Genomic DNA, 113,366 nt, shown 5'->3' with positions numbered 1-113,366 from the left:
CGGCATCACGTTGCGCCGGGTGGCGATGATCTGCCTCGCTAGCGCGGCCATGGGCATTGTTGCCTATGGGCTGGACGTGCTTGTGATCGCGCCGCTCGAAGAGGCAACTGTCGTCCTACGCGCGATCGCAGTGCTGGTCGTGATAGCCGCCGCAGCGGTGGTCTATCTGGCGCTCGCGCTGCTAACGGGCGCGGTGGACCGGCAGGAGCTCGCCACCGCCCTGCGGAGGCGTAGGGCTTGATTGCGCGTGCGGGCTCGTTCATAAGCGCCACGGCCTCGCTTCGCGCGGCGCGCGGCGTAAAGCTTTCAGGGAATGCCCATGAGTGAATTCAGGCAGCTCGTCTTTTCCGGAATACAGCCGACAGGCAATCTGCACCTCGGCAACTATCTCGGCGCCCTCAAGAAGTTCGTCACGCTGCAGGACACCTATGAGTGCATTTACTGTGTCGTCGACCTACATTCCCTGACGGCGACGCTGGTGCATGAGGACCTGGCGGATCAGACCCGTGCCATCGCGGCGGCCTATCTCGCCTGCGGGCTCGATCCCGAAAAAAGCATCATCTTTAACCAGGCACGGGTGCCCCAGCATGCCGAGCTGGCCTGGATATTCAACTGCGTCGCCCGCATCGGCTGGATGAACCGGATGACGCAGTTCAAGGACAAGGCCGGCAAGGATCGCGAAAACGCCTCTCTCGGCCTTCTCGCCTATCCGAGCCTGATGGCCGCCGACATTCTCGTCTATCGCGCGACCCACGTGCCGGTGGGCGAGGACCAGAAGCAGCATCTGGAACTGACCCGCGACATCGCCCAGAAGTTCAACAACGATTTCTCCGCGCGCATAGCCGAGCTCGGATACGGGGTGGAGATGGCCGTCGGCGAGGAGAAGGTGAGCGGGTTCTTCCCCCTTACCGAACCGCTCATCGAGGGGCCGGCGACACGGGTCATGAGCTTGCGCGACGGATCGAAGAAGATGTCGAAATCCGACCCGTCGGATCTTTCGCGCATCAACCTTACCGACGATGCCGACGCCATCGCCCGCAAGATCAGGAAGGCGAAGACGGATCCCGAACCGCTGCCGAGCGACCTTGCAGGCCTTGAGGGAAGGCCTGAGGCGGAGAATCTGATCGGCATCTATGCCGCCCTGGCAGACATTTCGCGCGAACAGGTGATCGCCGAATTCGGCGGGCGCCAGTTCTCCGATTTCAAACCGGCACTTGCCGATCTCGCCGTAGCCACGCTGGAGCCAATCGGCAAGGAGATGCGGCGCATCGCCGCTGATCCCGCCTATGTGGACAAAGTTCTGCGTGACGGCGGGGAGCGCGCGGCCGTGATCGCGGAGGAGACGATGAAAAAAGTCCGCGAAATCGTCGGGCTTCTGGCTGACTGAGTTCCCATATCACATGGAAACGCGCGGCTTGCCGCCCGGCCTTGCCAATGGCAGATTGGCCGGGGCGGCCAGGTGCCGCCCGTGGAGGAAGGGACGTACATGGTCTCGAAACGTCTGAGCCGGGAAGCCGGCCACAAGCGGAAATTCCTCGCCATTGTCGATGAATCGCCGGAATGCGAGCGTGCCGTCGCCTATGCGGCGCGGCGCGCCAAGGCCACCAACGGCGCTGTGATTCTGCTCTATGTCATCGAGCCCGGAGACTTCCAGCACTGGCTGGGCGTGGAGCAGATCATGCGCGAGGAGGCCCTGAAGAGCGCTCACGCCGCGCTCGATGCGCTGGCCTCCAAAGTGCGCGAGACGATCGGGATAGAACCCGAACTCATCGTGCGGGAGGGGCAGAAGATTGAGCAGATTCACGGGCTCATCGAGGAAGACCAGGACATCGCGATTCTGGTGCTTGGCGCCAGCAACGCCAAGGAAGGGCCGGGGCCGCTCGTTTCTTCGGTTGCTGGGAAGGGCGCCGCATTCCCGATTCCGGTCACCGTCATCCCGTACGGCTTGACCGACGAGGAGATCGAAAGCCTGGCTTGAAGGCCGGCTGCTGCCTATATGCGGCTTGAACAGCCATTCCTTTCGGCTTATTTTAGAACCATTCCAAAAAAGGCAGCACGGAGATCCGTCGATGTTCATCCAAACGGAAGCTACACCCAACCCCGCAACGCTCAAGTTCCTGCCGGGCCGGGTTGTGCTTGAAGAGGGTACGGCGGATTTCCGCGATGCGGAATCGGCGCGCGCCGCTTCGCCGCTGGCCGGCCGTCTGTTCGACATACCGGGGGTGATCGGCGTCTTTTTCGGGTATGACTTCATCACCGTCACGAAGGAGGGCGCGGAGTGGCAGCATCTGAAGCCCGCCATCCTCGGTACGATCATGGAGCATTTCATGTCCGGCCAGCCCGTGATGGCGGCCGGCGAAAGCGGGAATGAGGCGCCTGAAGGCGGCGAGTTCTACGACGCGGCCGATGAGGAAATCGTCGCTGTGATCAAGGAGCTGCTGGATACGCGAGTGCGCCCGGCGGTAGCGCAGGACGGCGGGGACATCACCTTCCGCGGATATGAGAACGGTACGGTGTATCTTTACATGCGCGGCGCATGCGCCGGCTGCCCGTCCTCGACCGCCACGCTCAAGCACGGCATCCAGAACCTGCTGCATCACTTCGTGCCGGAGGTTCAGCACGTCGAGCAGGTCGTCTGACAAACGGGCGCTCTGCTCCACTGGCAGGTATCTCCGCTCCATCGGCTGGTAAAAGAAAAACCGGGCCCGCGAGGCCCGGTTTTCGTTCGCGCGCCGGATCGGCGCAGCGTCTGTCACCGAGACGGTTCCTACCGTTTCACGATTACTTTTGCACCGATCTCGGTGCGGTTGTAAAGATCAATGATGTCCTGATTCAGAAGGCGAATGCAGCCGGAGGACACTTCCTTGCCGATGGACCACCATTCCGGCGTGCCGTGCAGCCGGTAGTGTGTGTCCTTGCCGTTCTTGAACAGGTAAAGCGCGCGCGCGCCGAGCGGGTTTGACAGGCCGGGCGGCATGCCTCCCGCCCATTTGGCGAGTTCCGGCTGGCGCTTGATCATCGCTGCCGGCGGTGTCCAGGTGGGCCACTCGCGCTTCATGGCCACGCGGGCTGTGCCCGACCACTGGAAGCCCTCACGCCCGACGCCGATGCCGTAGCGCATGGCCTTACCGTCCTCCATCACCAGATAGAGGAACTTCTCCTTGGTATCGACGATGATGGTGCCGGGCTTTTCGTCCGTTTCGTAAGGAACGATCTGCCGGTGATACTGGCGCGGCACCTGCGAGATCGGGATCTGCGGAAGCTGATATCCGGCGTCGACGACGGCGCCATATTCTGAAGTGAACAGCTTTCCCGTGCCGTCGCTGCTGCAGCCGGCGAGTACTGCAGAGAGCACCAGAGCAGCAGCAACGGAAAGAGCTTTAGATGTCATTGAGAGAGCCCCGATCTATGCAAATAACGGGTAGGTCTTTCCTACCGTTTCTCATTAGAGTGGCGGGTAATCTCTGCCAAGATGGTTAATAATCGGCTTATGAGTTCCGCCCAGGATGGCGGAGCATTATTGCATTTGCGCAACACCGGCGGTCGTGCCATGGGGATCGTCCCTGCTGTCAGGAAACCGCCACTGCCGGCGCCTCAAAGCCTTTTCCGCGGCCGGTTTTGCTGGCAATCTTGGTCCATGCCCATCGTATCACCTTTTCCCGTCAACCCGCTGGCCGACGGTCGTCAATCCGACCGCGCCCTTGTAGTGCGCCGCGGCGTGCAGCGGCTTCTCATGGAAATGGGAGCCGCCGTCTTGCCGGAGCTGCCCCTTGCCAGCGGGCGCCGTGCCGACCTTGTGGCGCTGACACCCAAGGGCGACTTCTGGATCATCGAGATCAAGTCGTCGGTCGAGGATTTCAGGGTGGATCGGAAATGGCCGGAGTACCGGCTGCATTCGGACCGCTTCTTCTTTGCCTCGCATCCGGACGTACCGGAGGAAATTTTTCCGCCGGAGTGCGGCTTCATCCTTTCGGACGGCTACGGCGCGGAAATTCTGCGTGATGCGCCCGAGCACCGGCTGGCTCCCGCCACGCGCAGGGCGCTCATGCTGCGCTTCGCGCGTGCAAGCGCGGCACGGCTGACGGCAGCGGAGCTCGCGGGCGTTCCCATTCCGCTGCTTGACGGCGAGGATCGCTGAGGGCGTTTGCGGCGGCGCAGCAACAGCGTGTTATTTCGCCACTCTCGCGGCCGCCCGCTCCGCCTCCGCCTTTTCCGAAGCCTCTCCCGAGCGCTTCAGTTCCTCCAGCACCGGCATGGAGACGATGTGGTAGCCCGAATCCACGTAATGGATTTCGCCCGTCACACCAGTTGAAAGGTCGGAGAGCAGATATAGCGCCGAGCCGCCGATCTCATCGATGGTGACGGTGCGGCGCAGCGGCGAGTTGCGCTGCTGGTAGGTGAACATGTGCCGCGCGTCGGCGATGCCTGCGCCGGCGAGCGTGCGGACCGGGCCGGCGGATATGGCGTTCACCCGGATGCCGCGCGGGCCGTAATCGTTGGCGAGATACCTAACGCTCGCCTCGAGGGCCGCTTTGGCCACGCCCATCACATTGTAGTTGGGCATGACGCGCACGGAGCCAGCATAGGTGAGCGTAAGAATGCTGCCCCCGTTTTCCATCATGGCGGCAGCCTTGCGGGAGATTTCGGTGAAGGAGTAGCAGGAAATCACCATCGTGCGGATGAAGTTCTCGCGCGTGGTGTTGGCGTAAAGCCCCTTCAGCTCATTCTTGTCGGAAAAGCCGATGGCATGCACGACGAAATCGAGCGTGCCCCATTCGGCCTCCAGCACCTCGAACACCTTGTCGATGGAGACGCTGTCCTCCACGTCGCAGGGCAGAAGCAACTTCGAGCCCACCTGCTCGGCGAGCGGCCTGACGCGGCGGCCAAAGGCCTCGCCCTGATAGGTGAAGGCGAGCTCCGCCCCGTGCTGGGCAAGCTTCTTTGCAATCCCCCACGCGATCGAATGATCGTTCGCGACCCCCATGATGAGACCGCGCTTGCCCTTCATCAAAGCGTCCATTCCAAACCTCTCAGCCTGCGTAACGCTGGAAGACAAGCGTTGCGTTTGTGCCACCGAAGCCGAAGGAATTCGACAGAACGGTGTCTATCTTCGCGTTGTCGATGCGCTTGCGCACGATGGGGACACCCTCGAACTCCGGATCGAGTTCCTCGATATGGGCGCTTTCCCCTATGAAGCCTTCCTTCATCATGAGGAGGGCGTAGATCGACTCTTGCACGCCAGCCGCGCCGAGCGAGTGGCCCGTAAGCGACTTCGTGGATGCGATGTACGGCATGTCATCGCCGAAGACCTCGCGGATGGCCGCGATCTCGCGCGAATCGCCCACTTCCGTCGCCGTGCCATGCGTGTTGATGTAGTCCACCTTCTCCTTCACCGTGGCGAGCGCCTGGCGCATGCATCGCACCGCACCTTCGCCAGAAGGAGCCACCATGTCGTAGCCGTCTGAAGTGGCGCCATAGCCGACCACCTCGCCGTAGATCTTCGCACCGCGCGCCTTGGCGTGCTCCAGTTCCTCGAGCACCACCACGCCGGCGCCGCCGGCGATCACGAAGCCGTCGCGGTTGACGTCATAGGCGCGCGAGGCAGCCGCCGGGCGGTCGTTGAACTTGGAGGACATGGCACCCATGGCGTCGAACAGGTTCGACATGGTCCAGTCAAGATCCTCATGCCCGCCGGCGAAGATGATGTCCTGCTTGCCCCACTGAATCAGCTCGTAGGCATTGCCGATGCAATGAGCCGAGGTGGAGCAGGCCGAGGTGATGGTGTAGTTCACGCCGCGGATCTTGAACCATGTGGCCAGCGTCGCCGAGGCCGTGGAAGACATCGCCTTGGGCACGGCAAAGGGGCCGATGCGTTTTGGCGATCCTTTTTCGCGCGTGATGTCGGCCGCCTCCACGATGGTGCGCGTGGACGGACCGCCCGAGCCCATGATGATGCCCGTGCGCTCGTTGGTGATGTCCTTTTCCTCGAGGCTGGAATCGGCAATCGCCTGTTCCATCGCCACGTGATTCCAGGCCCCGCCTTTGGAAAGAAACCGCATGGCGCGACGGTCGACCAACTCCGTGGGGTCGAGTTTGGGCGCCCCCCAGACCTGACAGCGGAAGCCGCGATCCGCAAAATCCTGCGAGAAGCTGATGCCCGAACGGGCCTCGCGCAGAGAAGCCGTGACTTCTTCGGCATTATCGCCGATGGAGGACACAATACCGAGGCCGGTGACTACGACACGTCTCATCCCATAGCTCTCCTTGAGGCTTTATGGCCCTGCATGCCGCTGACCTACGCGGCAGCTCCCTGCTTGAACAGGCCGACACGCAGGTCGCTGGCACGGTATATGGTCTCCCCATCGGCCTTCAGCCAGCCGTCGCCGATGCCCAGCACGAGGCGCCCGCGCATGACGCGCTTGAGGTCTACCCCGTATTCCACCTTGCGGACAGCAGGCGTGACCATGCCGCTGAACTTCACCTCGCCGGTGGAGATTGCGCGGCCTTTCCCCGGCTCGCCCAGCCAGCCGAGGAAGAAGCCGGTCATCTGCCAAAGGGCATCGAGGCCGAGACAGCCCGGCATGACCGGGTCGCCGATGAAGTGGCAGGCGAAGAACCACAGATCGGGCTTGATATCCAGCTCGGCGCGAATGAAGCCCTTGCCGAACCCACCGCCTTCCGCGCTCACCTCGGTGATGCGGTCGAACATGAGCATGGGCGGGGCGGGAAGTTGTGCGTTGCCCGGCCCGAACAGCTCGCCGCGGGCACAGGCCAGAAGGTCCTCGTAGTCGTAGCTGGATTTCGTCTGCGCCATGAATTCCCATTCTCGCTCACCGCCTCAATTGGCGGTCTGGTGATCATTCGGGACTCTCCCTATCACAGCTTGTTTCAAGGAGGAAACCGCCTGCGTGTACAATCGCCCTATCGGCCCGTCTATTGATCGCTTTTCCGTGTCAGAATATATGTGGGCCCAGGCCGGCGCTTGACGCGCCGTTCCGCGGGATCGAACCGAAAGGGACAGGTAAGGTTTCCTTGGTCACAGCGACAGTCCATTTCGACGAACATGCGCTGGAGAAGCGGGTGCGCGAGGCGGGCTTGCGTCCTACACGCCAGCGTGTCGCGCTGGCCGCACTGCTGTTCGCTGCGGGCGACCGCCACATATCGGCGGAAGAGCTTCACGAGGAGGCGCTTGCGGCCGGAGTCCAGGTGTCGCTGGCCACCGTATACAACACACTGCATCAGTTCACCGAAGCGGGCATGCTGCGCATCCTGCCGATCGAAGGGTCGAAGACATACTTCGACACCAACACCTCGGATCACCACCATTTCTTCCTGGAAGGCGAAAACCGTCTTGTGGACATTCCCGAGGGACCCGTCACCGTCACCAACCTTCCTTCCCCGCCCGACGGCATGGAAATCGCCCATGTGGACATCGTCGTGCGGCTGCGTCCCAAGGCCAACAGGGCGAACTGACGGGCGAAGCCCAAGCCTGAATCCGTGACTGTCTCGCCACAAACGGAGGCGCGATAGCCCGTTAATCGGATGCTTTTGAAGAGATTCCAACCGTCTGCAGGATAAAGCCCGTCTGCAGGATAAAGCCGAGCAGCGCCGGCTTCACCTACTCCGTGATCGTCTCCCCCGGATAGACCCCCCAGATGGCGTCCTGCTCCATCCAGCCGGTATGTCCGGAGAAGGTCATGCGGCACCATTGGCCGTTGCACGTGACCACTTCCCCGATGGCACCCGCCTCCACCAAGGCGATCGTGCGTGCGCCTTCCCGAGGGTCCGCCAGCAGCGGAAAGTTCGTCTCCCTTCCCTGGAACCAGGGTGCTATGACGCCGGTACGGCGGCCCGACAGCAGCGCCTGATGAATCCAGCCTTCCGCGCCATTGGCGTCGCGCACGCGCCGCCAATTGTCATATTCCTGGATGATCTCCATCGGCAGGCCGGGCTTGAGATACATCCATTCAACCTCGTACTGGGTGCCCGGACCCACGCGCATGTTGACGCGGCCCGACTTCAGGCTGACAAAGCGTGGAAGCGGCAGGCCGCTCGGCCCAAGCGTTACGGGCTGGCTCTGGTCCGCCTTTGCCGAAGGAGTAGCCAGACCCGCGGCGAGGCTCACGGCCACTAGAACCGGCGCAAGCCGGCGGAGGATTCGCGCCGCGGAACGGACTTGAGCCTTCATGTGCGAAGATACCCCTGATACCATGAGCGCAGACGGTCTTTTTCTTTGTCTTGGCCGTCCCTGCTTGGTAGACATCGGACCCGAGGCCGCGAAGCAGGACGGCAGCCTTTCAAATGTCGCTCTTCCTGGTTAACGAGGCCTCAATGCGGGGAGGTTGCACGCAAACATGGCTGGCCGGAAGAAGCCGCTCGTCGTCATCACGCGAAAACTGCCGGATCAGGTCGAGACACGCATGCGCGAACTGTTCGACGCGCGGCTCAACGTGGACGACCGGCCGCTTTCCCGGGAGGAGCTTATCGCTGCCGTGCAGGAGGCGGAGGTGCTGGTGCCCACCATCACGGATCGCATCGATGCCGACCTTCTGGCGCAGGCGGGCGAACAGCTGAAGCTGATCGCCAATTACGGCAACGGAGTCGACCACATCGACGTGGTGGCCGCCAATGAGCGCGGTATCACTGTCACCAACACGCCCAACGTGCTTACGGAAGACACGGCCGACATGACGATGGCGCTGATGCTGGCCGTGCCCCGGCGGCTGACGGAGGGCGCGGCGATCCTGCGTGGCAGCGGCAAATGGGCTGGTTGGTCGCCCACCTGGATGCTCGGCAACCGCATCTGGGGCAAGAGGCTCGGAATTGTCGGCATGGGCCGCATCGGAACCGCCGTGGCGCGTCGCGCCAAGGCCTTCGGCATTTCGATCCACTACCACAACCGCCGCCGCGTCGCGCCCATGATCGAGGATGAACTGGAGGCGACCTACTGGGACAGCCTGGATCAGATGCTTGCCCGCATGGACATCATTTCCGTCAACTGCCCTTCGACGCCGGCCACCTTCCACCTGCTGTCTGCGCGGCGGCTGGCGCTGATGCAGCCCACGGCTTATCTCGTCAACACCGCGCGTGGCGATGTGGTGGATGAGGACGCGCTGATCCGCATGATCGAGGAGGGCAGGCTTGCCGGCGCCGGCCTCGACGTGTTCGAGCACGAGCCGGCGGTTAACCGGAGGCTCGTCAAGCTGGCCGAGCGCGGCAAGGTCGTCATCCTGCCGCATATGGGCTCCGCCACCATCGAGGGCCGTATCGACATGGGCGAGAAGGTGATCATCAACATCCGCACCTTCTTCGACGGCCATCGCCCGCCCGACCGCGTGCTGCCGCGCAGGGCGTAAGATTCGGCCGGCTCCTACCGCCCGCTCCGTCAGGGGATTGCGCAGGCGTCTCTTTCATGGAGACGGGCTTCGTTGAGAACGCTACGCTGATTTCAGGGGAGACACGGCATGGAGCAGTTCACGGGCGGCTGCCTTTGCGGGAAGGTTCGGATCGTGGCGACAGGCCGGCCGTACCGGGTGGGCATTTGCCACTGTCTTGACTGCCGGAAGCTTCATGGAGCGCTTTTCCACGCCTCCGCGATCTTCCCCGAGGACGCGGTGACGGTGGACGGTGAAACGCGCGACTATGCCGGGCGGCATTTCTGTCCGCACTGCGGCTCCTCGGTTTTTGGCCGGAGCGGCGACGAGATCGAGGTGAATCTGGGCTCGCTGGATGCGCCGGACCAACTGAGGCCGACCTATGAACTCTGGACCATTCGCCGCGAGTCCTGGCTGCCGCCATTCCCGCTTGCAAGACATTACGAGCGCGACCGGGACACAGCGAGCCGTTTCGAGGATTAGGGCGCGACGGCGGCCTTTTTACGGAAAAGTGATCGCGCGCAAGGTGTTATACGCGGACCGTGGCAATTTGACCTCGCCTGCGCGGATAGACGCCTGAGCGGGCCGGGTTTATGATCCGGCGGCAACCCAGGAAGGCAACATGGATTATCAGCGGTTCTTTTCCGAGGCGATTGACCAGCTTCATGCGGAACGTCGCTATCGTGTCTTCGCCGATCTGGAGAGGATCGTGGGCTCGTTCCCGCGCGCCATCTGGCGCTCCGGCGGGCAGGCGCGCGAGATCACCGTCTGGTGCTCCAATGACTATCTGGGCATGGGCCAGCATCCGGAGGTGATCGCCGCAATGCAGAAGGCCGCGGGGCGCATGGGCTCCGGCGCGGGCGGCACGCGCAACATTTCCGGCACCAACCATCCCCTGGTGGAGCTCGAAGCCGAGCTTGCCGATCTGCATGGTAAGGAGGCGGCGCTCGTCTTCACCTCCGGCTTCATATCCAATGAGGCCTCGATCTCCACCATTGGCCGGCTGCTCCCGAATGCGCTGATTCTCTCCGACGAGCTGAACCACGCCTCGATGATCGAGGGCGTGCGCCGCTCGGGCGCGGAAAAGAAGATCTTCCGCCACAACGACCTCAACCATCTGGAAGACCTGCTGAAAGCAGCCGGGCGCGAGCGCGCGAAGCTGATTGTCTTCGAGTCGGTCTATTCCATGGATGGTGACATCGCGCCCATCGAAGGCATTGCCGATCTTGCCGAGCGCTACAACGCCATGACCTATATCGACGAGGTGCATGCGGTCGGCATGTACGGCGCGCGTGGTGGCGGAATCACCGAGCGCGAGGGGCTTGCCCACCGCATGGATGTGATCGAGGGCACGCTCGCCAAGGCGTTCGGCGTCATCGGCGGCTATATCGCGGGATCAGCCGCGATCATCGATGCCGTGCGCTCCTATGCGCCGGGCTTCATTTTCACCACGGCGCTGCCGCCGGCAATTGCCGCCGCCGCCAGTGCGTCGATCCGTCATTTGAAGGTTTCCAGTGTCGAGCGCGAGCGGCATCAGCGCCAGGCCCAGCGCACGAAAGATGTGCTCAAGGCCGCGGGATTGCCGGTCATGCCGTCCGAAACTCATATCGTGCCGCTCTTGGTCGGGGACCCGGAGCTTTGCAAGCAGGCGAGCGACCGGCTTCTGGAAAAGCACGGCATCTACATCCAGCCGATCAACTATCCGACCGTGCCGCGGGGCACGGAGCGTCTGCGCATCACGCCCACGCCATTCCACACGGACGAGCTGATCGACGTGCTGAAGGATGCGCTGCTGGAGACCTGGGAAGCGCTCGGCATTCCCTATGATGAGACCGCGCAGGCGCCTGCCGCCCGCTCCGAGCGGATCATCCCGCTGGTGGTGGAGAAGTCCGGAGGCTGACCCGGCCGCAGCCTGCTCGTCAGGCGGCTAACCCGTCTTTCTTATCCACACGACGAGCCGCTCGGCCGCTTCCTCGATGTGGTCAGTGCGCCGGTTGAAGCAGAGCCGGAAGAATTGCTCGCCACCTTTTCCGAAGGCCGTTCCGGGTGCCAGGCCCACGCCTGTTTCGTCGACGATCCGTACCGCCATGTCGTGCGAGTTCCCGATGCCGTCGATTGCGAAGAACAGGTAGAAGGCTCCGTCTGGCCTCGTCAGCCGGATGCGACCCGTCTCGCCCAGGATTTTGCCCAGCACATCACGGCCGATCCGGGCGCGTTCCACTTGCTCGGCCACGAAACCGTCGCCATGATCGAGTGCGGCCACTGCGCCGCGCTGCATGAACTCGGCCACGCCCGAGGTCGAGTATTGCACAAGATTCTCGAAGACCTGGCCGAGCGAAGGATGGATTCGCACCCAGCCGATGCGCCAGCCGGTCATCGCCCAGTTCTTCGAGAAGGAATTGACGTAGATAATCCGGTCCTCGTCCGAGGCGATGTCGATGAAGGAAGGTGCACGGGCTCCTGAATAGAAGAACTTCGTGTAGATCTCGTCGGCGATGATCCACAGTCCGCGGCGCCGGGCGAGATCGAGAAGGGCCTTCAGCGTCTCGTGGTCGGCCGTCCAGCCGGTAGGATTTGCCGGGGTGTTGACGAAAAGCGCTCGCGTGCGCGGCGTGATCGCGGCCTCCACGCGGTCAAAATCAAGGCTCCACCCGTTTTCGGAAAAATCGAGCTCCACCGGCACGGGTCTGCCGCCCGGGATCGCGAAGGCCGCCGAAATGTTCGGCCAGGCGGGAGAGCAGTAGACGATCTCCTCTCCCGCGCCCGCCACGGCCTGGAGCGCAAGCTGAATCGCCTGCATTCCGCCGCCTGTGACGATGAATTCCTCGGGGACAAAGGGCCGTCCGAATGTGCGCTCATAATAGCGCGCCAGCGCGGCGCGCAGTTCAGGAATTCCGCCCTGCCAGGTGTAGAAGGTGTGCCCTGCGGCAAGGCTTTCCGCCGCCGCCTCACGGATGAAATCCGGCGTGGGCAGATCGCCTTCCCCGACCCAGAGCGGGATCACCCCGGGACGGCCCCGCGCGTGCTCGGCAACGGCGACTATGCCACTGTGCGGCGCCGAGCGCGCTTCGGCGCGTAAAAATCCTTCCAATCCCGTGGATGGCTTTACAGACAGCACGTCAGCTTTTTGCTACATCGAGACCGGGTGCGGCTATTTTTTGGCCAGAAGATCGCGAATTTCCGTGAGAAGTTGCACATCCTGCGGCGGCGCTTCCGGCTCGGCGGGAACCTCCTGCTGGCGGCGCAGGCTGTTCACCCCCTTTACCATGAGGAAGATGATCCAGGCCAGGATCAGGAAGTTGATCACAACGGTGATGAAGTTTCCATAGGCAAGGACGGCCCCCTGCTCGCGGGCGGCTTGCAGTGTGGTCGCGGTCACCTCCGAGGACAGGGGGATGAAATAATTCGAGAAATCAAAACCGCCGAAAATGGCGCCGACGATCGGCATGATGATGTCGTCGACGAGAGAGCTGACGATCAGACCAAAGGCGCCGCCGATGATGACGCCGACGGCCAAATCCATCACATTCCCTCTTGCGATGAATTCCTTGAATTCGTTCAGCATGGATCCTCCTCACTCTAAGAGCTTCGCTTCCGCCGCAGATTGGCAAAACATAGCAGAACTGCGGGCGATGTTCATCGTTATTTGTCGGCTTACATGCGCACCCTTCGCAAGGCAGGGGATTGCGCGGCCTTGCTCCTTGTGCTTGGCTTTTCTTAGGGAGGAGTGAGGGTCCGCCACGTGCAGGGCTGGGTCATCGCCATCATAGCGATCGGCTACGTCACGCTTTTGTTCGTGATCGCAAGCCACGGCGACCGGCGCGCTGCCATCAGAGGGGAGGCGCGGCCGCGCTCCTTCATCTACGCGCTGAGCCTCGCAATCTACTGCACGTCCTGGACGTTCTTCGGCTCAGTGGGGCTAGCTTCCGAGCGGGCCTTTGAGTTCCTGACGATCTATATCGGCCCGATCCTAGTCTTCCTGTTCGGGCACCGGCTGCTTCAGCGCATCATCAGGCTTGCAAAGAGCGAGAAGATCACCTCCATCGCCGACTTTCTGGCGGCGCGTTACGGCAAGAGCTTCGCCGTGGCGGCCGTGGCCACGCTCACGGCGACCTGCGGCGTCATTCCCTATATCGCACTGCAATTGAAGGCGATTTCCGATTCGGTGAGCCTGATGGTGGAGCATTACGACGGCGCTCTGCCCCGGATCGACCTTTTCGTCGGCGACATATCGCTCATGATCGCCATGCTGCTTGCGCTGTTTGCCGTGCTGTTCGGCACGCGCCATGCCGACGCGACGGAGCACCAGAACGGGCTGGTGCTGGCGGTGGCGGTCGAATCTATCGTGAAGCTTGCGGCGTTCCTAGCCGTCGGGGTGGGGGTCACCTTTGTGCTGTTCGGCGATCCGACGGATCTCGCCCGACGCGTCGCGGCGGAGCCGCAGGTGGTCCGCGCGTTCACCCATCCCACCTCGCTCGCCACGTGGATCGTCATGACGACCCTATCGGCCTGCGCCATCGTCATGTTGCCGCGCCAGTTTTATGTGGGTATCGTCGAAAACAAGGGTCCGGAAGAGCTGAAGACAGCGGTCTGGCTCTTCCCGCTCTATCTGGTTCTCATCAATCTGTTCGTCATCCCGATCGCCTTTGCCGGCCTCAGCATCGTCGGGGAGCGGACCAGTTCCGATCTCTACGTGGTCGCGCTGCCGCTCCTGTCTGGGCACGATTTTCTGGCGCTTGCCGCCTTCATCGGCGGGCTGTCGGCGGCCACTGCCATGGTCATCGTGGCGAGCGTGGCGCTTTCGATCATGATCTCCAACGACCTCGTGATTCCGCTGTTCGTGCGTCGTGTTCTGCTGAAATCGGACAGCCGAGAGAAGGAAGACCTTTCCGCCGTCATCCTGAACATCCGCCGGGCGGCGATCTTCCTGATCCTCTTTGCGGCCTTTCTCTACTACCGGGAGACGACCAACAACACGCGGCTCGCCGCCATCGGCCTCATCTCGTTTGCGGCGATAGCCCAGTTCGCGCCGGCATTTCTGGGCGGGCTCATCTGGCGCGGCGCGAACAGCCGCGGCGCTCTGGCCGGCATGATCGCTGGATTTGCGATCTGGGCCTATACGCTGCTTTTCCCTTCGCTGGCGCCAGCAGGCACCGAGATCATCACTCATGGCCCCTTCGGTATAGAGGCGTTGAAGCCGCAGGCTCTGTTCGGCACAGTGGCTGAGCCGCTGAACCACGGCGTTCTGTGGAGTCTGAGCATCAACACGCTGTTTTTCGTGTTTGGGTCGCTGTCGCGCGCAGCCACCCCCCTTGAGCGCATCCAGGCCTCCATCTTCGTGCCACGCGAGACGGCGCCGATGCCCAGCCTGCGCCGTTTCCGCACGGCGGTCACAGTGAACGATCTCAAGGACACGATTTCCCGCTATCTCGGCGTGGAGCGTACGGAGCGTTCGTTCCTCACCTTCGAGGCCAGCCTGAATGTGCCGCTCAACGGCAACGAGCCGGCGAGCATGGCGGTCATCCGCTTCTCCGAACAGCTTCTTACGAGCGCGGTCGGCTCGTCGTCGGCCCGCCTCATCCTCTCCCTGCTTCTCCAGCGCAACGGCGGCTCTCCGCGCGATGCCATGAAGCTGCTGGACGATGCCTCGATCGCGCTGCAGCACAATCGCGACATGCTCCAGACCGCCCTCGACCAGATGGAGGAGGGTATCACCGTCTTCGACAAGGACTTCCGCCTGACCTGCTGGAACCGGCAGTTCCGCACGCTCTTCGACCTGCCGGACACGCTAGGGCAGGTGGGTGTGTCGCTCGGCCAGATCGTGGGTCATCTGATTGCCCGCAACGAGCTGGACCGCGAAGCCGAGAAGTCGGTGCCGGAGCGGCTAATGTCCTTCGGTTCCCCTTGGGAGATGCGGCTGAAGTCGAGCGGCCGCATCATGGAAATCCGCTCCAATCTGATGCCCGGTGGCGGTATCGTCGCCACCTATACCGACATCACCGCCCGCGTGGAGGCTGACGAGGCCCTGAAACGGGCCAACGAGACGCTGGAGCAGCGCGTGGCCGATCGCACGGCCGAGCTTCTGCGCGTGAATGAGGAGCTGGCGCAGGCGCAGATGCTGGCGGAGGAAGCAAACCTCTCGAAGACACGGTTTCTGGCGGGCGCGGGACACGATATTCTGCAGCCGCTCAACGCCGCCCGCCTTTATTGCGGCCCGCTGAAGGAGGCGGTGAAGCGCCCGGACCTCGTTGCTCTGATCGAGAATATCGAGTCGTCACTCGACTCGGTGGAGACCATCCTCGGCGCGGTGCTCGATATCTCCCGGCTCGATACGGGGGCTCTGAAGCCGACGGAGACCGTCTTCTGCCTGGAAGATCTCTTGCGCCAGGTGGGCACGGACTTCCAACCTCTGGCGGCGGAGAAGGGCCTGAAGCTCACCATCGTCCCTTCGTCTGTAAGAATCCGCACCGACCGCAACCTGTTCCGCCGTCTGGTGCAGAACCTTCTCTCCAACGCGATCAAATATACGCGCAAGGGCCGCGTGCTCGTCGGCGTGCGGCGCCGCGGACCGCTGGTCGAGCTGCAGGTGCTGGATACGGGCATCGGCATCGCAGGCGACCAGCTCAACATGGTCTTCCGGGAGTTCACGCGCCTCAGTGAGGGCATGCGCGAGGCGCAGGGGCTCGGCCTTGGCCTTTCCATCGTGGACCGCATCGCGCGCGTGCTCAGGCTGGAGATCAGGCTTTCCTCCGAGGTCGGCAAGGGCACGCGCTTCTCCGTTCTGGTGCCCGTCAGCAGCGAGCCCGTGGAGGTGCCATCCGAACGCCCGGCGCTGTCCGTGGCTCCTGAGGCGGTGACTGCCGGTCTCAACGTGCTCGTCATCGACAATGACGTGCAAATCCTGAAGGGCATGCGGCTTCTGCTGGAAGGCTGGGGCTGCCGGGTGAATGCCATTTCAGGCCTCCCTCCGCTTGAGATGGGGGAGAGGCTCGGCGCGCCGCCGGATATCATCTTGGCCGACTATCATCTGGACGGCGAGAACGGGCTTTCCGTGGTGCGCCGATTGCGCCAGGCTTGGAAAGCGGAAATCCCCGCCGTGCTGATTACGGCCGACCGCAGCAGCGACGTGCGGATGGCCGCCGATGCCATGGATATCCCCGTCCTCAACAAGCCAGTGAAACCCGCTGCGCTGCGGGTGCTCCTTGCGCGGCACCGCCGGATGCTGGCGGCAGAGTGAACAGGCGCTTCAACCCGCCTGCGCGGAAGGGGGTACTTCCTGTCCTCCTTCCGAAAGCGGGGTGGCTCCGATCTTCGAAAGCAGGATCACGGCCTGTGTGCGGCTGTCAACGCCGAGCTTCTGCAGCACGGCGGAGACATGCGCCTTGATCGTCGCTTCCGAGACGTTCAGCTCATAGGCGATCTGCTTGTTCAGAAGCCCCTGGCCAAGCATGGTCAGCACGCGCGCCTGCTGCGGCGTAAGCGTATGGATGCGGTTGATGAGATCGGCGATTTCCGGATCGCCTTCCTCGCCAAGTTCTATTTCCGCAGGTGTGAAGATGCCGCCATCGAGCACCGCACGGATCGCCTTGCGCAGTTCCTCCATACGGGTCGATTTGGGAATGAAGCCCGAGGCGCCCAGGTCGAGCGCGCGGCGGATCGTCTGCGGGTCGTCATAGGCGGAAACGATGACGATGGGTACGGAAGGCGAAAGGCCGCGCAGCGCCACCAGACCGGAAAGGCCGCTGGTGCCGGGCATGGCGAGGTCGAGCAGCACGAGGTCGATGTCCTCGTCGCCGGCAATCAGCGCCTTAGCGCTGTCGAAATCCTCCGCTTCCAGAATGGAGCAGTCGTCACCGAGCCCGCCAAGCGCCTGCTGCAGCGCACCGCGGAACAGCGGATGATCATCGGCGACCACGAAACGGTAGCCCAAGAAAGTCCTCCCCCGGTTTCCCGCTCACTTGATCGTGTATTTCTAGAGCGGGACATAACAGCGATTATGCGGGGAACGGCCCACTTTGCAAGGCGCCCGCAAAATGCAGTCACCTGCGGGAACAAAAGCCCGGCGCCCTTATTCCGCCGAAAAGGGGGGCAGAGGTGCAAGGCCATGGAGAAGATACGCAATACAGCCTATGTCTGCATCGGCCGCGCGGTCATGTTCGGCGCGCTGGCGATTATGCTCGTTATGCTGAGCCTTTCCTTTGACCCCGCGCTCGCCCTGTTTGCCGGCGCGCTGCTGACGCTGATCATGGCCCAGGTATTGATTTTGAAGGCCTTCTTCGTTCCCTGGCAGAACCCGAAGCACACCGAGGTCTGGACGTGTCTAGATGCCCCATCCCAGCCCGCCGATACGCGAAGTCTGGCGATTTTCATCACGATTCTGCGGGACGTGTACAGCACGTTTGCGCGAAACAGCTTCACGGTCGCCTGCTGCTTCTTCGCGATGTCGCTTGCGCTGAGGGCCGTGAGGCTGGTGTCCTGATTCAGGTGCGCTCGGCGGGTGTGCTGCCTCCTTCGGGAGCGGGTTCCTGCGGCTGCTCTTCCTCTTCCAGCCCGCGCACGATGTCGATGAAACGACGGAAGAAGCGCTCCATCAAAGTGAGCGACTGCTCGAACTCCTCCTGCAGAGGAACGGAGCTCTCTACCTGCTTCTCAAGAGCTTCCACCCGCTCCTCCAGTGCGGCGATACGCTCACGCAAGGCGTCGGTCTCAGCGGGGGCGGGATCATCGCTCTCGGAGGCGGGGCGGCAGACAAGCTCGCCCTCGCGTTCCTGGCAGAGCGTCATCGCGCCCGTGCGCGTATCCATGCGCACATAGCCGTCTTCCGTGCGCTCCAGCCGGTATCGCTCTTCCTCCTGGGCCAAGGCTCCGACCGCCAAGGGAAGGAGGGCGAGGCCCAGAATGGCTGCGCGTGCTTTCAGCATCGGTTTTCCTCCAGTCGGATGACTTTACCGTAACGAACGATTGCGCCGCAATTTGGGTGCATAAGCTTCCGCCCGAGCCTTGGTGCCACTTCCACTCTCCGACCGTTCGGCCTATAGCGCGGTCATGCCGGATTTGATCTACAAGATTTGCGCTTCCACGCTCTGGCGGCAGGCCGAGCGGGAAGGAGCGTTCCTGGGCGCGCCGGTGGACCTCACCGACGGGTTCATCCACTTCTCGACCGCCGAGCAGGTGGAGGAGACCGCCAGAAAGCACTTTTCCGGCCAAGATGACCTCCTTCTCATAGCGGTGGAGGCGGAAAAGCTCGGAGCAGCGCTCAAATACGAGGTCTCGCGCGGCGGGCAGCTTTTCCCTCACCTTTACGGTCCCCTTTCCCTTTCCGCGGTGCGTTGGGTGAAGCCCCTGCCGCTGGGAGACGATGGCCACCATCTTTTTCCGGCTCTGGACGCATGATGAACCTGATCGACCTTGCGGCGCGGCCGCTTCTGTTCGCGCTCGATCCGGAGAGAGCGCACGCCCTTTCCATTGCCGCGCTCAAGTCGGGCATCCCCGTCTGCGCTCCGACATCGCCAAGTCCGAGACTTGAGCGCACGATAGCGGGCCTTCGTTTTCCCAACCCGGTCGGTATGGCCGCGGGCTATGACAAGAATGCGGAAGTACCGGATGCGCTTCTGCGCCTCGGCTTCGGCTTTGCCGAATGCGGAACGGTCACGCCGCGCCCGCAGCAGGGCAACCCTAAGCCCCGCCTATTCCGGCTTGCCGAGCAGCGCGCCGTGATCAATCGTCTCGGCTTCAACAATGAGGGGCACGAGGCGGTGCTAAGGCGGCTTTCCCGGCGCGGAGGGCGCGGAATCGTAGGCGTCAATATCGGCGCCAACTGGGACAGTGCCGACCGCATCGCCGACTACGAAGTGGGTGTGCACACCTTCGCTGCCGTGGCGTCCTACCTCACGGTCAATATTTCCTCGCCCAATACGGCTGGCCTCAGGGCGCTGCAGGCGCGGGAGAACCTTGCGGAGTTGCTTGTTCGCGTGCTCGGCGCATGTGACAGGAAGGCGGCCGAGATTGGCCGCAAGATCCCGGTTTTCCTCAAGATCGCGCCGGACCTTTCGGAAGCTGAGTTGGCGGACATCGCGGAGGTGGCGCTGGAAAAGCGGCTCGACGGGCTCATTGTCTCCAACACGACGATTGCGCGCCCCGGCGTCACCGGGTCGGCCGCGCGGGAGGAAGGCGGGCTTTCAGGCGCGCCGCTCTTCGAGCGTTCGACGATCGTCCTTGCCAAGATGCGCAGGCTCGTCGGCCCCGCCTTGCCCATTATCGGCGTGGGCGGCGTTCACTCCACCGAAACGGCGTTGGAAAAGATGCGCGCGGGAGCTGATCTTGTGCAGCTCTATACGGGCTTGATCTATGAGGGCCCGGGGCTTGCCGGCCGCATCGTTCGCGGCCTTGACGCCTATGCCGAGCGGCAGGGCCTGAAATCCATCGCGGAAATCCGCGACGCTCATCTTAACCGCTGGGCGGACCGCCCGCTCGTCTGAGTCAGGCGAAGGTCTGGCGCGCCCTCCTGGGTAGAATGGCCGCCAGGCTCACACCGCGCGTGATCAGGAAGATGTGTAGGGCCGCCCACAGGCCATGATTGCCGAAGCGTGCGCCCACGACCATGAGCCAGAACACGAAGATGGCGAGCGAAAGCAGCATCATGTTGCGCATGTCGCGGGACCAGGTCGCCCCGATGAAGACGCCGTCCATCTGGAAGGCGAGAACGCCGCTTACAGCGGTAAGCGCCGCCCAGGGCAGGTAAAGTGTTGCCGCCTCGCGCACTTCCGGTGCCGTCGTGATCAGCCGGATGAAGCTGTCGCCGCCCAGCAGAAAGACTGCGGCACACACACCGGAAAGTGCGAAGCCCCACAGGCAGGTGAGTCGGATCGCCCTTTGAAAGGCGGGGGCGTAGCGCGCGCCCACCGCGCGGCCGGCAAGCTGTTCGGCAGCGGTGGCGAAGCCGTCGAGAAAATAACCGGAAACGAGAAAGAAGTTCATCAGCACCGCATTGGCGGCGAGCGTCACCGTGCCAAGCTGCGCGCCCTGGCGCGTGAAGAGCGCGAAGGCGGCTAGCAGCGAGAAGGAGCGGATCATGATGTCGCCATTGAGCGCCAGCATGCGCAGCAGGGCCTTCGTGTCGAGGAGGCGCGCCCGGGTGAGGCGCGGCATGCCTGCGGATCGCCTCACAATGATGGCAAGGCCTGCAAGAGCCGCCAGCGCCTCGCCGCCCACCGTGCCCCAGGCCACACCCTCAAGCCCCCAGCCGAGCTTGAGGCCGAGCAGGATGGAAAGCGCGATGTTTGTTCCGTTGAGCAGCAACTGGATCGCAAGCCCGAGGTTTCCCTCGCCGCGACCCAGCACATATCCGAGGATGGAGAAATTGATGAGCGTGAGCGGCGCGGCCAGCATGCGGATGCCGATATAGCGGCGCATGGCTTCCGCCACCTCCGGCTCCGGGCTAATGAACCAGACACCGGCCGCTATGACGGCGGGCGTGAGGAGGGCAAGCACGATCCCGATGCCTGCGGAGGCTATGAGCGACCGCATGAGGATCGCGCGCTCTTCCACGCTGTCGCCCCGGCCGAACGCCTGGGCGACCAGCCCGGTCGTGCTCGACCGAAGCGCGTTGAAGGTGTTGAAAACCACGTCGAAAACGATGGCCCCTGCCGCGAGTCCGCCCAGAAGCGCAGCATCCCCGAGCTGGCCGACGACCGCCGTATCCACAATCCCGATGAGCGGCGTCGTGAGATAGGCGAGCATCATCGGCACCGCCACCGACAAAACGAGCCGGTGGGTGACGTCGAATGGCAGTACGCCACGGTCTTGGGTGGCCAGCTTGTCCAAGGGAAGCCTGCGTTTAGAGCGTCTAACAAACGGCGGTATCAATGCCTATTCGGTCAGGCTCCACAAAAGCTTTACCGCCGTTGTTGGCTAAGCCAAAAATCCGCATTCAGCGCCGGATGTTCAGGATACGGATGATGAGGAAAACCGGCACCACCACCATCGCGCCGAATATGATGTAACGCAGGAAATCGCCGATGGCCTCCCATCCCATGTTCCAGATGCGCGCCACCGTGTCGCGCAGCGCATCGTAGATGTCCCAGGGCGTCCAGTGAAAGACGTTCATCAAGAAGCCGACGATCAGCGAAATGACCGTCAGCTTCACGATTACACGCAGCGGGCTGTCACCCAGGAATCTCGTCAGTGCCGACACGGCTCGCTCCTGTTGGATCGGTGTTGCGGCGCAGATATGGCCTGAAGCGCCGGAGTGCAAGCGCTTCGGCTAAATAGAGATGAAGGACGTGGGTCAGGCGACGGCTTCCGCTTCGATGCCCTGCATCTCAAATCCGAGGGCACGGCAGCGCTCGATCAGATCGGTGCGCTGATCCGTATCGAGCTCCACCAGCGGGGGCAGAAGGCGCCGCCATTCCGGATCATTCCGGAAATGGGTGACAACCGCCTTGAGCGCAGAGATTTGCGGGAAATCCTGGATGGTCTTTCGCAGCGCTACGGCCTTCTCGTGCCGTTGCGTCGCGCCGTCATCATTCCAGTTGCGGCAGAGCTCGGCTATGGTGCTCGGATTGATGTTGCAGGTGGCCGAGATGACGCCGGCCGCACCCATCTTCATGGCATCCAAAAGCCGCAGTTCGTTGCCGCAGAAGACGCCCCAGCCCGGGAACCGCTCAAGCATGGCGCTGGTATTCTGCCAGTCGCCGGAGGAATCCTTGATGCCGGCGACGACACCCGGATATGCCGTGATGAGACGCTCGATCAGATCGAGGCTGAAGCCGACCTGTGCGATCGGCGGGATGTGGTAGAGATAGATGCGCAGGGATGGATCGCTGACGCCGTCCACCACCGCGCTCACATAGCGGTAAAGCCCCTCATCGCTCACGTCCTTGTAGTAGAACGGCGGCAGCATGAGCACGCCGCCGCAGCCGAGCTCGGTCGCGCGGCGGCTCAAGGCTATCGTGTCGCGCAGAGAGCAGGTGCCGGTGCCGGGCATCATGCGCTCGGGCGGAAGCCCCTCGCCGACGAGGCGCTCGAGCAGCCCGATCTTTTCCTCGACACCAAGCGAATTGCCTTCGCTGTTGGTGCCGAAGACGGCAAGCCCGCAATCCTGCGCAAGCAGCCAGCGGCAATGCGCGATCAGCCGTGCCGCATCCGGCCGGAAATCCGGCGTGAGGGGCGTGAGCACAGGCGCCAAGGCGCCTTTCATCGGGGAGGGCATGGTGGCAATTCTCCTTTGGCGTTCTCAGGGCTTCGGTCGATGCGGCAGCTATTCATGGGCCGGATCACGCGCTCTGGCAAGGACATCTCCTGTGCGACACGGCATCGGTGAATTTGACAGTACCGGAGGGGAGTGGAAAAAATTCACATATGAGTCTGGATGCGGCTTTGGGACGGCATCCGGCCTCGGCTGATCCTGAGGAGGGGAACAGTGGTTGACATGAGCGAGCCGGTTCCAGGGGGGCCAGACCTGAAGATGCGGTGGGGCTGGATCGTGGCCCTGGGCATCTTTTTTTTGATCGGAGGCATCATCGCGCTGGGAAGCGTCATCGCGGCCACGGTGGCAAGCGTCTTCGTGGTGGGCCTGATGATGACACTCGCGGGCATTGCCGAGATTGTCCACGGCTTTCAGATGCGAAGCCGGGGCCGGTTCTTCCTGTGGATCATCATCGGCGCGCTATATGTGGCGGCAGGCTTCATCGCCTTTGCCGATCCGCTGCTGGCTTCCGCAGTGCTTACTCTCATGCTCGGCATCGGGCTGATTGCCGCTGGGCTGGTTCGCGGCATTCTGGCGGTGAGATTGCGCAAGGAAGGCGGATGGGGCTGGGTGCTGATCTCGGCGATCATCACGGTAACCGTCGGCCTCATCATCGTTGCCGGCTGGCCCGCGTCGAGCCTCTTTGTTCTTGGCATCTTCCTGGGCGTGGACCTGCTCTTCGCCGGCGCCGGCTGGATTGCGGCGGGGCTGGCGCTGCGCAACGCCCAGGACTTTACCACGTCGGCCGGGCGCTGACGCCACCGTCAACCAGAAGGTCCGCGCCCGTGATCCAGCGCGCCGCATCGGAGGCGAGGAAGAGTGCGGCGACCGCCACGTCGTCCGCCCGGCCCAGCCGGCCGAGTGGTGCCGTCTCGCGCCAGCGCTCCACGCCCTCCGGCCAAGCGTCCTCCAGTCCCTCACGCTCGATCAGGCCGGGTGAAACCGAGTTCACGCGGATACCGAGAGGCCCAAGCTCCAGCGCCGCCGCTCTGGTGAACATGACGAGAGCGGCCTTTGACGCGGCGTAATGGGCGTGTCCTGCCGCGGGCTGGTGTGCCTGGATCGAGGCGATGTTGACGATGGCCCCGCTCGGCCCTCCGCGGGCTTTGACATGCTCGGCGAAGGCCTGGGTCAGCAGGAAGGGACCGCCCGCGTTGACGGAAAACATGGCTTCCCAGCCTGCCTGCGAAATGTCCAGCAGGGCTTCGTCGGGCTGAATGCCGGCATTGTTGACAAGGATATGCACTGCGCCGAAGCGGCGGACGGCTTCTGCCATAAGGGTCTTGGCACCCGAGCGCGTGGAGATATTGGCTTCGACTGCGACAGCCTCGCCGCCCGATCTTTCGATAGCGGCAACGAGAGCTTCGGCTTGGGTGCGATTGCTTCGATAATGGCAGACCACCTTTGCGCCAGCTTCCGCAAAGCGCTTCGCGATGCCCCGGCCGATCCCGCCGCTTGCGCCGGTGACGATCGCGGTGCGGCCTGACAGGTCAAGGAGCCGGGAAATGGCGGGCGCTTCGGCTGTCATGGCTCAGCTTCCCGAGCTGGGCAGTTGCGGCAGCAATTCGCCAAGAATGGCTGCGATCTTCCTGCCGCATATGGCCGCGTTGGCAAGCACTTCTTCGACCGTGTCGGGCTTCTGGTCCGGCCCTCCGGTCGCGGCATTGGTGATGGCGGAAAGCCCGACCACCCGCATGCCGGCATGGACGGCGGCGATCACCTCCGTGACGGTGGACATTCCCACCGCATCACCGCCTGAGGCACGCAGGAAGCGCCGCTCGGCTGACGTTTCGAGCGAGGGGCCGAGAATGCCCACATAGATGCCGCGGCGGACCTCCTGTCCCGCACGTTCCACCGCCTTTTCTGTCAGCCGCAGGAGATCGGGATCATAGGCCCGGGACATGTCCGGGAAACGCAGGCCGATCTCGTCGTCATTCGGGCCAACCAGGGGATTGAGGCCGGTGAAGTTCATGTGATCCTCGATCAGCATGACATCGCCAGGGCGATAGTCCGGGTTGAGCCCGCCGGCGGCATTGGTGACGACCAGCGTCGGAGCGCCAAGGCGACGAAGCAGGTAGACCGCAAGCGCGATGTCGCGCGGGGACCAGCCCTCGTAGAGGTGCAGCCGCCCCTGCATCACGGCCACCCGCCGTCCGAACAAGGTGCCGATGACGAGCTGCCCCTTGTGGCTGGGTGCCGTTGAGACGGGGAAGCCCGCGATTTCCGCATAGGGAATGACCGTGGCCTCTTCCACCGCCTCAGCGAGATGGCCGAGGCCGGAGCCGAGCATGATGGCGATCTCCACCGGCGTACCGACGCGGTCGCGGATCGACTGGTGTGCCCTGTTCAGGCGGGCAAGCTGGCTTTCCTGCATCCTTTCCCCTCAGGCGATGCTGGCCGCAATCCTAGGCTGAAGGCTGTTCACCTCCGCGAGCGTATCCTCGATGTTGTGGCGCGTGAGCTGGCCGTCGCGCACCACCTGCACCCCGCCCACGAAGACATGCCGCACGTCCGACTTGGCCGTCGAATAGACCAGATGGGTCACCGGATCGAACATCGGCACGGCGTGCGGGCGCTGGCAATCGATCAGGATCATGTCCGCAAACTTGCCGGGTTCAAGGCTGCCGATCCGGTCGCCGGCGCACAGCGCCCTGGCGCCCGCGCCCGTGGCCATGTGGATCGCTTCGGTGGTCGATACGGCGTCCGCCCGGCCGGTATTGGCCTTGTGGATCGTTGCAGCGAGCCGCAAGGCCATCCACATGTCGAGGTCGTTGCCGCTGATGGCTCCGTCGGTGCCAAGCGCCACGTTGATCTTCGCCTCCAGCATGTCTGGCACGCGCGCAAAGCCAGAGGCGAGCTTCAGGTTGGACAGGGGGTTGTGGACCGCGGTCGTGCCCGTGCGGGCGAGGATCTCGATTTCCTCGTCGTCAAGATGCACGCAGTGCGCAAGCACGGTGCGCTCATCGAGCAGGCCGAGATGATCAAGGTGCCGGATCACCGGGCGGCCGTAGCGGCTCTCAACATCGGCCCGCTCGGCCCTGGTTTCAGCTGCATGCGTACAGAAAAGCGCGCCGTGACGGTCGGCAATCTTCTTCGCGGTGCGCAGGTTTTCAGGCGAGACCGTGTATGCGCCATGGGGCAGCACCGCCGAGAACACGTCCTCCGCATCGCCGAATTCCTCGAAGAATCGCTCGGCAGCCGCGATGCGGCCCGCAAGATCTTGGCCATTCACTCCCGGCGGATCGAAGAAGATGCCGCCGGTCGAGACCCGCATACCGAGAAGGCGCGCGGCGCGGACCGTCTCGTCCGGATACCAGAACATGTCCATCACGGTGGTGACGCCCGAAAGAAGCAGTTCCGCAAGGCCGAGCACGTTGCCGAGATAGGTGGTCTGGCGGTTCAGTATCGCGCCTTCCGCCTTCCACACGGTCTGGAGCCAGGGCTCAAGCGGCAGGTTCTCCACGAGGCCCCGGAACAGGCTGTCCGCGGCATGGCAGTGGGCGTTGACGAGCCCAGGCATGAGGATATGGCCGGAACCGTCCACCACTTGCCTTGCATTGGCGGCGAGAGGCTCCAGCTCCGCCGACGGCGCGACACGGACGATGCGGCCATTTTCCACCGCAACGCCGCCTGACTTGATGACCGTGCCATCGGCGTCACAGGTCACCACCGTGGCATCCTTGATTACCAGATCCATCGTTCCATGCTCCTCAGGCCGTCTGCCGCTTGCGCCACCAGGACAGTGCGACCAGCACCATAAGCGTTGCAAGATAAGGCATCATGTCGGTGAATTGCTGCGCCAGACCCAGGCCTTGAACGCGGAAGGAGAAGCTGTCAACCGTGCCGAAAATGGCGGCGATCAAGAAAAGCGGCAGCGGCCGCCCGCGCGTGAGAAGCACAGCGACAATGGCGATCCAGCCTCGTCCGGCGCTCATGTTTTCGACAAACAGGTTCACATTCGCGATCGATAGCTGCGCCCCGGCGAGGCCGCAGAAGGTGCCGCAGCCCACCAGCGCCCACAGCCGTACCCGGCGCGGGCTGACGCCGCCCGCTTCAAGCGCCGCCGCGTTTTCTCCGGCTGCGCGCATCCTGAGGCCGAGACGATGGCGGGCGAGGAAGATGTGGACCGCCGGCACCGCAAGCAGGGCCACATAGACCAGTGGCGACTGGCCGCTGAGCACACGGCCGAGCACCGGAATGTCCGCAATCAGCGGAATACGGACAGGCTGGAAGCCGACGATCGCCGGATCGCTGAAAGCGCCCATCACATCGAAAATCGCGCGCAAAAGATAGGTGGTCAGCCCCGCGGCCAGAATGTTGATGGCGATGGAGACCACGATGGCATCGCCTCCGCGACGCAGATGAAACTCGGCAAAGACGAGGCCGATCGCAATGCCCGCCGCCATCGCGGCAATTGCGCCGAGCCAGGGAGAGCCCGAGAAATAGGAGCCCAGAACGGCGGCAAATGCTCCTGTCAGGATGAAGCCTTCGAGCGCAATGTTGAAGACGCCCGCCCGCTCGCAAAGCGCGCCGCCCAGCGCGGCAAGCAGGATGGGCGTCACGAAGCGGGGAACCGAGGCCATGAAGGAGGCGTCGAACAGAAGGTCAAGCATCGTCCGCTCCCTTCCGCTCCGCACTGACCGAAAGCGCGCCTGACACCCGGCTTGCCACGAACAGGATGATGACAGCCTGGATGACGAGCGCGATCTCCTTCGGCACGGCCGCCGCCCTCTCCATCCCGGCAGCGCCGGTCTCGACGGCGGCGAAGAAGAAGCCCGAGAGCGGCACGGCCCAGGGAATCATGCCCACCAGCAGCACGGCAATGATGCCCGTCCAGGCATAAAGCGGCTGCACCAACATTCCGTCGATGTAGCGGTGGTGAATGCCGAACACGGCGATGGCACCGACAAGGCCTGCGATGGCGCCGCTCATGGCCAGCGTTTGAAGCGCAAGCTTTTTCACAGGCAACCCAACTGCGCGAGCGAAGTCAGGCGAAAGTCCGTTGAGACGTGCGTGATAGCCGTGGAGCGTGGCGTGGCTGTAGATGACTGCGAAAATGGAGGCGGCGGCAATGAACAGAATGCCGATGTCGAGCCGCGTTCCGGGAAAGTAAGGCAGCCAGGTTTCCTGCGGCACGAGATGCGATTGTAGCATGCCGGAGGGCACGTCCCGGAACGGGTGCGCCACCAGATAGGAGGCGATGTAGCGTGCTGGATAATTGAGGAGCAGCGAGCCGACAAGAAGCGGCACGCCGACGTAAAGCTGCAGCACTCCTGCCAAAAGCGCCCACAGCGCGCCCGCCAGCATGGCGGCCAGAACGGAAACCGCCAGCACCAGAAGCGGTGGGCCGGGAAGCAGAATGGCCGTCAATGCGGCCACCAGCCCGCCCGCAACAAGCTGCCCTTCGCCGCCGATGTTGAACAGCCCGGCCCTGAAACTCAGCAGCACCGAAACGGCCATGCCGATGATGATCGCCGCGCGTGAAAGCGTGGTCATCAGATAAGCATAGCGCCGCCCGCCGAAGGCTCCCGACCAGAAGCCCTGCAGCGCCTCGCCGACGGGCGCACCCACCATCAGCATCAGGACAAGGATGACGGCAAGGATGGCCCCGGCGACGCCGAGCCAGGACAGGAGATCCCCCGCCAGAAGCGTGCGGTAAATGTGTTTACGCATGTGCCTGCCCACGGCGTGCTGGCAGGGGAAAGAATGGGTGCCATGTGAACGAGCCGTTCATATTCATGCCACCTCCGGCAGCAGTTCGGCGGCGCCCGAGGTCATCATACTGCCGATCCGTTCGGGGTCGGCCTCCGCGCCGCTCACCTCTCCGGCAAAACGGCCATCGAACATGACAAGAATGCGGTCGGACAGCGCAAGGATCTCGTCCAGTTCGGAGGAGACGAGAAGCAGGGCATGACCCTCGCCGCGCAGGCGCAGCAACTCGCCATGGATGAAATCGATGGCCCCGATGTCCACGCCCCAGGTGGGGTTTTCAGCAATGATGAGAGGCGTGCCGCGCTCAAGCTCGCGCCCCACCACGAGCTTCTGCTTGTTGCCGCCGGAAAGTGTGGCCGCTGGCACAGATGGGCCAGCGGCGCGTATGCGATAGCGCTCGATGAGCATCCGGGCGAAGCGCGCCATCGCCTTGCGGTCGAGAAAGGCGCCACGCGTGAAGGCTGTCCTGTCATCGCGCCCGGCATTGGCATTCTCGCTGATGGAGGCGGCAAGAGCGAGCCCCACGCGCTGGCGGTCTTCGGGGATATAGCTCATGCCAGCGCGGCGCCGCGCCTCCACGTCAAGCGCCTCTATGGGGCGGCCAAGAAGGCTGATGGAGCCTGAAAGTGGCCGCCGCAGCCCCGTCAGTGCCGCAATGAGCTCCGCCTGGCCATTGCCGCTGACACCTGCGATCCCAACAATTTCTCCGGCCCGAACCGAAAAGGAGAGGGGGCCTACCGTTCTGCCGCGGCCTGCCACCTCCAGCCTCTCGACCGAAAGCACCGTGTCTCCTGCCACCCGCGCCGTCCGCTGGCGCGGGGCGGGAAGTCCTCCGCCGACGATCTGCCGCGCGATTTCTTCTCGTGATGTGGCCGAAAGAGGGCCGGAGGAGACTAGATGTCCGCCGCGCATGACGCTCACCCGGTCGGCGCTTTCCATCACCTCATCCAGCTTGTGGGTGATGAGCACCACGGCGCGCCCTTCATCGCGGAAGCTTTTCAGAACGCCGAACAGCCGCTCCTTCTCGCGCGGCGTCAGCACCGAGGTGGGTTCATCGAGGATCAGCAGGCGGGAATCGCGGTAAAGCAGCTTCAGGATTTCTACCACCTGCTTCTCGCCCACCGAAAGCGAGTCCACCCTGCGATCGAGGGGAAGCGTTATGCCGTGCGCCTTGGCTCTCGCGGTAAGGAGCCGTCTCGCGCGGGCAAAATCCACAAAGCCTAAGCGGCCCACCGGCTCGGCGGTGAGAACGATGTTTTCCAGCACCGTCATGGAATCCTGCAGCATGAAGTGCTGGTGCACCATGCCAAGACCGGCCGCGATCGCCTCCTGCGGGGATGCCCAGTGCCGTTCGTTGCCGTCCAGCAGAATCTTTCCCGCCTCCGGCTGCACAAGGCCGAACAGTGCATTCATCAGCGTCGTTTTCCCGGCGCCGTTCTCGCCGACGACGGCGTGAATTTCGCCCGGCTCGATCGTTAGCGAGACGTTGTTCACGGCGACAAGGTCGCCAAAGCGGACGGTGATACCGGAAAGAACGGCGCGCATGGGTAGAGGCTGGGCTTTTTCAGGATTGGGCAAAAGGGTGCGGAGCCGGCCCACTCTTACTCATTCTTTCACCTGCACTCTGCCGCCTGGAGGTGCCCGTCACTGGGCAAACATCGGGTCCTGCAGCTCCAGCGAGCCGTCGATGATGCTGGCGGCAACCTCGCGCACCTTCTCGATCACCTCCGGATGCTCCGCAATCAGGCACTGGCTGTCGGCAAGCAGGTCCCCTTCCAGAGCAAGCGTCGACATGCCGCCCTCCTTCAGGCCCAGCGACATGACGATATCATGCTGGCCTTCCAGAATGTCGCCGATCGCTTGCACCACGGCGGTGTCGACGCGCTTCAGCATCACATCGACGATGTGGCCGGGTGTCGAGGGGCAGTGGTTCACATCGACGGTGAACACCTTGAAGCCTTCCTCGCGCGCTGCCTCGAACACGCCGAAATCGCCGCCCGAGGTGGCCGAGAGGATATAGTCCGCGCCCGCAGCGTGCATGGCAACGGCCTGCTCCTTCGCACGGACCGGATCGGCAAAGGGGTTTTCGCCGCCGACCCAGCGCACGTCCACTTCCGTGTCGGGAGCGACCGAGCGGACGCCCTCGGCGTAGCCGTCGGTATGGCGATGGAGGAAGGGAATGTCGAGCGCGCCGACCACGCCCACACGGCCCGTCTCGGACAAGAGGCCAGCCTCGACGCCCAGGAGGTAGCTCGCCTCATATTCGCGGAAAACGGCGCAATGCACGTTTTCCGGCCGGTCCTCTATGCACTGGTCGACAATGAGAAATTGCGTATCCGGCGCCGTGGGCGCGATCTGGCGCACAATGTCGTTGAACTCGAAACCCAGCAGAACGACGATGTCGGCCCCCTCGTTGACGGCGGCGTTCACGTTTTCCAGCCGTTCGGCGGCCGTGCGGCTTTCATAGGTGCGCACCTCGGCACCATATTCCTCGCCCGCGGCCTCAATTCCCTTCTGCCCGAGCTGGAGGAAGGCGTTGACGCCGATCGGGTCAGGCGAGACGTAAACGAAGAACCTGTCCTGCGCCGCAGCCGCAGTGCTTATCAGCGCGGCACCCGCCGCTGCGTAAAATGCCTTCCGCAATGACATGGCTCTTCCTCCTGTCTGGCCTCGCCCTGGCCGGGCAGCGTTCTTTGACAGATAACAGGGGATTTCTAACAATTGTCAAGGAAGGTGAGTTTTGCTGATTTCATCGAGAAGGACTATTTCATGGCGCCGCAATGGTACGTCCCGTCGAAGGGTGCCGAAGAGTTCTGGACCACGGAACGCTGCTACATCACGGAGCTCCTGAACGATCCGGCTTCTCCCGAAGCGTCGCTTGCCATTGCGAGGGTGGAACCGGGTGTGACGACAGAGCTGCACAAGCTTTTGGGCATCTCCGAGCGTTACATCATCAGGAAAGGCGAGGGGACCGTGGAGATAGACGGCGTGCAGCAGGCGGTCCGGAGCGGAGACCAGGTGATCATCCCCGCCAACGCGCCGCAGCGCATCACCAATACGGGCGAGGGTGATCTCGAGTTCTACTGCCTCTGCGTGCCGCGCTTCCGGCCAGAAAGTTATGTGAGCCTCGAAGGGTAGACTTCAGGCGCCCAGCTCGATGGAGCGTTTCTTGGCCGCTGCCACGGCCTCCCGCATGAGGCTCTTCAGCCGGTCCTCTCCCATCAGGACCGAGAGCGCCGCGGCCGTCGTCCCTCCTGGGCTTGTCACCTGCTCTCGCAGCCTTGCCGGGTCCTCGCCGCTTGTCTTTGCAAGCGCGGCCGCGCCATAGATGGTCTGCATCGCCAGCAGCCGGGCCGTTTCGGCAGGCAGGCCCGCTTCCTCGCCAGCCGCCATCAAGCATTCGATGAAGTGGAAAAGATAGGCGGGACCGGAGCCGGAGACGGCGGTGACTGCGTCCATCAGCGCCTCGTCCTCTACGGTCGCGACCGCACCGTTGGCCGAAAGCAGATCGCTGACGAACTCTCTTGCCTCGGGCCGCACGCGGGCGTTTGCGAATAGAACCATCACGCCTTCGCCAATGGCAGCTGGCGTGTTGGGCATACAGCGGATGATGGCGGCATCAGTGCCCAGGATGTCCTCGAACGTGGCTATGCTCGTGCCTGCCGCGACGCTAAGAAAGGTCGCATCCGGCATGAAGCGGCGATAGGCGGGCACGACGTCGCGGATCATCTGCGGCTTGACGGCGAAGACGACGAGATCGGCCGTACTCGCCTCCAATTCCTCGGGTGCCGCAGCGGCATGGATGCCGTGGCTCACGGCGCGGCTGCGCAGGGTTTCATTTGGCTCCACCACCGCTATCTCACCGGCCTTCAGCTTGCCAGCCGCCAGCCAGCCCTTGAGCATGGCGTAGCCCATATTGCCGCAGCCGACGAGAATGATTGTCTTGCCCATCGGGACCTCCTTGTCGCGGAGAAGGAATGGCGCTTTCGCGCGCGCGATGCAACCGCCGTCAGTGGTTGAATTTTCCGGAGACGGGAAAGCGCGCCGCCAGCCTGAGACCGAACAGCGCGAAAACCAGGAGCAGCCACACCGGATCGGCCCGGCGGAAGAAGAAGCTTTCCAGAAATGCGTTGAGCAGCGTGAAGGTTACGATCATCAGGAAGAGATCGGCCAGGAGGACATTTTCCTTTAGGGGCGGCACGCGCAGAAACTCGCGCAGAGGGGCGGCGATGAAAGCGAGAACGGCGACCAGGAGCGCCGGCAGCCCCATGGTGATCGCCAGATCCAGATAGCTGTTGTGGCCATGAACGATGGCTCGGATGTCCCACTCAGTGTCGAAATGATAATCGGAAAAGAGCACTGTGCCCGTGCCCCAGAAGCCGTCGAGGCCGTAGCCGCTTAAAGGGCGCCTGGCGAGCATCTCGCCCATATATTCCCAAAGCGTGGTACGGCCGGTGTAGGTGAGATGTGGCAGAAATTCCCGGTGCAGGGCCGCGAGCGGTTCTATGAAGACGATCCCCAGGGTGGCGAGCCCCGTGCCGGTCAGCGCTATGAGCACCAAAACCGGCGCGAGAAAGCGCAGGCCGAACAGCGCTGGGCCCATCACCATGAGGATGGTAAGCGGCACTGTGCCGAGCGTGGTCTTCGAGCCCGCATTGGCTATGAAGGTCATGGCAAGCACGATTATGAGCGCGCCGCAAAGACGCCAGCCCCGCCGCCAGAGAAAGATCCCGGCAAAGGAAAGGCAGGCCATGACCGGAGCGGCGGAGTTCTTGTGGGGAAAGCTGCCGCGCCACAGGCCCGCATGCTGCGGCTCCGCTCCCTCCGCGCCGTGAATCGCCACATCAGGCATGACCAGGACGCCGAAATAATTGAGGCCAAGGATGGCGAGCGCCGCACAGGCGAGCATGGCTGAAAAGCCGTCGGCATCGCGCGGAAGCGTGAGCGCGGCGAGCATGATCAATATGCCGATCAGGGTCAGGATTGCCGTCCGCATCGCGGCTGGCGGGTAGGGGGCGTTCAGCACCGAGAGCGCGAAGAAGAAAAGAAGCAGCAGCCACCATGGGCTGAGCAGGGCCGCGACCACCCTGCGATCAACCAGCATGAAGAGGGTAAGGACCGCCAGGGCGCCCAGCGAGCCGTAGCCGAGTTGGTTGAAAATGTCGCCCCCGCTCTGCACGTCCGGCCCCGACGGTTGAAAGGGACGGAAGGAGATGACGGCGAGCGAAAGGAGAACCGCGGCAAGCCCGGTGGCAAACCAAGCGGCTGCTTCCGCAGGCAGCGCCAGGCGCTCAGTTCTTCTCGGGCTCGCGATATTGCTCATTTGTGTAGCCGAATTCCGCCATGACGCGGCCGAGGCCGATATAGACGGGGTACATGGCGATGGAGGCCGAGCCAGTTGCGACAAGCCGGCATGCGCCGCGCAGCGGGGAAAGTGCCAGAAGCGCCAGGCTCTTGACCAGCACGCGCAGGGCGCCGAGCCGTTCGCCGGCCCTCTGCCTTTTTTCCACCAGCGTCGAGATGACGCCGTTGCGCAGGCTGCGCGCGCGGATCCAGTCGGGCTCGAGCCGTCGCGCAGGCACGGTCTCGTGGACGACGGCCTCCTCGGACCAGGCGAGCCGGAAGCCTTTCTTCGCCGCCCGCATTAGAAAATCCGCGTCGCCACCTCCGAGAAAGTTGAAGGCGGGGTCCATGAAAGGCCTCTCCATCCGTTCAAGCACGTGGCGGCGGATGAGAAGGTTGCCTGATCCGTAGAGCGCCGGGACCACGCCGCTTTTGGCATAGGCCGGCTGGAAGATCGGATGGGCCTTAAGCCGCTCCGGTACCCCTTCGGCAAAGCGCGGCAGAACCGGGCCCCCGACAATGTCTGCGTCAAAGGCGTCGGCCGCCCTGCACATGACCTCGAGCCAGCCTGCGGTGACGGTCTCGTCGTCGTCCACGACCAGCAGGGAACAGAAGCAGGGAAAGGCCTCCAGAGCCGTTTGCCAGCCCGCATTGTAGGCTGAGCAGTTGCCGCGTTCGTGAGCAACGATCACGAGGCCGGAGATTTCACCGCTCAGGAACAGGGGGGCTGCCGCTTGCGCCCCCTGGCGCTCTTCGGCCTCGTTCTCGACGACAATGACGGCAAAACGTCTATCCGTCTCCTGGGCGGCGATGGATCGAAGCGTCTTTAAAAGGTGCTCAGGCCGCCTGAAGGTTGGCACGGTCACCACGCACTCCATCCCGTCCGCCGCAAGCTGAGGCGTGCGCGCGAAGATGGAGACGGCGTTCGTCCCGGCGTACGGTTTCAAGGCCTGCCCCGCCAATGGTCAGAAACGCTCCCATGAGAACGGCTCCCGATTAAGCTTCCGTTAAACACCTTCCGCATGAAAGCGTGATTTTTCTTGCAGTGCGTGTTGTCAGCGGCGGTCTTAATCAAGACTTCAGGAGGAGCCTGATATGAGGGCGCAACAGGAAGGCAGAATGCGTCCGCCGTTTGCAACTTCAATCGACCCCCAGCAGGAGGCTGGAACCAGCCGTGAAATGCGGAGCGCCGGACCCGGCGCACCATTCGCCTTTTGCCAGTTGAATGGGACGATCTTGCCATGACTGCGCGGGCGGGAATGCAGGAGTTAAGCACGGCCGGATCCGTGACGCCGCTGAACGGCGCCGCTCTGGTCACAGCCAGCTATTCCACCGATTTCGAGCGCTGCCGGCTGCTCTGCGAAAGCGTGGACCGCTTCGTGACCGGTTTTCAGACGCACTATCTGCTGGTGGCGGGCTTCGATACCGCCCAGTTCCGCAAGCTTGAAAGCCGCAACCGGGTGGTCATCGACGAGCGCGATCTCCTGCCTTCCTGGTTGCACAGCCTGCGCGACCCGACCAGCCTTTTCCGCCGCCATATATGGCTCAGCACGCGCACGCCGCCGTTGCGTGGGTGGCATGTGCAGCAGCTTCGCCGCATTGCGCTTGCCAGCAAGGTGCCCGAGGCGGCACTGCTTTATTGCGATTCGGACGTGTTTTTTCTCAAGCCTTTCGATCTTTCCTGCCTCTGGCGGGACGGGGCGTTGAGGTTCTACCGGCAGGATGGCGGGCTGCCGATCGAGGACGGGGCAGGGCACGTGGACTGGCACGCAAATGCCGGCTTTACGCTTGGCCTTCCGGAGAAAGCGACCGAGCTGCACGACTACATCTCGAACTTGGTCCACTGGCGCCGGGATACGGTCCTCGCCATGGTCCAGCATATCGAGAACGTTCATGGTCGCCATTGGGTGGAGGCCGTCGCCGCCAGGCGGCATTTTTCCGAATGCATTCTCTATGGCCGCTATGTGGATGAGGTGCTTTCGGGCGACGGCCATTTCCACGCCGATGTGCCGCTTGCTCTCACCTACTGGTGGGGGCCGAGCCTGGACGAGGAAGGATTGCGCCGGCTGATCGGCTCCATGAGACCGGAACAGGTGGCCGTCGGAGTCCAGTCCTTCACCGGGACGGATCTCGATATGCTCCGCCGGCTGATCACCTAGAGGGTGGCGGATGGGGGCGACAGGCTATCAGGAGGAATGGCGGCGCGTGGCGCGGGTCTCTCGCGCAGTATTCGGCATGCGCTTTTCCACCGCCGGGACCCAATCCCTCGCCGACTATCTGGCGAACGCCTCGCCGCATGGGCAGTGGGCGCAGCTCCTTTTCACGGCCAATCTCGACCATATCGTGAAGATGCGTGGCAACGCGGCTTTTCGCGCCGCGTATGAGCGCGCGGCGTTTGTGACGGCAGACGGAATGCCGGTTTATCTCTATGCGCGCCTGCGTGGGGTGCCGCTTGAAGAGCGCGTGACCGGGGCCGACCTGCTTCCGGCCCTGATGGCGCGGCTCGATGCGGCACGGCATCGGCCGTTTTTTGTGGTGAGCGATACCGAGACCGCGGCCAGGATCGAAGCGCGGCTCGCCGAGCGCGGCTTCCCAGATGTGCCCGTCGCCGTGCCGCCCTTCGGATTCGAGACCGATGAAGCCTATTCCTCCGCGCTGGCGGGGAGAATCGCCTCATGCGGAACCACGCATCTGTTCTTCTGCGTCGGCGCGCCGAAATCCGAACTCTGGCTTGACCGCCATCGTGAGGCGATCGGCCCCTGCTTTGCCATGGCATTGGGTGCGGCCGCTAATTTCTGGGCCGGAACCGCCCGCCGCGCGCCGCAATTCATGCAAAGCATCGGGGCGGAATGGATCTGGCGCTTCCTGTGCGAGCCGCGCCGCTTGTTCCGCCGCTACTTTGTCGACTCCTGGGCGTTCCTGCTGGCCATCGCGGATGATCTGCTTCTACGGGACGCTCGGGGAGAAAGCAGTGGGCATTATGGTTCCTTGCCGACAGTTGCCGATTTTTCCGTTTCCGCGGAAGAAAAGGGGATGGGCAGGCTTGCGATCCTTTTCCTCACGACGGTTCTGCCCTCGGAGCGGCGCACGGGCGGCGAGATCGTCAGCGCCCACATCGCCGACGCCCTGCGGGATCTTGGCCATGAGGTGCGCGTGTTAGGCTATGCGCGCCCGGGCTATGCCGGGCACGAGGGTGAGGTTCTGGTGGAGCACCGCCCGATCGAAACGCGCGACGCTCCGCTCGATGCCGCGCGCTGGCTCGCACGGGCATTCATCGGCCGGAATGCCTACTCGATCCAGAAATATGCCGGACGCGCCTACACTGCTGCGCTGAAGGATGCGCTCGCAGAGCAGGCATGGAACAGAATTATCCTCGATCACTCGCAGATGGGCTGGCTGCTGCCGCACCTTCGCGGCCATCATCTCATCCACGTCTCCCATAATTGCGAGGGGCAGCTTTACGCCGGACAGGCGAAGGAAGGCGGCGTCCTGCGGCGCATCATCTATGCCCGCGAGGCGCGGCTTATGGGAGAGATGGACGCCCGGCTCGCCCGCGCTGCAAAAAGCGTGTGGACGTTGACGGAGGCTCACGCTGCTGCGTTCCGGGAGATGGGTGCTCGCTCGGTTTCCATATTGCCGGTTCCGCCCATGCCGCTGCCTGAGGACTTCCGCCTACTTCCGCCGGAATGCGACGTAGCGCTTCTCGGTACATGGAGCTGGGGCCCCAACCGAGCTGGCCTCGACTGGTTTCTGGAGCGGGTTGTTCCGCTTGTGCCGGGGCTTCACATACAGATCGGCGGCGCGGGTGCGGACGATCTCCGGGGCCGTTTCGCGAATGTCGAGGTCCTGGGTCGCGTGCCGGATGCCGCGGCCTTCCTTGCCGCTGCGCGCGTCATCGCCGTTCCGTCCATTGCGGGCGAAGGCCTTCAGATCAAGACGCTCGACGCGATCGCTGTCGGACGTCCGGTGGTGGCAACGGGTTTTGCGCTGCGTGGCATCGATGGGCTGCCCGAGCGGGTGAGGGTGGCCGACAGCCCGCAGGCCTTTGCGGATGCCTTGCTGGAAGCGCGGAACGCGGGTGAAGCCGCCATTGACAACTGGCGGCGAGAGCGGCGTGAGCGGTTCCGCATTGCGCTCGATGAGGCGTTGCGGCTGCACGAGCGCCAATAGCCGCTAGACGCGATTAGCCGGCCGCCTGAGCGCGTAATAGGTGAGCAGCAGCGAAGCGAGATAAAGGGCTGCAAAGACCCAATTGAGCGCGCGTACGATCTCGTCCGCCGACGGGGCATCTCTCAGGATAAGGGCAAGTAGCGCCGCCTTGACCCCGGCAAGGAGAACGAGATTGACGGCGCGAAGCAGCGTTTGTCCGCGCGCGAACAGAAGCTCCGCCTGATATTCCATAAGGTTGCGGAAGCCAGGCACCAGAAGCGCCAGCAGAACCAGCGGTGCGGCCTCGGCAACGTTGCTGCCCAGGATCTCCGGCAAGAAATGAAGGAGAAGCGCAAGCGCCAGCATGGCGAGCGTCGATACGATGAAGACGCCCGCCTCGATGCCGAAGCGAAGGCTGAGACGAGCCAGAATGTCTGGCGCGCGCATCATCTTCTGCACAAGAAGGACTGAGAATGTGCGGATCGGGATCGCGGTCAGATCCACGAGACGCATGATGATCGCATAGATGCCCGCAAGATACGGGCCCGCGAGGGCCAGAACCAGAAGCTTATCGAGCTCCGACTGCAGGTAGAAGACTACCTCCGCGCAGGCGACATAGATCGAGTCAGCCAGCCGGCGCCAATAGAGCACAGGTTTGAGCCTGAGCTTCTGGCGCGGATAGAAGAACAGAATTCCCACCGCGAGCGAAAGAGCATTCGCGGCGGCATAGAACAGCGTCCAGCTCCAGAGGTCGCGCGTGGCGGAAAGCACGAATATGGCGGCCGCAAGGGCCCGGATCGCCGTACCGAAAATGGTGAGAAACGCGCCACGGCCGAAACGTTTGAGCCCATTGTTGACGATGATGACCGCTTCCGTGGGCCGCCATAGAAGCGCTTCCGCCCCAACCACCATCGCAAAGGCGGCAGGCGGCATGTCGGCGTTGAAGAAGAGGAAATAGACGGCGGAGCTCGCAAGCGCTAGCAGGGGCAGGGAGACCGCGCTCATCGAGAGGAAGCCCGCCGTATAGGCGCCGATGAGGTGCGGCTTGACCGTGGCGATGCGGTAGAGCGGGGCAATGAAGCCGAAGGCGAGTATCCGCGAGAGCACGACGCCCGCGGCCGATGCGGTAGCAAACAGGCCGAACTCGGAGATGCTGAGCGCGTTGGCGAGGATGACGAAATAGGCGAGCGAAAAGACAAGCCGCCCGGCCGATCCGCTGATCACCGAGAGATAGTCGCGCAGCACCTGCCGACGCGCCGAAATCAAGCCTGCGATCGATATGGTAGGCCCCCTGCAGTCTTCCTTTTGGAGGCTTAGCAGAAAAAGCTTAAGTCCCCGTTTTCGGCCGTATTGGCGCAATGAGCCGATGCGCGCTGGGCGTCATTAACCCTTTGTTACCCTTATCTGTTTAGCTTGGTTTAATCGCGCGACCACCATCGCGCAGCGTGTAATGGGTGGCGGCTTTAATGTTCGATCCTTCCCGGAACAACTGGGAGAACCAGTCCCTCCTGTCTCTGGCGGGCAGGTGGGATGCAGCCGCACAGCACCTCTCTGCATCTGGCGCCTCGCTCGAGCCGGCCTTTACCGCCCCACGCGGGGGAAGCAATCTGCGATCCCTGTTTGACCGCTTGAAGCAGCGTTTCGTTCGAGCAAAGGCCGAGGCGGTGGAGGCGCAGCATCATGCGCCCACCCGCGGCGAGGGTCCCAGCGAAGAGCTGCCGGAACCGGTGATCCCGGAGCAGGCGGAAGTACCGCCCGCCGGGGCCTACGCCCCCGGGGAGCCGCTTTACTGGCGCCCCTTGATCAATCCGTTCAGCGTCTTTTCCGGCATCGCGCGCTCGAAGCGCCTGATTTTTGCTGCCACGGTGCTGGGTGCGGTCGCCGGCGTTCTGGTCGCGCTCGCCACGCCGCGCGAATACTATGCGGCGGCCGAGATTCTGTTCGATCCTCGCAATCTGCAGCTTGCCGAGCGGGACCTGACCAGCGGCAGCCTTCCTTCCGACGCCACGCTGGCGCTCATCGAGAACCAGGTGGCCATCATCATGTCCAGCACGGTTCTGGGAAAGGTGGCAGAACGGCTCAATTTGACCGAGGACCCGGAGTTCAACGGCGAAGGCGGCGGATTCCTCGGCCTGCTGCTCAACCCTCGTGCGCTCCTTTCTGTTGGCGCCAGCACCGGTGGCATCGACGCGCGGCGGGCGATCACCATCGAAAACCTGGCGGAAAAACTGCACGTCGCGCGCGGAGACCGCACGTTCATAATTCATATCGGCGCTGCTACGCGGGATCCGGAGAAGTCGGCGCTCGTGGCAAACACTACGGCCGAGGTGTATCTGGAGCAGGCGAGTCAGCTTCACCAGCAGACCGCGAACCGCGCCAATGCCGAGCTGACTTCGCAGCTCGACGAGCTGCGGGCGGCGGTCGAGGCGGCGGAAAAGGCCGTAGCCGATTACAAGGCCGAGAACGATCTTGTGGAGGCGCAGGGCAGGTTCATCGCCGACGACGAAATTATCCGGCTGAACGAGCAGCTCGCCGTCGCGCGCGCCCGCACGGCGGAGCTTACCGCCCATGCAAACTCCGCTAAGGACCTGGACCTGGAAGGCGTCCTTGGAGGTGCTCTGCCCGAGCAGATATCCTCGCCGGTGATGACGGAACTTCTGTCCCGCTACGCTGCCCTTCAGCAGGAGGCAGACCGGATGGCCGTGCGCCTCGGGCCACGGCATCCGGACAATCTGGCAATACAGGCGGAGCTTACCGGTGCGCGTGAAGCGATTGCGGCGGAGTTGCGCCGCGTGGTCGCCTCGATCCAGGTCGAACTGAGGCGCGCCGTCCAGCTGGAGCAGGAACTGGCAGCCCGTCTGGCCGAACTCAAGGCGCAGAAGGGCAGCCGGGCGAGCGAGCATGTGCGCCTGCGCGAGCTGGAGCGGGAGGCGGCGGCACGGCGCGCCGTCTACGAATCTTTCCTGCTGCGCGCCCGCGAGACGGGTCAGCAGGGCAGCCTCAACACGGCAAATGTGAACGTCATCTCGCAGGCCTATCCGCCGCTCCTGCCCATGGGGCCCGGGCGCAGCACCATAGCGATCGCCGGAACGCTGCTCGGTTTCCTGGCGGGCATTGCCCTGGGTGCGGGCCGTGGCGCGTGGGAGAGCCTACGCGAGAACATGGAAGCGGATCGTACCGCGCCCCGCCAGGTCCGTGCTGCCCAAAGTGCGCGCCGCCGCCCGGAGGACAAGATACTTACTGCCAATGAGGGATTCGACCCGCCGCCGGATGACGGCCCGGGAGGCGGGCAGCGCTCGCAGGACCGCAACCGTGCAAACGTGCCGCATCTCGCGGATGTCTCCTATATGCAGGACAGGGTTGGTCCGGGCATTCATCCGGTAGCCTCATGGAGAAGAGACGCGGACGAGCCCCCGCGTCTGCGCGGGGATGCACAGTATTACCCGGCGGCTACCTCTTATCCGCCCACGTGGCAGGAAGCAGTGACGCCCAACGAAATTGACGATTCCTGCGACGCTCCGGAGCCTCTGACGATCGAAGACTTGCGCGACGAGCTGCGCGCTCTTCGCCGCGAGGTCGATGCGCTGGCTGAACGGCGCGCCCTTCGCCGCGCTTGAGCTCTTCGCGCGATTGCGTCAAAAGGCGGCGCAATGCTGGCATTGCGCGCGGACTGTTTGCCGCATAAGCGAGAAAGCGCAACGGCGACGGCGAGGAGAATCATGGCAGAGATTATCGACGGCAAGGCGGTTGCGGCCCGGATCGTAGACGAGGTGACACGACATGCTGCTGAACTCGCGGCATCCGGTACCGTGCCGGGGCTTGCGGTGATCATCGTCGGCGAGGATCCGGCCAGTCAGGTCTATGTCGCTTCCAAATCCCGGAAGGCCGAGGCCTGCGGCTTTCACTCCGTTCAGCACTCGCTGCCGGAGGCGACCACCGAGGAGGAACTGGTGGCGCTGGTGGAGGAACTGAACCGCAATCCGGCGATCCACGGAATTCTTGTGCAGCTTCCGCTGCCCGCCCATATCAATTCCGGCCGCATCATTCAGACGATCGCGCCGGAGAAGGATGTCGACGGCTTCCACTACCTGAATGTCGGCAAGCTCGGCACGGGCGCCATCGGCGACGGGTTCGTGCCTTGCACGCCGGCCGGCTCCATGCTGCTTATTCAAGGGGTGCGCGGGAAGGATCTCTCCGGTCTTTCGGCCGTCGTCATCGGGCGCTCCAACATTGTCGGCAAGCCCATGGCCAACCTGCTGCTTGCGGCAAACGCCACCGTCACCATAGCGCACAGCCGCACGGCGGATCTGCCCGCGGTGTGCCGCAGCGCGGACATTCTGGTGGCCGCCGTCGGGCGGCCCGAGATGGTGAAGGGCGACTGGATCAAGCCGGGCGCCACCGTCATCGACGTGGGCATCAACCGCATTCCCGCTCCCGAGAAGGGCGAGGGGAAGACGCGGCTGGTCGGTGATGTCGCTTTCGACGAAGCAAAACAGATTGCCGGTGCGATCACGCCCGTTCCCGGCGGGGTCGGACCGATGACGATCGCCATGCTGATGGCTAACACACTCGCCTCGGCGTGCCGTGCCGCCGGACGCGAGCCGCCGGCCTTCTGACGCGCTGGTGGAGCGCCATGAACCTGCGTCTGCCCGCTCATCCCGCTGGAGACGCCGCCGCGAGTGCGGACGGAGCGCAGGGGCGGACATTCGCGTTTCTGCTCGTCGACAAGTTCTCGATGTTCTCGCTATCGGCGGCGATCGACGCCTTCCGTCAGGCAAACCGGCTGCTGGACCGAGACTTCTATAGCTGGATCACGGCCTCGGCCGACGGCGAAGCCGTGATGGCTTCCAACGGGCTGGCGATCAAGGTTGACTACGCGGTGGCGGACCTGCCGCCAGCGGACATTCTCTTTGTCTGTGTCGGCCTCACGACGGAATTTCCCGGCAAAAGCAAGGTGCTTGCCGCCCTGCGCAGCTGGGGGCGCCAGGGCAGGGCGCTGGGAGCATTGTCGGCGGGCTCCCTGCTGCTGGCGGAAGCCGGGCAGCTCGATGGACACCGGTGCACCATCCATTGGGAGAACCGCGTCGGCTTCCGCGAACGTTTTCCCGATATCGAGTGCACAGGCAATGTCTACGAGATCGACCGCAAGCGGTACACCTGCGCGGGCGTGACCACCTCCATCGACCTCATGCTGGAGATCATCCGCGCCGATTTCGGCAATGAACTGGTGAACGAGGTGGCCAACCAGTTCCAGCACGAGCGTATCCGCTCGGCCGAAGACCGCCAGCGCATCGGACCGGAGCGGGAGCTTGCCGGAAAATCGGACAAGCTGAAGAAAATCGTTGCGCTGATGGCCGAAAATCTCGAAGAGCCCTATTCGGCCGTGCAGCTTGCCAAAGCAGCCGGGCTTTCCGTGCGCCAGGTTGAGCGGCTGTTCCTGCGCTATCTGGGTGTCACCCCCGGCCGCTACTACATGCGCCTTCGGCTCGAGCGTGCCCGCCAGCTCCTGCGCCAGACCAATATGCCGATCCTGGATGTGGCCATCGCCACCGGCTTCGCCTCCCACTCCTATTTTGCGCAGAGCTACAGGATGCAGTTCGGCCGCCCGCCGAGCGAGGAGCGGAGGAAAACGTACTGAAAAGCAAATAGCGAGTAGCGAATAGGGGGGGTGAAATGGTGAATAGTGAATAGTTTTAAATATTCTGGTTTTATTCTCTTTAGCTATTCTCTACTCGCCATTCGCTATTCGCTCCCTCACGGATGTTCCGGCCCGGCCGCTTCGCCCGCCACCGTGGCCGGCCCGCGCACCTTCTCCGTCACGTCATTGAATTCATAGAGTGTGGCATCGTTCGGGAAGGCGAAGATGCGGTCGGGTAAGAACGGAAAATCGGTCCCGAAATAGGTATTGAACACCGCGCGGTAGCTGTTGATCGGCGTCAGATCCTGGCGGAGCGCGCTATAGTCTCCGTTGGGAAAATAGAAGGCATTCAGGATGCCGGTCTTGATGCGCAGTTCCTCTGCCGGCGCGTCCTGCCAGGGAACACTGTAATCGCGCTTGGGGAACGGCCCCTCATCGGCCTGAATGATGATGATCGGGGGCGTGCGATCCGGGCTCTGAAGGGTAGCAACGATCTCCTTCATGATGCGATTGGCATAGGCGATCTGATCGACATAGCCCTGATCCTCGCCGCGCTTTGCGGATTCTTGCTGGCTGAGACAGCGTCCATCGGCGGCGAAATTGAAGGGGCCGTGCGGCAGGAGGAAATGGGCGAAGACGTAGACCGGACGATCGCGTTCACCGATGGCCTTGATCTCTTCCACCTGGGCGGCAACGCGCTGGCACTGCGCATTGTCCCAATCGAGCCGCATGGTCAGAGGCGTGTCGGGCAGGGCATGGAAGAGCGGGCGCAGGATGGTGCGCCTTAAATAAAGCATCTCGAATTCGCTGAAACCGTGTGGCCGGTTCTCGTCCGCGATGGCGCTGCGGTAGGTGCCCGCCCACCAGGAGCCGAATTGGACCATCTCATAGCCGCGGGATTTGAGAAAACGCCCCACGCGGTGGTCGCTCAGCATCTTGTAGATCGGGCGCCAGTTGCTGCCCTTCACCCGCTCGTCCTCCTCAAGCGGATCCAGATAATCCATGTAGAAGGTCGAGGCGAGCGAGTGTCCCGTCTTCAGATAGTTCGAGTTGCTGGCATGGGCGACATAGAAGCCGTGATCCTGCAGGAAGCGGCCGATGTCGCTGTTGTCTACACCGTAATGGCGGCGCAGGATGTCCTCGGACGCATAGCGGTCGAAGACGAAGTGATAAATATCCGGGGGGCGATCTGCCGCCCCGTCGCCCGCCGGCAGATATGGTGCGATCTCCTCCATTGCCTTGTCCGCGTCATAGGCGGCGGTCGCCGCGCCGTGGCTCCACTCGTAGGTTGCGGCCTGCCAGGCAGGGGTGACGAGCAGGACGGCGGCAATACCGGTCAGCACGCTGTGCATTGCAATCGCCGCGCGGCGTAAGCGGAATGCCAGCACCGTAGCCAGGATGAGAATAAGCAGGGCGACCGGCAGCGAGCGCACCATAGGATAGCCGCCGTCCAGAAGCTGGTTGAGGCGGCCGAACAGAGAAAGATAGAACAGGCATCCCGCCACCCAGATGCTTGCGATGATGGCGGAAAGGCGGTCGAAACGGCGCCGGATCAGCGCAACGGCCAGATAAACCGCCAGCGCAAAGAGAAGAGCGCCGCCAAGTGCCGGGAAAATGCCGGCAAAGGTGGTGTGGTCGAGGTTGCGGGCCATCATCGCCATGACCGAGGCCGCGGCGAAGAGGAACGGGTGCAGTGGCCAGGATCCGTCCCAAACCGGCTGCCCCCGCCGCGCGGGCGGTTCTTTTCCCTGCGTGTCTCCCTGCACCACTTCCATCGCTGCCGATCTCCTTGCGCAGGACGGGGCAATGTCGCCGAATTTGCAAAAGTTCCCCCGCAACTGAAGGTCGGCTGTCTATTGTGTCGGATTCATGACATTTTTTTAAAGCAGTAAAGGAACGTCCTTGCGGCAATCGCGTTGAAGACGGTTGCGGGGCAAATCGCAGACTAGCAGGAAAGGCAGGATTTCCGATGCGTCTGAAGCTTGCAACTCGTGTGTTTCCGGTCACTCTCGCAGCGCTGTTCGTAGGCATCTCCACGACCGCCGCGCACGCCTACCTCGACGGCGGAACCGGCAGCATGATCCTTCAGGTGATTTTAGGCGGTGCAGCAGGTCTTGCGGTCGCGGGAAAACTGTACTGGCACAAATTCCTCACCCTCGTGGGCGTCAGACGCAATCCTCCGCCTGATGAGACGGGCGAAAAATCCCTTTCTGACGGAATGCGGGCCGACAGGTGAACGATCCGCGTACGCTGACGACGCAGCTTTCCACCACCGCCAGTACTCTTGCGGAGATTTCGCGCGCAAGCGAGCGCGTCGAGAGGGAGGCTAGCTCCTATCGTGACCGTAACGGCGCGGTCTTCTACAGAGGGGAGCGCGTTTTCCGTTACCTGAGCGAACGCGCGCTCGACAATTGGCGCCGTCTGGAAGGCGAGACCTTCTTCCAGACACTTCTGCGTGACGGCAAGGTGGTGGGCACCGGGCTCGTCGATCCAGCGGAAGAAGATATCAATCTGGACGGCTGGGCGGGCGTGCTGGAGCACACCCGTATTCCGTTCGTTTCCTACCCTTATGAATGGTCCTTCGGCATGCTGAAGGACGCGGCACTGTTGCATCTGGAACTGATGCGGCAGGCGCTTTCGGCGGACATGATCCTGAAGGATTCATCCGCCTACAACATCCAGTGGTCCGGCGTGCGGCCCGTCTTCATCGACATTCCCTCTTTCGAGCCGCTAAAAAGGGGCGAGCCCTGGGTCGGCTACCGCCAGTTCTGCGAGCTGTTCCTCTATCCGCTGATGCTGATGGCCTACAAGGGCGTCGATTTCCGTCCGTGGCTGCGCGGCCGCATCGACGGCATTCCGGCTGAGGACATGCACCGGCTGATGTCGGCGCGTGATCTTTTAAGGCCCGGCGTGCTTCTGCATGTGGCCGCGCAGGCAGCACTGCAGCGGCGGTATGCGGCCGGCGAGAACGTGCGTGGGGCGCTTGCGGAGGCGGGCTTCAGCAAGGAACTGATCGAAAGGAATGTCAGGGGGCTGGAGAAGATCATCCGCCGGCTGGAGCCGGCAAACACCAAGACTGTCTGGGCCGATTACGACAGGACCCATTCTTATGATGAGGCCGATCACGCACGAAAGCTCGCCTTCGTGCGGGAGGCGGTGGCCACGCGGCGCTGGAAGCTTGCCTGGGACCTCGGCTGCAATACGGGCACTTTCTCGCGCGCCATTTCCGGGCAGTGCGACCATGTGGTTGCCATGGACGGGGACTGGATGGCGATCGAGCGGCTCTATCAGGGTGAGAGGAGCAGGGCGGGGAACATCCTGCCTCTGGTCGTCAACCTTGCCGATGCTTCGCCCAGCCAGGGCTGGCGCGGCACCGAGCGCAAGAGCCTTGTCGAGCGCGGGCGGCCCGAGCTGGTGCTGTGCCTGGCGCTCATCCATCACATCGTGATTTCGGCCAACATTCCACTGGCGGAGTTCATCCGCTGGCTGGCGGAACTTGGCGGCGCGGTCGTCATCGAGTTCGTGACGCGCGAGGACGAGATGGTGGAGGCTCTGCTGGCCAACCGGGAGGACCAGTACGACGACTACCACCCTGGGATCTTCCGCCAGCTTCTCTCCTCCTTCTTCGACATCAGGGGCGAAGCTCCCCTGAAGGGCGGCAAGAGACAGATCTATTTCGCCACGCCGCGATAGGGTGCGGCGTGACCACCGGCGGGACAGGGGGCGGCGACGGTCAGCCCGCCAGCGCGTTCCCGAACACGGTTGCGCCTTCCTCTGCGCGCGAGACGGCGCTGCGGAAGGCTGCGAAGAGTTCGCGCCCCATGCCGTAATGCTCGTACGAAAGGTCGGGTGCGGCGGGCGTGCGGCGGGCGAACTCCTCCGCATCGACGAGCACCTCCAGCGTGCCCGCTTCCGCATCCAGCTTCACCACGTCGCCATTCATGATCCTGGCGATCGGTCCGCCTTCGGAAGCTTCCGGCGTGACATGGATTGCGGCTGGAACCTTGCCGGACGCACCGGACATACGCCCGTCCGTCACCAGCGCCACGCGATGGCCGCGGTCCTGCAAGACACCAAGAACAGGGGTGAGTTTGTGCAGTTCCGGCATTCCGTTCGCCTTCGGCCCCTGGAAGCGGATGACGGCAACGAAATCCCGGTCGAGCTCACCAGCCTTGAAAGCCGCCTGCAGCTCTTCCTGTGAGTGGAAAACTATGGCTGGCGCTTCGATCACCCGATGTTCCGGTTTCACGGCCGATATCTTGATGATGGCCTGGCCGAGATTGCCTGTGAGGACGCGAAGACCGCCCGTGGGCTGGAAAGCCTTCGAGATAGGCGCAAGCACCTTTTCATTGCCGCTTTTTTGCGGCGCGGGTTCTCGTATGACAGTGCCATCCTGCGCGAGCTTCGCTTCCACGGCATATTGCCTGAGGCCTGGACCCCAGACCGTATCCACGTCCTCGTGGAGCAGCCCCGCGTCGAGCAGTTCGCGCACCAGGAACCCGATACCACCGGCGGCGTGGAAATGGTTAACGTCCGCAAGGCCGTTCGGATAGACGCGGGCAAGCAGCGGCACATGCTCGGAGACTTCCGCAATGTCGGCCCAGGTGAGCTGGATGCCGGCCGTGGCAGCCATGGCGATGAGGTGAATGGTGTGGTTAGTCGAGCCACCGGTGGCGTTGAGACCCACGACGCCGTTGACGATCGAACGCTCGTCGATCATGCGCCCCACCGGTGTGAATTCGTTGCCTAGCGCCGTGATGGCCAGCGCCCGCTTGGCCGCCTCTTTCGTTAGCGCATCGCGCAGCGGTGTGTTCGGATTGACGAAGGAGGAGCCCGGCGTGTGCAGGCCCATGATTTCCATCAGCATCTGGTTCGAATTCGCCGTGCCGTAGAAGGTGCAGGTGCCCGGGCCGTGATAGGACTTGGCTTCTGCCTCGAGCAGTGCGTCGCGCCCCACCTTACCCTCGGCGTAGAGCTGACGCACCTTCGCCTTTTCATCGTTGGGCAGGCCGCTTGTCATCGGCCCGGCGGGAATGAAGACCGCGGGCAGGTGCCCGAAGGTCAGGGCCGCAATGGCAAGTCCCGGCACGATCTTGTCGCAGATGCCGAGGAAGACCGCGGCGTCGAACATGTTGTGCGACAGGCCGATGGCGGCGGCCATCGCGATGACGTCTCGCGAAAAAAGTGAAAGCTGCATGCCTGCCTGCCCTTGAGTGACACCGTCGCACATCGCGGGCACCCCTGCGGCCACCTGCGCAACGCCGCCCGCCTCGCGCGCCGCCTCCTTAATGAGCGCGGGAAAGGTCTCGTAGGGCTGATGGGCGGAGAGCATGTCGTTGTAGGCGGTGATGATGCCGAGGTTCGGCACCGTGTCGCCCGAAAGGGCGGCCTTGTCCTGCGGGGCGCATGCGGCAAATCCGTGGGCCAGATTTCCGCAGGAAAGCCTCGCGCGGTGCGGGCCCTTGGAGGCAGCCTCGTCAATCCTTGCAAGATAGGCTTCGCGGCTTACGCGCGAGCGTTCGCGAATGCGGGCGGTAACGGCTTCGATCTCTCGCCTTGCAGTCATTGTTCCTGTCCATTAGCGAGCCGGAGACGGAGCTCCGGCGTAAACGGGAATCAGGGTGTGGCCGGAGCGGCAGGGTCGCTCTTCGCCGCGGAAGGCGCCCAATAGATTTGAACCGGCGTGGCTGCCCGGCTCACGAGCGTGTGTATCGGCGCCTCCGCTTCCGCGCTCTCGGCGAAGGCTGCCTCGAACGCCTTCTTCTTTTCCTCACCCTCGATATGCAGCACGATGAGGCCCGCGCCGCAGAGCAGAGGCAGCGACAATGTCAGCCGCGGCTCCTTGGCGCTCGGGGCATGCACCGGCAGCACGTGGCGGCGCTCCTCCGAAAGGAGCTCTGAAAGCCCCCTCGCATCCGGGAAGAAGGAGGCCGTGTGCCCGTCCGTGCCCATGCCGAGCACGGCAACGTCGAGCGGCAGCGGCAGCGCCGCGATCATCCGGTCTGCCTTTTTCGCAGCCTCCTCCACATTGTCGGCTTCATGGTAGAGAGGCACGAACTCAGCCCGCGCCGCCTCGTTCTGCAAGAGGTGCCGGGCCGCGAGGCGCGCATTGGAGCGTTCGGAGGAAGGCGGCACGAAGCGCTCGTCCACCAGCGTGACGGTCACGCGCCGCCAGTCCAGCTTCCTGCGCGACAGGGAGCGGAAGAATGGCGGGGGTGTGCTGCCGCCGGAGACGGCAAGCAGCGCTGCGCCGCGTGTCTTGATCGCGGCGTCAAGGCGACCAGCCACGGCATCTGCCAGCGCCTCGGCAAGATGCGGTCCGGAGCTGAACCGATGCCAAACCTTGTTTGCCATCACACGCTCTCGTGCCATGTGCGGCCGTCCCGCTCGATGAGCGCGATGGCCGCGGAGGGCCCCCAGGTTCCGGCGGTGTAGGCCTGCACCGTCTGTCCGCGTTCCTCCCATGCGGCCAGGATCGGGTCGATCCAGCGCCAGGCCGCTTCCACCTCGTCGCGGCGCATGAAAAGCGTCTGGTTGCCGCGGATCACATCCATGATCAGGCGCTCATAGGCGTCCGGATTGCGCACGCCGAACGATTCCGCAAAGCTCATGTCGAGCGGCACGTGACGCAGCCGCATGCCACCAGGGCCCGGATCCTTGATCATGATCCACTGCTTCACACCCTCATCCGGCTGCAGGCGGATGACGAGCTGGTTGGCAACGATACGGCCGGCCTGGTCGTCAAAGATGGAGTGCGGGATCGGCTTGAACTGGATGACGATCTCGGAAACGCGCGCGGCCATCCGCTTGCCGGTGCGGATGTAGAATGGCACACCGGCCCAGCGCCAGTTGGCGATCTCCGCCTTGATGGCCACGAAGGTCTCTGTGTCGCTGACGCCACCGTCCAGCTCTTCCAGATAGCCCTTGACCGCGCCCCCCGCAGAGGCGCCGGCGCGGTACTGCCCACGCACAGTTAGCCGCTCGGCATTGCTGGCGTTGATCGGCTTCAATGCCCGCAGCACCTTCAGCTTTTCGTCCCGCACGGCATCGGCGTCGAGCGAGGCGGGCACCTCCATGGCGACAAGGCAGAGAAGTTGGAGGATATGATTCTGCACCATGTCGCGCAGGGCACCGGCCTTGTCGTAATAGCTCGCGCGGCCTTCAAGCCCGACCGTCTCGGCCACAGTGATCTGCACGTGGTCAATATGCGCGGAATTCCATAGGGGCTCGTAAAGGGCATTGGCAAAGCGCAGCACCATCAGGTTCTGCACCGTCTCCTTTCCAAGATAGTGGTCTATGCGGAAGATGCGCGCTTCATCGAAGGAGCTGCCGACCGCGCGATTCACCTCCTGTGCCGTCTCCAGGCTGCGGCCGATGGGCTTCTCGACGATGACCCGCGAGGTGGGGGTCGCAAGACCGTATTCATCGATAGCCTTGACGATCGCGCCGAAAAGGCTGGGGGCGACAGCCAGATAGAAGGCGCGCACGCTCTGGCTCGTGCCGATGGCGGCCTTGAGCTCCTCCATGCCACGGCCCTTGGTGGCGTCGGCAGAAACATAGGAGATTCGGGCGAGAAAGCGCTCCAGCTCCTTGGCGTCGATCTCACCATTCGCCACGTGCGCGTTGATCGCTTCACGGGCAAAGCTACGATACTGCTCGTCGGTGAGCTCCGAGCGGGAGGTGCCGATGATGCGCGTCGGCTCGGAGAACTGGCCGGCCCGCTGCCGCTGGTAAAGGGCAGGGAGCAGCTTTCGCTCGGCAAGATCGCCCGTGGCACCGAACACCACGAGATCGAAAGGCTCCACCGGTATGGTCTGGCTCGTCATGTTGGCTCCGGATCCGCTTGTCGTGCCCTGCCGTACATAGTCTAATCGATTTAATCATGCCAGAGGCTTTACGGTCGGCTTTTCGCCGCAGCCGATAACATGCGGACTTGCGCCGCCGGACCTGCAGGATAGGCTTGCAGCATCACATTACAACCCGCCTCGGGAGGATGACGATTATGGGCAGCCATCTGGCGCGGACCGTCGCGGAAGGACGCGCCTTCATGCAAGTGATCGCAGGGCGGCCTGCCGATGCGCTTTCGGGCAGGCGCATCGACGTGGTCTGCCCGTCCGACGGCAAGATCTTCGCCTCCATTCCCGCATCGGATGCCGCCGATGTCGATGCAGCCGTGAAGGCGGCGCGGCGAGCGTTCGATGAGGGGCCGTGGAGCCGCACACCTGCCTTTGAGCGCGGCCGATGCCTGGCAAGGTTGGCAAGCCTGGTGGAGCGGGAGGCGGAGGCGCTTGCCGCGCTGGAATCGCGCGATACTGGAAAGCCAATCCGGCAGGGCAGGGCCGACGCGGCCGCCGCGCACCGCTACTACGAGTTCTACAGTGGCGCGGCCGACAAGATTCATGGCGACACGATCCCCTTCCTTGAGGGGTATACGGCGCTCACGCTGCGTGAGCCGCATGGCGTGGTGGCGGGCATCATCCCCTGGAACTATCCGTTGCAGATCCTGGCGCGGGTCGTGGGCGCGGCACTCGCCATGGGCAACACGCTGGTCATCAAGCCCGCGGAGGACGCCTCGCTCACCGCCATAAGGATGGCGGAGCTCGCACTCGAGGCGGGTATTCCCGAAGGGGTCGTCAATGTCGTAACGGGCTATGGCCACGAGGCGGGGGCGGCGCTTTCCGCGCATCCCATGGTGGATTACATCACCTTCACGGGCTCTCCGCCCACGGGAACGGCAATTCAGCAGGCGGCTGCCCGCAACAATCGTGGCGTGACGATGGAGCTTGGAGGCAAGTCTCCGCAGATCGTTTTCGCCGACGCCGATCTGGACGAGGCGCTGCCGGTTCTGGTGAACGCCATCATCCAGAATGGTGGGCAGACCTGCTCTGCGGGCAGCCGGGTGCTTATCGAAAAGCCGATCTACGACAAGGTGGCCGCCGCGCTGGCGGAGCGCTTCGCGGCTTTGGTTGCCGGTCCGCACGATCTCGATCTGGATCTGGGCGCGCTGATCAATCTCCGACAGAAGGCGCGGGTGGAGAACTATGTGCGCGCGGCGGAGGAAGCGGGGGCGAAGGTTTTGGCGCGCGGCCGCATCCACGAGCAGGCGCCCAAAACGGGCTTCTATTTCCCGCCTGTGCTTTTTGCCGACGTGGACCCGGCGGAGCCACTGGCGCGCGAAGAGGTGTTCGGCCCGGTGCTGGCGCTCTTTGCCTTCGAGGATGAAGCCGAGGCCGTGCGCCTTGCCAACGGCACTGAATATGGGCTGGTGGCCGGGATCTGGACGCGCGACGGGGCGCGGCAGCACCGTATGGCCAAGCGGGTTCGGGCCGGTCAGGTGTTCGTCAATGCGTATGGGGCGGGCGGCGGCGTGGAGCTGCCATTCGGCGGCTTCAAGAAATCCGGGCATGGGCGGGAGAAAGGCTTCGAGGCGCTGTTCCACATGTCCGCCACCAAGACCGTCGTTTTCAGGCATGGCTGATGCGGCTTGCACGGGATTTATTCGGGCGTCGAGGCGCCACAGCCATTTCAAATGAGGGAAGGATTTTACATGCGGCTGCAAGATAAGGTTGCGATCATTACCGGCGGGGCATCGGGTTTCGGCAGAGGAATGGCGCTTCGATTCGCCCAGGAGGGGGCTAAAGTCGTGGTCGCCGATATCAACGGCAAGGGCGCTGAAAGCGTCGCCCGCGAGATCGGGACAGGGGCTGTCGCCGTGGCAGTGGATGTTTCCCGGAAGGAGGATATCAACACCATGGTGGGGATCGCCATGAATGTCCACGGCCGAGTGGACATCATGGTCAACAATGCAGGATTCACCCACCGCAATGGCGACATGCTGGCGGTCGACGAAGAGACGTTCGATCTGATCACTGCCGTCAACATGAAGTCGATCTATTTTGCCGCCCGCGCCGTCGTGCCCATCATGGCGAAGCAGGGCGGCGGCGTGATCCTCAATACGGCCTCGACCGCCGGCTTGAGGCCACGGCCCGGCCTTACATGGTACAATGCGTCCAAGGGCTGGGCCATCACGGCGACGAAATCCATGGCTGTGGAGCTCGCGCCGAAAAACATCCGCGTGAACTGTCTTTGCCCCGTCGCCGGCGAGACCGGCATGCTCGCCCTTTTCATGGGAGAGGATACGCCGGAAAAGCGGGAGCAATTCAGGTCATCCATCCCTCTTGGCCGCCTTTCGACCCCGCTCGACATCGCCAACGCCGCACTGTGGCTCGTCTCCGACGAGGCCCAGTTCATCACCGGCGTTGCGCTGGAGGTGGACGGCGGGCGCTGTATCTAGAGCATGGCGGCCTTGCGATGATGTGGCGCTGGGCTCTCTCCTACTGTCATCCTGACCTTTTCTCCACCGTCATCCCGGCCGAGCGAAGCGAGAGCTGGGATTCAGGGAGACGGTGGAGATGGCATACTGGATCCCGGATAGCCGCTACGTGACTTCCTCCGGGATGACGGGAAGGGGTATCGTGGTTTCCGCGATGACGGCAGGTAAGCGCGGCGGCTTCCAGGATGACGAAAGAAGGTGTCAGAACCGGTCGCGCAGAGCGTACCAGTTGAGCGCGAGGAACAGGAGGGCGTGGCGGAATAGCCGCCCGCCCGGGAAAGGCGGGATTTTCAGCTCCTCGAACAGTTTCAGCCGGTCGCGGTTGCCGGTCACGGCTTCGGCGTAGAGCCTGCCCATGAAGTTGGCCAGCATAACGCCGTGGCCGGAATACCCCCCGATGGAAATGACTTTGGGCATCACTTCGCGCACGAAGGGCTGGCGTGGGAGGGTGATCGCGACATAGCCGCCCCAGGCATGCGTGATTTCGATCTCGCGGAGTTCCGGATAGACTTCGGAAATCTGCCGCCGGATCTGCAAGCGGATATCCTTGGGATCGGATTTTGAATACACCTCCCGGCCGCCAAAGAGCAGCCTGCCGTCGGGCGACTTGCGGAAGTAGCGCACGACGAAACGGGAATCGTCCACGCTCTCGCCGCCCGGCAGAACGGGCGTGTCGGCAGGAAGCGGAACAGTCGCCCCGATGAACGATCCGATGGGCATTAGATGCGCGGCGGTGGCGGGTTCCAGGCCGCCGCCATGAGCGTTGGTGGCGATCAGGCATTTTTCGGCGGTGATCGTCCCGCGTGAAGTGGCAATGTGCACCTTCCCGCCGGTGCTGCGGATTTCGCCGGCCTTCGTATGCTCGAAGAGCCGCGCTCCGCTTGCAGCGGCCACGCGCACCGTACCGATAAGCAGCTTCAGCGGATGGATGTGGCCGGTGCCCATGTCGCGCACGCCGCCGAAATAGCGTTTGGAGCCGAGCCGTTCCGCTGTCTCGCGGGCATCCATGAAGGAGATATGTGGATAGCGGTAACGCTCGGCCAGAATATCCGCATGCGCCCGGTAAGCCTCTACGTAACGCTGCTTGTGTGCCACGGACAGCTGCCCGGGGCGATAGTCGATCTCGATGCTATGGGTTGCGCAGAATTCGAGAAGATGCGCTTTGGCTTCCTCTGCCAGATCGAAAAGCGCCTTTGCGCGGGTGAAGCCGAGATCACGCTCCATTTCCTCCGGCCAGGCGCGCTGGCCTGTGCCAAGCTGGCCGCCGTTGCGGCCCGAGGCGCCGTCGCCGAAGCGATGAGCATCCACGAGAACCACATCCACGCCGGCCCTGGCCAGATGAAGCGCCGCCGACAATCCGGTGAAGCCGCCGCCGACAATGGCCACATCTGCCCGGGTGTCGCCCGCAAGAGACGGATATTCCGGCCGTTCACCGGCCGTTTCCTCATACCAGGAGCGGCCGGGAGAGATGGGAGACTGATAGGGCATGAGCGAATGAATAGCAGCTAGTAAACATGTGGGAACTTGTGTTTGCCGCCGGAAGGGCGGACTAGTATACGGCACTCGCTGCCGGTCATTCGTCATTCCCTAAATTACACGTTCAACAGCAGATACTCCCGCTCCCACGGGCTGATCACCTGCATGAAGGTCTCGAACTCCATCCGCTTGATCGCCGCGTAGGTGGTTGTGAAGGTGGTGCCAAGAATGTCCCTCAATGCGGAATCCTCCTCGAAAAGGGCCACAGCCTCGAGCAGGCCACGCGGCAGTTCGATCAGATCCTTGTTGACGGCGCTCTGCGCGGGTGCATCCGGCTCCACTTCCTCCAGAATGCCGATCAGTCCGCAGGCAAGGGAGGCGGCGAGCGCCAGATAGGGATTGGCATCGGAGGAGGGAATGCGGTTTTCCACGCGCCGCGAGGAAGGATCGGATCGCGGTACGCGGAAGGCGGTGGTGCGGTTGTCGTATCCCCAGCGTGTGTTGACCGGTGCCGAACTGGCTTGGGTAAGCCGCCGATATGAGTTCACATAAGGAGCGAGCATGATCAGCGCGTTAGGGATATGGCGCTGCAGCCCCCCGATGAAATGATGGAAGGTCCTCGATTCGGAGCCGTCCTCATTGGAGAAAACATTGCTGCCGTTTTCCAGCGAGATGACCGATTGGTGGATATGCATGGCTGAGCCGGGCTGATCCTGAATCGGCTTTGCCATGAAGGTGGCATAGATGTCATGCTTCAGCGCCGCCTCGCGGATGGTGCGCTTGAACAGGAAGACCTGATCGGCGAGCTCGATCGGATCGCCATGACGCAGATTGATTTCAAGCTGGCCCGCGCCTTCCTCGTGAATGAGCGTATCGATCTCCAGCCCCTGCGACTCGGAGAAGTGATAGATGTCGTCGATCAGCTCGTCGAACTCGTTGACGCCGGCGATGGAGTAGCCCTGACCGCCACCGATGGGGCGGCCGGAGCGGCCGACGGGCGGCGTGAGCGGGTAGTCGGGGTCCGGGTTCTTGTGTACCAGATAGAACTCGATCTCAGGCGCCACGATGGGCTTCAGTCCGTGCTCGGCATATTTCGCCACCACGCGCTTGAGAACGTTGCGGGGGCTGAACTCGACGGCGCGCCCGTCCTGATGCACCAGATCGCAGATCACTTGCGCGGTGGGATCGCTCTCCCACGGCACAACGGAGAGCGTGGAAAGGTCCGGCACAAGCTTCAGGTCACCGTCGTCTTCCGGGTAGGTGAAGCCATTGCCGTCTTCGGGATATTCGCCCGAGATGGTCGTCAGGAAGACGGCGGAGGGAAGCGCAAGGGATGTGTTCGAGGTAAACTTCTTCGACGGCATCATTTTGCCGCGCGCCACGCCGGCCTGATCCGGCGTGATGCACTCGATGTCCTCGATGCCGCGCCATTCAAGCCAGGCTACAGCTTCCTTCCACCCCTTGACCCCCCGCAGATTTTTCAGAAATGCCGGCGTACGGTGCGCGCTTCTGCCCACCGTGCGGCTGGTTCTTTTATCGTTGAGCATCAGTCACCAGGTTGGTTCCAGATGCGGGAAGTATAGACGGCGGCGGGCTGGAAGGGAAGGAAGTGCCCACGCGGCGAGCCCTGCTCGTGGCTGCTACCGGCCTATCAGGCGTTCGATGACGGGCTGCAACGTGTCCGGTGTGATTGGCTTGGCGATTCTGGCATCCACCAGCCCGGCAAAGCCGGGCTTTAGGTCTTCCTGATCGGGTTCCTCGATCATGAGCACACGCGGCAGCACCTCCTGCGAACCCCTCCGCAGGCGGGACAATTCGGCAAGCAGCGGATCGAGAAATTCGTCGTCCGTCGCCGCATCGAAAATGACCGTGGAGGGGCGGCGGCTTGCGAGCGTGGTCACCGCTACGTCAGGGCGCACCGGTATTGGCTTCAGATAGATACGTTCCAAAGTGCGCGCCACGACGATGCGCAGTATGGGAGAGTCCGCAACGACGAGTACCTGATTCATGAACAATCCATCTATGCTGTCCCACGCACTTTGTCTGGGGGACAATCGCGTTCGAACGGGATTTTGCTGGTTTACGATGGTAAACGGAGCATATCCGATGTTCGTTGGACCCGGGTCGCATCGAGCGCGCGCATGGTCGCTCTCCGGCAGTCTTTGTCAACCCGCATATCCGTTCGGGAGGAGCGCGCTTGAAGGCAGCGATGTGTTGTAAAGGCGGGTTTTGCGGCTGGAACAGCCGGGACGGCCGCATATCATGCACAGGGATATGCGACTAAAGTATATATCCGATTATTTTAAGCCGATTATTTCCGCCTATTCGCTTCCCAACGGGCGTTGTCCGGCAAACAACAGAGCATGGCTGGTCAGAAGATCGACAATGCGGTCGATCACTGTGCGAACCTCAGGCCGGTGGCGGTCGTCGTTGTGCATGACGACCCATTGCCCCTCACGCAGTTCGGCAATTTCCTCGCCAGCACGCTCCAGCAGCGGATCGCGGTCTCCCGCAAAGCATGGCAGCACGCCTTTGCCGACGCCTGAACGGATGAGGTCGTAAAGCGTGTGAGGCGTATTGGCCCAGGCAGCAACGGTGATGTCCTTGCGGGAGGCGACCCAGCGGGCCGAGGGCGTGATCGCATCCTCGGGTGCGATCGCAACCCAATCCTCCCGCCCCGGCAGGGGGCGATTGCGCGCGCGGAAAGGGGCCTGAGCCACCTCGCAGGTCTTGCGGGCGGCGAGATTGGGGTTTTCCGGTGGCCGGTTCCTGATCCCGATCTCGACTTCGCGATGGGCGATGTCAAGTCGCGCTTCCGTCGTCTTGAAGGCGATGCGGAAGCGATCCTCCGGCGTCCACAAGCGCGAGAAATTGGCGGCGAAGAAGTTGGCCGTCCATGTGCCGGCCGAAATCCGCACGAGGGGCCGGCTGCTTTCGTCCGACAGCCAATCCTCGATGGGGCGTGCGCTTGCTTCCATGGCCAGTGCCCGCTCAAAAAGCGAGCGCCCGTCATCCGTCAGGCCGTAGCCCGTCTGGCGTCGAACGAAAAGCGGCCGGGCCACCGTCGCTTCAAGTGACACCATCCTGCGGCCTATCGTAGCCGGGCTGAGGCCGCTGGCGGTCGAGGCCCCCGACAGCCCGCCATGGCGCGCCACGAGAATGAAAATCCGCAGATCGTCCCAATCGATATTTTTCATAATTGAAAAAGTTACTGCGATTTTGACGGCTATTAAAGCCGGTTGGGGCTCTTAAATTCCGCTCACGAAAAATCGATGGAGACACGGCAATGGATTATGTGAGCGGGATCGGCCTCTACCTTCATCTGCTGCAGAAGAAGGATAATCACCTTAAGGAGACGTCGGATGCCTGTATCGAGCGTCGTTCGTCATGGAATACGCGCTCTGTCTCGTGGTCGCGGCTGTTTCGCCCGATCGCCTACGCCGTACCGCGCGGCATGGCGATGATCGACTTGTTGAGACCGAAAATCCTTTCGTGACTGATCTCGGCGTCATCGAACAGCCGGCGCATCTGCCGGGTCGAGACCAGGCTGTGATGGGCGATGATCTCGCGCGCCTCCTGAAGGTCCTCCACGCGCTCGAAGAAGCCCAGCGGGAAACGGCGGATCAGCGCGATGCGAAGCTTCTCAGGCAAATACTGGAAGCCGGGAAAGCGAAAATGCGGCTCGTAGGGAAACCAGTAATTCGGAGTCTGTACGTAGTAGCGCTTTGAAAGCCGCTTCACATTCGACGCGAAGCGGACCATCTGCGCCCAATCGCCGACATGCTCGATCACTGAGTTGGAATGCACGAGGTCGAAGGTGTCGCCCGCAAACAGATCCGGGTCGGTAGCGTCTCCCGCTACAGACTTGAAAAGGGCCGGATCCTGAACGGTTTCCTGTTGAAGATTAACGAACGTGATTTCCAGCCGATCCCTGTTGCGGCGGAGGAAATCTTCGCCGATCAGCCAATATGTCTCGGTTCCCCCCAGATCGAGGATGTGTGCCTTTCCGCGTTCGGCCAACGCGTCCTCGATGAGGGCTTGAACCTTCGCAAAGCGGCGCGCTCGAAAGCGGAATTCCAAGCTCGTGCGGTCGCGATAGGGGTCGCGGACCGGCCTGTCTGCCAGGGCACGGACTTCGCCGGATGTCATACTTTCCCCCTCCGTCCGTTTGTGATGCACCCTCGTAGAAATACCGAAGCGCGAACGGCGCGTCCAAGAGCGTTTCTGAAGTTGGTTAAACCATTGTCAAGAAACAGCCGGACCGGCGGTGCCGGCGCGGCGGGCGGGTATCTGCGGTTTCGCTAAATTTCGCGCTTGTCGCACCGTAAAAACGACAATAGGCTCTCCCGCTACAACCGACTGCCCTCCGGGCGGGCGGCGGGCCGCAATTGGGGTCGTCAAGGGAATTGTTCGCATGAAAGGCAAAGCCGTTCTGCTCTCCTCCGTCTCGCTTGCCGCAGCGGTGTTCGCCTGTGCTGCCGCGGCGCAGGAGCGTGTCGTCCACGTCTACAACTGGTCGGATTACATCGACGAGGAAATCCTGCAGGAGTTTACCGCCGAGACGGGGATCAAGGTGGTCTACGACGTCTTCGATTCCAACGAGATTCTGGAGACAAAGCTGCTTGCGGGCGGAACGGGCTATGATGTGGTCGTGCCGACGGGTGAGTTTCTCGGCCGACAGATCCAGGCGGGCGTGTTCCAGAAGCTCGACAAGTCGAAGCTCACCAATATCGGCAATATGTGGGATGTGATCGAGGAGCGCACGGAAAAGTACGACCCGGACAACGCCTACTCCATAAACTATATGTGGGGCACGACCGGCATCGGCTACAATGTCGCAAAGGTGCAGGAGGTTCTCGGCACTGACCAGATCGACTCCTGGGACGTGATCTTCAATCCGGAAACCATGGCCAAGCTTGCCGAGTGCGGCGTGCATTTTTTGGATACGCCGACAGAGATGGTGCGCTCGGCGCTGCATCACCTGGGCTTCGATCCCGACAGCCGCGATCCGGATGAACTCGGCAAGGCCGAGGAACTGCTGCTTTCCGTGCGGCCCTATGTGCGCAAGTTCCACTCCTCCGAATACATCAACGCGCTCGCGAATGGCGATATCTGCCTCGCCGTGGGATGGTCGGGCGACGTTTTCCAGGCCCGCGACCGGGCGGCCGAGGCGGATCAGGGCGTGGAGATCGCCTATGTGATCCCCAAGGAGGGAGCACAGATGTGGTTCGACCAGATGGCAATTCCCGCCGATGCGCCCCATGTGGAGGAGGCGCACGAGTTCATCAACTACATCATGCGGCCCGAGGTGATCGCCAAGGCCTCGAACTATGTGTTCTATGCCAACGGCAATCTGGCCTCTCAGGAACTCCTCGATGAGGACGTGATTGGCGACCCGGCCGTCTATCCCGATGCTGCAACGATGGAGAACCTCTTCACGACCTTGCCTTACGACCCGCGCACGCAGCGCCTCGTGACGAGGCTGTGGACGAGAGTGGTGACGGGACAGTAGCAGCAGGATGACTGCGGCGGCTTCTGCCGGGACTCTCGGGCTGGCCGCCGGTTCATCGGGGCGAGAGGGCGAGCAATGGCATCGCTGGGCAGCACGCGACGGTCCTTTGCGCCTTGGACCGATCCGAACGCCAAAGCCTATATCCGGTTCGATAACGTAACGAAGCGCTTCGGCGATTCCGTCGTCGTGGATAATCTGTCGTTGACGATCTACGAGCGCGAATTCTTCGCCCTTTTGGGCGCCTCGGGCTGCGGCAAGACGACTCTCCTGCGCATGCTGGGCGGCTTCGAGACGCCGACCTCGGGGCGCATTCTGCTCGACGGGCAGGACCTTGCCGGGGTTCCGCCCTATCGGCGCCCTGTCAACATGATGTTCCAGTCCTACGCGCTCTTTCCCCACATGACTGTGGAGAAGAACATCGCTTTCGGCCTGAAGCAGGAGGGCATGCCCAAGGCCGAGATTGCCGAGCGCGTGCGGCAGATGCTGAAGCTCGTCAAGCTGGAGGCCTATGCGGACCGCAAGCCGCATCAGCTTTCGGGCGGACAGCGCCAGCGCGTGGCGCTTGCCCGCTCGCTCGCCAAGCGGCCGAAGGTCCTGCTGCTCGACGAGCCGCTCGGCGCGCTCGACAAGAAGCTGCGGGAGGAGACGCAGTTCGAGCTCATGGACCTGCAGCAGGACCTTGGCCTCACCTTCATCGTGGTCACCCATGACCAGGAGGAGGCCATGACCATGGCCGACCGCATTGCCATCATGGATCAGGGCAGGGTGATGCAGGTGGCGACTCCTGCCGAGATCTATGAGGCTCCTGTCTCCCGCTTCGTCGCCGACTTTGTGGGCTCCATCAACCTGCTGGAGGGCACGCTGCTCGAAGCAGGCCGCAGCGGCGCGCGCATCCGTGACGTAAGCGGTGCGGAATTCGGGGTAACGGACGCGGGCGAGGGGCAGGTTGGACAGACCGTCTGGCTTGCCGTGCGGCCCGAGAAAGTGCGGGTGACGCGCCAGCGGCCGGCAGATGTCCGCAATGCGCTTGAAGGTGAAGTCTGGGACATCGCCTATCTTGGCGACATGACAGTCTATAACGTGAAGCTTGACGATGGAAGGTTGATCAAGGCGAGCTCCATCAACAGCGTGCGTGCAGTGGAGGACGCGCTGACCTGGCATGACCGCGCCTGGGTTTCTTTTGCCGAAGACGCCGGCGTGGTCCTCGTACGGTAGCCGAAGATGCGAAAGTCGCGCCAGCCAAAGGGAAGTTGGGGCCGCCGGTTTCTGATCGCCGTGCCCTATCTCTGGCTGTTCGTCTTCTTCCTCGTTCCGTTCTTCATCGTCTTCCGGATTTCGCTGTCGCAGCCGGCGATCGCCATGCCGCCCTACACGCCCATTTTCGAGCTTGACGCGGGTCTGTCCAGCTTCGTTCAGGCGCTTAAGGAACTGTCTCTCGACAACTATCTCTTCCTGCTGGACGACCCGCTTTATGTGAATGCCTATCTGTCCAGCCTTCTGATCGCGGCGGTCTCAACCGTTTTCACGCTTCTGGTGGGCTATCCGGTCGCCTATGGCATGGCGCGGGCGCCCACGGCGATCCGACCCGTGCTGCTGATGATGGTGATCCTGCCCTTCTGGACGAGCTTCCTCATCCGCGTCTATGCCTGGATCGGAATCCTGAAGCCCGAGGGCCTGCTCAACCAGTTCCTTCTCTTTTTGGGTGTGATTGACCAGCCTCTTGTCATCCTGAACACGACGGCCGCGATCATCATCGGCATCGTCTATTCCTATCTGCCATTCATGGTGCTGCCGCTCTACGCGACGCTGGAAAAAATGGACTATGCCCTGGTCGAGGCGGCGGAGGACCTTGGCTGCACGCCGCTTGCGGCCTTCTGGAAGATCACCCTGCCGTTGTCCATGCCGGGTGTAATCGCCGGCTCGATGCTCGTTTTCATTCCCGCCGTGGGCGAGTTCGTCATACCCGACCTGCTGGGCGGCTCCCGCACGCTAATGATCGGCAAGACCTTGTGGAACGAGTTCTTCTCTAACCACGACTGGCCGGTCTCATCGGCCGTCGCGATTGTCCTGCTTGTCGTTCTCGTCGTGCCGATCGCCTATTTCCAGCGGGCGCAGGCGCGCGCGAGAGAGAGGGGGTTGTAGTCGTGGCCGGCACCTGGGGACGCTTCAATATGGTGAGCCTGGTGCTCGGGTTTGCGTTCCTCTATCTGCCTATTGTCCTGCTTGTCATCTTTTCCTTCAACGAATCGCGGCTCGTGACCGTGTGGGCCGGTTTCTCCACCCGGTGGTATGTTGCCATGCTGTCCAATCAGGGGCTGATGGAGGCGGCCTGGGTCACGGCGCGGGTGGCCCTTATTTCCGCCACCGTGGCCACCGTGCTTGGCACGCTCGCAGCGGTCGTGCTGACGCGCTATACTCGCTTTCGTGGGCGGCTTCTGTTTTCCGGCATGGTCTATGCGCCCATTGTCATGCCTGAGGTGATCACGGGCCTTTCGCTCCTGCTTCTTTTCGTGGCGGTGGATTTCGAGCGCGGTTTTGCGACGATTACCATCGCGCACATCACTTTCTCCATGTGCTTCGTCGCGGTGGTCGTTCAGTCCAGGCTGCTCTCTTTCGACCGATCGCTGGAGGAGGCGGCGCTCGATCTGGGCGCCACGCCGGTGAAAGCCTTCTTCCAAGTGACCTTGCCGGTCATCCTGCCCGCGGTAATTGCCGGTTGGATGCTCGCCTTCACCCTGTCGCTCGACGACCTCGTGATCGCGAGCTTCACCTCGGGGCCGGGCGCTACAACACTGCCCATGAAAATCTACAGTTCCGTGCGCCTCGGCGTTACGCCAGAGATCAATGCCGTCTGCACCGTGCTCATTGGCATGGTGACGGTGGGCGTGATCGTGGCCTCACTGGTCAACAAGCGCAGGATGCGGATAGCGGCCGGGAGATAACGCTTTCCGGCATTCGATCCTTTAGATGCTGCTTGTTACCGGTAATTGGTCAGCGGCGCGATGAAGGGCGCGCTCCAAGAGCCGCCGACGAAGAAGGAAAGCGGAGCTTCCTCGGAAGCCTCGTCTTCGGCAGATTCGGAAATCCTGCCGTAGAGCGCAAGCGCCCGTCCGGCTAGGGGCACAAGCCCATCGAGCGAAATGGTATAAGCGCCGGAACGCGCCACGGCCGTTTCGAGCCCCGCGACACCCTTGGTTATGCTGGCCTTGAACTCGGCCCCATCGATGGGCAGCGAACCTTCCTCGATGGCCGAAAGAGGGAAGAATTCGCCAGCGGCACTGTGTTCGAAAAATGCGTCCAGGTTCAATCCGGATATGGTGCCGGGCCCGAGACTTGCCGAAACGGTTCCGCTTCCGCTTCTGAGCACCGACTGGAGGTCAGCGCCCGGGCCCTTCAGGGCGAGCGAAAATGTGCAAGGCGCTTGCGGCACGAGCCGCTCGCGGCCTAGAGCGGCGGCAAGCCGGCTCAGATCGATCCGCTCGCCGACCATCCGCAGCTCGACGGTCTCCCGTCCCTCCGTGCGGTCCGCGCGCACGCCGAACTGGATGGTGCCTCCGAAAGCCGTGGCATCCGAAATGTCGAAGGTGGCAAGCTCGTCGTTCACCTTGGCGGCGGCCGCGACATTGGTCAACGTAGCATTGCCGAAGGTGGCATTTGCGGCGGAGAAGCGAAGGTCGAAATCAAAGTCGCCGCCCCCGATGGACTGGGAGAGTCCCTCGGCATTTGTTGGGCCGGTGGAGATGGGACTGAACGCTTGGATCAGCGCGGGAAGGTTGAGCGTGTCGAAGGCGAGCGTGCCGGCCACCAGCGGATCGCCGGCGCTGAAGCTCACATCGATGAGGCCGTTTCCGGAACTGCCCGCGATGTTGAGCACGGTGTCCTCGAATTTGAGGCGCCGTACGTCGCCGACGATACGCGCGCTCAGTTCGACCGGGCCGACACTGTTAGTGGGCAGCGAGAGGGCATGCGTCCAATCGATCAGCCCGGCGAGCGAGGGGGCCGCGATTTTCAATTGACCGTCGATGAAATTGTCTCCCGCAAGGCTGGCGCTGCCGGTGAAGGAGACGTTCGCGGGTGCTGCCTGAAGCGAGAAGGTGAGCGGCGCTCTTCCGCCGCCTAGCAGAATGAGCGGCTGTGTACTGGACGCAGTCAGCGATACGCTCTCGCCATGCCAGATGCCGCTTGCCAGGAGAGCGACCTGGCGATTGAGCGCAGGCCATTCGAGGGAGCCGGACAGACTCGTAACGATATTCGTCTGCTGGTTTCCGTCATCGGCAATCACGCGGCCCTGTTCGAATTCGATCGTGCCGAAGGTGTCGCCCGGCAGCCCGCTCGTGTCGGGATCGGTGGGCGCCTTGGAAACGGCATCCCGCGCCGTTTCCACCGAACGGTTGAGCCGGCCCCAGTCCTGCGGGGCGGGAAGGCGGAGCTTCTCATTCCGCTCGGTGAGGCGAAGCACGGGGCGGACAAGCCGCATCCTGGTGAAAACCACGTCACCACGCAGCGCGGCAAGCGCCGACAGGTCCATCTCCACGCGCTCTGCGGCGAGCACCGTCTTGGGCTCGGCCTCGTTCCAGTCAAGCAGCGTCACGTCGCTGAGCACAGCGCGGAATGTCGGCCAGACATGGATTTCCGGCGAATTGTTGAGCTTCACCCGATAGCCGGACCAGGCGCTCATCTGAAAGGCGATCCGGTCGCGCACGATCTGCGTGGAGGCGATCAAAGGCAATCCGGCCATCACAAGGATGACCAGAACTACCGCTGCGCCGACGATCCAGACGCTTCTCCTCGCCAACCAGTCCGGCATCAATCCTCGCCCCTCGGACCGGCAAATTGGTCCGACATGCCCCAGCGGGTTTAAACGACATGTCTTTAATTTCAAACCTTTGTGGCACTGTTAAGTTGTGATCTCGGGCCATTTTGCCCTATACCGGCCACACGAGGCCGCGCCGGCCCATTGAAGGAGGAGCCCCATGCATAAAGAAGCGCCGCTGTGGACCCCAAGCGCTGAACTGATTCGGTCAAGTCCGATGACAGCGTTCATGAGGGAGGCGGCGCGGCTTTCCGGCCGGCCGATCGAGGATTATCCCGCGCTTCACCGCTGGTCGGTGGAGGATCGGGCAGCGTTTTGGACACTCATATGGGACTTCTGCTCCGTCATCGGGGAGCGCGGCGAGCGGGCTTTAGAGAATGGCGACAGGATGCCCGGAGCCTCCTTCTTTCCCGATGCGAGGCTTAATTTCGCCGAGAACCTGCTGAGGAAGACCGGCGAAGAGGATGCCATCCTCTTTCGCGGCGAAGACAAGGTGGAACGCCGGCTGAGCTGGGACGAACTGCGCGCGCTCGTCTCGCGGATGCAGCAGCTCTTCAAGGCGAATGGCGTGAAAGCGGGCGACCGTGTCGCCGCCATGATGCCGAACATGCCCGAAACGGTGGCTGGCATGCTGGCCGCCGCCTCGCTAGGGGCGATCTGGTCTTCCTGCTCGCCGGACTTCGGCGTGCAGGGGGTGCTTGACCGTTTCGGGCAGATCGAGCCCGTGATCTTTATTGCTCCGGACGGTTACTGGTATGGGGGCAAGCGCTTCGAGGTCGCGGATAAGACCGCCGAAGTGCTCAAGGCTCTGCCCAGCGTGAAACGGGCGTTCATCGTGGATTATCTGGGTGAGGCGCGGGATGCGGCCGCCCGCATGGAGCGCGCTGATGCACTCGACGACGCGTTAGCTCCTTACCAGTCGGCGGAGTTGACCTACGAGCGCCTGCCCTTTGCCCATCCGCTTTACATCCTCTTTTCCTCCGGCACGACGGGCGTGCCGAAGTGCATCGTCCATTCCGCCGGAGGCACGCTGCTTCAGCACCTGAAGGAGCACCGGCTCCATGCGGGCATCAGGGAGGGCGACCGGGTATTTTACTTCACCACCTGCGGCTGGATGATGTGGAACTGGCTCGTTTCGGGGTTAGCTTCCGGCTCCACGCTGCTACTTTATGACGGCTCGCCTTTCTATCCCGATGGTAATGTGCTCTTCGACTTCGCGCAGGCGGAGCAGATGACGCATTTCGGAACCTCGGCGAAGTTCATTGACGCCGTGCGCAAAGCAGGTCTCGAACCCGCGAAGAGCCACGATCTGTCGAGCGTGCGGACGATCGCCTCCACAGGCTCGCCGCTCGCGCCGGAGAATTTCGAATTCGTCTACCGCTCCATCAAGCAGGATGTGCATCTCGCCTCAATTTCCGGCGGCACGGACATCGTATCCTGCTTCGTGCTCGGCATCCCGATCCTGCCGGTGTGGAAGGGCGAAATTCAGGGGCCGGGCCTCGGCATGGCCGTCGATGTGTGGGACGACAACGGCCGCCCGTTGAGAAGTGGCAAGGGAGAGTTGGTCTGCACGAAGGCGTTTCCCTCTATGCCTATCGGCTTCTGGAATGATCCTTCGGGTGAGAAATACCGGTCGGCCTATTTCGACCGCTTCGACAATGTTTGGTGTCACGGCGATTTTGCCGAATGGACCGCCCACGGCGGTATCGTCATCCATGGCCGTTCGGACGCAACGCTGAACCCTGGCGGCGTGCGCATCGGCACGGCGGAAATCTACAATCAGGTCGAGCAGATGCCGGAAATCCTCGAGGCAATCTGTATCGGCCAGGACTGGGAAGACGATGTGCGTGTGGTCCTGTTCGTGCGGCTGGCGAACGGGGTGGAGCTTGACGAGGCGCTGGAGAAGAAGATCCGCGACCGGATCCGGACCGGCGCGAGCCCCCGCCATGTACCGGCGAAGATCATCGCCGTGGCGGACATTCCCCGCACCAAGTCCGGCAAGATCACCGAACTTGCCGTTCGCGACGTGGTGCATGGGCGGGAGGTGAAGAACAAGGAGGCGCTTGCCAATCCCGAGGCGCTGGAGCTCTACCGCGATTTGCCGGAGCTGAAGTGTTAACAAAGCCTTGCCTGGAAATTTACCGAGATGTCAGGGCCGGGCCGAGCGGTTTTGGAGCCATTGACGATGGTAAGATTGCATTAAGGACTGGAACGAATAGTCGGGGGCAACTTGACGGACATTCCTCGCAGACTGAACGTGGCGCGTTCGCCAAGCCCCTTTTTGACAGCATCCATTCTGATTTGCGGCGCCTCAGGGCGCCGTTCTTCTATCCGCTTTGAACTTATGCGTCGCGATCCCGCGTCAGTGATCCGGACAACAGAATGACCGGCACCGTGGCCGTGGCGATGATCAAGAGGGCGGCCATGGCGCCATCCTCCACGGCGCCGCGGGCGGCGTTCTCGTGCACATAGGTGGCAAGCGTTCTGAAGCCGAAGGGACGTAGAAGAATGGTGGCGGAAAGTTCCTTCACCGTGTCCACGAAGACGAGTATGCCGGCGGTCAGGACAGCGGGCTTCAACAGAGGCAGGAGCACGGTGGCCGCGCTGACCGGCGCCGAGCGCCCCAAGCTGCGTGCGGCTTCATCGAGATGCGGCGGCAGCTTGTCGAGCCCCGCCTGAATGGCGCCTTCGGCAAGCGCCAGAAAGCGTATGGTGCAGGCAAGAACGACGGCAGTGGCCGAGCCCGTCAAGATGAGACCTGTCGAGAAGCCGACATATTCGCGCGCCAGCGCATCGATGAAGTTGTCGAAGCGGGCAAGTGAGATCAGGAGCCCGAGCGCGAGGATGGTGCCCGGCATCGCGTAGCCGATGGCCGCAAAGCGCACGAGGATCGCCATTGAGCGCCGGCGGGAAAGCCTCGCTGCGTATATCAGGAGAAGGGCTATCCCCACGGTGAGCACGGCTGTCGCAAACCCCGTGCCGAGGCTCGTGAGGAACGCTTTGGAGAGCGCGGGTTCCGTCGCCTGGTGAAGGCGATTGAGCGCATAGCGGCCGAAGATGAAGAGCGGAATGCCGAAGCCGAACAGGATGGGTGTCAGCCCGAGGGCGGTGGCGAGCAGCCCGCGCCAACCCGAAAGATGTATGCGGGGCGGCCGCGCGTTCATCTGCGTGCCGCGCGAGGCATGAAAACGCTGCCTGCGGCGGGCGATCCGCTCGGCCGCTATGAGCAGCAGGACGAGGACCAGCATAACCACGGCGATCTGTGCCGCGCCCTCCAGGCTGCCGCGGTTGAGCCAGGTGGAGTAGATCGCCAGCGTCATGGTGCGCACGCCCAGATGCTCCACGGCGCCGAAATCGTTGATCGTCTCCATCATTACCAGCGCTACGCCGGCGACGATGGCTGGGCGGGCGACCGGCAGGAGCACGCGCCAGAAGACGCGCGCGGGGGCCGCCCCCAGCGTGCGCGCGACATCGGCGATGTTGCGCCCCTGCATGAGGAAGATGAAACGCGCCGTGAGATAGACGTAAGGAAACGTGACGGATGTGAGGACAAGCGCCGCGCCCGTGGTGGACCTGATGTCGGGGAACCAGTAGTCGCTCGGCCGCTCAAAGCCGAAGATGCTCCGCAGCAGCGTCTGCACCGGCCCCACATAATGGAAAAACTCATCGTGTGCATAGGCGGCGAGATAGGGCGGCACGGCAAGCGGCATAACCAGCGCCCAGGCAAGCACCCGCCGTAGGGGAAATTCATAGGCGATGACGAGCCAGGCGGTGCCGACACCCACAAAGGCGGTGCCGCAGCCTACCAGAAGCAGAAGAACCAGGGTCGTCGTTGCCGCCTGCGGCAGCACGTAGCGCGCCAGATGCGGCCAGTCCGCACCCGTGCCCGACAGGGCAAGAACGAGGGTGGCGGCGATGGGAAGCAGGACAAGCCCCGCCACAAGTACGGCCACCGCCATTGCAAGCGGATGCCGCTGCGCGCGCGTCCGTAGGGCCGGGGCAGCCGGTGAAGGGACGGTTTCCCGAAGGGCGAAGATCGTCATGCCCTGCCCACCCCCATGAAAGCGAAGACCGGACCGGCTGTGCCGGCCCGGTTTTGCGTGATGAGCAAGCTTGCGTAACGGTCAGCTTGCCGGGCCATCGTCAAGGCCGACCCGGTCTACCATCTCCGAAGCCGCGTCGCTGTTCTTGGCGATCTCGGAGAGCGGCAGCGTGTCCGGCTTGAGTTCGCCGAAGGACTTGACGGTCTCGGAGATCTCGGCGCCGGGCAGCACGGGATATTCATAGTTGCGCTCGGCATAGATTTCCTGCGCCTCAGGGCTCACAAGGAATTGCATCAGCTTGAGCGCATTCTCCTTGTTCGGAGCGTGTTTGGCCAACGCCATGCCGGAGATGTTGACGTGCGTGCCGCGGTCTTCGGAATTGGGGAAGAGCACCTTGATGGCGGCGGCCCACTCCTTCTGCTCCGGCTCCTCCTCATTGTTCATCATAAGGCCGACATAGTAGGTATTACCGAGCGCGATGTCGCACTCGCCGGCAGCGATCGCCTGCGCCTGATCGCGGTCTCCGCCGGCGGGCTTGCGCGCGAGATTGGCCTTCAGCCCCTTCATCCACTCTTCCGTCGCCTCTTCGCCGTGATGGGCGATCAGCGAGGCGAAGAGCGCGATGTTGTACTGATGCTGGCCGCTGCGTACGCAGATCTTGCCCTTCCACTTGGGATCGGCCAGTTCCTCATAGGTGATGGTGTCCTGCTCCACGCGGTCCTTGGAGGCGTAGACCACGCGAGCGCGCGTCGTCAGGCCGAACCAGTGGCCCTCGGGGTCACGATACTGCGCGGGAATGGCGTTGTTGATGACTTCGTCTTCGACCGGCTGGGTGACACCGGCATCGACCACGGCCGCCAGACGGCCGATATCAACGGTCAAGATGACGTCGGCGGGCGAGTTCTGGCCCTCGGCGGCGATGCGTTCCGGCAGCCCCTCGTTCAGGTGGAGCACCTCGGTCTGAATTCCGGTCTTCTCAGTGAAGGCTTCGAGAAGGGGCTCGATCAGGAACGGCTGACGCTGCGAATAGATGTTTACCACGCCATCCGCCTGCGCCGCCGAAGGCAACGCGAGAGCAGCGGCGGTGAGGGAAAGGGCCGCCAGGCCTGCCTTGAGCCTAAAGTTACCTGCAAACATTATCATTCTCCTGGCCGTCGGGAGACAAGGTCCCGGGGAGGTTGAAGTCAGGCGGAGGCTGTCCGCCACAGCCCCTATTGTGCGAAATGAATCGGCCGGTCAAGGGATTTGCAAGAAAAATCAGTACTTTAGAACAATTCTAAACTAGGATTATCAAGTTTTTGTCTGCAAGCCATACAGCAGGGAGGGGGTGGTCCGTAAGATGCGTCCCTAATCGGCCAGAACGCGCGTGGGCGGAAAGATGACCTCCACCAGAGTGCCCTCGCCAGGCGTGGAGGAAATCGAGAATTGCGCCCGGTTGGCCTCCACCATGGCGCGGGTGAGCGGCAGGCCCAGCCCGGTGCCGTCGCCGCGCTTGCGGCGCAAGGTGTTGATCTGCCTGAAGGGCTTCAGCGCCTCGTCGATTTCGGCCGAGCTCATCCCCACGCCGGTATCCCGCACCCTAAGCGCGACGGAGCCGTCCTTCTCATAGGCCGTGGAGACGATCACCTGCCCGCCGGCCGGCGTATAGCGCACCGCGTTGGACAGAAGGTTGATGGCGATCTGGCGCACGCTGCGGGAATCGGCCACTACCTCGGGCAGGCGCGAGGCGAGGCTGGAGCGGATGATGACGCGCTCGCTGTTGGCTTGCGGTTGCATCATGGCGACTACCTGGCTCAGCGTATCGTTGAGCGAGACGGCCTCGTAGGACATTTCCTGTTGACCGGCCTCGATCTTGGAAATGTCCAGGAGGTCGTTCACCAGTTCGAGCACGTGATTGCCCGAACGGTTGATGTCGCGCAGATAGTCGCGATAGCGGTCGTTGCCGATGGGGCCGAACTTCTCGTCTACCATGAGTTCGGAGAAGCCGATGATAGCATTCAGCGGTGTGCGGATCTCATGGCTGACCCGGGCGAGGAACTCGCTTTTCTGCGAGGAGGCCCGTTCGGCCTGCGCGCGGGCCTGGGTGAGTTCCTCCTCGGCGCGTTTCCAGTGGGTGATGTCGCGCAGCACCGCGCAGTGGCCCTTGCCGCCGGGCAGGCGGCCGATGGTGATGAAAAGCGGTATGAAGCGGCCCTGTGCCTCACGGCCGATCACCTGCCTTCCGTCGTTCAGCACGCTTGCCACGCCATTATCGGAGAGCGCCGCAAGATATTCCTCCACCGTGCGCTGGCTCTCGATGGCAAACAGCGAGGTGAAGGGCCTTCCGGTCACGTGCTCGGCATCGAAGCCGAACAGCGCCTCGGCCGGCCGGTTGATCGAGCGGATGGTGCCATCTTGGGCGATCACCACGATGCCGTCCGTCGCCGTGTCGAGGATGGCGTTCATTTCCGTCAGACGGGCCTCGAGCTCGCTGATCCGCTCGGCAGGCGCGGAAGCGGGGCGCAGCGCCAGCATCAAGGCCTTTCCGCCCTCCCAGGCGATCGACTGCAGATACGCCTCGACCGGCAGGCGCTCGCCCTCGGCCGTGCGGAGGCTGACATTTCCATGCGGCGCCTCGCCGGGCTGCGACGGCTCCTCGAAGAGCGCGCCGATGCCACCCGCCGCTTCCAGAGCGGCCAGGTCTTTATAGCCGACGAGCCGGAGAAACTCCCGGTTGGCATAGTGCAGCCGATCGCCCGAATGGACGAGGACAGGCAGCGGCAGGGAGGCCAGCAGAGCCCTAGCGGTTTCCACGCCGGTATCCTGCTTCGGCAGGAAGAAGGCGGAAGGCACGATATTGGGGTGTCGGGAGAAGGCTAGCTTCTCCGCTTCGTCCGACTGTGCCATCCGAGGAGCGAGGATTTCCTTCCTAAGCTCTCCGCCTTCCGGTGAAGCAGCCTCAGGCTCTGCGGTATCGGCTACGCTCGCCTCCGAGGCCAGGTCTTCCGCCAGCTGTTCCTCAGCGGCTCCTTTTGCTTGTGGCGGAATACTCGGTGAGGCGCTGCCAGTTTCAGTAGGGTCGCCCGCTGGCGCCGAAGGCGCCTCCTGCTTTCCGGACTCAAGGGCCAGCGGCTCCCGCGCCTCTGCTCTTTTCTTCTCAGCGCCGTGGGCTGTTTGCTCAGGCTCGCCCCCGGCCGGCGCAGCTGCCGAAGTAGCTTCCTGCGGCTGCGTTGTCACCGGCTCGTTGGTATTGCCGGCTGCCGGAACATCATGCGCTGGCCGTTTGCCCTCCTTTTCGGCGCGCGCCAAGGCTTCGTTCGCCTGACGAAGCCGTTCGCCAATCTCGCGAAAGGCGGACCGCTCGCTCGACGACAGGCCGCTTCTGCCGTTTTCGCGGTGCTCGTCGAGACGGATGATCTTGACGCTGCGCTGATGCTCCTCCGTTTCGGAGAGCAGAATCGCGGGTTTTTCACCCTGGAAGGGATCACTCTCCGGCGTGGGGACTTGTTCGCCCGAATCACTTTGTGGCGCTGCTTCTTCCTGTTCCTGCTGTTCCGCCTCTTCCTGATGACCGAGTGCCTCGGCCGGTTCCGGCTCCGGCGTCACCAGCACCTTGCCGACCGCTTCCGGGTCCACTTCCGCCTCGCCCAGCCGGGCAATGCCGAAGCCGCGAAAACCTTCAAAGGTGCGGTCGCGGCCGTAGACGGGTAGGGCGGCGAGGTCGACCGGTACCTTGAGATTCGTGCCCGAAAGCGGCCACAGGACCGTCCGGCCGGACCAGGTGTCGCGCCGTTCGAGAAGCCGCGCGATGTCGCCGTCGGGGTCGAGTCCGAAGGCGTTGGAGACCTCGCGGAAGCTGCGGCCGATGATGTCGGCGGCAGGCTTGCCCATGGCCTCGGCAAACTCTTCGGAGAGCGCGGAGAACCGGCCCTCTGCATCCGTGCGCCAGGAAAAGCGCACGGTAGGCGGGAAGGGCGGCGCCTTCTCCTGTAAGGCTGCATCGCTTTGCGTGGCCTCTTTCGTTGCTCCTTCGGGAGCGCCTGTCCTCGCAGGAGGCATGGCGGCCGCGGGCGGCGTGACGGCTTGCATCGGCTGTGCTGCGGGAGCTGTCACAGCCTGCTGCGTTGGCCTTCCGGGCTCTGTCTCAACCGACGCGGTGGCGCCGCTATCGTCAACCACCACCAGAAGATGGCGCGCCGGAGCGTCGGTGAGACGCGCGATGCCGGCCGGGAGCTTGCGGCCGCCCGCCGTTTCGATAAGCTTCTTTACTAGCCGGTCATCCTCCTCGCGCACGTCACGCACGAGCCCTTCCAGCGTCCCTGCCGCGATGCCGAGCGTTTCGAAACCGTCCGACGCCGCAGCAACCGTGCCATCCGCCTCGACGAGGGCCGCGAAATGTCCCGGCCCGTCGAAACCCGATACGATGTGGTGGGCCTGCTCCGCCGCTTCGTTCTCCGGGGCGGGCAGGGCCAGGAGCAGTGCCCGCTCTCCGCTCGGCAGCGTGATGGCGCTTGCGGTAAGCGATACGATACGGCTCTTCACACCGCTGGTGATGCGCATCGCCATCGGCCGGTCGCGCCCTATATCCGGAAAGCCGGGTGCGGCGGCGATCTGCCTCAGGGCCGCGGCCGGCAGGCGGGGTTTCGCCCCGATCGCCGCCTCTACGTCCGGATAGCCGAACCAGGCGGCGCCGGCGCCGTTCGCCCAGAGAATTTCATCCAGCCCGCAGGAAAGCACCGCCAGCGCCTCGCCGGAGGCGAAACGTTCGCGCACCTCGTCGAGAACAACGATGTCCAGGAACGGATAGGATGCCGACGCCATGCCCGACCTATGCTAAGTTCCATTAACCGGTTGTTAATAAGAGCACGTTCGCGCGCCGTCCACAAACTCCGGCAGTCCCAGAGCGCGGATTTTTCGCACGTGGTTAATCTTCACAAGCCCAGCCTATATTGCACTGCAAAATTTATATTGCAGTGCACAAAATGACTTGCTATATGGGAGCTGAGACTAGAAGCACTGCGGTATTGCGCAGGAAAGGACAGCTCAATGAGCAAGACGAGCAATAAGACCTCGGAGGCGTTTCCCGGCTTCGATCATTCGAAAACGACCGAACAGCTTCGTTTCTTCGCGGAAAGGACCGCCAGGCAAACCGAGGAAGCCTATGAGCGGATGAAGGCTGGCGCGGAGGCCTTCGAAGCCTCCCTTGAGGTGGCCAAGGAGGCGGGCGACGAACTCATCCTCAAATCGATCGCTGCAATGCGCGCGGGTGCCGAGGCGAACATATCGCAATTCGAGGCGCTGGCGAACGCCAGGACCTTCTCTGAAGTGATCGAAATCCAGGGCGCGTATATGCGCAAGCAGACCGAGCTGGCGCTGGACCAGGCGCGTGAGTTCCAGGCGATTTCGCAGAAGGTCATCGCGGAACTGGCAAGGCCCGTTCGCGAGGCCTTCGACAAGGGGGCGACGCAGGCTGCTGCCTGAGGCGAACGGTCGCGCTGCAATTCGCAGCGAACACGGCTATATGCGCCGCGTTCGTCAGAACGGGGATCGGCTCCTCCCTCCTCCTCCCGCCGATCCCAACAGAAAAGACCGGGTCCTCCCCCGGTCTTTTCCTTTTCTGGAGGACAGTTCGCACGCCATCAGCGCGCCGATGCGGCGAATTCCGGCCCAGCCGCTCATGGCACTTGAAAAGGATGGCATTTGCTCGTAAGGACGCGGGCGGAACGGGCGGTTGTAGCTCAGTTGGTTAGAGCGCAGGATTGTGGCTCCTGAGGTCGGTGGTTCGAATCCACCCAACCGTACCAGGTTTTTTCCCGGTCCATTCCGAACACCTAGTTTACTTCATTCCCGAGAGATGGATGAAGCTCTCCGGGGCGAGCGGATTCGACCACTTTCTCCTGATCGGGAAGCGAGATCAATGGTTGAGGGATAAGGCGAGCTAAATGCCGGCATTCCGCGGCCGTAGGCGAAACCTGTCGCAAAAAGTGTATCGCGTCGGGCAATAAAAAGAGCCTGAGGCAGCCCGCAACGGGATACCTCAGGCAGCGCGGTCAATGATGGGGCGGACGCATGTCGGTCCGCCCTTGGCTGATCATTCGTAGACGGGCAGCCCTGCTTTCTCTAGCGCGGCGCGGCGGGCCTCCAGCCAGCGCTCCGTCTTTTCGGCTTCGGGGGCGTCGGCGAGGCTTTCCCACACCTCCTGCAGCAGTTCCTGTCGCTTGACAAGCGCGTCATTGTGCGCCTGCGCCTCATCGGTCCACAGACCCAGTTCTTTCCAGTAGCGGATTGCGCCTTCGTGGTACGGCACGACCCACTGGAAGTCCTGCCGGTCGACGCTCCAGCCCACCATCGCCGGCTCAATCTTCACATAGGCGTCGAACTGCTCCGCCACAGCCTTCGTCAGGTTGTAAACGAGGTCCGCGTCGCGGTCGGGATAGGTGAGAAGGACCGGGAAGGGAAAGCCCGCGCATTCGAGCGGATTTTCCTTGCTCATGTTTGGGCCCAGCGTACCGACGCGCGGCGAGAACTGCGGCTTAATTTCCTGGAGACGCTTCCATCCTTCTGTGTTGGATTTGGGCAGAGGCAGCCACTTCAGCCCCCCGGGCGAGGCCGCGGCCTGTTCCGCCAGCGCGCCGGTGGTCAGGGTGGTGATCGCATCCACCTGGCCGTTGATGAACGCCTCCCACGAAGCACCGTAGCTTGCCACTTCCACCTTCTGGACATCATCCCAGGTCATGCCACCGAAGGCGAGGAAACCGGCAACATTGCTCTGCAGCGCCGGCGCACCGACAACCCAGCCGACGCGCTTGCCTTTGACGTCTTCGATGGTTTCGATGCCCGAGTCCCCGCGTAGGGCGAGCGTGAAGCAATTGTCCGAATTGGAGCCGACCAGCATGCGCAACGGCTGAGGTCCGATTTCGGGTGCTGCAAAGGCTTCGGTTCCCTCGACCGCGTTGAACGATTCGGAGCCCACCACGCCGAAATCGACGCGGCCCTGCCGAACGGGCAGCAGACGCGCGACGTCCGATGTCGCGGGCAGCACCCGAAGCGAGATGGAATAGGCGTTTCCGAGCGCCGTGCCCAATGCCACCGCCTGGTTGTAGGAGGCCGCGCCTACGTCGTAGGACGTCATGGCCAGCGTGGACGGCAGCTTGACCTCTTGCGCGTCAGCAACGCCAGCCGATACAAGCCCTGCCATGAGAACGGCCGCAACGCCGCCGAGCCGGGTTTTCTCCAACATGATTCTCCTCCACCTGATGTCATTACGTTATGCTTCTATTGGACTACCGGGGGGCGGTGCCGACAAACCACGATGTCCAAATGTTCCGCTGCGCGGAATATTCATTAGGCGGGGTAGCCGAGGATCGCCTTGACCTCGAGATACTCCTCGAACCCGAAGACACCGAACTCACGCCCGTTGCCAGACTGCTTGTAGCCGCCGAAGGGCAGCCTGCGGTCGAAGGGCGCGCCGTTGAGATAGACGCGCCCGGCGCGGATCCGGTTGGCCACGCGGCGGGCGCGTTCGGCGTCTTTCGACTGAACGAAGCCGGCGAGACCGAAGGGCGTGTCGTTTGCGATCTCGATCGCTTCCTCCTCCGTCTCGTAGTTCATGATCGACAGGACCGGCCCGAAGATCTCCTCGCGTGCGATTCGCATCTCCGGCTTGACGTCGGCGAAGACGGTCGGCCGCACGTAATACCCCCGGTTCACCTCGGCGGGGCGGCCCGTGCCGCCCGTGACCAGCATTGCGCCTTCGTCGATGCCGGACTGGATCAGGTCCTGCACCTTGTCGAACTGCGCCTTGCTGACCAGCGGTCCCATCGTAGTTGCAGGATCGAGAGGATCGCCGAGCCGGATCGTCTCGACAGCCGCTCGCGCGGCCTCGATCGCAGCATCCCGCTGGGAGACATGGATGAGCATCCGCGTCGGCGACTGGCAGTTTTGCCCGCCATTGGTGTAGCAGGCATGAACGCCCGCTATGACGGAGCGCTGAAGATCGGCATCCGGCAGGATGATGTTGGCCGACTTTCCGCCAAGCTCCTGAGCGACCCGCTTCACGGTGTCGGCGGCGAGCTTGGCCACGCGGATGCCGGCGGCGGTGGAGCCTGTGAAGGAAACCATGTCGATGTCCGGATGGGCCGCGATCGCCTCGCCGACGGTGGGCCCGTCTCCATTCACGAGGTTGAAGACCCCGCGCGGCACGCCGGCTTCGTGGATGATCTCGGCCAGGATCATGGAGCTCAGCGGTGCAATTTCGCTGGGCTTCAGCACCACGGTACAGCCGGTCGCAAGCGCCGGCGCCACCTTGGATGCGACCTGGTTCAAGGGCCAGTTCCAGGGCGTGATGAGACCGCATACGCCGATGGGTTCGTGGCGGATGATGCCGGCGCCATCCCGATGCTCGAACGCGTAGTTTGCGAGAACCCGCGCGGCCTCCTCGAAATGAAAGAGCGCGACGGTCGCCTGCCGCTCCGTAGCGAAGGTGATGGGCGCGCCCATCTCCAGCGTCATCGTACGCGCAAGCTCTGGAAGGCGCGCGCGGAATCCCTTTATGATCCGCTCCAGGATCGCGAGGCGGTCGGCAACCGGCGTTTCCGAATAGGTGGCGAAGGCGCGGCGCGCGGCGGTGACCGCACGATCCACATCCGCAGCGGAGCCGAGGCTAATGGTGGCAAATTCCTCCTCGGTCGCAGGATTGATGACGCCCAGCGTTTTCGGCGTGGCGGGTTCGACCCAGGCGCCGTCTATATAGAATTTCAGATTGTTCGGCATGCTCCCTCCTCCAATCCGACTTTCATCGGATCAGTTACGGACAGCGTCATCGAATGCAAATGCGCCGACGCGGCGTTCCGCCAGATGAACGAGGTAGGTGCATTCCGCGAAGCGGAACGCCCATAGCGAACGGTTTTCCCGCTGCGTGAAGGCGCGTATCACCTCCGTGCTCATGCGACGGCAAGGGAGGTGCTCGCACGTGCCGATTTCCTATGAGATCGTGAGGCAAGTGGCGCGGGACCTTTATGGCTGGTCGCTGAAAAAGGTGCCGGACGATACGCTGGCCGCACTGGCCGAGGCGCGGCGGCGGGAGACTCATCCGGCTTCGCAGCGCACGCTGGACTTTATGCAGGCGGCGGCACGTAAGGCCGAGCAGGAGGGCCGCCATGCCTGTTCGGATGCAGGATTCCCGACCTATTTCGTGAAGATCGGAACGCGGCTTACGCTCGAGGGCGACATCCGCCGGGCCTTCGTGGACGGCTTTGCCGATCTGGTCGAAACCATCGAGCCGCCGATCTTGAAATTCATCACCCACCCGCTGACTCTCGAGCGCAGCTATATGGGCAAGGACATGCCCATCGTCTCTTTCGATGTGGCCGACGGCGCCGACTACATGGACATCGTCTGCTCGCCCAAAGCGCTGGGATCGGGACGCTGGGCCGATCTCAAGGTGTTCAGCTATCCGACCATCGCCGAGATTGAAGCCTACATCATGGAATGCGTGCTGGAGGCAGGCTCGCAGCATTGCCCTCCGGTGGTGATCGGCGTGGGCATCGGCGGCTCTTTCGACAATGCTGCCAAGCTTGCCAAGCTGTCAACGCTGAGGAAGATCGGCACGCATCACCCGGAGCCGATGGTGGCGGACATGGAGAAGCGGCTGCTCGATGCCGTGAACAAGACGGGCTTCGGCCCAATGGGCACCGGCGGCGACACGACCGCGCTGGCGGTGCATATCGACTATTCGCACGGGCACGGCTTCGTGCCGGTGGCCGTATGCTTCAACTGCTGGATTAATCGGCGCACTGCGGCGCGCATCCATCACGACAACAGGGTCGAACGCCTTGAGTGAGCCTCATCTGCCGGACCTTCCGCGCCTCACCCTGCCGTTGACGCCCGAGCAGGCGCGCAGCCTCAAGCTCGGCGACACGGTGCTGCTTGACGGCGTGGTGAGCATGACCGCCGGTCTTCCCGTGCATCAACGCATCGCAGAAGCCCTGGCGCATGGCGGGGAGCTGCCCCTTCCGTTGGAGGAAAGCGCCTTCTTCCACATGGGCAGCTCCTGCCGGCAGGACGGTGGCAGATGGATTCCGAACTACGTCAATCCCACCACCTCCTCGCGCTTTGATGCCTATATGCCTGCGCTGATCCGAGGCCTTAGGCTCACATCGGTCGGGGGCAAGGGCGGCATGGGTGCGGCCTGTGTGGAGGCCATGCGGGAGGTGGGCTGCGTCTACTTTTCCCTGCCGGGCGGCGCTTCGCCCCTGTTAAGCGAGGGCGCTGCCGAACGGTTGGAAACCGGCTGGGACGATCTGATCGAGCAGTTCCGCCTTTCGCGTTTTCGTCTCTCGGGCCTCGGCCCGGCAACCGTCGCCATCGACGCCCACGGCAACAGCATGTATGCGAACCTGCAGCGGCGGGCACGGGAGAGACTGCCCGACATATTGAAGGAACTCGACGAGCGACGGCAGCAGGCGTCGAACGCCTCCGGCCCCGCTGCCGGTTGAGGCTCTAGCCTTTCAAACGCGCATTCACGGAGAGACTGGAATGCCCCGCTATTTTGAGGATATCGAGATCGGCGAAACATGGATCAGCGAGCCTGTCGTGCTCTCGGAGGAAGAGATCATCCGCTATGCACGTGAGAATGATCCGCAGCCGATCCATACCGATCCGGAGAAAGCTGCTCAGAGCCGCTTCGGCTCGATCATTGCGAGCGGCTGGCAGATCGCCGCGCTCTCCATGCGTCTTTTCATTCAGAGCGGTGGATACGGCGATACGCCCGTGGTTGGCATGGGCATTGACGAGTTGCGCTGGCGCAAGCCGGTGCGGCCGGGGGACAGCCTGCACGTCATCCGGGAGATTGTCGACACCCAGCGTTCCCGCAGCAACCCGAAATACGGTATCATCCGTACAAAGGTGGCGGTCAGGAACCAGCATGGCGAGGAGGTCATGACTATGATCTCGATCGGGCAGGTGCCTGCCCGCGAGCATCAGTCCTCTTCGTAGAAGCTATAGGTGCCTGCCTTCGTCTACCGGCACGACGATGCCCGTCGAACTCGTCAGATGCACCACGCAGGCGATCACGGCCCGCGCCACGTCATCCGGCGTCGTGATCCGGCGTAAGGGCAATCTTTCGGCGGTCTTTTCGAGCTGCTCGCGCGTTCTGCCGGGCACGAAATCCGTATCGACGCCGGCCGGCGAAACGGAAAAGACCCGGATTTTCGGCGCGAGAACCTTGGCAAGGCCGATGGTCAGCGCATCCAGGCCGCTCTTGGCGGCGCAATAGGCGAGGCTGCTGCCGACGCCGGTGCGGGCGGCGATTGAGGAAATATTGACGATTACCGGGCTGCTTCCGCGCTCAAGCAGCGGCCGGAAGACACGGATCATGGCGAAGGGGCCGCGAAGATTGACCGTAACCGTGCGGTCGAAGATCTCGTCGGTCAGCCCGTCGAGGTCGTTAGCGGGAACCGGTGTGGTCGCTCCGCCGCAGTTGACCAGCACGTCGAGCTTTCCATAGCGCTCTTCGACACTGTGGGCTGCTTCCTCCACCGAAGCGGTGTCGTCGATGGCGATCCGCATGGCGGTGTGACCTTCGCCCTTGAGCGAACGCACCACCTCCTCGGCGGCATCCCCGCGGCTGTGATAGCCGACGATGACCTTCGCGCCCAGCGCGGCCAGCCTCAAGGCGGCTGCCCTGCCGATGCCGCTACTTGCGCCGGTCACCAGCGCCACTTCGGGCGTGGGAAGCGACGGGATCTCCGCACTGCTCATCGGTGTCCCTCCCAATAGGGTTTGCGAAGCTCCTGCTTCAGCACCTTGCCGACATTGGAGCGCGGCAGTTCATCACGCAATTCGAGGGCCGAGAGTCTTTGCGTTCTGCCAAGCTGTGCATTCGCCCAGGAAAGCAGCTCTTCCGTATCGACTGTCCTGCCGGGCTTGGGCACCACCAGGCCGAGTGGCGTCTCGCCCCATTTTTCGCTCGGTATAGCGATCACGGCGGCGTCGGCCACGTCCGGATGCGCAAGAAGCTTCTCCTCGAGGTCCGATGCGTAGATGTTGAAGCCACCGGAAATGATCAGGTCCTTCTTGCGATCGAGCAGAACCAGGAAACCGTCCTCATCGAACATGCCGATGTCGCCCGTGCGATGGAAGAGCACACCATCGGCATCGCGCCAGTAGAAGGCGGCATTCGCCTCCTCGTTCCGGAAATAGCCGGACATCATCGTGGCGGAACGGCCGACGATCTCGCCGCGCACACCCGGAGGCTGCGTTCTGCCCTGCTCGTCGATGACCCGGATTTCATTGCCAGTTGCCGGCCGACCGACCGTATGCGCCTTGTCGGGATGGGCCGTCAGATCGAGAATGCAGGTGCAGCCGCCTTCGGTCAGTCCATAGACCTCCAGGAAGCGGCCGGGCCAGCGGTTAAGGATTTCGCGCTTGGTGGCTGCCGGCAGTGGCGCGCCCGTGCACTGCTTCACCTGAAAGCTGGAAAGGTCATGGGAATTGAAGCGGTCGGCTGCCAGGATGCGCTGGTACTGCACCGGCACGAGCATCGTGTGCGTCGCCCGCTCCGTCTCCGCCAGTTCGAGATAGCCTTCCGCGTCGAATTTCGGCATCAGGATCACCCTGCCGCCATGGAAGAGCGTGGCCAGAAGCGGCATCAGCGTCGTGTTCGAATAAAGTGGGGTTGCAAGCAGCATCGTGCTTGCCGGCCCGAGGTCGAAGAGGCTGCGCGCGGCCTGCCGGTAGCGCATGGCATGGGAATGGACGATGCCCTTTGCCCGCCCGGTCGTGCCGGAGCTGTAGATGATGTTAAAGTCCGTTTCCGGCGAGGGGACCCGCGCCGCCTCGAGGGGACGGACCACATCACCCAATGCCAGCCCGCGCCCGGGTTCCACGGCGAAGGTGGGCACGGATTGCGCCGTCGCAATCCGGTCGAGGTCTCCTGCATGCGCAATGAGCAGGTCAGGCTCGCAGTCGGCGAACATGCCGGCCAGCGCGTCGGGATGCGCCGAAACGGGCAGCGGCACCGCACAGGCGCCGGCGGCGATGGTGGCAAGATAAGCGACGACCAACTCGGCGCTGGCGGAACCCAGGAGTGCTACGCGGCCCGTGCCGCCTTCCGTCCGCGCTGCGATTGCGCCCGCCGCACCGAGCACCGCCCGGCGCAGCTCGCCCCAGCTCAGGCTCGTCTCGCCGCATCTCAGCGCCTCGTCCCTCTGGCGCTCGAGCCCGTGGTCCAGGATCGTGGCGAGGAGGCGACCCTCCTCGGCCCCCGAAGATGCCATTTCCATCATTCGTCCTCGATCAGCAGGATGTTCGATGCCACAAGCGCCGGCCTGTCGGACCCCTCCAGCTCTATGGTGGTTTCCGTCTCCACGCGGGTGCCGCGCGGGTGCGGTGCCGCATCGATCAGTTTCAGGGTCAGCCTGACGCGGCTGCCTTCCTGTACGGGGGACACGAAGCGTACGCGGTCATAGCCGTAGTTCAGGCCCCGTCCGCGGCGGCGCACCGCATAGATCGAGCGTTGGAGAAAAGGGATGAGCGAAAGCAGGTAAAGGCCGTGGGCGATGGTCCGGCCGCCTGGCATTTCCCGCCTGGCGCGCTCGCGGTCCACATGGATCCAGTGATCGTCTCCCGTAAGGCGCGCAAAGGTGTCGATGGCCTCCTGTTCCACCGTGACCCAGTCGGAAGAGCCCAGCACCTTGCCCGCATGCGCCTTGAGATCGATGGCGCGCTCGACCGTCAACATGATCACACTCCCGTCAGGGCGTTGGCACGCGGCACGGATTCCGCAAGGGCCGTGTCGACCGCCAGCACGACCTTGCCGATCTGCTCGTTGCGGTCGAGCAGCGCATGCGCCTCCCGCACCTCATCGAACGGGAAAACGGCGTGGATCCGGGTCACGATGCTTCCGTCCTCGATGAGCGGCCAGACGTGCTCCACCAGTTCGGCGGCGAGTCTGCCCTTGTATTCGGGAGGGCGGGGACGCAGGGTGGAACCGCAAAGCGTGAGCCGGCGCCGGACGACCGACCGGATGTTGACCTCGGCCGTCTCGCCAAGATGGCTGGCGATGAAGACAAGCCGGCCGTCGGGCCTCAACAGGTCGAGCTGCTTTTGCGTGTAGGGTCCGGCCTGTGCGTCGAGAATGACGTTGACGCCTTCGCCGCCTGTCAGCGCGCGAACTTCTTCTTCCCACTTGCCCTTGTAGTCGATCGCGGCATGCGCGCCGATATCGAGACAGACCTGCCGTTTCTCGGCCGTACCCGCCGTAGCATAGACGGTGGCGTTCCGCAGCCGCCGGGCGATCTGGATGCCGGCCATTCCCACGCCGCTGGTTCCGCCCTGAATGAGGAGCGACTCGCCAGCTCCGAGCCGTCCGAGCCAGATGATGTTGTTCCACGCGGTGAAGAACACTTCCGGCAGGGAGGCAGCCTCAACGAAGGTGAGGCCGCGTGGTATCGGCATGCACTGCACCGCCGGAACCCGGCAATATTCCGCATAGCCCCCGCCATTGACTAGGGCGCATACCGTGTCACCTTGGGAGATGCCCTTAACCTCGGGGCCAACCTCCTCAATGATCCCGGCAACGTCCAGGCCGAGGATCGAAGAAGCGTCGGGCGGCGGCGGATAGAGACCGCGCCGCTGCTGGATGTCGGGGCGGTTGACGCCTGCGGCGACGACACGGATGACCACCTCTCCGGGTCCGGCGGCCGGGCGGGGCTGCTCGGCAAAGCGTAGCACCTCCGGGCCTCCGGGCCGCTCGACTTCAACCACACGCATTTAGCGCTCCCAATCATGCACCACGGGGTTTGAGAGACGGCCGAGGCCTTCAATCTCGATGTCGATGACGCCTGCAAGCTTGTGCATGTTGACAGAGCGGTGGCCGTTTGGGAACTTGCCCACGCCCTTGGCCGAGGTGCCGAAGCAGATCACGTCGCCAGGTTGCAGGGTGAAATAGCGGCTAGCCTCGGCAACCACTTCCTCGATCCTGAACCGGTAGCTCGATGTGGAGTCGACCGCAAAGGGCTCACCGTCGAACCAGCCCTTCACTTCCAGATTGTTCGGGTCCGCCACTTCGTCAGCCGTGGTCAGCCACGGACCCATCGGACCGAACGTGTCGGTGGCCTTGGAGCGCGCATGATAGACGAAATATACGTCCCGGTCGTCATCCCCGTGCCGCTTGCGCCAGGCAAGATGATGGGGGCGGATCAGATCGGGTTCGCGTGTGGTGGCGATCGAGTCGAGCCCGAATTTCAGCCCGTGCGAGGTCACGTCGTTGGTGATCGTGTAACCGAAGATGGCGTCACGTGCCTCCTCCACAGAAATCTTTCGGCAACGCCTGCCGATCACAGCGGCAAGCTCCAATTCGGGAATTGTATCGCCGAAATGCTCTTCGATGATGATCGGCTTGTTGTGCCCCGTCAGGCAGGAGGGCGCTTTCAGGAAGAAGTTTGGCACGCCTGGATCGCGGTGAGCCGATTTGCGGATCCCCATATTGTTGAAGGCCACCCCGATGATCTTCGAGGGTCGCGTTTGCGGCGCCAGCCAGTCGAGCGTAGCTTCGTCCAACTCGGTTGCCTTGCCCGTCTCCAGCGCTTGGCGGGCGCGGGCGAGTTCCGCTTCTCCGCCTTCGATGAGCTCATTCATTGTCGCGGGTGCCGGCCCCAGCCCGGCCGACTCATAGAGTTCGGACAAGAGTACGGCCGCACTGCCCCGGCGTATGACCAGGGCTTGTCGGCCGTCGTGATTGATGGTGCCAAATTTCACGTGCGTCTCCTTGAAATATAGGGCTTACGCGGAAGTGGATTGGCGCACCGCGCTCTGGTTCTCGAAAAGTGCGAATACGACCACCGGGACGACGAGCGCGAGTGCAAGCAGGACGAGGTCCAGGTCCGTCCATCCGGGAATGATGTCGGCCGGCATCGCGATCAGTATGGCCGCGACAAGCAGGACAATGCGTAGCGGAATTCCATACCATCGCGACGGAAAAAGCGGCCCGACCAGGGGCAGATATCCCTGCATGGCGTAGGCAAAGAGCGCAACGCCTGCCAGCGCGAGGGCGGTGTAGAGGGCGATCGTCGCGGCGCTTCCCTGTAACACCAGCGCGGGCTCGTAAACGAAGAGGAAGGGAACGAAGTAGATGACGCTGCCGAGCCGCATGGCCTCAAACCCCGTCTGCATCGGCGGCGTTTTTGCGAGGGACGCTGCCGCAAATGCGCCGAGAGCCACGGGCGGCGTGATGAAGGACAGCATACCCCAGTAGAAGATGAACATGTGGACGGCCATCGGTTCGAGGCCGACTTGTATGAGCGCGGGAGCGAGGAGGATCGCCAGAAAGATATAGGCCGCGGTCGAAGTCATGCCCGTGCCGAGGATCAGGCCGGTGATGGCACCCATCAGAAGCAGAAGCGTCGGGCTGCCGCCCGCAAGGCGTAGGAGGTCGTTGACCAGCGTGGCAGCCACGCCCGTCATCGACAACGCACCGATGATCATGCCGACGGCGGCGAGGATGCAGACCATATTGGCGAACAGCGCGCCGAGAGCGTCGAAGAAGCGGCCGACATCCGCCCAGCCCCAGCGATGGCGTTTCGAGAAAAGCTGGTTCAGCAGGATGAGCAGCGGCGTGGCATAGAAGGGCGCCAGCGCCTCGCGCCGCATGACCAGAAGCATGTAGATGAGCAGCCCGAACGCGAAGATGTAATACCAGCCCTCCTTGAGGGTCGTGCGAAGCGAGGGCAGTTCGTCCGCCGGCAAACCCTTCAGGTTCTCCCTGGCGGCAAGCCCGTCGATCTGCACGAAGAGGCCGAAGAAGTAGAGGACTGACGGTATGACCGCGGCAAGCGCTATTTCGGCATAAGGCACGTTCATGAACGAAGCCATGACGAAGGCCGTCGCGCCCATGATGGGCGGCATCAGGACGCCGCCGGTCGAGGCACAGGTCTCGACGCCGGCCGCTACCGTGCCGCGGATGCCTGTCCGCCGCATGGCAGGAATCGTCATCACCCCGGTCGTCAGCACGTTGGTGATGACGCTGCCGCTCATCGAGCCAAGCAGTCCACTCGAAAAGATTGCCACCTTGGCAGGGCCGCCACGCACCTTACCCAAAAGCGCGAAGGACAGGTTCATGAAGAACGAGCCGGCGCCCGTCTGCTGCAAGGCGGCGCCGAACAGCAGGAAGCCTATGATAAGCTGTGCGAAGGTGCGAAGCGGGATGCCGAGGATGCTTTCCGAACCCATCGCGTGATAGGCGGCCGTGTAACTCGGCGGAGAGCCGAAGCCGGCAATCGCAGTTGGCAAATAGTCGGTGTAGATGGGATAGAGCGACAGTACCCCGACAATGATAGCCAACGGCAGTCCGCCAGCACGCCGTCCACCCTCCAGTACCAGGAGCCACAATGCAAAGGAGAAGTAGACGGCCAACTCCGGCGGTGCCATCTCCCAGCCGCGCAGGGCGATGTTGAACGCGTTGGCGAAGAAATATCCGCACACGACAAGGGCGGCCACTCCCAGCACCCAGTCGTACCATGCAGGCGGAGAATCGAGGCGGCCGGAGCGCAGGGGATAGACCATAAAGCAGGCGAACAGGCCCAGCGCGATCATCGCGTAGTAGTAACGCAGGTCGATCAGCGTCCAGCCGACGAGGAAGCCCAGATTGAAAGTCTGGTTCACCGCCAGGATCAGGATGATTGCCGCGATGATTCGGACGATGAGCCGTGGCAGACCGGAGAGATTGCGCGGCCCGGATTCGAACTGCGCCGCCTCTTGCTCGACGTCGGCCATATCCGGTTCCACTTTCACTCCTCCCGCGGTCATTTCATTCCCCTATTCGACGTCCAGCCCCACCAGCCTGGCGGGATTGTCGCGCACCATCATGCGCACGTCGTCCTCCGAAAAGCCGAGCGCGAGGCAAAGCTTGATCGCTTGCCGCAGCCCTTCCACCGGGGTGGGGTTGTCCACCTGCCCGAGATCGGACCCGATCGAGGAATGGGCGACGCCTGCCGCCAGGATGTGCTCCCTCAGTTCCTCTGGTGAGAACACATTGAAGCGGGAATCGATGTAAAGGCACGCCGACTGCTCTATGAGCGCGCCGAATTCGGCCATCTCCTTGATGTCTTCATAGGTGAAGTGCAGGCCATACATGGGATGGTTGACCAGGAGCCGCTTGACGCCGCGCTTCTTGGCCTCCGTGAACAGCTTCCAGATTTCCCAGACATGAAGGTGGCCCGAGGAGAGGATCGCATCGAACTCGGCGATCGAATCCAGGATCTGCTTCACCTCATCAAGAATCTCCCCATAGGGATCGACGACGGTGAGGCCGGGAGAAGGCCTGAGCTGCACATTGGAGGCAAGCCGCTGCTTGCGGTGGGAGCTGCGGATGTGATTGGCGGCTTGGGCCGTCGGCATCCAGATCAGCTTGGCGCCCTGCTTGAGCTGGGCATCCACAACGAATGGGTTGAACCCGCCCGTGCTGTTGTTGAGCACAAGGCCACCATACATCGCCACGTTCAAGTGCCCGAGCACCCGTTCCATGAGCGGGATGAACGGAGCGACGGAATAATGATGGTCCTTGAAAAGAATGCCGCGCATACCGGCCGCGGCCGCTTCTTCCACGGCCTGGAAGTGATCGACCTGCCGCGGCATGGTCGATGGACCGGAGTGAACGTGAAGGTCCACCGCACCGCGCAGAAGCCTGTCAGCCTGCGCGTCGTCAATCTGCGCCATCAAAGCGCGCGCCGCCTCACGATTTTCCGCCGAACCCATCTGGACCTCCGTTGCACTACGCAACTTGGGCTTAGAGCTTGACTCAGCGACATCACAACGTATGCCATTTCAATGTTCCGTCTGGTGGAATAGGGGCCGTTCGAGATGGGTATACGGGCGATTGAGCGGGCGATGCTCGTGCTGCAGGAGATGAATATGCAGCCCTACACGTCCATCGCCCATCTGCACGCCCGAACAGGCCTGCCGAAGGCGACGCTTGTGCGCATTCTCAGGACGTTCGAGGAACTTGGCTATGTGGAAAACGACCCGCGGCTGGGAGGCTATCAGGTCAGCGCGCTGGTCAGCTCATTGAGTTCCGGGTTCCACAAGGAGCCGATGGTGGTCGAGGCGGGCCGGCCTTGGGCGATCGCGGTCACGCGCAAGCATCAGTGGCCGGTTTCGATTTCGCTGCTCGATAGGGATGCGGTGGTGGTGCGTTTCAGCACCGTGCCGGACAGCACTATGTCGCCGTTCCACAAGACCGTAAACATGCGGCTGCCGCTGATCACTCGCGGCATGGGGCTCGCTTATCTTGCCTTCACGCCGCGTGAGGAATTCGAGCTCATTGTCGACATGCTGCGCAAGTCCAACGATCCGGAGGACAGTCTCGCCCACCAACCCGAGAGGCTCAACAAGCTGGTCGCCCAGGTTAGGCGCCAGGGTTATGCCGTACGATCGCCGCATGTGGAGCCCAAGAACTCCAATACGATCGCGGTGCCGATCCTGAACGAGTCGGGCCGCGTGATCGCGAGCTTCGGGCTTACCTATTTCACTTCCGCCTTCTCCTCCCTGAGCGAGGCATGCGAACGGTACGTCCCCGTGCTGCAGGCGACGGCCCGGGAGATCTCGCAGGATCTTGCAAGGATCAACAAGAGTTCACTGGCGTAGATCGATAGCCGCTGGCATCTGCACGATTCCGGCAGGTGGAATGGCTGGCACTCGCTGTCGACAGACTAGCCGTCAGCGCATAATGCCCGGCAATCTGCACCTTTGGGAGGAAACAACATGAAACGATTGGTTGCCGCGCTGACTGCGCTTTTCACTTCGGCGTTATCTGCACCTGTGGCAACGGCACAGGAGCAACAGCCCTACCCCGTCGATACGGTGACCGTCGTTGTTCCCTATTCGGCCGGGGGCACCGGCGATACGGTCGGTCGCCTCGTCGCCGACGAATTGAGCAAACGATTCACGGCTGACTTCATCGTGGAGAATGTCGGGGGCGCCAGCGGAACGATCGGCGCCGAGCGCGTTGCGAGGGCGGCACCCGACGGGTCGACCCTGCTGCTTGCGGGCAACGCGATCATCACCACCGCTCCGCATTTGGCGCCGGTGGGATTTGATCCCCTTAAAGACCTCGTGGCGATTGCCAATGTGAGTGAAGCGCCGCGCATGCTGGTCGCCTCCAAGTCTCTGCCCGTGAGCAACTTCGAGGAGTTCGTAGCCTATGCCAAGGAGCATCCGGGCGAGCTCAATTTCGGTTCGGTTGGCGTCGGTTCGACGGGCCATATCGCCACTGTCGACATGCTCGCCAATATCGGCATCGAGGCTAACCACATTCCCTATTCGGGCGCATCTCAGGTGGTCCAGGCCGTCCTTTCAGGCGACGTGCAGTTCATGCTCGACGCTGCCGCCATCCCGCAGGCGCGCCAGGGTGCGGTGACCCCGCTGGCCGTGCCCGGCGACAAGCGCTTTGAGGACTTCCCCGACGTTCCGACACTGGCCGAGGCCGGCTATCCCTCCATCCGTGGGACCGGCCTGCAGATGATCATGGGGCCAGCGGGAATGCCTGAGGAACTCATCGCACTTCTCGAAAGCGCGCTGGAGGACGCCAGCAAAACCGCGGAGTTCACCGAGCTTCTGGTTCGCTCCGGCGTCACGCCGCGTTTCTTAGGCGGAAGCGATCTTCAGGCGGATCTCGAGGCCGAATATCACAATTACGATGAGCTGCTGCGCAAGATGGGGCTGAAGCAGTAGCGTCCGGCATCCTTTCGGTCCGGCGGTATCGGTATGCCGCCGGACCTTTGTTCGTCTGCCGCCATTCGGGATACTCCATCAATGACGACGTTGAGCACGAAGCTTGCGGAATGGGCTCTGGCGTTTTCCCTGGAAGACGCTCCCGCCGAGGTGATCGAAAACGCCAAGTTGCGCATCCTCGACATCATCGGTGTCATGATCGCCACCTACAGCCATCCAACGGTGGCCGCTGCGGAACGCGCTCATGCCGATGCCGATGCGGGCGGCACCGGGGCTTACGCCCTCATGTCGCCGGCCCAAACGTCGCTTGCAGGGGCTGCTTTCGTCAATGGCGTAGCCTCGGCGGTGCTCGAGTTCGACGACACCCACATCGCCAGCAACATCCACCCCACCGGCGTCATCGTCTCTGCAAGCCTGCCGCTTGCGCAGGCGCTCGGGCTTTCCGGCCGCCAGTGGCTGGAGGCCGTCATCATAGGCTCGGAAATCCTGTGCCGCCTTGGGCTTGTCTCGCCGATCCGGATGCACGAACTCGGCCTTCACCCCACCAGCGTCTACGGCGTGTTCGGCGCCACCTATTCCGCCGCAAGGCTGCGCGGGCTTTCCCTTCGCCAGACCGTCGATGCCGTGGGAACGGCGGCAAGCCTGTCAGCCGGCTCCATCGCATCGTTCGAGGAAGGCACCTCGACCAAAACGCTGCACGTGGGATTTGCCGCGGCCGCGGCTATCCGCTCCATGGCACTAGCCGCGCATGGAATCTCGGGGCCGGGCAAGGTATTCGAAGGTAAGTTTGGCTGGTTCAGAAGCTACGTGCAATCCCAGCCCGAGTTCAGGTTCGCACAGCTTACGGATAGGCTGGGAACGCATTGGGAATCCCTTGCAATTGCAACCAAGCTCTATCCCTGTGCCTACACGCTGATGCCCTTCATCGCGGCAGCCCTCAACTTGAGGGCAGACCATGCGATCGATCTTGATCAGATCGCGGAGGTCCGCTGCGAGATCATGCCGCGCTCGTTTCATACTGTCTGCGAACCGGTAGAGGAAAAGCGGCGGCCACTAACCTCTTGGCACGGACGGATCAGCCTTCAGCACACGGTGGCCGAGGCGCTGGTTCTCGGCCGGTTCGACAAGAATGCCTATGCCGAAAGCAGCCTGAGGGATCCGCGGATCAACGCTCTGGCGGACAAGGTCGTCCATGTCGCCGATCCGATCGCGGCCGCCGACACCTTGCGCTCGCGCGGCGTGGTTTCGGTGATCTTTCAGGATGGGCGAACGATCAGCCACACCATCGAGGATATGCTGGGCACGGCCAGGAACCCGGCGCCGGCTTCGGTGTATCTGGAGAAGTTCCGCGCCAATGTCGACGGCGTCATCTCCGCCTCGCTGGCGAACACGCTGATCGAGGCCATCATGGGCCTCGACCAGGTTTCCGATCTCGACAAGTTCTTTTCGCCTCTGAGAACGGCGCGGCATTGAGCCGAAGCCGCCCTGACGCCACCGCCTGATTGGGACTCTTCCCGACTAACCCTCGGCCGCCTCCTCGCGGCCGCGGCGCACGAAGGACGTCGTGGCGAGGGCGAGGATCGCCAGGCCCAGCAGGATGAATATCAGGCTAATCGGGCGCTGGAAGAAAACCAGCGGATCGCCGTGGGATACGGCCATGGCGCGCCGGAAATTCTCCTCAAACATCGGCCCGAGAATGAAGCCGAGGATGAAGAGGGCTGGGCTCAGTCCCGCCGCCTTGAGCAGATAGCCGAGCAGGCCGAAGAAGATGAGCACGTAAACCTGGAACGCCGACGATCCCATGGTGAAGACGCCGACACAGGCAAAGGCGAGCACGAATACGTAGAGCCAGTGGTAGGGAACCTTGAGGAGGCGAACCCAGAGGCCGATCAGTGGCAGGTTCAGCAGGACGAGGAACAGGTTGCCGATCCACATGGAGGCGATCAGCCCCCAGAAGAGTGGTGCATGCTCGCTCATCATCCGGGGCCCGGGCGCCACGCCGTGGATCATGAACGCGCCGAGCAGCAGCGCCATCACCGGGCTGCCGGGGATGCCGAGCAGCAATGTGGGGATGAAGCCGGTCTGCGCGGCCGCGTTGTTGGCAGATTCAGGCGCCGCCACACCCTCAATTGCGCCTTCGCCAAACCGTTCCGGCTCTTTCGCAACGTTCTTTTCAACCATGTAGGCCGAGAAAGAACTCATGGCAACGCCGGCCCCGGGCAGCACGCCAAGCAGCGCACCTATGCCGGTGCCGCGCAGGACGGCGGGCCAGGCCTTGCGGAAATCATCTTTCGTTGGCCACAGCCTGCCGATGGCGCTCGTCGAGCTGTTGTCGCGCGACGGCGAGGAGATGTTGTCGATGATCTCGGCGATAGCGAACAGACCCACCGCCAGCGCTGCAAAGTCTATGCCGTCGCGCAGCTCCGGCGCGCCAAAAGTGAAGCGGAAGACGCCGGTCATGACGTCCGCACCGGCGAGGCCGAATATGATGCCGAGCAACGCGGCTCCAATTCCCTTGACCGCTCCGCCTCGGGTCATGGTCGCGACCATGAGCAGCGCGGCGAACACCAGCGCCGCATATTCGGCCGCGCCGAAGCGCATGGCAATGGCTGCAAGCGGCGGGCCGGCAAGCGCGATCAGCAGGGTCCCCACCGTGCCGGCGAAGAAGGACCCAAGCGCGGCCACCGCCAAGGCAGCGCCCGCTCTGCCCTTCTTGGCCATCTGGTGGCCGTCGATGCAGGTTACTGCGGAAGAGGCTTCGCCCGGAAGGTTGACCAGGATGGACGTGGTCGAACCGCCATAGGAGGCCCCGTAATAGATGCCGGCCAGCAGAATGATGGAGGATTCCACCGGCAGGCCGAAGCTGAGCGGCAGCAGGAGTGCGATGGTAATTACGGGACCCACGCCCGGCAGCACGCCGATCGCCGTACCGAGGCTTACGCCGATCAGGCAATAAAGCAGGTTGACTGGATTGAGGGCGACCTGCAGTCCCGTGGCGAGGAGGGATACGACGTCCATGCTTCTAGAACCCCCAGACGAAGAGCCGTAGGGGCAGCCCCAGGCCGTATTTGAAGATCGCGATGATGACAGCGATGACGAGCGCCATTGCGCCGGCGATTTCCCATTTCGGGCCGCCCTTCTGGGCAAACCACGAAATGACGATGAGTGCGACCAGCGCGGGAATGAGGCCGGCAGGCAGTATCAGCACCGCGAAGGCGAACACGGCGCCGAGGATCAGCACCAGCGGGCGCAGCTCAGAGCGGCGGAATGCTGGCGCACCGGCCGTCATTGCGGCTTCCCGCACCGCTCCGAGGAGTTGGACGATGCCCAATGCAACCAGCGCGCTGCCTATGACGACGGGGAGGGCACCGCTTCCTGGCTGCCTCATCGTACCGAGACCATAGCCCCAGCCGAGGACCATGGCGGCTGCGCCGAAAAACAGAAAAATGCTTCCGGCGAGCATGTTTGAACTGAAGGTTGCCCCCGGTCGGGCTGAATCCCGTTCGTGCATGATTTCTCCTCCCAGCGATCGACGCGTCGCCCAAAGATATTGCCGTGCCCTGCGCGCGGACCGACTTATCGCGCCCGCCTCACCAACACTATCCCATAGCGGCTGTGCTTGCCTCACCCTCAAGCGCGGGCGGAATGGCCACGCCAAGAGCCCGCGCCTTCTCGCTCAGGGCCTTTGCGACCGCCGGCGCAAGTTTCACCATTCCGTTGCTCTTGGCGAGCGCTTCGGCGCTGCGCTCTCCCGGCGTGTAAAGGCGCTTGACACCGGACGCTCGCTTCGATTGGCGCACCCGCCTTACCGCCGCGTCAGCCTCCTCCACAAAGCCTGGGAGCGCACGGAAATGCGCGATGTCCAGAACGATGAAAAGGTAGGATGACAGCTGCGGCTTGGTGGTATCGTCACCGGCCTCGCCGAGCTTGTCGCCCCATGCACCGCTGGACAGGAGCCCGGCCATGAGGTCGATGGCGAAGGAAAGCGCGAAACCTTTCGCTCCTCCCATGGGAAGGAGCATGCCCGCCATGGCGGCCGCTGGGTCGATCGTCGGCTTTCCCTCGGCGTCGACTGCCCAGCCCTCCGGAAGGGGTTGGCCGGCCGCGTGTGCCTCGCGAACGCGCCCGAAGGTGCCCGCCGTCGTGGCCATGTCCATGACGATCGGGTTTCCGCTAGCCGGAATGCCAATGGCAAGGGGATTGGTCCCGACCAGGCGCTCGGCACCGCCAGGTGCAGGCATGACCGGCTTGGCATTGCCCATCGCTATGGCGGCACAACTGGCTTCCGCCGCAATCCGCACATAGCGTCCCGCCACCCCCATGTGCTGGGCGTTGCGCACGGCCACGGCGGCGACACCATTCTCGCGTGCCTTGGCTATGCCTATGGCGATGGCTTCCTCGGCGGCCAGATGGCCCTCCATATACGCCGCATCGAGCACCACCGCTCCACCGGATTCGCTGACGATATGCGGCTTTTCGGCCGTCGACATCGCCCCGGACATGAGACGGGCGAGATAACGGTCGGCCTGCAAGACGCCGTGGGAACCCCTGCCGGACAAGTCGGCCTCGATCAACGCGTCGGTGACCCGCCTAGCCGCTTGGGCGGAAAGACCCGCCGCTTCAAAAAGGTCTGCCACGAACTGGCCGAGCACCTCTGCAGGAACGGTGTGCTGGATCGTCATGAATGTAGCTCCAAACGGTGTCAGCCGTTGCCCGGGCGCGAGCGACACGTCAGACCTCGCGCCCTGCCCCCGTCTATTGTGCGGTGATACCGGCTTTTTCGATGACCTTGGCGAATTTCTCGTAATCCCCGGAGATCGTCTCCTTGAATTCTTCCGGGGTGCTGGCGTCGATCTTCGTTCCGAGCTTTTCGAAGAAGGCCTTGGCCTCATCGCTCTGGAGATATTCGGTGATGGCATCGTTGAGCGCTGTGATGATTTCCTTCGGCGTGCCGGCCGGTGCGACGAAGCCGTTCCAGGCAGTCAACTCGTAACCCGGCACCTCCTCGCCTACCGCAGGAACGTCAGGCAGGATTTCGGACCGTTCGGCGCTCGTGGTCGCAAGCGGAATGAGCGCTCCGGATTCGATATGAGGTATGGCGGTGGTCAGCGTATCGAAGGCGAAGGGCACCTGGCCGGAAATCAGGGCACCCAGGAGATCGCCACTGCCGGAATAGGGAATGTGAACCGCCTCGCCGTCGATGGACTGCAGGAGCATCTCCATCGACAGATGCTGGCTGTAGCCGATCCCGCCGCTGCCATAATCGAATTTACCGGGGTTCGCCTTCACCTTCTCGATCCATTCGGCTAGCGTGGACACCTCGAAGGAGGGATGCACCAGCAGCAGATTGGGTGCGGACGAGACCATGGCGATCGGCTCGAAATCCTTCACCGGGTCGTACCCGACCGCGGGATTGAGGGACGGCAGGATCGAGAACGAGGAAAAGATGAACTGAATCGTATACCCGTCCGGCGCGGCCGTCTTGACGGTCTTCGCCGCCAGCGCGCCGCCGGCACCCGGCAGGTTTTCGACGACGAATGTCTGGCCGAACTTTTCCGTCAGGGCCTCTGCGATCAGCCGCGAAACGGTGTCGGCCGTGCCGCCGGGCGAGGAGCCGACGACAATGCGGACGAGATCGTTGGGATAGGCCGCTTCCTGTGCGGTTGCGCTGGTGCCAAGCCCTGCAAGGGCCAGCGTGAACGCTGCAAGCAAAGACAAGAGTTTCATTGGGGGTCCTCCCATGGGATGTCAGATCATGCGCGAATTTTTGAGTTCAGCGATTTCTTCCGCCGAGTATCCGAGTTCTTTAAGCAGACTTTCGCTGTGCTCTCCCATCCTGGGCGGCGGGCGGTCCATCTGCGCGCCGCCATGGGCAAGCTTGAAGGCCGCCTTGGGCACCGTGATTGAGCCTGGAATGCCCGGCGCGTCGATGAACTGGTGCAACACGTCCCGGCTTTCGAGCTGCGGATGCGCAAGCGTCTCCGGCAGGGTCCAGATGCGTGCGGCGGGGATATGGTTGGCCTGGAACCAGTCTTCCCATTCCTGGGCGGTCTTCGTCATCAGGATGGGCCGCAGGATCTCCCGTTCGCGCTCGGCGTCGGCCCTGCGCTCTTCATTGTTGTTCTTCACCAGTTCCGGGTGCCCAAGCAGCCGCCAGAACCGTCGTTGCTGCCGCAGGTTGATCGCCGCGATCTGAACCTGGCCGTCGGCGGTATCGTAAAGGCCGACCGTTGCAAACTCGTGGCGGTTGCCGCCCGCCTTGGGCGCCCGCCCCGAACGGCTGTAATTGGTCAGATGTGCGCCGAGCAGCATTAGGGCCGTGTCGAGCATGGACAGATCGATGTACTGCCCGCGCCCGGTTCTTTCGCGCTGTAGCAGCGCGGAGGCGATGGCGAAGGCTCCCATCGTGCCGGTCGCATAATCGACGGCCGGCGTTCCGACCTTCATCGGCACAATGTCCGCGGTTCCATTGACCATCATCAGCCCAGAGACGGCCTGGATCACCTGGTCGTAGCCGGTCTGCCCTCCCCTGGGGCCGTCCTGTCCGAAGGCCGACATGGAAGTGTAGATCAGACGCGGATTGAGCTCGCGCAGGTCCTCGTAGCCGAGCCCGAGCGCCTTCATCGCGCCGGGGCGGAAATTTTCCACCAGCACGTCGGCCGTCGGCACGAGGCGGCGCAGGACCTCCCGCCCAGCGGGCGTTTTGAGATCGAGTGTCAGCGAGCGCTTGCCGCCGTTCTGGATGATGAAGTGCGTGCCGATCTTCTCGGCCGAAAGCGCCGGGTCGCTGCCGTCGGTCCGTGTCTGGTCGGGCTCGTGCGGATTTTCGATCCTGATGACGTCGGCGCCGAACACCGCAAGCTGATAGGTGGCGAAGGGCGCGGCAAGCACATGGGTGATGTCGAGAACCCTTATACCCTCGAAGGGACGCATGGTCTGCTCATCCTTCATGGCTTATTCCTCGCTGAAGGCTTCTTCGCGCCGGCGGGCAATGGCCGGAGCGGTGATGAGCAGCAATGCGGCCGCTGCGGCAATCAGGAAACAGAGGCTGATCGGCTCCGTCAGGAACACGGTCGGATCGCCGCGCGACATCAGCATGCTGCGGCGCAGCTGCTCCTCCATCATCGGCCCGAGGATGAAGCCCAGGACCAGCGGCGCCGGTTCGCAGCCCAGGCGCATGAAGACGTAGCCGAGCAGCGAGAAGAAGCCGAGCTCGTACATGGAAAACAGGGTGCCCGAGGCCGAATAGATGCCGACGGCGCTGAAGGCCATCACGGCGACCACGAGCACCGGATAGGGCACCGTCAGGAACCGGACCCACAGGCCGATCAGCGGCAGGTTGAGCACGATCAGCATCAGATTGCCGATCCACATGGACACGATCAGTCCCCAGAACATGTTGGGCTGCTTGATGATGATGTCCGGCCCCGGCTGGATGCCCTGGATGATCATGGCGCCGATCATCAGCGCCATCACGGCATTGGACGGCAGCCCTAGCGTCAGCATGGGAATGAAGGCGGTCTGCGAGCCGGCGTTGTTGGCGGCTTCGGGCGCTGCGACGCCTTCAATCGCGCCATTGCCCATTTCGCCGCGGTTTCGTGAGACCTTCTTTTCGATGATATAGGCCGCATAGGAGGACAGCATCGCTCCGCCGCCCGGGAGAATGCCCAGTGCGGAGCCGATGGCCGTACCGCGCAGCGAGGGCATGACGATCCGCTTCAGATCCTTCAGGGAAAGCCATAATCCATTGACCTTGTCCGTCAGAACGTCGCGGTTTTCCGGGCTCTCGAGATTGCGCAGGATTTCGGCGATGCCGAACAGGCCGATCGCAAGAGCGACGAAGTTCACGCCTTCGGCAAGCTCGAGCATGCCCATGTCGAGGCGGGTGGTGCCGGTGTACATGTCGGTGCCGATGATCCCGAGCAAGAGGCCAAGCATGACCATGGCGATCGCCTTGAGCACAGAACCATGGGCGAGAACCACAGAGGCAATAAGCCCCAGCACCATCATCGAGAAGTAGGACGGAGGCCGGAAGGCCATCGCAACCTTCGTCAAAGGCGTGGCGAAAAGCGCCACAATCACGGTGGCAATCGTGCCTGCCAAAAACGAGGCAAGTGCTGCGGTGGCAAGCGCCGCCCCCGCGCGTCCCCGTCTGGCCATCTGATAGCCGTCGAGCGTGGTGATCGCCGACGACGCCTCGCCCGGAAGGTTGAGCAGGATTGCCGTTGTCGATCCGCCATATTGGGCCCCGTAATAGATTCCTGCCAGCATGATCAGCGCCGAATCCGGCGCCATCGAGAACGTCACGGGCAAAAGGATCGCGATGGTGGCGAGCGGTCCCACACCCGGCAGGACACCCACCAACGTGCCTCCAAGGACGCCGATGAAGCAGAAGAAGATGTTTTGCAGGGCAAACGCTACGGAAAAGCCGAGCGAAAGATTCGAGATGAACTCCAACGCCGCCTCCCTATCGCAGCCAGTCGCCGACGAGCGGCAGGTTGAGGCCGAGCCCGATGTGGAAGATCGCGATGGAGAGCGCGGTGATGGCGGCCGACAGAACGGCGGCCCTTGCTAGGGTCATGCCCTTGACCGACATGGCCGAGCAGAAGCAGAGCGTGAGAAGGGCAATACCAAGGCCCAATGGTCGCATCGCGGCACCGAACAGGATGAGCCCGACAGGCAGGAGCACCACGCCTCTCCACGGTACGGTGGCCGGTTCGACCGTCTCGCATTCCTCACGCCAGCCCTTTATCGCGATCGCAAGACCGAGCGCGAAAAGTAGCCCGCCGACGATTGCGGGAAAGAAACCCGGTCCCATGCGGAACGCATTGCCAAGGTTGAGATTGAGGAATGAACTCGCACTGAACCAGCCGCCGAAAATCGCGAACAGTAGTCCGGAGGCGATGTCGACGTTGAATTTCAGATAACGCATGCTTTGAAGCTCGTCTTCGGTTCAGGGTCATCGCTGGGGGCAGACCATAGCTTTCAGCGCGGGCTCCAAAACCTATAACGGAGACTGTTCCGCCAGCCGGAACAAGCCTCACAACGGGGCGCGGTGGTCCGTACGGCCTTCCATAATGCGCGAACGCAACCTTTTCGCGCGCGACTGGAGCCACATCATGAAAATAAGACGGGCGACCTGCAGGGCATTCCGGATGCCCCTCAAGCAAGTGGTCTCATCCAGCCGGGTGACGATGACCCATCGCGAACTGGTCGTGATCGAGGTGGAGACCGATGAGGGTGAGACAGGCGTCGGCTGGTGCACGACAGCGGGTGTGGGGGCTGCAGCGGTGCATGCCTTGATTACCGGCTATCTCGCTCCGATGCTCGTGGGACTGGACCCCCGCAACACCGAACGGATCTGGCAGCGGCTGTGGATGGAGTGTCATGCGGCAGGCCCCGCCGGCATCACCACGCTTGCGATTTCGGCGATCGACATCGCCCTGTGGGATCTTAAGGCCAAGAGCGCCGGGGAGCCGCTGCACCGGCTTCTGGGCGGCGCCAGGGAAAGTGTTGAGGTCTATGCCAGCGCCATAAACCTGCATCTTTCCTTGGACGAGTTGGTGGAGCAGGTCCGCGCCCAAGCGGGCGAGGGCTACACTTCCTTCAAGATCAAGATCGGCCGCCCCGGCCTCTACGAGGATCTCCAGCGCTGCCTGGCGGTCCGCAGGGTCATCGGCGACAATGGCTTGCTGATGCTCGATGCCAACCAGAAATGGTCGGTGGGCGAGGCGACTCAGCGCATCCGCATCCTGCTGGAGGCCGCCCCCCTCTTCATCGAGGAGCCGCTCTTGTCCGACGACATCGAAGGTCACGCGAAGCTGCGCGACGTGACGGGCATGCCGATTGCCATGGGCGAGCAGCTCTGCAACCGTTTCGAGTTCTGGAACTATGTGAGCCGCAGAGCCGCCGACTATCTCCAGCCGGATGTCTGGAAAGTCGGCGGCATCACCGAGTTCCTGAAGATCGCCGCCCTGGGTGCTGCGGCCGGCATTCCCATTTCGCCGCACGGCGCGCTGGAACTGTCGGTCCACCTGGCAGCCGCGCTCCCCAACGCTATGCACGTGGAGAATATCTTCGGGCTCAACCTTTTCGACTTTGCTGCGACATCAACGCCGATGATAATTTCGAATGGGCGATATGTACCCGGCTCAGCGCCGGGACACGGTGTCACCTTCGACCGTGCGGCACTGGAGGAGCATGAACTGCCGTTGGGTGAGGCAATCGAGCGGCAACCCCTGTACGCCTTCTCCTAGGCGGCTGCGCGCAATTGTGCAGGCATGTTCCCACGTGCCTATGTTATGAGTACCGTCACACATTGTGGGGGCCGGGGCCTCTTCTTCGCCAGATCACGTCGTTGAGATACTGATCGAACTGCTCCCACTGCTGCTTGATCCCGGGGGAATAGGGCTTCAACCTCTCCGCTTCCTGCAGGGAACGGACGAGGCCGGTTAGGCGGTTGAAAAGGGCTCCGCGTTCCTCTTCAAGAGATGTCCCCGACAGGGCTTCCGAAAGCTTGGGGTCATTAAGGGCGCGTAGAAATTCCGCGAAAGAGTCGACGGTGGTAGCAGCGCTTCTCGAATATCTGAGGTCGGCGGGTGCCTGGTTCGAGGCCAAGAGGGCCAAGCCGGCATTGATCGTTTCCCGGCCGAGGCCGCCGACACCGCCCGTCATCAGCGCGCGTACGTGATCGCCGATTCCCAGTGAACTCCGGTCGTTGAAACGCCGGAAGATTTCAGTCTTCAGATATTGCGATGCCACCGAGCAGACCGTGCGCAGCGAGACGCTGACGGTTTGCCGGCAATACTCGCCATATTTTTCGCTTGGCAGGAGAGCTGTCAGCAGCGCGTCCATCGACACATTCGTGGTTGAGTTAAGCAGCTGGAAGAGGGCCATCGCTCCGGCATCCTTGAAGATATCCTTGATCGGCGCGCCCGAAATGGACTTGCCGGTGATGTTGGCAAGGGAGCCGATGGTGAAACTCACTAGACCGGTCGCGGTCTGCCCGATGGCGGATTGCTTGACAGCGGTTCCGACCCGTTCGAGCGTGCTCGGAGCCTCCCGCTTGAAGGCGAGGCTTTCGCCTAGCCCGCGTGTCTGGAATTTCTGTCTCAGCAGGTTTGAGGAGATAGCAATGGCGCTGCCCGTTCCGAAGGCATGCGCGATCTCGGAACCGTAAATCAGCGCTTTGGAGGAGCTGCGCTCGTCCAAGATGGAGCTAGCAGGCTTGGCAAATTCAAATCGCGCCTGCTCGAGCTGTTCGGGTGTCAGGTCCGACAATGTGGCATGGGCATTTGCCGCCGCGTTTCCGATCTGGGTGGCCACGGCTTCGATGTCATGCTCGCTCATATTGGCGAGCGCGGCGAGCTCGTCCCTCGGCATGAGCGCGAGAAGTTCCTCGACCTGCCGACGGGAAAGGCCTGCGCTTTTCTCCGGCTTCTCGCCAGTGCCGGCGATGCGGTCGATGATTTCTTGCGGAATGACGTCCGGACTGTTCCGGGCGATCCGGTCCAGAATGAGATAGGTGAAGTACTGCACCGCACTGCCCGATAGCGCGAGCAGAGCCGAACGCAGAAAGAGCGCCGTCAATGTGTCGCCGAAAAACAGCGTTCGCGCATCGCATAGCGCGGGGCAGGAGCTCTGCTTCTGCTTGATGCGCAGGTCGAGGAAATCCTCGTAGTCTTGCGCCAGGGTCTCCAGCTGCTTCTGAAGGCCGTCATAGGCCTTGGACAGCCTCTCCGCCCCGGCGTTTTCAAGCAGCCGGGCAACCACGCGCTCAACAAGGCTGCCGATCGGGCGGTTCGCATCATCCTCCCTGAGCGTGGACAATGCTTCATGCAGCAGCCTGCGCCGCACGTCCTCCGTTTTCGCCCGTTGCTCTTGATTCAGGCAGTAGTTGAAGAAGCCCGGCTTCTTCGGCGCATCCGCGTCACCGATCGGAATGGGGAAGGCTTCCGCACCGTAAGGTGCGGCCGGCTCTTCGAAAACGGTGGCAGGATTGACAGAGCCGGAAGGCGCCGGAGCGGCAGGCTGCGGCACAAGCTCTCCCATTTCGATCCAGACCGAGGAATCGCGTGTTTGATGCACGCCGCGACCGTTGCGATTGCTGAGCCCCCGCGGATCAAGAACGATTTCTGCCGGCCGCGCCCGTACACTCGGCAGCGAAAAGCCGCTGCCGGTTTCATCGATCACGATGACCGGCCGCGCTTCCCATACCCTGTTTTGAGCCGCGCCGCCCGCGCCTGTTCCAGATCTTCGAACTGATTGCGGATGCCGATCATGGAGGCCGATATCGTAAATGCGCGGACGCGGAGAAAGGGAGGAACTGCGGTGGATCGGCATTCCCGATAAATCTCCTCGGACGATCAGCTATCTGAAATCAAGTTAAATTTTCCACGAAGGCATGCCGAAATCAGATTTTTCTATATTCGCCTGCAGTTCCGCATCCGGCGGGCGGAGATATCCGAAAAAGCGATTTTCCCATAACGCCGCCCGGAGCGATTTTAGCGCTTCGATAAAGGAGCGGATCATGGACCGATCGGGTGAGACTTACAGCTATTTCTCGCAGACCGGGGTAAGTTTCGATGAAATCGTTCTGGAAGGCGCCTCGGGAGGTGTCGATTCCCTCATCCGTTACCTGCAGTCACGCCGCCAGATGTTCTTGCGCGACAGCTCCCAGATCAGTCTGCGGAACGAGGATCCGGCCCATTACGTGCGTGCGATCGAAGTGTTCGACGATGCCCTGAGCCTGCTGGAGCGGATCAAGCAGATGGATGTCCAGGCGGAGCTCGAACGGGCCGCCAGCCAGATGGAAGAGATGGCGGAAAACGGCACCTTGCCGGAGGCACCCGGCAGCCGGGCCCAGCCCCACGTGTGACGGCGCCACGCAGGAAAGATGAGAGGTCGGGACGGAAAGAGGGGCGGTTTTCTGTAGAACGGGTCAAGCCTGCCGGAGAGGCACATGATTGTCGCGAAACTGTCCAGAGCAGGAGTCGACGACCAGGTTTTCGATCTGGAGCCGGGCCAGCATCGGCTGGGCTCAGATTTCGGCTGCGAGATTGTTCTAATCCATCCGGCCGTCGCGTCGGAGCATCTGACCCTCAAGGTGGAAGAGGGTCACGTCGCGATCCTGCCCAGTCGCGGCGCCGCCGTCATGGTTTTCAGGCAGGCCAGCCAGCAGGTCGTGACGCTCGAGTCCGGAGAATGGGCGCCGTTTCATCTCGGCGACCGGCTGATCATCGCTGACATTTCCCTCGAGATCGAGGGCATAGAGCCTGAGAGCGAAGCGCCGAACGGTTTGTCCGAAAGACCGGTTTTGCGCGCGGTGGTTACGGCCATCCTCCTCATCGCCGTAACCGGTCTGAACATGTCTTTTTCCCGCGGACCGGAAAGCCTGGCGGCGGCCCTCGCCGTACCTCGTCTTTCCGCATCTGACAGCGGCCAGCCGGGTGTTGAGGAGGTTGTGCCGCAGCCGGAACCCGATGCGGCGCTGATCCGCCGGACGCTGGCCGGCCTCGGCGTCAAGGTCGAAAGTCTGACCTTCAAAGACGGCAGATGGCAGACCATCCTCAGGGTGGGTGACGCGGCGGCCCGCGCGCACGTTCTGGCGAGGCTTGCGGAGCTTGGCCTTCCGGTTTCCGCTGACATTTATGCGGACCGAGAAATTGCGGAGGCGGTGACGCTGATTGCGGTCAACCTTAATTCCGGGGCGCAGGTGCTTGGTCTGAGGAACGGCGTGGTTACGCTCTCGGCGATCCACGATGAGGCGCTACGCGAAAAGCTCGTCAAGACGCTGAAGTCTGATGTGCCCGGCCTTGCCGACGTGCGCTTCCAGGACCCTTCGCCGGTGGACCTTACGGCACTGGGCAAGCGGATCACCGGCGTGTGGCACGGCGCCTATCCTTACGTCGTCCTCGATGACGGCGCCATCGTCCGCCTTGGCGAAACGCTCGAACGGGATGTGAAACTGCTGGCGATTGCGGAGGGGCATCTGCTGGTCGAGGTCAAGGGGGAGCAGAAGAAGGTTCTTGTGGATGAGAATGCCGGAAGTCGAGTACACCAGCGATGACATCTTCATCCTGGGCAACATAGCCTCGCTGGCCAAGCGAATTGGCCTGGGCGAGAGCGCGCAGTCTCTCTGGAAACTGGTTCAGGAGGTCCGGCCCGACAATGCCGGCGGTTTCCTGATCGAGGCGATGCACCTGTTCTCCACGGGGCAAACCGCGGCGGCCATCGAACTGCTCGAAAATAGCGGTGCGCTGGAGGCTGCCGTCAATCGAGATGAGGCGCTCGCCTTCCATCTCTACATGCTGCAGCAGGATGGCCGGCTCGAGCATGCCCACAATCTGGGCAGAATCTATCTCGACGAGGACCTTCTTCAATCGGAAGCCGCCATCGAAGCGGTGCAGATCGTTGTGAATGAGTGCTCTGAGGCGTTGGGGCTCAACAGCGACGAATGAGCGAGCTCAACGGCCGAGCGGAATGGAGTTGATGTTCAATGAGTATGTCCTTCACGCTGACGGCGCCCGAGGCCGAGACCCGGGCGACGGGCATCAATGGCCTGCAGGAGCGCCTTGTCGAGGCGCTGCGTGAGCAGGAAGAATATATCATCGGAGATATCGAAGCGGCCGTCGATCTCTCCAGCCCCCTGATGAGCCTGCCGGAACCGGTGAAAGAGCAGTTCCGCCGCTGGGCGGCTGACGCGGCCAATCTGACGCCGGAGCAGGCAAGGCTGCTTCAGGTGGCGAAAAACAAGATCATCGAGCTGCATAACGACAATCGCGACTACATCCGCAACAAGGTGGAGGTCACCGCCGACAAGATTCGCCTGGAACTGTCGATCAAGGCCATCGGCAAGGTGATGACCGGGGTGCAGCAGCTGCTTTCGAGCCAATGATGCGCCGCACTCTTTGCACTCTTCTCCCGGTGGGCGCTGGTCGGATGCGCTGCCGCGCGGTGCGGCTGCGTGGCATCCTCCTGTCCTGCCTGCTTTGCGTGCTCCTCTCAGGCTGCAAGGTGCCGCTTTATTCCGGGCTCGGGGAGCAGGAAGCCAACGAGATGCTCGGCAAGCTCCTCGAATATAATATCGACGCGACGAAACAAACCGGCGAGGCCAACCAGGTCACTCTGCTCGTGGACGAGGCGCAATTCGGCCAGGCGGTGGACCTTCTTCAGAAGCTTGGCCTTCCGCGCCCGCACTATGAAACGATCGGCAAGGTCTTCACCGGCGACGGGCTGGTGACGAGCCCGATGCAGGAATGGGCGCGGTTCAATTTCGCCCTGTCGCAGGAGCTCTCCAGCATGGTCTCCTCCATACCGGGAGTGATCTCGGCAGAGGTGCGCGTCGCCAATCCGCGAAAGGAAACTCCGTTCGACGAGGCGCAGCCGCCCAGCGCTTCCGTTCTGGCGCTGGTAAAGCGGGACGCCATAACGGCGGAGCTTGTCCCGCAGATAAAGCAGCTAGTCGCCTACGGCATCGAGAACATCGAATATGACCGGGTGGGCGTGGTCGTCTCTCCGGTTGATCCGCCGGCGCGGCCGGCCGTGGAGCTCGTCACCTTCGGCGGCGTGGTCATGCAGCGAGGAAGCGTTACGCGTGCTCTCTTCCTTCTCGGTGCGATCGCCCTTCTCGGCGTCGCGTTGGGAGCGGCAGGCGGTTTCGTTGCCGAAAACTACCTCAAGACACGCGGAAAGAAGGCAGCCTGATGCAGAAGCATTCAGCCCTGGACGAGGCCCTTTTCGAGCACATCCCGCCGGAAAATCTGCCTGCCGCGCTGGGCCTGAAGGACGCCAGCCTCGCGGCAAGGCTTGCATCGAGCCCGCTTTTGAAGAAGCAGATCCGGGCGCGGGTCCTTTCTTCGCTTCCGCCGCTGCCTGATGCGCTGCCCTCAGAAAGCGCGGAACTGTTTGCGGAACTGTCGACGACGACGGCGGATACGCTCGAACGGCTGTGCCGTGTCATGACCATTCTGATCAACCACCGGGCGATCCTGGCCACCACCAGCGGCGCAGTGCTGACGCAGATTGCCGACTGGTGCGGCGGGCGCGCGCTGATTTTGGGATTGCGGGACCGCCGCTTCCCGGCCTTCGCGAACTTCCGTGTTTTGAAAACGGTCTCGAGCGCAGAGCTGGAGCTTTTTGCGCAGACAGTGAAAGGCTATCTCATTGGCATTCTGCCGCCAGCCTATCGGGCGCGGCTGAAGTTGCGGCTTGCGCCCGCAGATTTCGCCGAACCGCTGTCTTTCGCGCCGGGCGACCCCGACGCGGTGTGTTTCCTGCGCTATGCGCTGATGGCATGGGAGTGTCGCCATGCTGAAGATTAGCACCGCCGCGATGTTGGACACGGATGTCTTCCCGCCGGACGGCCTTCTGAAGGCGGAAAGCTTCCAGCGCCTGCGGTCCGCAGAGGCGATCGAGGTGGCTGCCCGGAAAAAGGCGGCGGGCTATCTGCGCCGCGCGCGCGAAACCGCACGCCAGATCCGGAAGAAAGCCCGCGAGACGGGCTATGCGGAAGGGCTGCTGCGCTTCTCGCAGGCGGTGGAACGGCTCGATGCGGCGCAAGGCGACCTTCAGACGCGCCTCGAGGCGCTGCTGCGTCAAGGGCTGCAGGGCGTGCTTCGCCGCGTTCCGAAGGAGGAATGGCTGACGGCGATTCTCAACGACGTTGCGGGCGAGCTGCAGGCGGAGCCGGAAATCGTCGTGATGACCCATCCAGTCAACATGCGAGCGCTTGCGGCGGCGATTGCGAGTCTGAAGCAGCGCAACCCTGACCTTCTACCTATCCGGCCGGAGTCCAACCCGCAAATGGGCAGGGACGAATGCTTGGTCTACGCCGGACTCGAAGTGATCGACGTGAGCATCCCGGTGGTCGTGGAGGAGATGATCGCTGCGCTGAAGGTGGTCCGTCCATCCGGCAGCAACGATGAGGAATCCGCGCATGATACAGAAGCCGAAGCTGAAGCCGATCTCGGCCGCTGATGCCGTCGGAAGCTGTATGGCGGAACTGCGCTTCGACACCGCCCGGCCGTTCAGGCGGCGTGGCCGCGTCAGCAAGACGACCGGCCCGGTGGTCCGCGCGGCAGGTCATTTCTGCATCGGAGAAATCTGCTCCATTTCCCGCGTCAACGACGAGCCGATCCTGGCCGAAGTCGTAGGCTTCGATCAGGGCGAGGCGATCCTGACGCCCTATGGCCGCACGGTCGGCATCTCGTACAACTCCACCATCGAGTCCCTCATGAACACCTTCGAGGTACCGGTGGGCGATGAGCTTACGGGCCGGGTCCTCGATGCCATGGGCAGGCCGCTCGACTCCGGCCCCAGGCTGACGACACGCCGCTTCTATCCGGCCAACCAGTCGCCCCCCAATCCGATGCTGCGGCCGCCGATCGAAAAGCCTTTCAGCCTCGGCGTAAAGGCACTTGACGGAGTGCTGACCTGTGGCGAGGGCCAGCGCTTGGGTATTTTCGCCGCCGCAGGCGGTGGCAAGTCCACGCTGGTGTCCCTCATGGTACGCTTCGCCGACTACGACCGCTGCATCGTGGCCCTGATCGGTGAACGTGGCCGCGAGGTGCGCGAATTCGTGGACGACCAACTTGGGCCGGAGGGCCTCGCGAAGTCCACCATCGTGGTGGCGACCTCGGACCGACCCGCGATCGAGCAGGTGAAGGCGGCCTATACCGCGACGGCCATTGCCGAATACCACCGCGACCGCGGCGAGCGCGTGCCGCTGATCATGGACAGCCTCACGCGCTTTGCCCGGGCCCAGCGGCAGATCGGCCTTGCCGCGGGCGAGCCGCCCACGAGGCGCGGCTTCCCTCCCTCCGTCTTCGAACAGCTTCCCGGCCTCGTGGAACGGACAGGACGCAGCGGCAGCGGCTCGATCACGGCGCTGTACACGGTACTGGTGGAGGGCGACGACATGAACGAGCCGGTGGCCGACGAGGCTCGTTCGCTGCTCGACGGGCATATCATCCTTTCCCGCAAGCTGGCGGGCGCGGGCCACTATCCTGCCATCGACGTCAATGCCAGCGCGAGCCGTGTTCTCAGCCGTATCGTGACTCCCGATCACCTGCAGGCGATCAACAAGCTGCGCGCGTTGCTCGCCAAATATGAGGAGATCGAGCTTCTTCTGAAAATCGGGGAATACGCACAGGGCGCTGATCCGCTCGCGGACGAGGCCGTGGCCCGCAAGCCCGCGCTCGATCGCTTCCTGCGCCAGGGAACCGACGAGTTCTCGAGCTTCGAAGAGACGGTCGAGGCATTGAAGCAGGCGGTGGGCCATGCATGACTTTTCCAAAATTGTCGCTCTGCGCCAGCGCCGGCTCGACCGCAGATTGAAGGCCGAAAGCGCCGAGAAGGCTGCCGTGGCCGAGGCGAAGGCGGCGCACGAAGCCGCGCAGAAGGCTATTGATGACTATCTTGCCGAGACCAAAAGGATGGAAATCGACCTCCTGACGGAGCTCCTTCACAAATCCGTATCGGTGAATGACCTTCTCGCCGTCGAGGAGACGCTGAAAAAGGTTCAGAAGAAGGCTGAGGAGCTGGTCGCCCGGCGCGCCGAATGTCAGACCCGGCTTGCCGAAGCCGAGGAGCGCGCGCGTATCGCCAGCCGCAAGCGCGCCGAGAGCGCGCGCAAGCTCAACAAGAGCGAGCACATTGAGGAACGGCTTCGCCTGATGCAGATCGCGGCCGAAATGGCGCGCGAGGAAGCCTCCATCGATGAATTCTGCGAGCAGATGGCCGCGCGGGCCGGCGGAGGCTGCAATGGCGCCTGATCTTTCTATCCTGCCCACCATGGAGCCCGCCATTGCCGAACTCGTCAACCGGTTCGCGGCCTCCGCATGGTTTTTCCCGCTGCCGCAGGAGGCGGATGCCGATCTCGTCGTTCAATTTAGGCATGCCAGACTGGAGCAGGGAACGTGCGCGGAAATTGCCATTTCCGCCAGCTTTGGAACAGTGTTTCTGTACGTTGACACCGGCCTCGTAGATGTTCTGAGCGATCTCTTGCTGCCGGGCTGGCGCGAGGAGGCGCCGGACTCCCTGCCGCTGGAATGGCGCGCCGTACTGATTCTGGAGGATCTGGTAAGGGGTACGAGGTTCGAGAACCTCGGCGCTGTCGAGCTGCGCCTGACTTCAGCCCCGGCCCGGAAGGACGGCCCGCCGCTTTCCGCCCTATCCGGCGTCGTTACGGTCGCCGGTGATGATTTCGGCTTTATGCTTCAGCTTTCCGGGCTCGGAGAGGAGGCGGCGGCTGCCTTTGCCAGCCTTCAGCCTCACGGCCGGCTGAATGCCTTCGATTCCGGCTTTTGCTGCCGGCTTTGCCTGCCCGGCAAGCCGCTTCCGATCGCCTCCTACCGCACGATCGCGCGGGGCGACACCTTGCTTGCTGGCACGATCAGCCAAGATCGTCTTCCCGTTTTTATCGAAGTGCCGCAAGTCGCGCGGTTCCGCGCGGAGCTGGAGCGCGCCGGAGGCACCATAAGGATTGAAGAAAAAATCGGATTTCAGAATATCATGAATGATATTGATGATGATTACGGGCCTCCGGAGCTCGAAGCCGGAGCGCTATACGATCACCCTCCCATCGCCGATCCGCTCGAAGACCTTCCGGTGCGCCTCGATTTCCTGCTGTCCACGCGGCGCATCAGCCTGTCGGAACTGCGCGCGCTCGGACCGGGCGCCACGCTCGACCTGAACCTCGATCTTACCCGGCCGGTCACAATTCTCGCCAATGGTGCACCGGCAGCAAAGGGCTATCTGGTGCAGATTGGGGACCGCGTCGGCGTGCAGATCAGCCATTGGCCGGGCATCGGCGAGGGCGGCGATGGTTGAGGACTTCCCGGCCATCATACCCACCATCATCGCGATCATGGCGTTCAGCCTGATCCCTTTCCTGGCGGTGATGGGTACGGCTTTTACGAAAATCTCGATCGTCCTGATGCTGGTGCGCAACGCCATCGGCGTGCAGCAGGCTCCGTCGGGTCTGGTCATCAATTCCATCGCCCTGACGCTGACGATCTTCGTGATGGTTCCCATCGCCGACATGATCATCACCGAGGTGCAGCGGCAGAACCTCGGCTTTTCCGGCTGGGATAATGTTTCGCGGCTGTTCGCGGTCGTGTCGGACGCCTTCACCGGCTATCTGAAGCAGTTTGCCTCGCCACGCGAGGTCAGGTTCTTCATGGACGCGGCGGAGAAGATGTGGCCTGAAAGGCTGCACGGCCAGGTCACCGAGGACAATCTGTTCATCCTTCTGCCGGCGCATGTCACGTCGGAGCTTACGCGCGCGTTCCAGATCGCGTTCCTGATCTTTCTGCCCTTCGTGATCGTCGACATGGTGGTCTCGAACATCCTTCTGGCGATGGGCGCGATGATGGTGCCGCCCATGCTGGTGTCGCTGCCGATCAAGATCCTTCTGTTCGTCGCCGCCGACGGCTGGGCACTGCTGCTGCACAATTTGGTGCTGAGTTATGCGCGATGAGGCAGGCGCATGAAAGGTTGGAAAATCAGGAGGCTGTGCGTTGTCGCCCGATGAAGTGATGATGATGGCGCGCAACGCGATCATCATGGTGTTTTATCTCTCCATGCCGCTTATCGTGGTGGCCACGGTGGTGGGGCTGATCGTGGCTGTACTCCAGACGCTGATCCAGCTTCAGGAGCAGACTCTTGCCTTTGCGGCCAAGCTTGCCGCCGTCGTCATGATGCTTTCCCTCACTGTTGGCTGGATGTCGTCCCACCTGCTGAGCTTCTTAAAGCAAGCGCTGGGAAGGATTATCGGTATTTGAAAAATGGATAGCCTGCCCTCGCTCCTGTCGTCCGGCAACCGGGAACTGATGGACTGGACGTTGGCCTTCCTCCTGTCCATGTCGCGCATGAGCGGGTTTCTGGCCGTCTCGCCGTTCTTTTCCCGCCGCAGCATGACGAGGACGGCGCGTTTCGGCGTGATGGCGGCCGCAAGCTTCCCCATCGTTCCGGGCCTTGCCGACGAGATCGCGCTGCGGGTGGCCGAGCAGGAGGGAGCCTTTCCGGCCTATCCGGTGGTGATCCTGAAGGAACTGGCACTGGGGCTCTTCCTCGGCGCCTTGACGTGGCTGCCCGTGCGCGGGCTCGAACTGGCCGGCGTGATCCTCGACACCCAGCGCGGCGCCACCCAGGCGGAGGATTACGACGTGATTTTCTCCGCACAGACGACGCCCACGGCCGTGTTCCTCTCGCAGCTCTTCGCTGGCTACTTCTTCGCTGCGGGCATCTTCCTGATGGTGCTGGGCATGTTCTATCAAGCCTCGCCATCTGGCCCCCGCTGGACGTGTTTCCGGAGGTCACGGCCGATACGATGATGCTGTTCATCAGCTTTGCTGGCGCGGTCTATTTCACCGCCATGGCGCTGGTTCTGCCGATCGCGGGCTTCATGCTGCTGAGCGACATCTGCATCGCCTTCCTGGCGCGCACGGCTCCCTCACTCAACGCGCTCACTCTGGGAATGCCGATCAAGTCAGCCGTCCTCATCGTCATGCTGATCTTCTATATCGGCGTGCTGTTTCCGAAGGTCCGCGAAACACTCGCCGGTGCCCTGGAGCTGCTGAAGCAGGTGCTTGGCGCATGAGCGGAGAAAAGACTGAGCAGCCCACACAGCGCCGCCTGGAGGACCGGCGGAAGGAAGGCCAGATTCCCCAGCGCAAGAATGTCGTGGAGGCGGCGCTCCTGACATTCACCGCCTTGCTTCTGGCAGGCATGTTCGGCCCCTTGGCCTCCGGGCTTATGGACCTGTCAACAATCGTTTTTTCCAGCGTTGATCGCGATTTCGATGCGGCTCGGGCCGCAAGCATCACAGCGGCCATGGGGCCTGTCTGGCTTACCTTGGGAATTTGCGCCGCGGCCGCGCTCTTTACGCTGGTCGTGGGTCTGCTGGTGAACAGGTTCAACTTTGCGCCAAAGGCGCTTGCCCCCAAGTTTCAGAAGTTCAATCCGGTCGGTCAGATCAAAAACATCTTCTCCAAGGCAACACTCTATAATTTTGCACGGATGATGGTCTATTTTACGGCAGTCGTCCTGATCCTCTATTTTGCCGTCTGGGGCGGCATCGAGGATGCCATCAACGCCAGCTACTGCGGCATCCTCTGCCTCTTCCCCTTTTTTCTGTCGAAATTCACCACTGTCATCATTGCGATTTTGATCGTCATGGCTCTGATGGCGGCGCTGGATTACCGGATCCAGACGCGGCTGTTCATCTCGCAGAACAAGATGACCAAGGACGAGGTCAAGAGGGAGTTCAAGGGTCAGGAAGGCGATCCGCAGATCAAGGCGAACCGCCGGTCGATCGTCATGAACGATGCCGTGATGCCGCTGCCATCCGAGGCGACACATGTGGTGCACAGCGATCAGGTGCTCGTGGCGCTCATCTTTTACCCGGCAGCAGGGCAGCGGCCCTACGTGGTCTATAAGGCCAAGGGAGCGGCGGTGCCCGGCCTTTGCAGAAAGTTTAGGGCATTGAAGATTCCGACGGTCAATCTGCCGGGAGCGGCGCTCGAGCTTTACCGCATGGCCGCCGTCGGCCAGTACATGCCCGCCCGGTCGGCGCGCCCCATGGAGAAGGTCCTGCGGGCCACGCTCGGCCAGCATTGATTAGGTTCGATGCGCGCGCCGGCGTGGATGACCGCCCAAAGGCGGTGTTTTCATCATAAACGGCCATGTTGGTATGCGTTGGCCGACTCAGTTGGTTGCGGCGAATGTTCTTAAAGCGCCGCTTTGCGCACCCATAGTCAGGATTCTGTTCCTGTCCGTTCCGTCAGGATTCCGAGCCTCCTGTGCAGCCGGAAATCGCGCAACGGGTGTGAAGGTCAGGTTCTCTTTCCGCGTTTTCCCGTCACGTCTTCTCCTGCCGATCCGTGCTGCCGATCCAGGCTGCGTTGCATCGTCCTCATTCGTATCAGCGTGCGTAAACGGCGGGTGTCAACGGCGGTGCAAAATCCGGCCACGCGGCGGCGCAAAACCAGGCCAGGTGGCAGTGGCCTGCGCCATGGCGC

The 113,366-nt window shown here is 63.0% G+C and carries 103 protein-coding genes, 1 tRNA gene and 1 pseudogene (1 of these 105 running past the window's edge); 52 read left to right on the top strand and 53 right to left on the bottom strand.

Features of this window, described 5'->3' with window-relative positions; genetic code table 11:
• The 4 genes from murJ to NYR54_RS06645 all read left to right on the top strand — a co-directional run.
• Positions 1-241 carry the 3' portion of a murein biosynthesis integral membrane protein MurJ gene (gene murJ, locus NYR54_RS06660; RefSeq protein WP_261514827.1) on the top strand. 1,322 nt of this gene lie to the left of the window's left edge, so the window shows 241 of its 1,563 coding nt (coding positions 1,323-1,563); its start codon lies off the left edge, out of view; its stop codon occupies positions 239-241.
• Between the two features lie 78 nt (positions 242-319).
• Entirely contained in the window at positions 320-1,387 is a 1,068-nt protein-coding gene (gene trpS / locus NYR54_RS06655) for a tryptophan--tRNA ligase (RefSeq protein ID WP_261514826.1), read from the top strand.
• 99 nt (positions 1,388-1,486) lie between these two features.
• Entirely contained in the window at positions 1,487-1,978 is a 492-nt protein-coding gene (locus NYR54_RS06650) for a universal stress protein (RefSeq protein WP_261514825.1), read from the top strand.
• A 91-nt stretch (positions 1,979-2,069) separates the two neighbouring features.
• Positions 2,070-2,639 carry a NifU family protein gene (locus NYR54_RS06645; protein WP_261514824.1) on the top strand — a complete coding sequence of 190 codons (570 nt, stop codon included), beginning with the start codon at positions 2,070-2,072 and terminating at the stop codon, positions 2,637-2,639.
• A 128-nt stretch (positions 2,640-2,767) separates the two neighbouring features.
• Here the strand turns inward: NYR54_RS06645 and NYR54_RS06640 are convergent, their stop codons facing one another.
• Positions 2,768-3,391 (bottom strand): L,D-transpeptidase, encoded by a 624-nt coding sequence (locus tag NYR54_RS06640; protein WP_261514823.1) that lies wholly within the window; start codon positions 3,389-3,391, stop codon positions 2,768-2,770.
• A 246-nt stretch (positions 3,392-3,637) separates the two neighbouring features.
• On the opposite strand from NYR54_RS06640, the gene NYR54_RS06635 reads away from it, so the two are divergent.
• Complete coding sequence (locus NYR54_RS06635) at positions 3,638-4,138, top strand: MmcB family DNA repair protein (protein WP_261514822.1); 501 nt, start codon at positions 3,638-3,640, stop codon at positions 4,136-4,138.
• 30 nt (positions 4,139-4,168) lie between these two features.
• Here the strand turns inward: NYR54_RS06635 and fabI are convergent, their stop codons facing one another.
• The 3 genes from fabI to fabA are packed head-to-tail and all read right to left on the bottom strand — an operon-like array spanning position 4,169 to position 6,814.
• Positions 4,169-5,020: an enoyl-ACP reductase FabI gene (gene fabI / locus NYR54_RS06630; RefSeq protein WP_261514821.1), complete on the bottom strand. Its 852-nt coding sequence runs from the start codon at positions 5,018-5,020 to the stop codon at positions 4,169-4,171.
• Positions 5,021-5,030: 10 nt separating this feature from the next.
• Complete coding sequence (fabB, locus tag NYR54_RS06625) at positions 5,031-6,251, bottom strand: beta-ketoacyl-ACP synthase I (RefSeq protein ID WP_261514820.1); 1,221 nt, start codon at positions 6,249-6,251, stop codon at positions 5,031-5,033.
• A 44-nt stretch (positions 6,252-6,295) separates the two neighbouring features.
• A complete protein-coding gene (fabA, locus tag NYR54_RS06620) occupies positions 6,296-6,814 on the bottom strand; it encodes a 3-hydroxyacyl-[acyl-carrier-protein] dehydratase FabA (protein WP_261514819.1) in 519 nt (172 codons plus the stop codon).
• Positions 6,815-7,032: 218 nt separating this feature from the next.
• Here fabA and irrA point away from each other — a divergent pair, with 218 nt between their 5' ends.
• The gene (irrA, locus tag NYR54_RS06615; RefSeq protein ID WP_279327430.1) at positions 7,033-7,473 is read left to right on the top strand and encodes an iron response transcriptional regulator IrrA; all 441 of its coding nucleotides are present in this window, start codon (positions 7,033-7,035) and stop codon (positions 7,471-7,473) included.
• Positions 7,474-7,618: 145 nt separating this feature from the next.
• Here irrA and NYR54_RS06610 read toward each other — a convergent pair whose 3' ends face one another.
• Entirely contained in the window at positions 7,619-8,188 is a 570-nt protein-coding gene (locus NYR54_RS06610) for an SH3 domain-containing protein (RefSeq protein WP_261514818.1), read from the bottom strand.
• A gap of 166 nt (positions 8,189-8,354) precedes the next feature.
• Here NYR54_RS06610 and NYR54_RS06605 point away from each other — a divergent pair, with 166 nt between their 5' ends.
• The 3 genes from NYR54_RS06605 to hemA all read left to right on the top strand — a co-directional run bounded on the left by NYR54_RS06605 (position 8,355) and on the right by hemA (position 11,274).
• Complete coding sequence (locus NYR54_RS06605) at positions 8,355-9,356, top strand: 2-hydroxyacid dehydrogenase (RefSeq protein WP_261514817.1); 1,002 nt, start codon at positions 8,355-8,357, stop codon at positions 9,354-9,356.
• A 108-nt stretch (positions 9,357-9,464) separates the two neighbouring features.
• Positions 9,465-9,857 carry a GFA family protein gene (locus tag NYR54_RS06600; RefSeq protein WP_261514816.1) on the top strand — a complete coding sequence of 131 codons (393 nt, stop codon included), beginning with the start codon at positions 9,465-9,467 and terminating at the stop codon, positions 9,855-9,857.
• Positions 9,858-9,996: 139 nt separating this feature from the next.
• Positions 9,997-11,274, top strand: coding sequence for a 5-aminolevulinate synthase (gene hemA, locus NYR54_RS06595; protein ID WP_261514815.1), 1,278 nt, complete (start codon positions 9,997-9,999; stop codon positions 11,272-11,274).
• Positions 11,275-11,301: 27 nt separating this feature from the next.
• On the opposite strand, the gene NYR54_RS06590 is transcribed toward hemA, so the two are convergent.
• Together NYR54_RS06590 and mscL are read right to left on the bottom strand one after the other, a co-directional pair.
• Positions 11,302-12,492 (bottom strand): pyridoxal phosphate-dependent aminotransferase, encoded by a 1,191-nt coding sequence (locus NYR54_RS06590; RefSeq protein WP_261514814.1) that lies wholly within the window; start codon positions 12,490-12,492, stop codon positions 11,302-11,304.
• Between the two features lie 33 nt (positions 12,493-12,525).
• Complete coding sequence (mscL, locus tag NYR54_RS06585) at positions 12,526-12,939, bottom strand: large conductance mechanosensitive channel protein MscL (protein WP_261514813.1); 414 nt, start codon at positions 12,937-12,939, stop codon at positions 12,526-12,528.
• A 177-nt stretch (positions 12,940-13,116) separates the two neighbouring features.
• Here mscL and NYR54_RS06580 point away from each other — a divergent pair, with 177 nt between their 5' ends.
• Positions 13,117-16,611, top strand: coding sequence for a hybrid sensor histidine kinase/response regulator (locus NYR54_RS06580; RefSeq protein ID WP_261514969.1), 3,495 nt, complete (start codon positions 13,117-13,119; stop codon positions 16,609-16,611).
• A gap of 9 nt (positions 16,612-16,620) precedes the next feature.
• Here the strand turns inward: NYR54_RS06580 and NYR54_RS06575 are convergent, their stop codons facing one another.
• Positions 16,621-17,304 carry a response regulator transcription factor gene (locus tag NYR54_RS06575; protein WP_261514812.1) on the bottom strand — a complete coding sequence of 228 codons (684 nt, stop codon included), beginning with the start codon at positions 17,302-17,304 and terminating at the stop codon, positions 16,621-16,623.
• A gap of 174 nt (positions 17,305-17,478) precedes the next feature.
• Here NYR54_RS06575 and NYR54_RS06570 point away from each other — a divergent pair, with 174 nt between their 5' ends.
• Positions 17,479-17,853 (top strand): hypothetical protein, encoded by a 375-nt coding sequence (locus NYR54_RS06570; protein WP_261514811.1) that lies wholly within the window; start codon positions 17,479-17,481, stop codon positions 17,851-17,853.
• A gap of 1 nt (position 17,854) precedes the next feature.
• Here the strand turns inward: NYR54_RS06570 and NYR54_RS06565 are convergent, their stop codons facing one another.
• Entirely contained in the window at positions 17,855-18,295 is a 441-nt protein-coding gene (locus NYR54_RS06565; RefSeq protein WP_261514810.1) for a hypothetical protein, read from the bottom strand.
• A gap of 124 nt (positions 18,296-18,419) precedes the next feature.
• Here NYR54_RS06565 and NYR54_RS06560 point away from each other — a divergent pair, with 124 nt between their 5' ends.
• On the top strand, positions 18,420-18,767 hold the full coding sequence (locus NYR54_RS06560; RefSeq protein WP_261514968.1) for a DUF952 domain-containing protein: 348 nt from the start codon (positions 18,420-18,422) through the stop codon (positions 18,765-18,767).
• Entirely contained in the window at positions 18,767-19,852 is a 1,086-nt protein-coding gene (locus tag NYR54_RS06555) for a quinone-dependent dihydroorotate dehydrogenase (protein WP_261514809.1), read from the top strand. Before NYR54_RS06560 ends, NYR54_RS06555 begins: the two co-directional genes overlap by 1 nt.
• A gap of 1 nt (position 19,853) precedes the next feature.
• Here the strand turns inward: NYR54_RS06555 and NYR54_RS06550 are convergent, their stop codons facing one another.
• The 3 genes from NYR54_RS06550 to NYR54_RS06540 all read right to left on the bottom strand — a co-directional run bounded on the left by NYR54_RS06550 (position 19,854) and on the right by NYR54_RS06540 (position 22,584).
• Positions 19,854-21,197, bottom strand: coding sequence for an MATE family efflux transporter (locus NYR54_RS06550; protein ID WP_423738576.1), 1,344 nt, complete (start codon positions 21,195-21,197; stop codon positions 19,854-19,856).
• A gap of 106 nt (positions 21,198-21,303) precedes the next feature.
• Positions 21,304-21,567, bottom strand: coding sequence for a DUF6460 domain-containing protein (locus tag NYR54_RS06545; RefSeq protein ID WP_261514808.1), 264 nt, complete (start codon positions 21,565-21,567; stop codon positions 21,304-21,306).
• Between the two features lie 93 nt (positions 21,568-21,660).
• Entirely contained in the window at positions 21,661-22,584 is a 924-nt protein-coding gene (locus tag NYR54_RS06540; RefSeq protein ID WP_261514807.1) for a dihydrodipicolinate synthase family protein, read from the bottom strand.
• Positions 22,585-22,803: 219 nt separating this feature from the next.
• On the opposite strand from NYR54_RS06540, the gene NYR54_RS06535 reads away from it, so the two are divergent.
• A complete protein-coding gene (locus NYR54_RS06535) occupies positions 22,804-23,376 on the top strand; it encodes an HdeD family acid-resistance protein (RefSeq protein WP_261514966.1) in 573 nt (190 codons plus the stop codon).
• On the opposite strand, the gene NYR54_RS06530 is transcribed toward NYR54_RS06535, so the two are convergent.
• The 7 genes from NYR54_RS06530 to NYR54_RS06500 form a co-directional block, all read right to left on the bottom strand.
• Positions 23,354-24,148 carry an SDR family NAD(P)-dependent oxidoreductase gene (locus tag NYR54_RS06530; RefSeq protein WP_261514806.1) on the bottom strand — a complete coding sequence of 265 codons (795 nt, stop codon included), beginning with the start codon at positions 24,146-24,148 and terminating at the stop codon, positions 23,354-23,356. The genes NYR54_RS06535 and NYR54_RS06530 overlap by 23 nt on opposite strands.
• Before the next feature lie 3 nt (positions 24,149-24,151).
• On the bottom strand, positions 24,152-24,994 hold the full coding sequence (locus NYR54_RS06525; RefSeq protein WP_261514805.1) for a purine-nucleoside phosphorylase: 843 nt from the start codon (positions 24,992-24,994) through the stop codon (positions 24,152-24,154).
• Positions 24,995-25,003: 9 nt separating this feature from the next.
• Entirely contained in the window at positions 25,004-26,317 is a 1,314-nt protein-coding gene (locus tag NYR54_RS06520) for an amidohydrolase family protein (protein WP_261514804.1), read from the bottom strand.
• Positions 26,318-26,330: 13 nt separating this feature from the next.
• Positions 26,331-27,233 carry an ABC transporter permease gene (locus NYR54_RS06515; protein WP_261514803.1) on the bottom strand — a complete coding sequence of 301 codons (903 nt, stop codon included), beginning with the start codon at positions 27,231-27,233 and terminating at the stop codon, positions 26,331-26,333.
• Complete coding sequence (locus tag NYR54_RS06510) at positions 27,226-28,293, bottom strand: ABC transporter permease (protein WP_261514802.1); 1,068 nt, start codon at positions 28,291-28,293, stop codon at positions 27,226-27,228. Before NYR54_RS06510 ends, NYR54_RS06515 begins: the two co-directional genes overlap by 8 nt.
• A 63-nt stretch (positions 28,294-28,356) precedes the next feature.
• Entirely contained in the window at positions 28,357-29,931 is a 1,575-nt protein-coding gene (locus tag NYR54_RS06505; protein WP_261514801.1) for an ABC transporter ATP-binding protein, read from the bottom strand.
• 45 nt (positions 29,932-29,976) lie between these two features.
• Positions 29,977-30,981 (bottom strand): BMP family ABC transporter substrate-binding protein, encoded by a 1,005-nt coding sequence (locus NYR54_RS06500; RefSeq protein ID WP_261514800.1) that lies wholly within the window; start codon positions 30,979-30,981, stop codon positions 29,977-29,979.
• Between the two features lie 84 nt (positions 30,982-31,065).
• Between NYR54_RS06500 and NYR54_RS06495 the strand changes: the two genes are divergently transcribed.
• A complete protein-coding gene (locus tag NYR54_RS06495; RefSeq protein ID WP_261514799.1) occupies positions 31,066-31,470 on the top strand; it encodes a cupin domain-containing protein in 405 nt (134 codons plus the stop codon).
• 3 nt (positions 31,471-31,473) lie between these two features.
• On the opposite strand, the gene proC is transcribed toward NYR54_RS06495, so the two are convergent.
• The 3 genes from proC to NYR54_RS06480 are packed head-to-tail and all read right to left on the bottom strand — an operon-like array spanning position 31,474 to position 34,553.
• Positions 31,474-32,283, bottom strand: a complete 810-nt coding sequence (proC, locus tag NYR54_RS06490) for a pyrroline-5-carboxylate reductase (protein WP_261514798.1) — start codon at positions 32,281-32,283, stop codon at positions 31,474-31,476.
• Positions 32,284-32,341: 58 nt separating this feature from the next.
• On the bottom strand, positions 32,342-33,655 hold the full coding sequence (locus NYR54_RS06485; protein ID WP_261514797.1) for an O-antigen ligase family protein: 1,314 nt from the start codon (positions 33,653-33,655) through the stop codon (positions 32,342-32,344).
• Positions 33,624-34,553 carry a glycosyltransferase family 2 protein gene (locus NYR54_RS06480; RefSeq protein WP_261514965.1) on the bottom strand — a complete coding sequence of 310 codons (930 nt, stop codon included), beginning with the start codon at positions 34,551-34,553 and terminating at the stop codon, positions 33,624-33,626. The genes NYR54_RS06485 and NYR54_RS06480 overlap by 32 nt, the downstream gene beginning before the upstream one ends.
• Before the next feature lie 363 nt (positions 34,554-34,916).
• Here NYR54_RS06480 and NYR54_RS06475 point away from each other — a divergent pair, with 363 nt between their 5' ends.
• Together NYR54_RS06475 and NYR54_RS06470 are read left to right on the top strand one after the other, a co-directional pair.
• On the top strand, positions 34,917-35,834 hold the full coding sequence (locus NYR54_RS06475) for a DUF6492 family protein (protein WP_261514796.1): 918 nt from the start codon (positions 34,917-34,919) through the stop codon (positions 35,832-35,834).
• Between the two features lie 10 nt (positions 35,835-35,844).
• Entirely contained in the window at positions 35,845-37,845 is a 2,001-nt protein-coding gene (locus NYR54_RS06470) for a WecB/TagA/CpsF family glycosyltransferase (protein ID WP_261514795.1), read from the top strand.
• A 3-nt stretch (positions 37,846-37,848) separates the two neighbouring features.
• Here the strand turns inward: NYR54_RS06470 and NYR54_RS06465 are convergent, their stop codons facing one another.
• Positions 37,849-39,099 (bottom strand): lipopolysaccharide biosynthesis protein, encoded by a 1,251-nt coding sequence (locus NYR54_RS06465; RefSeq protein WP_423738583.1) that lies wholly within the window; start codon positions 39,097-39,099, stop codon positions 37,849-37,851.
• A 191-nt stretch (positions 39,100-39,290) separates the two neighbouring features.
• Between NYR54_RS06465 and NYR54_RS06460 the strand changes: the two genes are divergently transcribed.
• The 3 genes from NYR54_RS06460 (at position 39,291) to NYR54_RS06450 (ending at position 43,462) form a co-directional block, all read left to right on the top strand.
• The gene (locus NYR54_RS06460) at positions 39,291-41,441 is read left to right on the top strand and encodes a GumC family protein (protein WP_261514794.1); all 2,151 of its coding nucleotides are present in this window, start codon (positions 39,291-39,293) and stop codon (positions 41,439-41,441) included.
• Positions 41,442-41,543: 102 nt separating this feature from the next.
• Positions 41,544-42,440: a bifunctional methylenetetrahydrofolate dehydrogenase/methenyltetrahydrofolate cyclohydrolase FolD gene (gene folD, locus NYR54_RS06455; protein ID WP_261514793.1), complete on the top strand. Its 897-nt coding sequence runs from the start codon at positions 41,544-41,546 to the stop codon at positions 42,438-42,440.
• Positions 42,441-42,457: 17 nt separating this feature from the next.
• Positions 42,458-43,462 (top strand): GlxA family transcriptional regulator, encoded by a 1,005-nt coding sequence (locus NYR54_RS06450; protein ID WP_261514792.1) that lies wholly within the window; start codon positions 42,458-42,460, stop codon positions 43,460-43,462.
• Positions 43,463-43,578: 116 nt separating this feature from the next.
• Here NYR54_RS06450 and NYR54_RS06445 read toward each other — a convergent pair whose 3' ends face one another.
• Positions 43,579-45,237: an LTA synthase family protein gene (locus tag NYR54_RS06445; RefSeq protein WP_261514791.1), complete on the bottom strand. Its 1,659-nt coding sequence runs from the start codon at positions 45,235-45,237 to the stop codon at positions 43,579-43,581.
• Between the two features lie 194 nt (positions 45,238-45,431).
• Here NYR54_RS06445 and NYR54_RS06440 point away from each other — a divergent pair, with 194 nt between their 5' ends.
• A complete protein-coding gene (locus NYR54_RS06440) occupies positions 45,432-45,698 on the top strand; it encodes a hypothetical protein (protein WP_261514790.1) in 267 nt (88 codons plus the stop codon).
• Entirely contained in the window at positions 45,695-47,155 is a 1,461-nt protein-coding gene (locus NYR54_RS06435; RefSeq protein ID WP_261514789.1) for a class I SAM-dependent methyltransferase, read from the top strand. The genes NYR54_RS06440 and NYR54_RS06435 overlap by 4 nt, the downstream gene beginning before the upstream one ends.
• Positions 47,156-47,195: 40 nt before the next feature.
• Here NYR54_RS06435 and edd read toward each other — a convergent pair whose 3' ends face one another.
• Genes edd through zwf form a run of 3 tightly spaced genes read right to left on the bottom strand, consistent with a single transcriptional unit; the run spans position 47,196 to position 51,288 of the window.
• Positions 47,196-49,028: a phosphogluconate dehydratase gene (edd, locus tag NYR54_RS06430; RefSeq protein WP_261514788.1), complete on the bottom strand. Its 1,833-nt coding sequence runs from the start codon at positions 49,026-49,028 to the stop codon at positions 47,196-47,198.
• A 50-nt stretch (positions 49,029-49,078) separates the two neighbouring features.
• Positions 49,079-49,816 carry a 6-phosphogluconolactonase gene (gene pgl, locus NYR54_RS06425; RefSeq protein WP_261514787.1) on the bottom strand — a complete coding sequence of 246 codons (738 nt, stop codon included), beginning with the start codon at positions 49,814-49,816 and terminating at the stop codon, positions 49,079-49,081.
• Positions 49,816-51,288, bottom strand: coding sequence for a glucose-6-phosphate dehydrogenase (gene zwf, locus NYR54_RS06420; protein WP_261514786.1), 1,473 nt, complete (start codon positions 51,286-51,288; stop codon positions 49,816-49,818). The genes pgl and zwf overlap by 1 nt, the downstream gene beginning before the upstream one ends.
• 176 nt (positions 51,289-51,464) lie before the next feature.
• On the opposite strand from zwf, the gene NYR54_RS06415 reads away from it, so the two are divergent.
• Positions 51,465-52,940 carry an aldehyde dehydrogenase family protein gene (locus NYR54_RS06415; RefSeq protein ID WP_261514785.1) on the top strand — a complete coding sequence of 492 codons (1,476 nt, stop codon included), beginning with the start codon at positions 51,465-51,467 and terminating at the stop codon, positions 52,938-52,940.
• Positions 52,941-53,009: 69 nt separating this feature from the next.
• Complete coding sequence (locus NYR54_RS06410) at positions 53,010-53,756, top strand: SDR family oxidoreductase (protein ID WP_261514784.1); 747 nt, start codon at positions 53,010-53,012, stop codon at positions 53,754-53,756.
• 240 nt (positions 53,757-53,996) lie between these two features.
• Here the strand turns inward: NYR54_RS06410 and NYR54_RS06405 are convergent, their stop codons facing one another.
• From NYR54_RS06405 to NYR54_RS06385, 5 genes are all read right to left on the bottom strand, one after another.
• The gene (locus tag NYR54_RS06405) at positions 53,997-55,283 is read right to left on the bottom strand and encodes an NAD(P)/FAD-dependent oxidoreductase (protein ID WP_261514783.1); all 1,287 of its coding nucleotides are present in this window, start codon (positions 55,281-55,283) and stop codon (positions 53,997-53,999) included.
• Between the two features lie 104 nt (positions 55,284-55,387).
• Positions 55,388-56,818, bottom strand: coding sequence for a glutamine synthetase family protein (locus NYR54_RS06400; protein ID WP_261514782.1), 1,431 nt, complete (start codon positions 56,816-56,818; stop codon positions 55,388-55,390).
• A gap of 93 nt (positions 56,819-56,911) precedes the next feature.
• Complete coding sequence (locus NYR54_RS06395; protein ID WP_261514781.1) at positions 56,912-57,280, bottom strand: response regulator; 369 nt, start codon at positions 57,278-57,280, stop codon at positions 56,912-56,914.
• 312 nt (positions 57,281-57,592) lie between these two features.
• Complete coding sequence (locus NYR54_RS06390; RefSeq protein ID WP_261514780.1) at positions 57,593-58,468, bottom strand: LysR family transcriptional regulator; 876 nt, start codon at positions 58,466-58,468, stop codon at positions 57,593-57,595.
• Positions 58,469-58,706: 238 nt separating this feature from the next.
• A complete protein-coding gene (locus NYR54_RS06385; RefSeq protein ID WP_261514779.1) occupies positions 58,707-59,420 on the bottom strand; it encodes a class I SAM-dependent methyltransferase in 714 nt (237 codons plus the stop codon).
• A 265-nt stretch (positions 59,421-59,685) separates the two neighbouring features.
• Between NYR54_RS06385 and NYR54_RS06380 the strand changes: the two genes are divergently transcribed.
• The 4 genes from NYR54_RS06380 to NYR54_RS06365 all read left to right on the top strand — a co-directional run bounded on the left by NYR54_RS06380 (position 59,686) and on the right by NYR54_RS06365 (position 63,725).
• Entirely contained in the window at positions 59,686-60,783 is a 1,098-nt protein-coding gene (locus tag NYR54_RS06380) for a polyamine ABC transporter substrate-binding protein (RefSeq protein WP_261514778.1), read from the top strand.
• A gap of 75 nt (positions 60,784-60,858) precedes the next feature.
• Entirely contained in the window at positions 60,859-61,998 is a 1,140-nt protein-coding gene (locus NYR54_RS06375) for an ABC transporter ATP-binding protein (RefSeq protein WP_261514777.1), read from the top strand.
• Between the two features lie 6 nt (positions 61,999-62,004).
• On the top strand, positions 62,005-62,925 hold the full coding sequence (locus NYR54_RS06370) for an ABC transporter permease subunit (RefSeq protein WP_261514776.1): 921 nt from the start codon (positions 62,005-62,007) through the stop codon (positions 62,923-62,925).
• 29 nt (positions 62,926-62,954) lie between these two features.
• Entirely contained in the window at positions 62,955-63,725 is a 771-nt protein-coding gene (locus NYR54_RS06365) for an ABC transporter permease (protein ID WP_279327436.1), read from the top strand.
• 35 nt (positions 63,726-63,760) lie between these two features.
• On the opposite strand, the gene NYR54_RS06360 is transcribed toward NYR54_RS06365, so the two are convergent.
• Positions 63,761-65,590, bottom strand: a complete 1,830-nt coding sequence (locus tag NYR54_RS06360) for an AsmA family protein (RefSeq protein WP_261514774.1) — start codon at positions 65,588-65,590, stop codon at positions 63,761-63,763.
• Between the two features lie 166 nt (positions 65,591-65,756).
• On the opposite strand from NYR54_RS06360, the gene NYR54_RS06355 reads away from it, so the two are divergent.
• Positions 65,757-67,715 (top strand): acetoacetate--CoA ligase, encoded by a 1,959-nt coding sequence (locus tag NYR54_RS06355; protein WP_261514773.1) that lies wholly within the window; start codon positions 65,757-65,759, stop codon positions 67,713-67,715.
• Between the two features lie 223 nt (positions 67,716-67,938).
• On the opposite strand, the gene NYR54_RS06350 is transcribed toward NYR54_RS06355, so the two are convergent.
• The 3 genes from NYR54_RS06350 to NYR54_RS06340 all read right to left on the bottom strand — a co-directional run bounded on the left by NYR54_RS06350 (position 67,939) and on the right by NYR54_RS06340 (position 74,439).
• Positions 67,939-69,639, bottom strand: a complete 1,701-nt coding sequence (locus NYR54_RS06350; protein WP_261514772.1) for an ABC transporter permease — start codon at positions 69,637-69,639, stop codon at positions 67,939-67,941.
• Positions 69,640-69,720: 81 nt separating this feature from the next.
• Positions 69,721-70,776, bottom strand: a complete 1,056-nt coding sequence (locus NYR54_RS06345; RefSeq protein WP_261514771.1) for a Fe(3+) ABC transporter substrate-binding protein — start codon at positions 70,774-70,776, stop codon at positions 69,721-69,723.
• 210 nt (positions 70,777-70,986) lie between these two features.
• Positions 70,987-74,439: a PAS domain S-box protein gene (locus tag NYR54_RS06340; protein WP_261514770.1), complete on the bottom strand. Its 3,453-nt coding sequence runs from the start codon at positions 74,437-74,439 to the stop codon at positions 70,987-70,989.
• A gap of 225 nt (positions 74,440-74,664) precedes the next feature.
• On the opposite strand from NYR54_RS06340, the gene NYR54_RS06335 reads away from it, so the two are divergent.
• Both NYR54_RS06335 and NYR54_RS06330 read left to right on the top strand, forming a co-directional pair.
• Positions 74,665-75,099 carry a phasin family protein gene (locus NYR54_RS06335; protein WP_261514769.1) on the top strand — a complete coding sequence of 145 codons (435 nt, stop codon included), beginning with the start codon at positions 74,665-74,667 and terminating at the stop codon, positions 75,097-75,099.
• 246 nt (positions 75,100-75,345) lie between these two features.
• Positions 75,346-75,422 (top strand) — tRNA-His (locus tag NYR54_RS06330).
• A 287-nt stretch (positions 75,423-75,709) separates the two neighbouring features.
• Here the strand turns inward: NYR54_RS06330 and NYR54_RS06325 are convergent.
• Together NYR54_RS06325 and NYR54_RS06320 are read right to left on the bottom strand one after the other, a co-directional pair.
• A complete protein-coding gene (locus tag NYR54_RS06325) occupies positions 75,710-76,858 on the bottom strand; it encodes a TAXI family TRAP transporter solute-binding subunit (RefSeq protein ID WP_261514768.1) in 1,149 nt (382 codons plus the stop codon).
• A 104-nt stretch (positions 76,859-76,962) separates the two neighbouring features.
• A complete protein-coding gene (locus NYR54_RS06320; RefSeq protein ID WP_261514767.1) occupies positions 76,963-78,390 on the bottom strand; it encodes an aldehyde dehydrogenase family protein in 1,428 nt (475 codons plus the stop codon).
• Between the two features lie 199 nt (positions 78,391-78,589).
• Here NYR54_RS06320 and NYR54_RS06315 point away from each other — a divergent pair, with 199 nt between their 5' ends.
• Genes NYR54_RS06315 through NYR54_RS06305 form a run of 3 tightly spaced genes read left to right on the top strand, consistent with a single transcriptional unit; the run spans position 78,590 to position 80,613 of the window.
• A complete protein-coding gene (locus tag NYR54_RS06315; protein WP_261514766.1) occupies positions 78,590-79,459 on the top strand; it encodes a fumarate hydratase in 870 nt (289 codons plus the stop codon).
• Positions 79,452-80,114, top strand: coding sequence for a fumarate hydratase C-terminal domain-containing protein (locus NYR54_RS06310; protein WP_261514765.1), 663 nt, complete (start codon positions 79,452-79,454; stop codon positions 80,112-80,114). Before NYR54_RS06315 ends, NYR54_RS06310 begins: the two co-directional genes overlap by 8 nt.
• A gap of 40 nt (positions 80,115-80,154) precedes the next feature.
• Positions 80,155-80,613: a MaoC family dehydratase gene (locus NYR54_RS06305; protein WP_261514764.1), complete on the top strand. Its 459-nt coding sequence runs from the start codon at positions 80,155-80,157 to the stop codon at positions 80,611-80,613.
• A 3-nt stretch (positions 80,614-80,616) separates the two neighbouring features.
• Here the strand turns inward: NYR54_RS06305 and NYR54_RS06300 are convergent, their stop codons facing one another.
• Genes NYR54_RS06300 through NYR54_RS06270 form a run of 7 tightly spaced genes read right to left on the bottom strand, consistent with a single transcriptional unit; the run spans position 80,617 to position 88,371 of the window.
• On the bottom strand, positions 80,617-81,378 hold the full coding sequence (locus NYR54_RS06300) for an SDR family NAD(P)-dependent oxidoreductase (protein ID WP_261514763.1): 762 nt from the start codon (positions 81,376-81,378) through the stop codon (positions 80,617-80,619).
• Complete coding sequence (locus tag NYR54_RS06295; protein ID WP_261514762.1) at positions 81,375-82,895, bottom strand: class I adenylate-forming enzyme family protein; 1,521 nt, start codon at positions 82,893-82,895, stop codon at positions 81,375-81,377. The genes NYR54_RS06300 and NYR54_RS06295 overlap by 4 nt, the downstream gene beginning before the upstream one ends.
• Positions 82,896-82,900: 5 nt before the next feature.
• On the bottom strand, positions 82,901-83,359 hold the full coding sequence (locus NYR54_RS06290) for a MaoC family dehydratase (protein ID WP_261514761.1): 459 nt from the start codon (positions 83,357-83,359) through the stop codon (positions 82,901-82,903).
• Between the two features lie 2 nt (positions 83,360-83,361).
• A complete protein-coding gene (locus NYR54_RS06285) occupies positions 83,362-84,390 on the bottom strand; it encodes an NAD(P)H-quinone oxidoreductase (RefSeq protein WP_261514760.1) in 1,029 nt (342 codons plus the stop codon).
• On the bottom strand, positions 84,391-85,377 hold the full coding sequence (locus tag NYR54_RS06280; RefSeq protein ID WP_261514759.1) for a fumarylacetoacetate hydrolase family protein: 987 nt from the start codon (positions 85,375-85,377) through the stop codon (positions 84,391-84,393).
• A gap of 24 nt (positions 85,378-85,401) precedes the next feature.
• Positions 85,402-87,423, bottom strand: coding sequence for a TRAP transporter permease (locus NYR54_RS06275; protein ID WP_261514758.1), 2,022 nt, complete (start codon positions 87,421-87,423; stop codon positions 85,402-85,404).
• 9 nt (positions 87,424-87,432) lie between these two features.
• Complete coding sequence (locus tag NYR54_RS06270; RefSeq protein ID WP_261514757.1) at positions 87,433-88,371, bottom strand: DUF6282 family protein; 939 nt, start codon at positions 88,369-88,371, stop codon at positions 87,433-87,435.
• A 105-nt stretch (positions 88,372-88,476) separates the two neighbouring features.
• Here NYR54_RS06270 and NYR54_RS06265 point away from each other — a divergent pair, with 105 nt between their 5' ends.
• The 3 genes from NYR54_RS06265 to NYR54_RS06255 all read left to right on the top strand — a co-directional run bounded on the left by NYR54_RS06265 (position 88,477) and on the right by NYR54_RS06255 (position 91,818).
• On the top strand, positions 88,477-89,259 hold the full coding sequence (locus NYR54_RS06265; protein WP_261514756.1) for an IclR family transcriptional regulator domain-containing protein: 783 nt from the start codon (positions 88,477-88,479) through the stop codon (positions 89,257-89,259).
• Between the two features lie 117 nt (positions 89,260-89,376).
• Positions 89,377-90,345, top strand: coding sequence for a Bug family tripartite tricarboxylate transporter substrate binding protein (locus NYR54_RS06260; RefSeq protein ID WP_261514755.1), 969 nt, complete (start codon positions 89,377-89,379; stop codon positions 90,343-90,345).
• Positions 90,346-90,426: 81 nt separating this feature from the next.
• Positions 90,427-91,818 carry an MmgE/PrpD family protein gene (locus tag NYR54_RS06255; RefSeq protein ID WP_261514754.1) on the top strand — a complete coding sequence of 464 codons (1,392 nt, stop codon included), beginning with the start codon at positions 90,427-90,429 and terminating at the stop codon, positions 91,816-91,818.
• Positions 91,819-91,863: 45 nt separating this feature from the next.
• Here the strand turns inward: NYR54_RS06255 and NYR54_RS06250 are convergent, their stop codons facing one another.
• The 7 genes from NYR54_RS06250 to NYR54_RS06220 form a co-directional block, all read right to left on the bottom strand.
• Positions 91,864-93,363 carry a tripartite tricarboxylate transporter permease gene (locus NYR54_RS06250; protein WP_261514753.1) on the bottom strand — a complete coding sequence of 500 codons (1,500 nt, stop codon included), beginning with the start codon at positions 93,361-93,363 and terminating at the stop codon, positions 91,864-91,866.
• A gap of 4 nt (positions 93,364-93,367) precedes the next feature.
• The gene (locus NYR54_RS06245) at positions 93,368-93,856 is read right to left on the bottom strand and encodes a tripartite tricarboxylate transporter TctB family protein (RefSeq protein ID WP_261514752.1); all 489 of its coding nucleotides are present in this window, start codon (positions 93,854-93,856) and stop codon (positions 93,368-93,370) included.
• A gap of 88 nt (positions 93,857-93,944) precedes the next feature.
• Positions 93,945-95,027: an Ldh family oxidoreductase gene (locus tag NYR54_RS06240; protein ID WP_261514751.1), complete on the bottom strand. Its 1,083-nt coding sequence runs from the start codon at positions 95,025-95,027 to the stop codon at positions 93,945-93,947.
• Positions 95,028-95,100: 73 nt separating this feature from the next.
• Positions 95,101-96,072, bottom strand: a complete 972-nt coding sequence (locus NYR54_RS06235) for a Bug family tripartite tricarboxylate transporter substrate binding protein (protein WP_261514750.1) — start codon at positions 96,070-96,072, stop codon at positions 95,101-95,103.
• A 21-nt stretch (positions 96,073-96,093) separates the two neighbouring features.
• A complete protein-coding gene (locus NYR54_RS06230; RefSeq protein ID WP_261514749.1) occupies positions 96,094-97,296 on the bottom strand; it encodes a CaiB/BaiF CoA transferase family protein in 1,203 nt (400 codons plus the stop codon).
• A 3-nt stretch (positions 97,297-97,299) separates the two neighbouring features.
• Positions 97,300-98,802: a tripartite tricarboxylate transporter permease gene (locus NYR54_RS06225; RefSeq protein ID WP_261514748.1), complete on the bottom strand. Its 1,503-nt coding sequence runs from the start codon at positions 98,800-98,802 to the stop codon at positions 97,300-97,302.
• Positions 98,803-98,812: 10 nt separating this feature from the next.
• Positions 98,813-99,277, bottom strand: a complete 465-nt coding sequence (locus tag NYR54_RS06220) for a tripartite tricarboxylate transporter TctB family protein (RefSeq protein ID WP_261514747.1) — start codon at positions 99,275-99,277, stop codon at positions 98,813-98,815.
• A 223-nt stretch (positions 99,278-99,500) separates the two neighbouring features.
• On the opposite strand from NYR54_RS06220, the gene NYR54_RS06215 reads away from it, so the two are divergent.
• Positions 99,501-100,601: a mandelate racemase/muconate lactonizing enzyme family protein gene (locus tag NYR54_RS06215; protein ID WP_261514746.1), complete on the top strand. Its 1,101-nt coding sequence runs from the start codon at positions 99,501-99,503 to the stop codon at positions 100,599-100,601.
• Positions 100,602-100,656: 55 nt separating this feature from the next.
• Here NYR54_RS06215 and NYR54_RS06210 read toward each other — a convergent pair whose 3' ends face one another.
• On the bottom strand, positions 100,657-102,537 hold the full coding sequence (locus tag NYR54_RS06210) for a hypothetical protein (RefSeq protein ID WP_261514745.1): 1,881 nt from the start codon (positions 102,535-102,537) through the stop codon (positions 100,657-100,659).
• A gap of 337 nt (positions 102,538-102,874) precedes the next feature.
• Here NYR54_RS06210 and NYR54_RS06205 point away from each other — a divergent pair, with 337 nt between their 5' ends.
• From NYR54_RS06205 to NYR54_RS06135, 14 genes and pseudogenes are all read left to right on the top strand, one after another.
• A complete protein-coding gene (locus tag NYR54_RS06205) occupies positions 102,875-103,222 on the top strand; it encodes a hypothetical protein (protein ID WP_261514744.1) in 348 nt (115 codons plus the stop codon).
• 84 nt (positions 103,223-103,306) lie between these two features.
• Entirely contained in the window at positions 103,307-104,413 is a 1,107-nt protein-coding gene (locus tag NYR54_RS06200) for a hypothetical protein (protein WP_261514743.1), read from the top strand.
• Positions 104,385-104,804, top strand: coding sequence for a hypothetical protein (locus tag NYR54_RS06195; RefSeq protein ID WP_261514742.1), 420 nt, complete (start codon positions 104,385-104,387; stop codon positions 104,802-104,804). Before NYR54_RS06200 ends, NYR54_RS06195 begins: the two co-directional genes overlap by 29 nt.
• Before the next feature lie 38 nt (positions 104,805-104,842).
• The gene (locus tag NYR54_RS06190; protein ID WP_261514741.1) at positions 104,843-105,241 is read left to right on the top strand and encodes a hypothetical protein; all 399 of its coding nucleotides are present in this window, start codon (positions 104,843-104,845) and stop codon (positions 105,239-105,241) included.
• Entirely contained in the window at positions 105,241-106,050 is an 810-nt protein-coding gene (sctJ, locus tag NYR54_RS06185; RefSeq protein ID WP_261514740.1) for a type III secretion system inner membrane ring lipoprotein SctJ, read from the top strand. The genes NYR54_RS06190 and sctJ overlap by 1 nt, the downstream gene beginning before the upstream one ends.
• 119 nt (positions 106,051-106,169) lie before the next feature.
• A complete protein-coding gene (locus tag NYR54_RS06180; RefSeq protein WP_261514739.1) occupies positions 106,170-106,667 on the top strand; it encodes a hypothetical protein in 498 nt (165 codons plus the stop codon).
• Positions 106,654-107,322 carry an HrpE/YscL family type III secretion apparatus protein gene (locus tag NYR54_RS06175; RefSeq protein WP_261514738.1) on the top strand — a complete coding sequence of 223 codons (669 nt, stop codon included), beginning with the start codon at positions 106,654-106,656 and terminating at the stop codon, positions 107,320-107,322. Before NYR54_RS06180 ends, NYR54_RS06175 begins: the two co-directional genes overlap by 14 nt.
• Complete coding sequence (locus NYR54_RS06170; protein ID WP_279327428.1) at positions 107,282-108,631, top strand: FliI/YscN family ATPase; 1,350 nt, start codon at positions 107,282-107,284, stop codon at positions 108,629-108,631. Before NYR54_RS06175 ends, NYR54_RS06170 begins: the two co-directional genes overlap by 41 nt.
• Entirely contained in the window at positions 108,624-109,118 is a 495-nt protein-coding gene (locus NYR54_RS06165; protein ID WP_261514737.1) for a hypothetical protein, read from the top strand. The genes NYR54_RS06170 and NYR54_RS06165 overlap by 8 nt, the downstream gene beginning before the upstream one ends.
• The gene (locus NYR54_RS06160; protein WP_261514736.1) at positions 109,108-110,175 is read left to right on the top strand and encodes a FliM/FliN family flagellar motor switch protein; all 1,068 of its coding nucleotides are present in this window, start codon (positions 109,108-109,110) and stop codon (positions 110,173-110,175) included. The genes NYR54_RS06165 and NYR54_RS06160 overlap by 11 nt, the downstream gene beginning before the upstream one ends.
• On the top strand, positions 110,168-110,824 hold the full coding sequence (gene sctR / locus NYR54_RS06155; RefSeq protein WP_261514735.1) for a type III secretion system export apparatus subunit SctR: 657 nt from the start codon (positions 110,168-110,170) through the stop codon (positions 110,822-110,824). The genes NYR54_RS06160 and sctR overlap by 8 nt, the downstream gene beginning before the upstream one ends.
• Positions 110,825-110,864: 40 nt before the next feature.
• Entirely contained in the window at positions 110,865-111,128 is a 264-nt protein-coding gene (locus NYR54_RS06150) for a flagellar biosynthetic protein FliQ (protein WP_261514734.1), read from the top strand.
• A gap of 3 nt (positions 111,129-111,131) precedes the next feature.
• Positions 111,132-111,946: pseudogene (locus NYR54_RS06145) on the top strand (EscT/YscT/HrcT family type III secretion system export apparatus protein).
• Positions 111,943-112,965 (top strand): EscU/YscU/HrcU family type III secretion system export apparatus switch protein, encoded by a 1,023-nt coding sequence (locus NYR54_RS06135; protein ID WP_261514731.1) that lies wholly within the window; start codon positions 111,943-111,945, stop codon positions 112,963-112,965. The pseudogene NYR54_RS06145 and the gene NYR54_RS06135 overlap by 4 nt, the downstream one beginning before the upstream one ends.
• Positions 112,966-113,366: the final 401 nt, after the last annotated feature.

Source organism: Chelativorans petroleitrophicus, from assembly GCF_025398195.1.
Lineage (GTDB): Bacteria > Pseudomonadota > Alphaproteobacteria > Rhizobiales > Rhizobiaceae > Chelativorans > Chelativorans petroleitrophicus.
Note: the sequence above shows the minus strand (reverse complement) of the source record. Positions and strands in the feature narration are given on the sequence as shown.

What these genes read in the sequence shown, in the direction of transcription:
- NYR54_RS06285 (WP_261514760.1), bottom strand. Translation starts at nt 84,390, where the DNA reads ATGCGTGTGGTTGAAGTCGAGCGGCCCGGAGGCCCGGAGGTGCTACGC.
- pgl (WP_261514787.1), bottom strand. Translation starts at nt 49,816, where the DNA reads ATGGCAAACAAGGTTTGGCATCGGTTCAGCTCCGGACCGCATCTTGCC.
- NYR54_RS06250 (WP_261514753.1), bottom strand. Translation starts at nt 93,363, where the DNA reads ATGGACGTCGTATCCCTCCTCGCCACGGGACTGCAGGTCGCCCTCAAT.
- NYR54_RS06195 (WP_261514742.1), top strand. Translation starts at nt 104,385, where the DNA reads ATGCCGGAAGTCGAGTACACCAGCGATGACATCTTCATCCTGGGCAAC.
- NYR54_RS06560 (WP_261514968.1), top strand. Translation starts at nt 18,420, where the DNA reads ATGCCGGATTTGATCTACAAGATTTGCGCTTCCACGCTCTGGCGGCAG.
- fabB (WP_261514820.1), bottom strand. Translation starts at nt 6,251, where the DNA reads ATGAGACGTGTCGTAGTCACCGGCCTCGGTATTGTGTCCTCCATCGGC.
- hemA (WP_261514815.1), top strand. Translation starts at nt 9,997, where the DNA reads ATGGATTATCAGCGGTTCTTTTCCGAGGCGATTGACCAGCTTCATGCG.
- NYR54_RS06460 (WP_261514794.1), top strand. Translation starts at nt 39,291, where the DNA reads ATGTTCGATCCTTCCCGGAACAACTGGGAGAACCAGTCCCTCCTGTCT.
- NYR54_RS06275 (WP_261514758.1), bottom strand. Translation starts at nt 87,423, where the DNA reads ATGACCGCGGGAGGAGTGAAAGTGGAACCGGATATGGCCGACGTCGAG.
- NYR54_RS06570 (WP_261514811.1), top strand. Translation starts at nt 17,479, where the DNA reads ATGGAGAAGATACGCAATACAGCCTATGTCTGCATCGGCCGCGCGGTC.
- NYR54_RS06390 (WP_261514780.1), bottom strand. Translation starts at nt 58,468, where the DNA reads ATGAAAAATATCGATTGGGACGATCTGCGGATTTTCATTCTCGTGGCG.
- NYR54_RS06565 (WP_261514810.1), bottom strand. Translation starts at nt 18,295, where the DNA reads ATGCTGAAAGCACGCGCAGCCATTCTGGGCCTCGCCCTCCTTCCCTTG.
- NYR54_RS06290 (WP_261514761.1), bottom strand. Translation starts at nt 83,359, where the DNA reads ATGTTGACGGTCGAGCGCGCCATCGATCTCAAGGCGCATGCGGGCAAG.
- NYR54_RS06515 (WP_261514803.1), bottom strand. Translation starts at nt 27,233, where the DNA reads ATGCTTGACCTTCTGTTCGACGCCTCCTTCATGGCCTCGGTTCCCCGC.
- NYR54_RS06415 (WP_261514785.1), top strand. Translation starts at nt 51,465, where the DNA reads ATGGGCAGCCATCTGGCGCGGACCGTCGCGGAAGGACGCGCCTTCATG.
- NYR54_RS06265 (WP_261514756.1), top strand. Translation starts at nt 88,477, where the DNA reads ATGGGTATACGGGCGATTGAGCGGGCGATGCTCGTGCTGCAGGAGATG.
- NYR54_RS06325 (WP_261514768.1), bottom strand. Translation starts at nt 76,858, where the DNA reads ATGTTGGAGAAAACCCGGCTCGGCGGCGTTGCGGCCGTTCTCATGGCA.
- NYR54_RS06555 (WP_261514809.1), top strand. Translation starts at nt 18,767, where the DNA reads ATGAACCTGATCGACCTTGCGGCGCGGCCGCTTCTGTTCGCGCTCGAT.
- sctJ (WP_261514740.1), top strand. Translation starts at nt 105,241, where the DNA reads ATGCGCCGCACTCTTTGCACTCTTCTCCCGGTGGGCGCTGGTCGGATG.
- NYR54_RS06470 (WP_261514795.1), top strand. Translation starts at nt 35,845, where the DNA reads ATGGGGGCGACAGGCTATCAGGAGGAATGGCGGCGCGTGGCGCGGGTC.
- NYR54_RS06230 (WP_261514749.1), bottom strand. Translation starts at nt 97,296, where the DNA reads ATGAAGGATGAGCAGACCATGCGTCCCTTCGAGGGTATAAGGGTTCTC.
- NYR54_RS06440 (WP_261514790.1), top strand. Translation starts at nt 45,432, where the DNA reads ATGCGTCTGAAGCTTGCAACTCGTGTGTTTCCGGTCACTCTCGCAGCG.
- NYR54_RS06380 (WP_261514778.1), top strand. Translation starts at nt 59,686, where the DNA reads ATGAAAGGCAAAGCCGTTCTGCTCTCCTCCGTCTCGCTTGCCGCAGCG.
- NYR54_RS06350 (WP_261514772.1), bottom strand. Translation starts at nt 69,639, where the DNA reads ATGACGATCTTCGCCCTTCGGGAAACCGTCCCTTCACCGGCTGCCCCG.
- trpS (WP_261514826.1), top strand. Translation starts at nt 320, where the DNA reads ATGAGTGAATTCAGGCAGCTCGTCTTTTCCGGAATACAGCCGACAGGC.
- NYR54_RS06605 (WP_261514817.1), top strand. Translation starts at nt 8,355, where the DNA reads ATGGCTGGCCGGAAGAAGCCGCTCGTCGTCATCACGCGAAAACTGCCG.
- NYR54_RS06300 (WP_261514763.1), bottom strand. Translation starts at nt 81,378, where the DNA reads ATGAGCAGTGCGGAGATCCCGTCGCTTCCCACGCCCGAAGTGGCGCTG.
- NYR54_RS06645 (WP_261514824.1), top strand. Translation starts at nt 2,070, where the DNA reads ATGTTCATCCAAACGGAAGCTACACCCAACCCCGCAACGCTCAAGTTC.
- NYR54_RS06255 (WP_261514754.1), top strand. Translation starts at nt 90,427, where the DNA reads ATGACGACGTTGAGCACGAAGCTTGCGGAATGGGCTCTGGCGTTTTCC.
- folD (WP_261514793.1), top strand. Translation starts at nt 41,544, where the DNA reads ATGGCAGAGATTATCGACGGCAAGGCGGTTGCGGCCCGGATCGTAGAC.
- NYR54_RS06345 (WP_261514771.1), bottom strand. Translation starts at nt 70,776, where the DNA reads ATGTTTGCAGGTAACTTTAGGCTCAAGGCAGGCCTGGCGGCCCTTTCC.
- NYR54_RS06160 (WP_261514736.1), top strand. Translation starts at nt 109,108, where the DNA reads ATGGCGCCTGATCTTTCTATCCTGCCCACCATGGAGCCCGCCATTGCC.
- NYR54_RS06400 (WP_261514782.1), bottom strand. Translation starts at nt 56,818, where the DNA reads ATGCTCAACGATAAAAGAACCAGCCGCACGGTGGGCAGAAGCGCGCAC.
- NYR54_RS06525 (WP_261514805.1), bottom strand. Translation starts at nt 24,994, where the DNA reads ATGCAGGAAAGCCAGCTTGCCCGCCTGAACAGGGCACACCAGTCGATC.
- zwf (WP_261514786.1), bottom strand. Translation starts at nt 51,288, where the DNA reads ATGACGAGCCAGACCATACCGGTGGAGCCTTTCGATCTCGTGGTGTTC.
- NYR54_RS06320 (WP_261514767.1), bottom strand. Translation starts at nt 78,390, where the DNA reads ATGCCGAACAATCTGAAATTCTATATAGACGGCGCCTGGGTCGAACCC.
- NYR54_RS06635 (WP_261514822.1), top strand. Translation starts at nt 3,638, where the DNA reads ATGCCCATCGTATCACCTTTTCCCGTCAACCCGCTGGCCGACGGTCGT.
- edd (WP_261514788.1), bottom strand. Translation starts at nt 49,028, where the DNA reads ATGACTGCAAGGCGAGAGATCGAAGCCGTTACCGCCCGCATTCGCGAA.
- NYR54_RS06235 (WP_261514750.1), bottom strand. Translation starts at nt 96,072, where the DNA reads ATGAAACTCTTGTCTTTGCTTGCAGCGTTCACGCTGGCCCTTGCAGGG.
- NYR54_RS06340 (WP_261514770.1), bottom strand. Translation starts at nt 74,439, where the DNA reads ATGGCGTCGGCATCCTATCCGTTCCTGGACATCGTTGTTCTCGACGAG.
- NYR54_RS06600 (WP_261514816.1), top strand. Translation starts at nt 9,465, where the DNA reads ATGGAGCAGTTCACGGGCGGCTGCCTTTGCGGGAAGGTTCGGATCGTG.
- sctR (WP_261514735.1), top strand. Translation starts at nt 110,168, where the DNA reads ATGGTTGAGGACTTCCCGGCCATCATACCCACCATCATCGCGATCATG.
- NYR54_RS06650 (WP_261514825.1), top strand. Translation starts at nt 1,487, where the DNA reads ATGGTCTCGAAACGTCTGAGCCGGGAAGCCGGCCACAAGCGGAAATTC.
- proC (WP_261514798.1), bottom strand. Translation starts at nt 32,283, where the DNA reads ATGGGCAAGACAATCATTCTCGTCGGCTGCGGCAATATGGGCTACGCC.
- NYR54_RS06480 (WP_261514965.1), bottom strand. Translation starts at nt 34,553, where the DNA reads ATGGAGTGCGTGGTGACCGTGCCAACCTTCAGGCGGCCTGAGCACCTT.
- NYR54_RS06165 (WP_261514737.1), top strand. Translation starts at nt 108,624, where the DNA reads ATGCATGACTTTTCCAAAATTGTCGCTCTGCGCCAGCGCCGGCTCGAC.
- NYR54_RS06520 (WP_261514804.1), bottom strand. Translation starts at nt 26,317, where the DNA reads ATGGATCTGGTAATCAAGGATGCCACGGTGGTGACCTGTGACGCCGAT.
- NYR54_RS06200 (WP_261514743.1), top strand. Translation starts at nt 103,307, where the DNA reads ATGATTGTCGCGAAACTGTCCAGAGCAGGAGTCGACGACCAGGTTTTC.
- NYR54_RS06540 (WP_261514807.1), bottom strand. Translation starts at nt 22,584, where the DNA reads ATGCCCTCCCCGATGAAAGGCGCCTTGGCGCCTGTGCTCACGCCCCTC.
- NYR54_RS06395 (WP_261514781.1), bottom strand. Translation starts at nt 57,280, where the DNA reads ATGAATCAGGTACTCGTCGTTGCGGACTCTCCCATACTGCGCATCGTC.
- NYR54_RS06375 (WP_261514777.1), top strand. Translation starts at nt 60,859, where the DNA reads ATGGCATCGCTGGGCAGCACGCGACGGTCCTTTGCGCCTTGGACCGAT.
- NYR54_RS06640 (WP_261514823.1), bottom strand. Translation starts at nt 3,391, where the DNA reads ATGACATCTAAAGCTCTTTCCGTTGCTGCTGCTCTGGTGCTCTCTGCA.
- fabI (WP_261514821.1), bottom strand. Translation starts at nt 5,020, where the DNA reads ATGGACGCTTTGATGAAGGGCAAGCGCGGTCTCATCATGGGGGTCGCG.
- NYR54_RS06245 (WP_261514752.1), bottom strand. Translation starts at nt 93,856, where the DNA reads ATGCACGAACGGGATTCAGCCCGACCGGGGGCAACCTTCAGTTCAAAC.
- NYR54_RS06445 (WP_261514791.1), bottom strand. Translation starts at nt 45,237, where the DNA reads ATGGAAGTGGTGCAGGGAGACACGCAGGGAAAAGAACCGCCCGCGCGG.
- NYR54_RS06530 (WP_261514806.1), bottom strand. Translation starts at nt 24,148, where the DNA reads ATGACAGCCGAAGCGCCCGCCATTTCCCGGCTCCTTGACCTGTCAGGC.
- NYR54_RS06335 (WP_261514769.1), top strand. Translation starts at nt 74,665, where the DNA reads ATGAGCAAGACGAGCAATAAGACCTCGGAGGCGTTTCCCGGCTTCGAT.
- NYR54_RS06360 (WP_261514774.1), bottom strand. Translation starts at nt 65,590, where the DNA reads ATGCCGGACTGGTTGGCGAGGAGAAGCGTCTGGATCGTCGGCGCAGCG.
- NYR54_RS06175 (WP_261514738.1), top strand. Translation starts at nt 106,654, where the DNA reads ATGCTGAAGATTAGCACCGCCGCGATGTTGGACACGGATGTCTTCCCG.
- NYR54_RS06370 (WP_261514776.1), top strand. Translation starts at nt 62,005, where the DNA reads ATGCGAAAGTCGCGCCAGCCAAAGGGAAGTTGGGGCCGCCGGTTTCTG.
- NYR54_RS06205 (WP_261514744.1), top strand. Translation starts at nt 102,875, where the DNA reads ATGGACCGATCGGGTGAGACTTACAGCTATTTCTCGCAGACCGGGGTA.
- NYR54_RS06295 (WP_261514762.1), bottom strand. Translation starts at nt 82,895, where the DNA reads ATGGCATCTTCGGGGGCCGAGGAGGGTCGCCTCCTCGCCACGATCCTG.
- NYR54_RS06365 (WP_279327436.1), top strand. Translation starts at nt 62,955, where the DNA reads ATGGTGAGCCTGGTGCTCGGGTTTGCGTTCCTCTATCTGCCTATTGTC.
- NYR54_RS06385 (WP_261514779.1), bottom strand. Translation starts at nt 59,420, where the DNA reads ATGACATCCGGCGAAGTCCGTGCCCTGGCAGACAGGCCGGTCCGCGAC.
- NYR54_RS06135 (WP_261514731.1), top strand. Translation starts at nt 111,943, where the DNA reads ATGAGCGGAGAAAAGACTGAGCAGCCCACACAGCGCCGCCTGGAGGAC.
- NYR54_RS06610 (WP_261514818.1), bottom strand. Translation starts at nt 8,188, where the DNA reads ATGAAGGCTCAAGTCCGTTCCGCGGCGCGAATCCTCCGCCGGCTTGCG.
- NYR54_RS06240 (WP_261514751.1), bottom strand. Translation starts at nt 95,027, where the DNA reads ATGACGATCCAGCACACCGTTCCTGCAGAGGTGCTCGGCCAGTTCGTG.
- NYR54_RS06260 (WP_261514755.1), top strand. Translation starts at nt 89,377, where the DNA reads ATGAAACGATTGGTTGCCGCGCTGACTGCGCTTTTCACTTCGGCGTTA.
- NYR54_RS06405 (WP_261514783.1), bottom strand. Translation starts at nt 55,283, where the DNA reads ATGCCCTATCAGTCTCCCATCTCTCCCGGCCGCTCCTGGTATGAGGAA.
- NYR54_RS06500 (WP_261514800.1), bottom strand. Translation starts at nt 30,981, where the DNA reads ATGTCATTGCGGAAGGCATTTTACGCAGCGGCGGGTGCCGCGCTGATA.
- NYR54_RS06410 (WP_261514784.1), top strand. Translation starts at nt 53,010, where the DNA reads ATGCGGCTGCAAGATAAGGTTGCGATCATTACCGGCGGGGCATCGGGT.
- NYR54_RS06220 (WP_261514747.1), bottom strand. Translation starts at nt 99,277, where the DNA reads ATGCGTTATCTGAAATTCAACGTCGACATCGCCTCCGGACTACTGTTC.
- NYR54_RS06215 (WP_261514746.1), top strand. Translation starts at nt 99,501, where the DNA reads ATGCCCCTCAAGCAAGTGGTCTCATCCAGCCGGGTGACGATGACCCAT.
- NYR54_RS06170 (WP_279327428.1), top strand. Translation starts at nt 107,282, where the DNA reads ATGATACAGAAGCCGAAGCTGAAGCCGATCTCGGCCGCTGATGCCGTC.
- fabA (WP_261514819.1), bottom strand. Translation starts at nt 6,814, where the DNA reads ATGGCGCAGACGAAATCCAGCTACGACTACGAGGACCTTCTGGCCTGT.
- NYR54_RS06510 (WP_261514802.1), bottom strand. Translation starts at nt 28,293, where the DNA reads ATGCGTAAACACATTTACCGCACGCTTCTGGCGGGGGATCTCCTGTCC.
- NYR54_RS06305 (WP_261514764.1), top strand. Translation starts at nt 80,155, where the DNA reads ATGCCCCGCTATTTTGAGGATATCGAGATCGGCGAAACATGGATCAGC.
- NYR54_RS06535 (WP_261514966.1), top strand. Translation starts at nt 22,804, where the DNA reads ATGAGCGAGCCGGTTCCAGGGGGGCCAGACCTGAAGATGCGGTGGGGC.
- NYR54_RS06475 (WP_261514796.1), top strand. Translation starts at nt 34,917, where the DNA reads ATGACTGCGCGGGCGGGAATGCAGGAGTTAAGCACGGCCGGATCCGTG.
- mscL (WP_261514813.1), bottom strand. Translation starts at nt 12,939, where the DNA reads ATGCTGAACGAATTCAAGGAATTCATCGCAAGAGGGAATGTGATGGAT.
- NYR54_RS06190 (WP_261514741.1), top strand. Translation starts at nt 104,843, where the DNA reads ATGAGTATGTCCTTCACGCTGACGGCGCCCGAGGCCGAGACCCGGGCG.
- NYR54_RS06485 (WP_261514797.1), bottom strand. Translation starts at nt 33,655, where the DNA reads ATGAGCAATATCGCGAGCCCGAGAAGAACTGAGCGCCTGGCGCTGCCT.
- NYR54_RS06450 (WP_261514792.1), top strand. Translation starts at nt 42,458, where the DNA reads ATGAACCTGCGTCTGCCCGCTCATCCCGCTGGAGACGCCGCCGCGAGT.
- NYR54_RS06355 (WP_261514773.1), top strand. Translation starts at nt 65,757, where the DNA reads ATGCATAAAGAAGCGCCGCTGTGGACCCCAAGCGCTGAACTGATTCGG.
- NYR54_RS06270 (WP_261514757.1), bottom strand. Translation starts at nt 88,371, where the DNA reads ATGGGTTCGGCGGAAAATCGTGAGGCGGCGCGCGCTTTGATGGCGCAG.